The organism is Psychrobacter proteolyticus (assembly GCF_038155145.1).
Classification (GTDB): Bacteria; Pseudomonadota; Gammaproteobacteria; order Pseudomonadales; family Moraxellaceae; genus Psychrobacter; species Psychrobacter proteolyticus_B.
In genome coordinates, this window is record NZ_JBAKAY010000003.1 from 288,357 (window position 1) to 378,122 (window position 89,766).

The 89,766-nt window shown below is 42.8% G+C and carries 76 protein-coding genes, 1 tRNA gene and 1 pseudogene; 44 read left to right on the plus strand and 34 right to left on the minus strand.

Translation table 11 applies throughout. The features are described 5' to 3' along the window. Positions 1-211: 211 nt before the first annotated feature. On the plus strand, positions 212-727 hold the full coding sequence (locus V6252_RS05575) for a peptidylprolyl isomerase (RefSeq protein WP_057760980.1): 516 nt from the start codon (positions 212-214) through the stop codon (positions 725-727). A gap of 123 nt (positions 728-850) precedes the next feature. Further along, positions 851-1,720: a UDP-2,3-diacylglucosamine diphosphatase gene (locus V6252_RS05580; protein ID WP_341609681.1), complete on the plus strand. Its 870-nt coding sequence runs from the start codon at positions 851-853 to the stop codon at positions 1,718-1,720. A gap of 104 nt (positions 1,721-1,824) precedes the next feature. Here the strand turns inward: V6252_RS05580 and orn are convergent, their stop codons facing one another. Beyond that, positions 1,825-2,412 carry an oligoribonuclease gene (gene orn / locus V6252_RS05585; RefSeq protein ID WP_057760984.1) on the minus strand — a complete coding sequence of 196 codons (588 nt, stop codon included), beginning with the start codon at positions 2,410-2,412 and terminating at the stop codon, positions 1,825-1,827. 230 nt (positions 2,413-2,642) lie between these two features. On the opposite strand from orn, the gene rsgA reads away from it, so the two are divergent. The 4 genes from rsgA to secB all read left to right on the plus strand — a co-directional run bounded on the left by rsgA (position 2,643) and on the right by secB (position 5,675). After that, a complete protein-coding gene (gene rsgA, locus V6252_RS05590) occupies positions 2,643-3,746 on the plus strand; it encodes a ribosome small subunit-dependent GTPase A (RefSeq protein ID WP_341609682.1) in 1,104 nt (367 codons plus the stop codon). A gap of 221 nt (positions 3,747-3,967) precedes the next feature. Next, the gene (locus tag V6252_RS05595; protein ID WP_057760987.1) at positions 3,968-4,423 is read left to right on the plus strand and encodes a rhodanese-like domain-containing protein; all 456 of its coding nucleotides are present in this window, start codon (positions 3,968-3,970) and stop codon (positions 4,421-4,423) included. A gap of 343 nt (positions 4,424-4,766) precedes the next feature. Next, a complete protein-coding gene (grxC, locus tag V6252_RS05600; RefSeq protein WP_021813631.1) occupies positions 4,767-5,030 on the plus strand; it encodes a glutaredoxin 3 in 264 nt (87 codons plus the stop codon). Between the two features lie 192 nt (positions 5,031-5,222). After that, positions 5,223-5,675, plus strand: a complete 453-nt coding sequence (secB, locus tag V6252_RS05605) for a protein-export chaperone SecB (protein WP_057760989.1) — start codon at positions 5,223-5,225, stop codon at positions 5,673-5,675. Between the two features lie 192 nt (positions 5,676-5,867). Here secB and adk read toward each other — a convergent pair whose 3' ends face one another. From adk to V6252_RS05635, 6 genes are all read right to left on the minus strand, one after another. Next, the gene (adk, locus tag V6252_RS05610) at positions 5,868-6,521 is read right to left on the minus strand and encodes an adenylate kinase (protein ID WP_180952604.1); all 654 of its coding nucleotides are present in this window, start codon (positions 6,519-6,521) and stop codon (positions 5,868-5,870) included. A gap of 340 nt (positions 6,522-6,861) precedes the next feature. Next, positions 6,862-8,142: a c-type cytochrome biogenesis protein CcmI gene (gene ccmI / locus V6252_RS05615; protein ID WP_341609683.1), complete on the minus strand. Its 1,281-nt coding sequence runs from the start codon at positions 8,140-8,142 to the stop codon at positions 6,862-6,864. After that, complete coding sequence (locus V6252_RS05620) at positions 8,139-8,696, minus strand: cytochrome c-type biogenesis protein (protein WP_298807163.1); 558 nt, start codon at positions 8,694-8,696, stop codon at positions 8,139-8,141. The genes ccmI and V6252_RS05620 overlap by 4 nt, the downstream gene beginning before the upstream one ends. Further along, positions 8,693-9,370: a DsbE family thiol:disulfide interchange protein gene (locus tag V6252_RS05625; RefSeq protein WP_298807161.1), complete on the minus strand. Its 678-nt coding sequence runs from the start codon at positions 9,368-9,370 to the stop codon at positions 8,693-8,695. The genes V6252_RS05620 and V6252_RS05625 overlap by 4 nt, the downstream gene beginning before the upstream one ends. A gap of 1 nt (position 9,371) precedes the next feature. Continuing rightward, the gene (locus V6252_RS05630; RefSeq protein WP_341609684.1) at positions 9,372-11,402 is read right to left on the minus strand and encodes a heme lyase CcmF/NrfE family subunit; all 2,031 of its coding nucleotides are present in this window, start codon (positions 11,400-11,402) and stop codon (positions 9,372-9,374) included. A 280-nt stretch (positions 11,403-11,682) separates the two neighbouring features. Next, positions 11,683-13,017: a hypothetical protein gene (locus V6252_RS05635; RefSeq protein WP_341609685.1), complete on the minus strand. Its 1,335-nt coding sequence runs from the start codon at positions 13,015-13,017 to the stop codon at positions 11,683-11,685. A 493-nt stretch (positions 13,018-13,510) separates the two neighbouring features. Between V6252_RS05635 and mrdA the strand changes: the two genes are divergently transcribed. The 8 genes from mrdA (at position 13,511) to scpB (ending at position 21,617) form a co-directional block, all read left to right on the plus strand. Beyond that, on the plus strand, positions 13,511-15,496 hold the full coding sequence (gene mrdA, locus V6252_RS05640; RefSeq protein WP_165597007.1) for a penicillin-binding protein 2: 1,986 nt from the start codon (positions 13,511-13,513) through the stop codon (positions 15,494-15,496). A 99-nt stretch (positions 15,497-15,595) separates the two neighbouring features. Next, positions 15,596-16,282 (plus strand): 16S rRNA (guanine(966)-N(2))-methyltransferase RsmD, encoded by a 687-nt coding sequence (gene rsmD, locus V6252_RS05645; protein WP_341609686.1) that lies wholly within the window; start codon positions 15,596-15,598, stop codon positions 16,280-16,282. Between the two features lie 210 nt (positions 16,283-16,492). Further along, positions 16,493-16,921, plus strand: a complete 429-nt coding sequence (gene rplM / locus V6252_RS05650) for a 50S ribosomal protein L13 (protein ID WP_057761004.1) — start codon at positions 16,493-16,495, stop codon at positions 16,919-16,921. Between the two features lie 10 nt (positions 16,922-16,931). Continuing rightward, positions 16,932-17,318, plus strand: coding sequence for a 30S ribosomal protein S9 (gene rpsI / locus V6252_RS05655; RefSeq protein WP_021813618.1), 387 nt, complete (start codon positions 16,932-16,934; stop codon positions 17,316-17,318). Positions 17,319-17,650: 332 nt separating this feature from the next. Next, on the plus strand, positions 17,651-18,739 hold the full coding sequence (locus tag V6252_RS05660) for a lipid A biosynthesis acyltransferase (RefSeq protein ID WP_341609687.1): 1,089 nt from the start codon (positions 17,651-17,653) through the stop codon (positions 18,737-18,739). Between the two features lie 108 nt (positions 18,740-18,847). Then, the gene (locus tag V6252_RS05665; protein ID WP_341609688.1) at positions 18,848-19,933 is read left to right on the plus strand and encodes a tryptophan--tRNA ligase; all 1,086 of its coding nucleotides are present in this window, start codon (positions 18,848-18,850) and stop codon (positions 19,931-19,933) included. A 180-nt stretch (positions 19,934-20,113) separates the two neighbouring features. Next, the gene (locus V6252_RS05670; RefSeq protein WP_341609735.1) at positions 20,114-20,932 is read left to right on the plus strand and encodes a segregation and condensation protein A; all 819 of its coding nucleotides are present in this window, start codon (positions 20,114-20,116) and stop codon (positions 20,930-20,932) included. 124 nt (positions 20,933-21,056) lie between these two features. Further along, positions 21,057-21,617: an SMC-Scp complex subunit ScpB gene (gene scpB, locus V6252_RS05675; protein WP_341609689.1), complete on the plus strand. Its 561-nt coding sequence runs from the start codon at positions 21,057-21,059 to the stop codon at positions 21,615-21,617. 120 nt (positions 21,618-21,737) lie between these two features. Here the strand turns inward: scpB and lolA are convergent, their stop codons facing one another. From lolA to rplU, 4 genes are all read right to left on the minus strand, one after another. After that, positions 21,738-22,424, minus strand: a complete 687-nt coding sequence (lolA, locus tag V6252_RS05680; RefSeq protein ID WP_057761010.1) for an outer membrane lipoprotein chaperone LolA — start codon at positions 22,422-22,424, stop codon at positions 21,738-21,740. A gap of 375 nt (positions 22,425-22,799) precedes the next feature. Next, positions 22,800-23,444, minus strand: a complete 645-nt coding sequence (locus tag V6252_RS05685; RefSeq protein ID WP_341609690.1) for a hypothetical protein — start codon at positions 23,442-23,444, stop codon at positions 22,800-22,802. A 220-nt stretch (positions 23,445-23,664) separates the two neighbouring features. Then, the gene (gene rpmA, locus V6252_RS05690) at positions 23,665-23,922 is read right to left on the minus strand and encodes a 50S ribosomal protein L27 (protein WP_021813611.1); all 258 of its coding nucleotides are present in this window, start codon (positions 23,920-23,922) and stop codon (positions 23,665-23,667) included. A 91-nt stretch (positions 23,923-24,013) separates the two neighbouring features. Then, complete coding sequence (gene rplU / locus V6252_RS05695) at positions 24,014-24,325, minus strand: 50S ribosomal protein L21 (protein ID WP_057761012.1); 312 nt, start codon at positions 24,323-24,325, stop codon at positions 24,014-24,016. Between the two features lie 569 nt (positions 24,326-24,894). Here rplU and V6252_RS05700 point away from each other — a divergent pair. The 5 genes from V6252_RS05700 to hemB all read left to right on the plus strand — a co-directional run bounded on the left by V6252_RS05700 (position 24,895) and on the right by hemB (position 34,474). Next, entirely contained in the window at positions 24,895-25,920 is a 1,026-nt protein-coding gene (locus V6252_RS05700; RefSeq protein WP_341609691.1) for a polyprenyl synthetase family protein, read from the plus strand. A gap of 801 nt (positions 25,921-26,721) precedes the next feature. Further along, complete coding sequence (locus V6252_RS05705; protein ID WP_179798404.1) at positions 26,722-28,122, plus strand: efflux RND transporter periplasmic adaptor subunit; 1,401 nt, start codon at positions 26,722-26,724, stop codon at positions 28,120-28,122. 34 nt (positions 28,123-28,156) lie between these two features. After that, a complete protein-coding gene (locus V6252_RS05710; protein WP_341609692.1) occupies positions 28,157-31,387 on the plus strand; it encodes an efflux RND transporter permease subunit in 3,231 nt (1,076 codons plus the stop codon). Beyond that, on the plus strand, positions 31,384-33,198 hold the full coding sequence (locus V6252_RS05715; RefSeq protein WP_341609693.1) for an efflux transporter outer membrane subunit: 1,815 nt from the start codon (positions 31,384-31,386) through the stop codon (positions 33,196-33,198). The genes V6252_RS05710 and V6252_RS05715 overlap by 4 nt, the downstream gene beginning before the upstream one ends. 268 nt (positions 33,199-33,466) lie before the next feature. Further along, positions 33,467-34,474 (plus strand): porphobilinogen synthase, encoded by a 1,008-nt coding sequence (gene hemB / locus V6252_RS05720; protein WP_341609694.1) that lies wholly within the window; start codon positions 33,467-33,469, stop codon positions 34,472-34,474. 88 nt (positions 34,475-34,562) lie between these two features. Here hemB and V6252_RS05725 read toward each other — a convergent pair whose 3' ends face one another. Next, entirely contained in the window at positions 34,563-35,540 is a 978-nt protein-coding gene (locus tag V6252_RS05725; RefSeq protein ID WP_341609695.1) for a glutathione S-transferase family protein, read from the minus strand. Between the two features lie 311 nt (positions 35,541-35,851). On the opposite strand from V6252_RS05725, the gene V6252_RS05730 reads away from it, so the two are divergent. Continuing rightward, positions 35,852-35,928: transfer RNA gene (locus V6252_RS05730), tRNA-Val, on the plus strand. A 240-nt stretch (positions 35,929-36,168) separates the two neighbouring features. On the opposite strand, the gene V6252_RS05735 is transcribed toward V6252_RS05730, so the two are convergent. Continuing rightward, positions 36,169-36,255 (minus strand): helix-turn-helix domain-containing protein, encoded by an 87-nt coding sequence (locus tag V6252_RS05735; RefSeq protein WP_341609736.1) that lies wholly within the window; start codon positions 36,253-36,255, stop codon positions 36,169-36,171. A 100-nt stretch (positions 36,256-36,355) separates the two neighbouring features. Between V6252_RS05735 and V6252_RS05740 the strand changes: the two genes are divergently transcribed. Further along, the gene (locus V6252_RS05740) at positions 36,356-36,784 is read left to right on the plus strand and encodes an MgtC/SapB family protein (RefSeq protein ID WP_341609696.1); all 429 of its coding nucleotides are present in this window, start codon (positions 36,356-36,358) and stop codon (positions 36,782-36,784) included. Between the two features lie 62 nt (positions 36,785-36,846). Here V6252_RS05740 and V6252_RS05745 read toward each other — a convergent pair whose 3' ends face one another. Beyond that, entirely contained in the window at positions 36,847-39,039 is a 2,193-nt protein-coding gene (locus V6252_RS05745; protein WP_341609697.1) for a heavy metal translocating P-type ATPase, read from the minus strand. A gap of 80 nt (positions 39,040-39,119) precedes the next feature. Between V6252_RS05745 and cadR the strand changes: the two genes are divergently transcribed. Further along, entirely contained in the window at positions 39,120-39,626 is a 507-nt protein-coding gene (gene cadR, locus V6252_RS05750; RefSeq protein WP_425355855.1) for a Cd(II)/Pb(II)-responsive transcriptional regulator, read from the plus strand. A 124-nt stretch (positions 39,627-39,750) separates the two neighbouring features. On the opposite strand, the gene V6252_RS05755 is transcribed toward cadR, so the two are convergent. Next, positions 39,751-40,554 (minus strand): PaaX family transcriptional regulator, encoded by an 804-nt coding sequence (locus V6252_RS05755; RefSeq protein ID WP_341609698.1) that lies wholly within the window; start codon positions 40,552-40,554, stop codon positions 39,751-39,753. Between the two features lie 107 nt (positions 40,555-40,661). Between V6252_RS05755 and V6252_RS05760 the strand changes: the two genes are divergently transcribed. Then, on the plus strand, positions 40,662-42,320 hold the full coding sequence (locus V6252_RS05760) for an isovaleryl-CoA dehydrogenase (RefSeq protein WP_341609699.1): 1,659 nt from the start codon (positions 40,662-40,664) through the stop codon (positions 42,318-42,320). A 187-nt stretch (positions 42,321-42,507) separates the two neighbouring features. On the opposite strand, the gene map is transcribed toward V6252_RS05760, so the two are convergent. From map to V6252_RS05785, 5 genes are all read right to left on the minus strand, one after another. Then, positions 42,508-43,281, minus strand: coding sequence for a type I methionyl aminopeptidase (map, locus tag V6252_RS05765; protein WP_341609700.1), 774 nt, complete (start codon positions 43,279-43,281; stop codon positions 42,508-42,510). Further along, complete coding sequence (locus V6252_RS05770; RefSeq protein WP_057761037.1) at positions 43,274-43,480, minus strand: ParD-like family protein; 207 nt, start codon at positions 43,478-43,480, stop codon at positions 43,274-43,276. Before V6252_RS05770 ends, map begins: the two co-directional genes overlap by 8 nt. Before the next feature lie 216 nt (positions 43,481-43,696). Further along, on the minus strand, positions 43,697-45,100 hold the full coding sequence (locus V6252_RS05775) for a YjiH family protein (RefSeq protein ID WP_341609701.1): 1,404 nt from the start codon (positions 45,098-45,100) through the stop codon (positions 43,697-43,699). Positions 45,101-45,196: 96 nt separating this feature from the next. After that, entirely contained in the window at positions 45,197-46,213 is a 1,017-nt protein-coding gene (locus V6252_RS05780) for an arginase (RefSeq protein WP_341609702.1), read from the minus strand. Between the two features lie 30 nt (positions 46,214-46,243). Further along, positions 46,244-47,338: an ornithine cyclodeaminase gene (locus tag V6252_RS05785; RefSeq protein ID WP_341609703.1), complete on the minus strand. Its 1,095-nt coding sequence runs from the start codon at positions 47,336-47,338 to the stop codon at positions 46,244-46,246. Positions 47,339-47,506: 168 nt separating this feature from the next. Between V6252_RS05785 and V6252_RS05790 the strand changes: the two genes are divergently transcribed. Further along, positions 47,507-47,938, plus strand: a complete 432-nt coding sequence (locus V6252_RS05790) for an Lrp/AsnC family transcriptional regulator (protein WP_057761040.1) — start codon at positions 47,507-47,509, stop codon at positions 47,936-47,938. Between the two features lie 271 nt (positions 47,939-48,209). On the opposite strand, the gene V6252_RS05795 is transcribed toward V6252_RS05790, so the two are convergent. Next, entirely contained in the window at positions 48,210-48,935 is a 726-nt protein-coding gene (locus tag V6252_RS05795; RefSeq protein WP_191113992.1) for a GntR family transcriptional regulator, read from the minus strand. Between the two features lie 316 nt (positions 48,936-49,251). On the opposite strand from V6252_RS05795, the gene V6252_RS05800 reads away from it, so the two are divergent. From V6252_RS05800 to V6252_RS05820, 5 genes are all read left to right on the plus strand, one after another. Continuing rightward, positions 49,252-50,541, plus strand: coding sequence for an SLC13 family permease (locus V6252_RS05800; protein WP_057761043.1), 1,290 nt, complete (start codon positions 49,252-49,254; stop codon positions 50,539-50,541). A 577-nt stretch (positions 50,542-51,118) separates the two neighbouring features. Beyond that, the gene (locus V6252_RS05805; protein ID WP_341609704.1) at positions 51,119-52,132 is read left to right on the plus strand and encodes a tripartite tricarboxylate transporter substrate binding protein; all 1,014 of its coding nucleotides are present in this window, start codon (positions 51,119-51,121) and stop codon (positions 52,130-52,132) included. 116 nt (positions 52,133-52,248) lie between these two features. Beyond that, positions 52,249-52,704: a tripartite tricarboxylate transporter TctB family protein gene (locus tag V6252_RS05810; protein ID WP_341609705.1), complete on the plus strand. Its 456-nt coding sequence runs from the start codon at positions 52,249-52,251 to the stop codon at positions 52,702-52,704. Between the two features lie 5 nt (positions 52,705-52,709). Beyond that, positions 52,710-54,215, plus strand: a complete 1,506-nt coding sequence (locus V6252_RS05815) for a tripartite tricarboxylate transporter permease (protein ID WP_341609706.1) — start codon at positions 52,710-52,712, stop codon at positions 54,213-54,215. 186 nt (positions 54,216-54,401) lie between these two features. Beyond that, positions 54,402-55,175 (plus strand): sulfite exporter TauE/SafE family protein, encoded by a 774-nt coding sequence (locus V6252_RS05820; RefSeq protein ID WP_341609707.1) that lies wholly within the window; start codon positions 54,402-54,404, stop codon positions 55,173-55,175. 440 nt (positions 55,176-55,615) lie between these two features. Here the strand turns inward: V6252_RS05820 and V6252_RS05825 are convergent, their stop codons facing one another. The 9 genes and pseudogenes from V6252_RS05825 to rutA all read right to left on the minus strand — a co-directional run bounded on the left by V6252_RS05825 (position 55,616) and on the right by rutA (position 63,849). Beyond that, complete coding sequence (locus tag V6252_RS05825; RefSeq protein WP_341609708.1) at positions 55,616-56,212, minus strand: malonic semialdehyde reductase; 597 nt, start codon at positions 56,210-56,212, stop codon at positions 55,616-55,618. Between the two features lie 18 nt (positions 56,213-56,230). After that, positions 56,231-57,007: a pyrimidine utilization protein D gene (rutD, locus tag V6252_RS05830; RefSeq protein WP_341609709.1), complete on the minus strand. Its 777-nt coding sequence runs from the start codon at positions 57,005-57,007 to the stop codon at positions 56,231-56,233. Positions 57,008-57,154: 147 nt separating this feature from the next. Beyond that, positions 57,155-57,796: pseudogene (ribB, locus tag V6252_RS05835) on the minus strand (3,4-dihydroxy-2-butanone-4-phosphate synthase); the annotation flags it as partial. Positions 57,797-57,904: 108 nt separating this feature from the next. Further along, entirely contained in the window at positions 57,905-59,404 is a 1,500-nt protein-coding gene (locus V6252_RS05840) for a CoA-acylating methylmalonate-semialdehyde dehydrogenase (RefSeq protein ID WP_341609710.1), read from the minus strand. 40 nt (positions 59,405-59,444) lie between these two features. Further along, on the minus strand, positions 59,445-60,803 hold the full coding sequence (locus V6252_RS05845) for a solute carrier family 23 protein (protein ID WP_425355856.1): 1,359 nt from the start codon (positions 60,801-60,803) through the stop codon (positions 59,445-59,447). 35 nt (positions 60,804-60,838) lie between these two features. Next, entirely contained in the window at positions 60,839-61,420 is a 582-nt protein-coding gene (gene rutF, locus V6252_RS05850; RefSeq protein WP_191114002.1) for an NADH-dependent FMN reductase RutF, read from the minus strand. Between the two features lie 132 nt (positions 61,421-61,552). Beyond that, positions 61,553-61,936: a pyrimidine utilization protein C gene (gene rutC, locus V6252_RS05855; RefSeq protein ID WP_057761062.1), complete on the minus strand. Its 384-nt coding sequence runs from the start codon at positions 61,934-61,936 to the stop codon at positions 61,553-61,555. Between the two features lie 75 nt (positions 61,937-62,011). Then, entirely contained in the window at positions 62,012-62,731 is a 720-nt protein-coding gene (rutB, locus tag V6252_RS05860; protein WP_341609711.1) for a pyrimidine utilization protein B, read from the minus strand. Between the two features lie 14 nt (positions 62,732-62,745). Next, complete coding sequence (rutA, locus tag V6252_RS05865) at positions 62,746-63,849, minus strand: pyrimidine utilization protein A (protein WP_341609712.1); 1,104 nt, start codon at positions 63,847-63,849, stop codon at positions 62,746-62,748. Positions 63,850-64,336: 487 nt separating this feature from the next. On the opposite strand from rutA, the gene V6252_RS05870 reads away from it, so the two are divergent. Then, positions 64,337-64,972: a TetR family transcriptional regulator C-terminal domain-containing protein gene (locus tag V6252_RS05870; protein ID WP_341609713.1), complete on the plus strand. Its 636-nt coding sequence runs from the start codon at positions 64,337-64,339 to the stop codon at positions 64,970-64,972. A 272-nt stretch (positions 64,973-65,244) separates the two neighbouring features. Beyond that, a complete protein-coding gene (locus tag V6252_RS05875) occupies positions 65,245-65,523 on the plus strand; it encodes a peptidylprolyl isomerase (RefSeq protein ID WP_102078430.1) in 279 nt (92 codons plus the stop codon). Between the two features lie 228 nt (positions 65,524-65,751). On the opposite strand, the gene V6252_RS05880 is transcribed toward V6252_RS05875, so the two are convergent. Next, positions 65,752-66,261, minus strand: a complete 510-nt coding sequence (locus V6252_RS05880) for a pirin-like C-terminal cupin domain-containing protein (RefSeq protein ID WP_341609714.1) — start codon at positions 66,259-66,261, stop codon at positions 65,752-65,754. On the opposite strand from V6252_RS05880, the gene truC reads away from it, so the two are divergent. From truC to V6252_RS05895, 3 genes are all read left to right on the plus strand, one after another. Continuing rightward, complete coding sequence (gene truC, locus V6252_RS05885) at positions 66,151-66,924, plus strand: tRNA pseudouridine(65) synthase TruC (RefSeq protein ID WP_341609715.1); 774 nt, start codon at positions 66,151-66,153, stop codon at positions 66,922-66,924. The two genes, V6252_RS05880 and truC, sit on opposite strands and share 111 nt — an antisense overlap. A gap of 231 nt (positions 66,925-67,155) precedes the next feature. Further along, complete coding sequence (locus V6252_RS05890) at positions 67,156-67,539, plus strand: hypothetical protein (RefSeq protein WP_341609716.1); 384 nt, start codon at positions 67,156-67,158, stop codon at positions 67,537-67,539. A 127-nt stretch (positions 67,540-67,666) separates the two neighbouring features. Beyond that, positions 67,667-68,110 carry a hypothetical protein gene (locus V6252_RS05895; protein ID WP_341609717.1) on the plus strand — a complete coding sequence of 148 codons (444 nt, stop codon included), beginning with the start codon at positions 67,667-67,669 and terminating at the stop codon, positions 68,108-68,110. Positions 68,111-68,549: 439 nt separating this feature from the next. Here V6252_RS05895 and V6252_RS05900 read toward each other — a convergent pair whose 3' ends face one another. Both V6252_RS05900 and V6252_RS05905 read right to left on the minus strand, forming a co-directional pair. Further along, positions 68,550-69,422 (minus strand): alpha/beta hydrolase, encoded by an 873-nt coding sequence (locus V6252_RS05900; RefSeq protein ID WP_341609718.1) that lies wholly within the window; start codon positions 69,420-69,422, stop codon positions 68,550-68,552. Positions 69,423-69,429: 7 nt separating this feature from the next. After that, on the minus strand, positions 69,430-70,221 hold the full coding sequence (locus V6252_RS05905; protein WP_227673240.1) for a class II aldolase/adducin family protein: 792 nt from the start codon (positions 70,219-70,221) through the stop codon (positions 69,430-69,432). 85 nt (positions 70,222-70,306) lie between these two features. Here V6252_RS05905 and V6252_RS05910 point away from each other — a divergent pair, with 85 nt between their 5' ends. The 10 genes from V6252_RS05910 (at position 70,307) to V6252_RS05955 (ending at position 81,547) form a co-directional block, all read left to right on the plus strand. Beyond that, a complete protein-coding gene (locus tag V6252_RS05910) occupies positions 70,307-70,996 on the plus strand; it encodes a Crp/Fnr family transcriptional regulator (protein WP_341609719.1) in 690 nt (229 codons plus the stop codon). A gap of 141 nt (positions 70,997-71,137) precedes the next feature. Then, a complete protein-coding gene (locus V6252_RS05915) occupies positions 71,138-72,856 on the plus strand; it encodes a phosphoethanolamine--lipid A transferase (protein WP_341609720.1) in 1,719 nt (572 codons plus the stop codon). 106 nt (positions 72,857-72,962) lie between these two features. Next, positions 72,963-73,658, plus strand: coding sequence for a response regulator transcription factor (locus V6252_RS05920; protein WP_341609721.1), 696 nt, complete (start codon positions 72,963-72,965; stop codon positions 73,656-73,658). A gap of 127 nt (positions 73,659-73,785) precedes the next feature. Further along, the gene (locus V6252_RS05925) at positions 73,786-75,126 is read left to right on the plus strand and encodes a HAMP domain-containing sensor histidine kinase (protein WP_341609722.1); all 1,341 of its coding nucleotides are present in this window, start codon (positions 73,786-73,788) and stop codon (positions 75,124-75,126) included. 177 nt (positions 75,127-75,303) lie between these two features. Continuing rightward, on the plus strand, positions 75,304-75,777 hold the full coding sequence (locus V6252_RS05930) for a diacylglycerol kinase (protein ID WP_341609723.1): 474 nt from the start codon (positions 75,304-75,306) through the stop codon (positions 75,775-75,777). Positions 75,778-75,895: 118 nt separating this feature from the next. Next, positions 75,896-76,705, plus strand: a complete 810-nt coding sequence (locus V6252_RS05935) for a PAP2 family lipid A phosphatase (protein ID WP_341609724.1) — start codon at positions 75,896-75,898, stop codon at positions 76,703-76,705. Positions 76,706-76,949: 244 nt separating this feature from the next. Next, entirely contained in the window at positions 76,950-77,564 is a 615-nt protein-coding gene (locus V6252_RS05940) for a YceI family protein (RefSeq protein WP_341609725.1), read from the plus strand. A 121-nt stretch (positions 77,565-77,685) separates the two neighbouring features. Further along, positions 77,686-79,074 (plus strand): c-type cytochrome, encoded by a 1,389-nt coding sequence (locus tag V6252_RS05945; RefSeq protein WP_425355857.1) that lies wholly within the window; start codon positions 77,686-77,688, stop codon positions 79,072-79,074. 94 nt (positions 79,075-79,168) lie between these two features. After that, positions 79,169-80,770 (plus strand): flavin monoamine oxidase family protein, encoded by a 1,602-nt coding sequence (locus V6252_RS05950; protein WP_341609727.1) that lies wholly within the window; start codon positions 79,169-79,171, stop codon positions 80,768-80,770. A 150-nt stretch (positions 80,771-80,920) separates the two neighbouring features. Then, complete coding sequence (locus V6252_RS05955; protein WP_425355858.1) at positions 80,921-81,547, plus strand: c-type cytochrome; 627 nt, start codon at positions 80,921-80,923, stop codon at positions 81,545-81,547. A gap of 147 nt (positions 81,548-81,694) precedes the next feature. Here V6252_RS05955 and V6252_RS05960 read toward each other — a convergent pair whose 3' ends face one another. Then, entirely contained in the window at positions 81,695-89,695 is an 8,001-nt protein-coding gene (locus V6252_RS05960; protein ID WP_341609729.1) for a VCBS domain-containing protein, read from the minus strand. Positions 89,696-89,766: the final 71 nt, after the last annotated feature.

The window sequence follows — 89,766 nt, forward strand, 5'->3', positions numbered from 1 at the left end:
TAAAACGAGAATATTAAAACTTAGATAGTGCGACCGCATTATCAAAATTTGTCAAAAATGGGTAAAGTTGCGTTATTCTATCAGGTTTCGCAAACGCATTAACAGCCTGATACATGACACGGGATAAAAAAGCCGTTAGACTACCCGTAACTTTTTAACCACCACTCACAATAGTGCTATTTAGGGCGCTGCAATCAAAAAGGAATATCCCATGGTAGACATGCCACCAGTAGTAGAACTTGAAACTAATATGGGTGCGATCGTTATCGAACTCAACGAAGAAAAAGCACCAAAAACCGTAGAAAACTTTTTAAACTACGTAAAATCTGGTCAGTATGACGGTACAATTTTCCATCGCATCATTGATGGTTTCATGATTCAAGGCGGCGGAATGGACGCTGAGATGAATGAAAAACCAACCAACGCGCCTATCGAAAACGAAGCGGACAACGGTCTAAAAAATGATAAAGGTACTATCGCGATGGCGCGTACCCAAGATCCGCATTCAGCGACTAGCCAGTTCTTCATCAACGTAAAAGACAACGACTTCCTAAACCACTCTGGCAAAAACATGCAAGGTTGGGGTTACACCGTATTTGGTAAAGTAACAAGTGGTATGGACGTTATCGAAAAAATGCGCAGCGTACCAACTGGTCGTTTCGGCATGCATGCTGATGTGCCAAAAGAGCCAGTTGTTATCAACTCAGCAACCATCATTACTCAGTAATAGTCATTCAATAGCAGCTAGTCAGTAATAGTTACTTAGCGATAGCTGTGAATGAGCGAGCATTTTTTAATATAGTTTATTAAATCATGCTCGCTATACGATAAGTCACGAGGACCAAGATAAATGCAAAGTTTTAATCACTTAATCACGACCCGCCCTCATCAAGTGCGGCAAGTATTGATTAGCGATTTGCATTTATCGCCTCAGGAGCCTGCCTTAGTGCAGGCTTTTTTGGCGCTATTAGATGACTGTCTCGCCCTGCCAGCGCTAAAACGCCTCTTTATATTGGGTGATTGGTTTGAGGTGTGGCTAGGTGATGATACGTATTTATCGTTGTCAGAAGACGAGAAGATAGCGCACTGGTTGACTCCACTTATCACCAAACTCAAGCAGCTACGTATTAATGGCTGTGAAATATTGGTCATGCACGGTAACCGTGACTTTCTGTTAGGTCAGCCGTTTTGTAATCTGTTCGGTGGTGAGCTTATCAACGAACCGTATACTTTGCCTGTTGGTCAGCAGCATTACCGCTTAGAGCACGGTGATGCGTTATGTACTGATGATAAAAAATATCAGTTCTTTCGCAAAATTATGCGCAACCGTTTAACTCAGTGGTATTTGCTTAATAAGTCATTAGAAAAACGCTTAGCCATCGCAGATAATATGCGTCGACGAAGTCAGCAGAATAATGCGAACAAAGCTGCTCATATCATGGATGTGAATGATAAAGCCGTACGTCAAGCTATTGCTACTAGTGATGCATTGTTACACGGACATACCCATCGTCCAGACATTCATCAGGCGACTGATGATAAAAAGCGCTACGTGCTTGGCGACTGGCGCTTGTTAGATAAAGACACCCGCCAGCCGAAAGTTAGCGCCGTGATTGGTGTAGTGACAGATGACGCGCATTCAAGTGACAGTTTGAATAGTAATGATTTAAGCAATAATACTGCTGAGTTTGGATTGTTTGAGTTTACAATGCTTGTTTGACTTGATCGTTGAACCTAACTAAAAAACAAAAGGGTCTGTTGATAGTTCAACAGACCCTTTTGTTTTTTACTACACTTTTAAATAGCTAGCAAGCGATAAGCTATTTAAGGTATTAGCTTAAAGAAATGCTGACGGTAATGCTTTAGCTCACGGATAGAGTCACGAATATCATCTAAGGCTAAATGACTGCCACCTTTTTCGAAATTCTTTAAGATATCAGGACGCCAGCGGAAACAAAGCTCTTTAATTGATGACACGTCAAGATTGCGATAATGGAAGAATCGCTCAAGCTCTGGCATTTGGCGCGCCATAAATCGACGATCTTGGCAAATAGAGTTACCACACATTGGCGACTTACCACTATCAACCCATTTGTTTAGGAACTTGATGGTCTCCGCTTCGGCTTCTGCCAATGTCACCGTACTACGGCGCACACGATCGACCAATCCTGATTGACCATGCTGCTTGGTATTCCAGTCATCCATCTTATTTAAGACTTGATCTGATACCTTGATCGCAAACACAGGTCCTTCAGCAAGTACATTCAAATCTTCGTCAGTAACGACAGTAGCAATCTCGATAATCTCATCGTTTAAGGTATCAAGTCCGGTCATTTCTAAATCAATCCATACCAGCCCTTTTTTGCCTTGATTTTTGATTTTAATCTTATTGGGATGGTCACCGGTAGTCATACAATATCCTATGGTCATTAAATTTTGGGACAGTTTTAAACATAATTTAAAAAACGTATTGCGGTTGAATACTCATATTCAGGCAGCATTGCAATGCACTGATTGATTCAAAAAATTTAACAATCAGCCAAAATATTACAAAACCACTGTCTGCCGCAGACGCTTTAGGCTGTATGTTAGCAAATTTTCACGCTACACTTAGCAATATTTTTATAATAGGTCAAAAACCCATGGCATTAATCCGGCAACGCAAACTGACTAAACAACAGATTCGTCGCATCGACAAGCAGCAACTGTCCAATCAAGATAGTATTGATGACAGTTTGATGGATGGCGTGGTCATGGCGCATTACGGTAAGCAACTAGAAGTACAAGTCACTAGCCTGCCAGCTGTCATACCTGAGCAGCCAGAGATTGCGCCTGATGATCCTGAGCCGTTTTGGCAAACGCTTGAATTGAATGATATCTGGCGCTGTCATGTGCGTACCAATCTACCGATGCTAGCTGCTGGCGATCAAGTACGCTGGAATGCCGATTCTAATACTGGCTTTGGACGTATCGAAGCGGTCAAACCGCGTACATCGCTGGTTTCTCGTCCTGACCGCTATCATAAGCTCAAACCTGTTGCCGCCAATGTCGATATTTTGGCGATTGTTTTTGCGCCATTGCCTGCCGCCGCGCCAACGCTGATCGATCGCTATCTCGTGGTATGCCATCATGCAGGTGTCAAACCATTATTAGTACTCAACAAAGCCGATTTATTGGCAGAAGAGAACGGCGTGGACACCAATGAATTATTGGCACAGTATGCCGCGCTTGGTTATGAAAGCGTTCTGACTTCAGTCGATTGCCCTGAAAATATCGCTGAGAGCGATGAGCAAGAAGGCCTTGATGAACTAAAACGCTATATAGATAAAAAGCTGGTCATCTTCGCGGGTCAATCTGGCGTCGGCAAAAGCAGTCTAATCAATGCCCTTCTGCCTGACTCTGGACAGAGCGTCAATATCATCTCACAAAACTCTAAGCTCGGTCAGCACACCACGACGACCAGTCGACTGCTGCCATTTAACCCAAAAGACCTCACCCAAGGCGGTATCGTCGATACACCAGGGATTCGTGAATATGGTATTTGGCACCTTACTCCTGATGATATTATTTCAGGCTTCGTTGAGCTAGCACCATTAGCCGGTGACTGCCAATTCCGTGACTGTCGCCATACTCACAACAGCAAAGGCTGTGCACTATGGCAAGCCGTAGCTGATGGTGAAGTATTGCAGCGCCGCGTTGAAAATCTCGTCACGCTACGAGAAGAGGCAGATACTAAGCCTTATTAGTATTTGGCTTGTTACTGTTCGCTTTAATTAAACACGGTCTTGTGAGTAGATATTTTTATTAGGCTGAGAAGATCCATAGATAGGTGCAATAACCGCTCAATTACTGCCCGTGTCATCGCCCGTTTACTATAGATGGCCTTATCGGTATAATAGCGCCTTGTTCATTATCATTGGGCTGTCTTCTCAGCTTAATAGAACACTTATTTTTTTGGAGGTATGGTTTGGATCGTGCGCTGGAATTTGTGGGCAACCACCCGTTTTTATTTGGTATATTAGCCGTACTTGCTATACTGTTTTTTACGATTGAAAACAAACGTAGCGGTAGAAAAATATCGCCTAACACGCTTGGCATGATGGTCAATTCTCAAAACGCGCAACTTATCGATATTCGCGCTAAGAAGAAGTTTGAATCAGGCTATATTCAGGGCAGCCGCAACATACCGTTCACTGACCTCAAAGACCGCTTAGAAGAGATTCGCGCGATTGAGCAGCCAGTGATTATCATCTGTGACATGGGCGTCCAAGCAGGCGCTGCGATTCAGATGATTGGTAAAGATAGTGTCTATCGCTTAGAAGGCGGTATTGGCGGCTGGCAAGGCGCTGGCATGCCGTTGGTTGGTGTAAAAGACGCCAAAGCAAAGGCTAAAGGTAAAACAAAACCAAGTCTAAGCAAGTAACAGACCTGTATAGGCGCTTAAGTGAAGCGTTTGTACAAATCGCTTAGCTGATGTCTATGTGACCTGACTGACGCTATATAAAAAAGACACCTCTTTATTGGGTGTCTTTTTTTGTGGTTTATTTTTTATATTCTATTTATCATGTTTTATAGCACTAAAATACGTTTTGAGCCAAAACGGCTTGAATTTGTTGTGCCCATCCCCACTTTAGTAATGAGCATCACCGAGTGCATTTTTACTTTACTCATTGATAACAGACTATACCAACGCTTAGACTATGATAATTTATTATGCTCTCCATAATACGTTTGTTATCCCATAAATTTATAAATAAGGATTTACCATGACTGTATCTGTAAAAGTTTACACTACCCCTATCTGCCCATACTGCTCAAACGCCAAACAACTACTAAAAACCAAAGGTGTTGATTATGAAGAAATCGGCATGCACGATATGAGCAGCGAAGAGCGTCAAGCGTTAATGAAAAAAACCAATAATTACCGCACTGTGCCGCAAATCTTCGTTGGTGAAACCTTTGTCGGTGGTTTTGATGAACTTAACCAAATGAACCAGCAAGGCAAACTTGACGAGCTATTGGCAGGTTAATCTGCTACCTTTCTTTACTGTCTGTCTTTATTTATGTAAAGATAGACAGTGGCACGTTTTAATAGAGTAGTAAGAAGTAATGATAAAAAATATCGAGACAATACCAAAAAATAGTCTCGATTTATATTACAATGAACGTTTATTAAAATGACGATTTGCCCAATCATTTGATTTAATTTTAGAGGATTTACCATGGCTGAAGAACAAGCACAACCACAATTGGCACTAGAACGCATCTATGTAAAAGACATGTCACTTGAAGTCCCAGGCGCTAGCGTATTCACCAAAGAGTGGAACCCAGAGCTTGATATCAATTTGTCTAGTAACGCTGAAAAACTAGATGACGATCATTATCAAATCATCCTAACTGTGAGCGTTACTGCCAAAAATGCGGAAGAAGCAGCATTTATCGCTGAAGTGCATCAAGCAGGTATCTTCTTACTAAAAGATATTCCAGAAGATCAAATCGGTCAAATCCTAGGCGCATACTGCCCTAATGTGTTGTTCCCATATGCTCGTGAAGTCATCAGCGACATCGTGACACGCGGTAGCTTCCCACAATTGCTACTAGCACCTGTGAACTTTGATCAAGCGTATGCACAGAGCCAACAGCAAGCACAAGTTGATGCTCAAGGTAACGCATAAGCATTAATTAAAATATATGGGCTTTATCAGTCGTATATTTGACAAAAGACCGTTTACTTATAATGAGTAAGCGGTTTTTTTGTGGGTGTTTTTTATAAGGCATAAAATAATCAGCCATAAAAAAACCCTGCTATTAAACAGGGTCTTCAACGACTACATCGACTGGCTAAATCAATTAGCTAACCTCGATAATTAGCCTTTTAGTGCAGACAAGATTTGCTGCTTAACGTCATCGATACCTTGCGTACCATCAAACTTATCATAGTTAGGTGCATCATCGCCTTCTTTAGCTTTGTCTTGGTAAAAACCAACCAATGCTGACGTTTGCTCATGATAAGTAGATAGACGGTCACGGATAGTCGCTTCTTGGTCATCTTCACGCTGGATAAGCGCTTCACCAGTGACGTCATCGATACCTTCAACCTTTGGTGGATTGTGATCGACATGATAAACACGACCTGAACCTGGATGCTGACGACGGCCAGACAAACGGCTCACGATTTCGTCATCAGGTACACTGATTTCGATAACGTGGTCGATAGCAACATCAGCGTCTGCAAGTGCTTGCGCTTGAGGAATAGTGCGCGGGAAACCATCTAGGATACAACCATTCACACAATCAGGCTTAGCGATACGCTCTTTCACTAGGTTGATAATGAGGTCATCAGAAACCAAACCACCAGCATTCATGATATCTTTGGCTTTTTTGCCAAGCTCGCTACCTTCTTTAATTGCTGCACGTAGCATGTCGCCAGTTGAGATCTGTGGAATATCATATTCTTTAGAAATAAACTGGGCTTGGGTACCTTTACCGGCGCCTGGTGGTCCTAGTAAAATAATACGCATCATTACACGACTCTCCTTAATAGATAGGATTTTGGGATTAATAAAACTCTGGGATTAGTTGTTTGCAAAGCTACCTTACCTTGTGGCCCTGCAAAGCTCAAGTATTTTCATTATTGATGTGACAAGTTGGCATGACTTATCTGTTCATACATGGTCAATTCAAGATAAAAAGCAGCAGCATTGACTGCGTTTAAAATGCCCATTTATATATCTTGGTCATCTTCACTTCACATCTTTATAAAATTAGAACAATCATAGCACTGCTGCTCGCGTCCGTACTGAGCAACAGCGTCTGTATAATAAATACCATTAGCGTCCAGTACTTATATGACTACTATGACTATGGCACTTGTTGATTAATCTCCACGTTGACCTGATTTTGTTCTGCACTGATTACCACTGGATTGCCTGAGAGGTCGCCTGACTCTGCGGTAGCATTGCCACTATGGCTGATACGAGCGATGACCGCTAGCTGTACTTTATCAGAACGAGCCGATCCTAGGGTACGCTCTGGCATCATAGCATCAAGATCACTTAGACTAATAACCGCTTCACCTTGTTTGATATTGCTAATTGGTAGACGCTTCGCGGCAAATGGTGGACCACCTTTCACATCACGTATCGCCACAAACAGTGTATCGTCAGCTTTTACCAATGGTAACAGACTAGCATTTATTTTGACTGTTACTTCGACGCCTTCAGAGGCTTGCTGCTGCTGCATCACCACATTAGCGCTAAGCTCATCTAGACTTGATAGCGCTTGCGTATGATCGCCTGGTTTGGCCGCGATACTGTCACGCAGACGTTTAATCCAGCCTTGCGCTTGATCGAAGTTACTAGCACGAGCCTCACCCATCGCCATAAGCATCTGTGCGCCTTCATGCTCTGGATTTGTGGCCAGTATGTTTTCTAACACTCGGCGGCTATTGGCATCTAACTGACCCTTATTAGCAAAGAAACTGATCTGCGCATAAGTGGTCGCAATCTCTTCGTTATCAGGTGATAGACGATAAGCGCGCGACAACGCTTCTAGTGCCGAATCAGTCGCCTCTAATGACAAGAACAGCTCTGATAGGCGCATCCAGCGATTGTAGTCACTGGCATGACGATAGACGTTAGTCTGCATAGCACTGATCAGCTGATTACCATCTTCAATTGCCCAAGCAGGTGGCTGATCGATTCTACCTGTCAGTAAGTCATCTGCCACTTGACCGACTTTGTCCTCGGCAGCCCACAGCTCAAATACAGGTGTGCGATCACCAACCATGAGATATGCCATGGCCGTTAATACAGGTACCCAAACCATAATAATTAATCGGCTTTTGATACCAGGCGTGACCATCGGTGACACTTCACGTTGAGCATCCAAAAGCTGACGCTCAAGCTCAAGCTTCTGGTTTTGATAGTGATGGTCATCAATGATACCACTGTCTTTGTCTGTTTTCAGCTCTGCTAGTCGCTCACGAAACACAGCAACGTTGATATCCAGCAATTGATTGTCCATAGGCTTACTATGCGAACGCGGTGCTCTTAACCACGGCTTAATGGTGATAATGCCCAATAGTAGAGCGACAAGTAAACTTAGCGCAATAAATAAGCCAACAGTAGAAAATATGGTCATTTTTTGCCCCCAAGGCTTGTAGTGTCGTCTTTGTCATCGTTATTGACTCGTGACAATAAGCGATCAAGTTCTGCTTTTTCAGCGGCAGACAACGCTTTGACATGGTTGTCTACTGCTAAACCACTCTCGCCGCTGGCGACAAGCTGACGGCGTTTACTTTGCCAAAACCAACCGACCAATAAAACGATCAATAATAATGGTGGGAAAAACCATAAAATCCATGTTGAAGGGCGTACTGGCGGCTTATAACTGATAAAGTCGCCATAACGCTCTTGCATATAGGCTCGAATCTCGCCATCACTACGACCATCTTTTATCAAATCATAGGTTTTTTGCTTTAAGTCTTGCGCAATTGGTGCATCAGACCCTGCCAAATTTTGGTTTTGACATTTCGGGCAGCGCAGCTCTTCAATGAGACCACGGTACTGAGCTTCTTGTTGCACAGAATCAAAATCATAGACATCAATGGCAGCAAAACTGGCCATACTGAATAGACAAGCAATTAACAAGCTTGCTAGCTTTATGGTTGCATTTCTTATTTGGTAGGCTATCATTTGCACGCCTCCGCAACTTGGCTCGGATCTGGACTGACCCCATTATTACTAGCGTCGTTGAGTACCATCAAGCAAGGCGTGATACGACTTTGCCAATTGCTCTCATTGATCTCACCGATGATATGCTGACGAATAATCCCATCACCATCGACGATGAAAGTCTCAGGCGCACCAGTCAGACCTAAGTCAAGAGCGAACTGCCCTGACAAGTCTTGAATAGACATAGAGAACGGGTCGCCACCGCGATTAAGATACCCTAATGCATCTCCAATATCATCTTTGTAGTTTACGCCCACCAAGTTAACACCGCGCTCTTCTAACTTCATCAAAAAAGGATGCTCAATGATACAAGTTGGACACCAAGAGCCCCAAATATTCATGAGGAATGGCTTATCTGGCAAGTTGTCATTGGTCATGATACGACTGGTATCTGATAACAATGGCAACTCAAAGGCAGGTACTGGACGCTCAAGCGCTGTATTGGTCACGATATCCGTCGGTTTACCCAAACGCATATAGAGCATAGCAACCAAACCAATAAAGATAACCAGCGGAATCAAAAACCCAATTTTTAGTTTTTTCTTAGTTTTTACTTTATTGCTGCCCGCAACTTTAGGGTCGTTGACAACCTCTTGCTGAGCTTTTTTATCAGGTTCATTGTTTGAGGTAGTCATATTAACGCTCCCCTATCTTTGTAGCTGACGTATCCAAATCCGCAACCGTCGCAAAGCCTGATTTTTTGGCCGCGATTTGCGCAGGTGTTTTGGTTTTTTTGATACGGTAACGATTGTCTAGCATGCTGAGCAATGCACCGAAAGCCATGATAAGTGCACCCAACCATATCCAGCGGATCAGCGGTTTGACATAGATACGGAAAGCCCATTCATTGCTATCTTCAGCAATTGGCTCACCAAGTGCTACGTACACATCGCGCATCAGATTGGCATCAATCGCAGCCTCCGTCATCGGCATCATACTGATAATATAGTTACGTTTTTCAGGATATAACGTGGTCACTTCTTGACCGTCTTTACTGACTGTTACTTCTGCTTGCGTAGCGTCAAAGTTACTGCCTTTTACTTCACTAAAGCCTTTTACCGTAAAGTCATAGCCTTGCACGTTGACACTGTCATTAGGCCCTAATGCCACATCGCGCTCAATGCTCAACGTAGTGGTAAATGCCACGCCGATGACCGCAATGATGACGCCAATATGAGCGGTTTGCTGACCCCAATAACTCAGACGTAACTGACGTAAGCCATTTAAACGACTTGGTGCATTTTTGGTCTTGTCTTTGAAATCGACAACCATCCATAACAACACCCAAAAGCTCACGGCCAATGTGACACCGATATTTAGCATCGCTGATGGACTGGCAAAATAGGTGATAATGGCAGCCAATACCAAACTGCTCACCGCAATGACCATGCCAGCACCCAATAACGGGCGGCTGTCTTGTTTCCAGCGAATATTAGAGCCCATACCCATCGCCACCAGTAGTAGCCATGTCAACGGCACAAATAGAGCGTTGAAATACGGAGGGCCAACAGATACCTGACCTAAGTTAAAGGCATCAGCAATAATAGGGTATAGCGTACCAAGTAGTACCACTAAGGTTGAAATGAGAATAATAACGTTATTAATTACCAAAAATGATTCACGTGAGATAAGTCGATACTGACTCTCGACCGTCAAACGCCAACCACGTACAGCAAACATCAACAGACCACCGCCGACGATGATACCTAGGATAACTAGAATCACTAGGCCACGCGTTGGATCAGCGGCAAATGAATGCACTGAGGTGATGACACCTGAACGTACTAAGAACGTACCAAGCAGACTAAGCGCAAAAGCAAAGATTGCGAGCATAATCGTCCATGCTTTAAATACACCGCGTTTTTCGGTGACAGCAAGTGAATGCAAGAGCGCCGTCCCAGCTAACCACGGCATCAATGAGGCGTTCTCTACTGGATCCCAGAACCACCAACCGCCCCAGCCAAGCTCATAATAAGCCCACCACGAGCCAAGCGCGATACCGACTGTTAAGAAACCCCAAGCAGCCAATGCCCATGGACGCGACCAACGTGTCCATACCGCATCCAAACGCCCTTCCCACAGTGCTGCCATACAAAACGCAAATGGCACAACCATGCCCACGTAGCCCATATAAAGCATCGGTGGGTGAATAATCAGACCAAAATCTTGTAATACAGGGTTTAGATCCGCGCCATCAACAGGTAGATTGGGTAATGTGCGATCAAATGGCGATGAGGTAAAGATTAGCATCGCCAGCATCATCATCTGCACGCCTGCCAGTATCACCAGCACTCGCGCACGCATCGATAAAGGCAATCCACGACTGAAGTAAGAGACCAGCGCGCACCAAGTGGCCATGATGGTCATCCAAAGCAGCAGCGAGCCTTCATGACCGCCCCACGTCGCCGACAGCTTGTAGTACCAAGGCAGCAATGTATTGGAATGCTGAGTGACATAGACGAGACTAAAATCGTTGTAATAAAAGCCTGCCATCAGTGCAGCAAATGAGGTAATCATTGCCGCAAATTGTGCCCATGCCAGACTTGGCGCCAAACGCTGCCAAGCGACGTGGTCACGCATGACGCCAATGGTTGGTAGTACCACCTGCAAAATCGCCAATATAAAAGCGGCCAGCAAGGCAAAATAACCCAATTCTGTGATTAACATACGGTCTAACCTTGTTTACCTTGGATACAATTAAGGGTTCACCGATGGCATTGCTAGCCACTGGCAAACGCTAATAGTCCTTTATGCGGTCATAGTTTACGGTTAAAAACTGAGGTTTCAATTGCTGTAAAAGCACATAAAACCCGCTACTATCATTGTGACGTATCAATATGAATGATTGATACAAAATGCTTATCTGTTGCTAATTTTACATTTTTTAGTTATTCAAAGCTTATTCAATACAGCCGTTCATGACTAATTAAAAATACTTATTAATGCATTATTGCATCGAGGGGAAAAATACTAACACTAAATGCAACCAACCTGCTAGAAAACCAGTCAAACCGCCCAAAACAATCAACGTCATCTCATCCTCTCGGAAAGCGGGACGCAACAGGTTCTGAAACTCATTTGGCGTGAGCGCACGTATTCTATCGCGAAACAGACCAAATATCTTACTGGCTCGACTTTCATTTAGCTCAGGATCTCGCAGTGGCACCATCGTTGCGACAATAGATTTGTCAATAATGGTATTTTTAAGTTGCCCATAATCGCGGCGTCCCAACCCCACACGTAATGTCGTGCTAATCACTGGTGACTCTAGCACCGTATATAGATGCGATTTCATCAAATCACGGGTTTGTGCTGAGCGATCACCATACATCATCTCATTCATGATGTTTTCTAGAGTGACCAAATCCTTTACCACAATCTCAGCAAAAACCTCAGAAACTTCCTCTTGGCGCTTCATAAAGCCGCCTTGTAAACGATACTTTGCGATATGCGGTACGACGGGTTTGATAAATGGAAAGCGACTCTGCACCGAAAACAGCTTCAAATAAGGTATAAAGTGCGGCTCTACTGGATTAAACACCATCCAAATGGCAATCCAATTGGTGAGAAAACCCCAAATCGCGGCAAAGAACGGTACGGTCCAATGCTGCGGCACCACCAAAAATATAAACATCTGGATAATACCAAATACCAGACCAATCAAAGCACTGATGTGCCAGATAAAATCGATCTCTTTTTGCCCGACCTTTAGAAACATATTGACCATCAGGCGACGATCGTTTTCCATGGTGTTGACAATCATTTTGCGCATATCGACCAAGTCTTCGACATGATAAGTCAAATCTGTCACCAGCGACTGCATAATACTAGGTAGCTCTTTATGGGCTTGCGCATAAACACGGCGCTTTAGGGCGTAAGGTAGATTGCCCCATAATGCTGGCGAGTGATCCAGCATAATCTCATCAATCAATGGCTCAAGGTTTTTGTCCACCGTATCAGTGACAAATATCGCCATTTGCTCAGGTTCCATCGCCTTAAAAAACTCATCAAGTGAACCGAGTTTTGAGAGCGTCTGGTCAACGATAACTCCTGATATCTTGCCCGCTTTGCGCGGCACGATACCTTGCCAACCGATACCGGGCAGCCCAAAAAATGGGAAGTTAGGAATACGAATACCCCAGAACTTGACCGGATAGAACAGCATCTTGAGCGCCATCCACACATGTACCCAAGTGACGAATGCCGTCACTGGTGGGATGGTCAGCATGGCAAAAAACTCTGGGTGTTCAGCTATCGTCTGCCATAATGAATTTACGTCCATGACTTATCTAGTCCCTGACAGATTGATTGTCGTTGCTAATATTATCGCTACTGATAACGAAACTCTAGCAAAATGAGAACGTTTCAAAAGACGCTCCGCCCATAATAACTACTATAAAATAAATCGCCTGATTTTAGCATACTTGCCATTTATTAGCACATATAGACCAGCGGCAAGTTGTGACTAAAGATGACATGGTCCATATCGTCTGTTAACCGATAAAAACCTAAATATAAGCCAGTTCTTGGTCAGTAGATAAACAAGACAAAATATATGACTGAGTACTGCGCCTGCTCATTTGTTCTGTTATAATTTGTAGTGCAATAACAAGGACTACCTGCGTATAAATGACTGCATGACGATTTCACACCATACCCTTCTATGTGATTGAAACCATTTGCATTATCTTTTAGACTCACCGCACTTTGGTTAACCAACCTGCCCTCTTATTTTTCTTTTATTGACTCACTGACCGTTTGGGCTCTGATCTTCTATGAATAAACCGATAACTCCCAATACCGAACAGGTCAACAGTACCTTTACCAATCGTATTATCATCTTTGGGATTATAATATTGATTGGTTTGGGCGGTTTGATAACACGTTATGGGTATTTGCAAGTCTACGCTCATGATCAGTACACCACGCAAGCCGATAACAACCGTATCAAACTGATATCTGCGCCGCCTAGTCGTGGGTATATCTATGATCGTAACGGGGTAATACTGGCAGACAATCAGCCAGTCTTTACAGCGATGCTCAGCCCTGATGAAGTCGAAAATCCTGAGCGCACGTTGCATCTGCTTGCGCCGATTTTTGATTTAACCGATACAGATATCACTGATATCTTGGCGCGTCTAAGTAAAAATAAAAATGACCCGGTAACGATTAAGATTGACTTAACAGAAGCACAGTTGGCTCAGTTTAGTGAACGCAAGCCATTCTTCCGCGGGGTCTCTATCCAAAGCAAACTTACACGCTCTTATCCTTATGATGAGCTGTTTGCCCATGTCATCGGCTATGTCGGACGTATCAATGACAAAGAGTCAAAGCGTATTGATAAAGACCGTTACGCTGGTACTGACTTGATTGGTAAAATCGGTATTGAAGACTACTATGAAGATATTTTGCTTGGGCAACCGGGTTATCAATCGGTAGAAACAGACGCACATGGTAATATCTTACGTCAACTGGATACCAAGCCGCCGATAGCGGGTAACGATATTACGTTGAGCTTGGATTATGGTCTGCAAACCATCGCCCAGCAGCAGCTCGATGGACGCCGCGGTGCAATCGTTGCGATAGATCCCAAAAACGGTGACGTCTTGGCATTTGTTAGTAATCCAAGCTACGACCCTAACCCTTTTATATCGGGTATCTCTTTTAAAGATTACGACGATCTGCGTGAAGATTTGGATCAGCCACTTTATAACCGTGCACTACAAGGTACCTACCCACCTGGCTCTACTATCAAGCCATTTGAGGGTTTGGGCGGTATTCATTATGGTCTACGTGATTGGAACAGCACTATCTATGACCCTGGCTACTTTAGTTTACCAGGTGACAGCCATCGATTCCGCGATTGGAAACGTGGCGGTCATGGCACGGTAGATCTGAAAAAATCCATCGCGATGTCGGTCGATACTTATTATTATAAGTTGGCTTATGAAATGGGTATTCAGCGTCTGCACGATTGGATGGTACGCTTTGGTTTTGGTGAGGATACTGGTATTGATTTACCTAATGAAAAATCAGGCATCATGCCATCGCCAAAATGGAAAAAAGACACTTACGATAAAGATTGGCTACCGGGCGAAACCATCTCGGTCAGTATTGGACAAGGGTATTTCTTGGCAACACCATTACAGATTGCCAATGCTACGGCCATGACTGCCAGTAAAGGTCAGCACATTACTCCGCATTTATTAAAGAGCAGTGACGGCGCTGCGGACGTCAAAATCATTACTAAGCCAGATGGCAAAATCGACTATAACGGTAAACCGTCTGACTGGTTGCGCATGCATGATGCGATGGAAAGCGTGGTAGAAAACGGTACAGGACGCGGCATCTATACCCCGCGCTATCGTATCGCTGGTAAAACAGGTACTGCACAGGTGAAATCTATCGCGCAGGGCAAACGCTATGACAAGTCGGCAATCGATAAGCGCCACTGGGATCATGCTTGGTTTAATGGTTTTGCCCCAGTAGAAGACCCGCAGATTGCCCTCGCAGTATTGGTCGAAAATGGCGGCGGTGGTAGTGCTGTTGCAGCACCTATTGGCCGTGCTCTATTTGATTACTGGGTATTACAACGTAAAACAGATCCTGTGCTGCCACCTTCTGCTGATGAGCTAAAAGTTATTAAACGCCAAAAGGCTTTTGAAAAAGCGATGCGTGATGCCATTCGCGATAAAGAAGCAAAAGCGTTAGAAGAAAAAGAAGCCGCGGAAGCCGAAGCGGCAGCAGCGACGTCTGAGTAACTAGACGTTTAAGTAGTTAATAGTATAAAAAGCAAAACCTAGTGAAATAAGACTTAGTAAAGTAAAACCTAGCACAGAATTGGTAAGCGAGACACGATAATGAAAAAAGCCTCAAATGGACGCGCACCAAAGAATAACCGTAAAACGAAAAGTGCGGCAGCGGGTGATGTGCGCATTATCGGTGGTCAGTTTAAGCGCCGTATTGTAAGTTTTATCGATGCAGATGGCCTGCGCCCGACCCCAGATCGCTTGCGGGAGACTTTATTTAACTGGCTACTCGCTGAAATTCATGATGCCCATGTGCTCGATAGCTGTGCTGGCAGTGGCGTACTAGGGTTTGAAGCGCTATCTCGCGGCGCTGCCCACACAACATTTATCGAAATCAATCCAGCACAAAGTAACATGCTACGTCAGAGTGCTGAGCAATTACGCCTTGAGACTACTGCTTATCAAATCATCACTGGCACTGCTGAGCAAGTATTGCGTCAAGAGCAGCTGACTGCGCGCCCCTTTGACATTGTATTTATCGACCCACCTTATGCTCAGGATTTATGGCAGCCTATTTTGACTACGCTTATTACCAATGCCTTAATAAATACTGAAACACTGATTTATTTAGAAGCTGATAAAGATTTGTCAGTACAGCTTAAGCAATTGGAAGCGTCGCTAAATGAGAATTTAGACCCTCAATCAAGCGTTACTCAGCAACCAATCGCTTTTGAATGTTTGAAACAAACCAAAGTCGGACAAGTTGTTGCTGGACTTTATCGTCTATCATCGTCATAATTGTCGGGTTAATGAAAGCCGTTAACGTATTTTACAAATGTTTAGAACCGCTAAAAACTGGCCGACGCTGCAGTTTAATGTATATAAGGCGAAAATAAACCCCAATGCAGCTTGCAAGCGTAGGCGCTACTGCTTATAATGTGCAGTCTGTTTTTTGAGAGCCCCGTTCCCAGCTAAACTCTCAACGAATTCTAATTTTAAGGTTTTATCATGAAAACACTTAGTGCAAAACCAGCTGAAGTGACCCATGACTGGTATGTCGTAGATGCTGACGGCAAAACCCTTGGTCGCTTAGCCACTCAAATCGCAACTCGCTTACGTGGCAAGCACAAGCCTTCTTTTACTCCGCACGTTGATACTGGTGACTTTATTGTTGTCATCAATGCTGACAAAATCACGGTAACGGGTAAAAAAGCACAAGACAAAAAGTACTATCGTCACAGTGGCTACCCAGGTGGTATTAAAGAAACCAACTTCAATAAGTTGCTTGCACATAAGCCTGAAGATGTTCTACACAAAGCAGTTAAGGGTATGCTTCCAAAGGGCCCTCTTGGCTATGCGATGATCAAGAAGCTGAAACTTTATGCGGGTACTGATCATCCACATACTGCACAGCAACCTAAAGAACTAGACATCTAAGGATATACTTATGGAACGCAATTACGGAACTGGTCGCCGCAAGACGTCTACTGCTCGTGTATTTTTATCAAAAGGTACTGGTAGTATCGTTGTTAACGGTAAGCCACTTGACGAATACTTCAGCCGTGAAACTTCACGCATGGTTGTACGTCAGCCATTAGAACTACTAGACTCTGCTAACGCATATGACTTATATGTAACTGTTGCAGGCGGTGGTATTAGTGGTCAAGCTGGCGCAATCCGCCACGGCATCACACGCGCATTAATCGAAGCTGACGAAACTTTGAAGCCTGCCCTAAAAGCAGCTGGTTTTGTTACTCGTGATTCACGTCAAGTTGAACGTAAGAAACTGGGTCTACGTAAAGCACGTAAACGTCCACAGTTCTCAAAACGTTAATCAAAACTCTCTCTTATATTTTTGCTGCTGTTGTCTTTTTCTCAGAGCTTCAGTAGCAAAGTTAAATAAGAGTCTGGTTTTGCAAAACCTTATAAGCTGGTCACAGCTTATAAGGTTTTTTTATGTCTACTGATAGCGCGTTAACTATCTGATTGTCTTCATTAAGCTAGCTTTGTTTTACGGTGATAATCAAAATGAGCACCTTGTTTCGACACTACAAAGTAGAGCGTCTGTAGAAATTCTAACTTGCAAAGCATTAAACGCTACCCCATCATATCAGTAACTTTTTATTATTAGCCATGATGCCTCAAACCGTGCCGCAGAAGGATATTATGAAAGCGCCAGAACAATTCGACCCTAGCAAGCCATCTGCCAATAGCAGCGTGCCGCCTAGCATGAAACAGTCGGCTAAGTCGCCTGCGATACCGGCTGGCACACCGACAATTACCCAAAATCATAAGCGTACAGCGCAAGCAGATAACAAGCCATTTCAGTGGCAGTTTTTATCACCTAAGAATTGGGGCATTTGGTTATTATTCTTAATAATGCTACCGATGATATATCTGCCGTTACGTTGGCAGTTTTGGCTAGGTCGTAAGCTTGGTATGTTGATTTATAAAGCTGCTGGTTCACGTAGACGCGATACGTTAATTAACCTGAAGTTGGCATTTCCAGAAAAGCCCGAAGCTGAACGTGAATTAATGGCCAAGCAAGTATTTGTTAATCAAGGCATTGGTGTGTTTGAAACGTTATGCGCTTGGTTCAGGCCAAATATATTTACTAGAACTGTATCCATTTCTGGTTTACAGCATATTGTTAATGCGCAAAATGAGCAGCGGCCAGTTATCCTGCTCGGTGCACATTATACGATGCTAGATTTGGGTGGCCTATTATGTGCGCAGTTTTTCCCTGTAGACTGTATGTATCGTACGCAAAACAATCCTTTATTAGACTGGTTTATTTATAATGGTCGTACCAATATATTTGGTAAGCAAATCTCTAGTCGTGATATGCGAAGCTTAGTTACCTCTATCAAAGCAGGACACGTCATTTGGTATTCTCCTGACCAAGACTATGGTCTCAAGCAAGGTGTCATGGCGCCATTCTTCGGTGTACCTGCTGCGACGATTACTGCATCGCGTCGTATGGCAAAACTGGGTAGCAAAGAAAAGCCACCAGCTGTTATGGCACTGCATACTTATCGGCAGACACCTGACAACTTGCCGCGTGGTAAACGTCCCCATTATCATTTAACAATTACGCCAGAATTAGACAATTACCCAAGTAAAGATGAAGTCGCTGATGCTACTCGGGTCAATGAAGTTTTAGAAGGACTCATTCGTATTGATCCCACTCAGTGGATGTGGTTCCACCGTCGTTTTAAACATGGGCCAAACGGTCGTACCGATATCTATAAGTAAGCCTTTATTCCCAAAAATACTGGTGAAGTTTGCTATACTTTGCGGCTAATATTTTGCATTTTAGCTATGCACTGATAATAATTTGATAAACAAAATAACGGATTTTCCATGAGCAATAACAGTACTCCTGACAATCAAACTTCTGATACTTCAACCGAAGCCAAGCGCATCTTGACGGGTATCAAGCCGACTGGCATTCCACACTTAGGTAACTATGTTGGCGCGATTCGTCCAGCGATTGAGTCTATTCAAAATAGTGATCACGAAGCGTTTTTCTTTTTGGCAGACTACCATGGTATCATCGGCTGCTATGACCCTGCTATTATTCATGAATCGACGAGAGCCATTGCCGCTACGTGGATTGCTTGTGGTCTAGACCCTGAGCGTGTTACGTTCTACCGTCAGTCAGACGTGCCTGAAATTCCAGAACTTGCTTGGATTTTGAACTGCTCATGTGCCAAAGGTTTGATGAACCGCGCCCATGCCTATAAAGCAGCCGTTGATATCAACACAGAAAAAGCCGATGTCGATCCTGATCAAGGTGTCACCATGGGTCTGTTTGGTTATCCCGTGCTAATGGCGGCTGATATCTTGATGTTTAATGCGACCCACGTGCCTGTTGGTCGTGACCAAGTGCAGCATATCGAGATGGCGCGTGATATCGCGGGTACTTTTAATCATCGTTATAAGTCGCTTTTCACGCTACCGTCAGCAGTCGTTGATAACGATATACCGCTGCTTACTGGGCTTGATGGCCGCAAGATGAGTAAGAGCTATAGCAATACGATTCCCCTATTCGGTGAGCCAAACCCGCAAGTCAGTCCTGAAAAACAGATGCATAAAGCTATTATGAAAATTGTGACTAACTCACAGCTACCTGATGAGCCAAAAGATCCTGATGATTCAGCTATCTTTGAGATTTATAAAGCATTTGCCACCGCTGAAGAGATTGCTGATATGCGTGCGCGTTATGCCGCTGGTATTGGCTGGGGTGACGCTAAGCAAGCCTTATTTGACAAGATTAATGATGAAGTCGCGCCATTCCGTGCACGTTACGAAGAGCTAATGGCCAATCCAAAAGAGCTAGAAGAAATATTGCAGATGGGTGCGAATAAAGCCCGTCGTCATAGTCGCAAGCAATTAGATAAGGCTCGCCGTGCTATCGGTATCCGCCCGCTTGCTAAGCTTAAATAATCGTTGCTGGAATAGTCGTTTCACTGGCGCAATTTATTATCAAAGCGGGTGCTAAACGTGCAAACTGAACCGAACACCAAACAGGCGGCTTTGTCTAAAGCCGCCTTATCTGCTATGGCTGATTCAACCTCCGAACTTACAGACAATCAGAGCGAGCATGATGAATCAGTCAACCATGATATGTCGTTACGTATCTATCAGACGCCTGTGCAGCATTTGCCAGAAGACCTGTATGTACCACCACAAGCCTTTGCTATTTGGTTAGAGCAGTTTGCTGGTCCATTGGATTTCCTTTTGTATTTGGTCAAAAAGAACAACGTCGATTTGACCCAAATGCCCATTTTGCCTATCACTGAGCAGTACTTAGCTTATATCGGTGAACTGGATACCGAGCACTTTGAATTAGCGGGTGATTATCTGCTTATGGCATCAACGCTCATCGCTATCAAAACCGAACTGCTATTGCCTGCCCCTGATACCCCAACCGACGAGCGTGACCCAAAAGCAGAACTGATCGAACGCCTCGAAGAATACGCGCAAATCAAAGTAGTCAGTCAGCGCCTAGACAATCTAGTGCGCTTAGAGCGTGATGTGTTTTTGGCAATGGTTAGTATGCCTGGTCAAGACGTTATGAATGCGGAACTGCCAAGCTACTCACCTAACTTGCTGATTGATAGTTTATTTAAAATGCAACTACAGCCCGACTATCAAATGCATACGATCAAAGTTGATGCAGTACCACTTGCCGATCGTATTGCCAGTATTAGCAGGCAATTAAGTACGGATGGCGCGCGCTCTTTTTATGAGCTACTGGATAAAGCACAAGGTAAAATAGGCGTGGTCGTGAGTTTCGTCGCCGTACTTGAGCTCATAAAGCGGCAGTTGGTTGGTGTAGTTAACATTGAGACAGATAGCGATATCGTCAATTCCGTTCCCAATGACGAACCGTCTGATGTGGATAGTGAGCCTACCGCACTTACGTTACAATGGTTAGCCTAGTAGGCTCTAAGACTGTCTCCTAGCCCATTCTCTATCAAAATCACAATATTGAAATAAGAGCATACTTTAGATGGTAGATATTGAAGATCCAAAGCAAGATAACGAGACCCAAGAATCAATAACTATGACTACATCTCCATCAGCTGAGGCACAACATGATTCTCTTGAAGAGTTGAGTAAACGTATCGAGGTGCTGTTGCATGCATCAGAGGCACCGCTGACCGCTCACGCGTTAAAAAAACATTTGTCATTATCTACTAAAGAATTAAAGCAGACTTTGGAAGTGCTGCAACAACGCTTAGATACAGGTGTGCTTAGGCTACATGAGACCGCCAGCGGTTATCGTTTACAGATATCTGATGACTACAGCAGTCTAATCCAGCGTACTTTTCCGCAGCGTCAGGAACGCCTGAGCCAAGCTTTACTTGAAACCCTAAGTGTCATTGCTTATAAACAACCTGTGACACGCAGTGATATCGAGCATGTGCGCGGAGTGACATTATCGAGCAATATACTGCGCCAGTTGTTTGATAATGGATGGATTGTGGAGAAAGGCTTTAAAGATACTGTAGGCCGTCCTGCGTTGCTGCATACTACTGCGCAGTTTTTAGATGCGTTTGGACTAAGCCATCTGGATGAGCTACCACCTATGCCAGATATGGAAGCCATACGAGCCATGTCCTAAATTTTCTGCTGAACAAAATATAGTTACTCACATAAAAAAGGACAGACCGCATAGGATCTGTCCTTTTTATTACGTTGCTAATTTTGAACTGATATCAAAACCTAACAATATATCTGCTAATTACTGATTAATAACGTCAACACCCTTTGGTGGTGTAAATTTAAACTGACTGCTACCAATACTTGGGTTCATCTTAATACCGCTAAACTTGATAGAAGTTGTTTGTCCCAAAGTATCATTCAATACCATCATGACAGGTTTGCCACCACTAAAGCTTATTGAAAGACTTTTGAAACTTGCGCTGTCTGACTTAGGATAGAGCACATAGTAGTTTTTGTTGTCATATGGCTGAGTAATTTTAAAGTTTTGATCAATCTTGCTTGGATCACCTGACAGTAGCAACGCTGGTGTATTACCTACTTGACTGTCAACATTCTGCTTAGTCGCTTGCTCTAAATCCTTATCATAAACCCACATAGAGTTACCATTAGCAACGATCAGCTGCTCTGATGGTGACTTGGTTTCCCAGCGGAAATTATTTGGACGTTGGACACTCATAGAGCCTTTAAACGTACCACTGCTCGCACCTTTAGTCGTTTGACTGAAATTGGCTGTCATACTCTTGGTATTGGTCAGCAATTTATTCAAACGTTTAGCAGCTGTTAGGTTATCAGCAGGAGCTGCGGTAGCTGTTTGAGTCAATGCCATCATTGGCGCTGCGATACCTAGCGATGTCATTAATACACCTGCTAAAGCGCCACTCATCATCTTTTGTTTGGTTGATTTTTTCGTAGATAAGTTCATCATAAATCCTCTCTAAAAAAGCATAATCGCTTTAAAGTTGTCGCTAAAAATAAAATATTCTATTGAAATTTTTGTTTTCTATAAATACTGATTTTACCAAGCTAAAACCGGTAACCATCAGCAATGGCAACAGTGTGCCAGTTTTTTTATTACGCGCCTAGTCATGATTTGCAATCTTTACTACGGCTGCCATACACGCTTGTAACCAATACAGTTACACGGTAAAAGTTTGCATTTAGCATCGTTAGTTGGCAAAACCGAGGTAATGAATACAGCTAAACCTTTAAGTAGGTAAGTTAACAGTATAAAAGAGCAAGAAATATGTCTGCTATAACCGAATGCTCATCTCAATTTTGGTAAGCAATTTCATTATTATGACTAATGGTTTCCTTGAAAGATGACGTGCTTTCTGCCTTCCATCATTAATAATGCATAAATTAATAGATAAAAGTTTGCTAGAAATCCTACAAAAATAGCTATGATGATGAAAGTTTCAGTTCCCTCTAAATAACTTCTCATTACTTTAGAGTTACCCGCTGAAGTAAAACCAAAAAACCAAACCCAGCCTAAGTTGATAGCGATAAGTAGCGATGCAGTTATAAAGATAGATCTTTTGGGATTTTCTCCCACTTCATGATTCAACTTATCTGAATTTCTTGCAGCTAATTTGAATTCTCTGACAACCTCGAATGACAATCCTTTAAAAAAATAAGCAGCTGTTATAGCAATAAAAATCATTATGAAGTACAAGACTGTAAGGTCATTCAAAAGTCTTATTCTACCCGAGGCTAGTTCCATGGATTGAGTGAAGGGTGTTATTCCCGTAAAATCCGAGAAATAATTTTCAAACATTAACGGCGTAAAAAACATGAGCACGAATCCATAAAGATAGATGTATTTAAAAGGTGATAAGTCATTAAGTATATTTAGCATGGTCTTATGAGAAATATAGTGCTGTTTTTTCATTTTTCCTTCAAACCTATCCACGATTTCATTTATTATCTGATCAAATCTTTTATTCAAACTATCCGTCTTTCATAAAAAGATATTAGTTAAGATTGTTGAAATAGTATATTTTAAGAGCTAGCGTTGAGTGATATTGTTCAAAATACCATTCCTTAATTCTTATCATTAACTTACGGTACCCTACAAACGTAAAAAGCCCCTACTACCATAAGGCAGTAAGGGCTTTTTTAATTATCTGATCATTTTATTCAAAGAATAAAGCGACCTAAATAGATAATTATGCGTTTTCAACCGTAACATAGCGACGGTTAAATTTACCTTTGGTCGCAAACTTTACAACACCGTCATTCAGTGCAAATAAAGTATGGTCACGACCCATGCCAACGCCTTCGCCTGCGTGGAATTCTGTACCACGTTGACGAACGATGATGTTACCAGCTGTGATAGCTTGGCCACCAAAGATTTTTACGCCTAGCATTTTTGGGTTTGAATCACGACCGTTACGGCTCGAACCGGCAGCTTTTTTATGTGCCATGAGAAAATCTCCTTGTTAATTTGACTTATCGCTGATGCGATAACTCTTAAGCATTTAGTGCGCTATTTAGCAATAATTGCTAAATGGATAATTAGGCATTAATCGCTTTGATTTTTAACAAGGTGTACCATTGGCGGTGACCTTGTTCTTTGTGATAATGCTTACGACGGTTGTGCTTGATGATACGGATTTTTTCGCCGCGACCATGCTCAACAACTTCAACTTCTACGCTAGCGCCGTCAACAACAGGCTGACCGATTTTGACGTTATCGCCGTCAACAACCATCAACACGTCTTCAAATTTGATTGTTTCGCCTTTTTCTGCTTTTAGTAGTTCAACTTTAAGCAATTCATCGACGACTACACGGTGCTGTTTACCACCAGTTTTGATTACTGCGTACATTGTATGACTCCGTTTAACCCGTGTGCCGTGGCTGATGTTATACCAACGCTTTTACGACGAACACGACAGGGAAAAATTAAAGGCAAGATTTTACGGCTTTTTGCTCATAAAAGCAAGCCGCGCCTCTTGTTTTTGCAAGGTGGTTACACTAATGACCATCTCTCATTTTGCTATAACGGCTGCTCATCAAAGAAAGTCAATAAATGACAATACGAATATAAACATGAGGAATAGTAATGATAAGTGATAGATTAAGCCCAACAGCGGCCATTATAACTTATGCAATCAGTTACTTACAGCCTTTTATGAATCATTTATGTGACCAATAAGCTTAAAATGCGCTAGAGGATACATCCTTAAAGCATAAGACATTTCTCATCGTTTTTATTCTATTCAGTAGGCATAGTAAGCCCTGTATATCATACGCTTGACCTACTTGTGCTATATACTTTAACCAACAATTTAAGCAGATAGCTATGCTATCATAAGCGAAATAATACCTTACCTATAGATAGATAAAGTCAAGGTTATACCAACTCTCTTTACTCTTATTAATATGACTATTTATTATGACTAGTACCTCTTTAAATAATACCGTGCCTGCCTCTCAATCGATGCCTAGCTATGCTGATATTCAAAGTATTGTAGCCAATGACTTTGATGTAATGGACAAGCAAGTGTTTGGCAGTTTGAACTCAAAAGTACAACTCGTCATGAGCGTCTCGCAACACGTGATCAATGCTGGCGGCAAACGTATGCGTCCGCTGATTACGTTGCTCTGCGCACGTATGTTTGATGACAACCCATCAGAAAAGGCCATGCATCTAGCTGCTATCACGGAAATGCTACATACCGCTACCCTAGTCCATGACGATGTCATCGATGAGTCAGGGCAACGCCGTGGAAAGCCGACGGCAAATGCGACGTGGGACAATGCTACTGCCGTATTGGTCGGTGACTATTTGATTGCTCGTGCGTTCAACCTATTGGTTGGCTTTCAGAGCCTGCCACTGTTGCAAGTATTCTCAGATGGGACTTGTGACATTGCCGAAGGCGAAGTGTTACAGCTACAGCATCAGCATAACCCTGCTGCGACAGAGGAAGATTACTTACGCATTATCGATGGCAAAACTTCACGCCTGTTCATGATGGCGACCCAAGGTGCTGCTATCTTGCAAGATAAGACAGAATATATGACGGCATTAGGTGATTTCGGACAGCATTTTGGTAATGCGTTCCAGATTATCGATGATGTGCTCGACTATAGTGGCGATAGTGAAGTGATGGGCAAAAACCTAGGCGACGACCTTGCTGAAGGCAAGCCTACCCTACCGACTATCAAAGCACTCGAGCTACTCAAAGACAGCGACACTGAAGGCTATGAGCAGTTACGGATCGCCGTTCAGACAGGTAAGACACCAAACGCTGAGCAGCTTATTGAGTTGGTACGTAGTTCTGGCTCATTGGCTTATTGTAAGCAGCGCGCGCTGGAGGAAACCAAACTGGCACAAGATGCACTGAGTACGCTACCAGACAACCGTTATCGTACAGGCTTATATCAATTGACTGAACTCGCTAGCGCCCGACTAGTATAATTAACGCTGAGTCGTCTATGTTATTAACTGCTTAAGACGACTCTTTTTTTGACAGAATTTTTTAGCATTGTTTTTTAGCAAATTTCTTTAACAATTGATAAATAAAAAGCCCATAAATTAAAAACTACCTTCTCAGAATCTAGCATGTCAGCCAAATCGTTACCTTTCTTTAAGTTTCATACATCCTTGCAGTACTATAATCGTATAAGGCTTTTTGACAGTCGGTTAAAGTTTGCTAACGCGGATAGCGATAGTTATTTTTTATGACTGTAATTAGGGGTTGCTAAAATTGTCATTTTGTTGACAAAGTTGATTTTCTATCGTTTAAAAACCTTAATTACTATAGGGTTTTAGATTTATAACAAAAGTTTACAATATATTTTGATACTAGGTTGTGCATGGTTCTATTAGCTGTTAATAGAGACGACGCTTACTATGACGGTAATCTATTAATTCGTAAACTGTAATATTGCTGCTTTTCGGTCCAGCTCATATCGCAAACTACTTGACTGTGGGGTTACCCCAATAGTTTATAATGACTCATTAAATTTATTAATCCATTCTGTGGTTTGCTTAAACAATTAATGCTAAATAATCCTTTCGATACTTAATCCATATCGATGTCAGATTTTCTATTAGTCGTATTTCACTGACGGAATAATCTGAAACTGGAATAAATAATGCTAGCTTAGGCTATTTATTCTTTTCATTTAGCATTAGCAAGACCCTTATATTCAGTACGCCAAACTTATTGATCGATTTTTATACTGTCACTATTTATATATATTGCCGAGGACATTGATGAAGCACTCTTATCTTGCGCTTGTAATAGCATCTGTACTATCTGGAGCTGTACTGGTTGGCTGTGACAAAAACGAGGACGCCGCTGGTGAGCAAGCCGCACAGCAGCAAATGCCGCCCGCGGTTGTCAACGTTCAGACAGTCACTCTCGATACCGTCCCTCAAGTACAAACTTTTTCTGGTCGTACTGCAGCTTATCAAACTGCTGACGTCCGCCCACAGGTCAATGGTGTGATTGACGAAGTACTATTCCGTGAAGGAAGCAACGTCAAAAAAGGTCAGCCACTGTATCGCATCAACACCGATAACTATGCCTCATCTGTAACGAGTGGCCAAGCTGCCGTACAGCAATCACAGGCTAACTATCAAACTGCTGTGGCAAACAATGCCAATGCAAAAGCTGAATTGGTCAGTCGTCAAGCGTCATTAGCACAAGCGCAAAATGACTTACAACGTCTGCAAGGTCTGGTCAGTATTGATGCCATCTCAAAGCAGCAGTACGATCAAGCACAAACAGCCGTACGTACGGCACAAGCAGCTGTACAAAGTGCCGCCGCCGCTGTCGGTCAAACTCAAGCAGGTATTGAGAGTGCAAAAGCAGGCATTCAGACCGCAAAAGCAGGTTTGGAAGCCAGTACCTTAGATCTAAACCGTACAATCGTACGCGCACCGCTTACCGGTCGTACTGATCGCTCTAGCGTCACTGCTGGTACTCTGGTCAGTGCTGGTCAAGCAGATCCATTGGTGACTATTTCACGCTTAGACCCTATCTACGTTGATATCAGCCAGTCTTCTTCTGAATTGCTAAAGCTTCGTCAGCAGATCGCAGATGGTACTGCTCAGCCGGGTATGAACTCAGTTGAATTGGTGCTAGAAGATGGTTCTGTTTACCCAGTACGCGGTAAGCTTGCACTGTCTGAAGCCAAAGTTGATGAGTCAACAGGCGCTGTCACTTTGCGTGCTATTTTCCCAAACAGCAATAACATTCTACTACCAGGTATGTATGTCACGGCACGTTTGACGCAGAGCGTTATTACCAACGCAGCCCTTGTCCCGCAAAGTGCGGTCACTCGTACGCCTAAGAGTGAGACACAAGTCTATATCGTTGACGAAAATAATAAAATCCAAGTACGTCCGGTCACCATTAATGGTACTTACGATGGACAATGGGTCGTCACTGAAGGCTTGAAAGCAGGTGACAAAGTGGTTGTGATTGGCGGTGCTAAGGTCAAGCCTGACCAAGAGGTGGTCGCTAAACCATTAGAAAGTGCAAATCCAGCACCAGCTGCACAAAGTGCGCCTAATACCAAAACGCCGCAGCAAGCCGCAAAAACGATGGATAAAAAGCCAGCTGGCGATGAGACTTCTACCAAAAAACCAACAGAAGCCGCTGCCAACTAATTCCATTCAAGACAGGAAGACTTAGGGATATACTATGTCACGTTTTTTTATTAATCGCCCTATTTTTGCATGGGTGCTGGCTGTTTTGGTCATGCTCATCGGGGTGATATCCGTTCTTAATCTACCGATTGAACAATATCCACGTATCGCACCACCAACGATTTCAGTCAGTGCAAGCTACCCAGGTGCCAATGCGCAAACCGTAGAAAACTCAGTAGTACAGATCATTGAGCAGCGTATGAAAGGCCTAGATGGCCTGATGTATATGTCATCGTCGAGCTCGTCAAATGGTAGTGCGTCTGTGACGCTAACCTTTGAAAACGGTACCGACTCTGATACTGCGCAAGTGCAGGTACAGAATAAACTACAGGCCGCGATGAGCTCGCTACCTGAATCAGTGCAGCGTCAAGGTGTCAACGTCAACAAATCATCTAGCAGTTTTATGATGGTACAGGCATTTATCTCTGAAGACGGCAATATGGATCGGTCGGATATTGCCGATTATATTAACTCTAACGTCCTCGATTCGATCAGTCGTGTCGAAGGTGTGGGTGACGTTCAGGTCTTTGGTTCTACTTATGCGATGCGTGTTTGGTTAGACCCATCACGCCTACGTAGCTACAACATGATACCTTCAGATGTCGTTAATGCGATACGAGCACAGAACGCTCAGGTATCTGCGGGTCAATTGGGTCAAGCACCTGCCGACACAGACAAACAAGTTATCAATGCCACTGTTACTGTTCAAAGCTACCTACAAACGCCTGAAGAATTTAAAAACATTCTGCTAAAAACGGACACTTCGGGTGCGCAAGTACGCTTGGGTGATGTAGCAGATGTTGAAATCGGTAGTGAAAACTATAGTATTTTGTCTTTATATAATGGACAAGAAGCCGCCGGTCTAGGTATTTCGCTTGCAGGCGGTGCTAACGCGCTTGAAACTCGCGAAGCGGTTGCCACGCGTATGGCAGAGCTGGAGCAAAACTTCCCAACAGGCCTAGCATCAGTTGTTCCTTATGACACAACGCCATTCGTGAAGCTTTCTATCGAGCAAGTTGTACATACGCTTATCGAAGCCATTGTCTTAGTATTTATCGTCATGTTCATTTTCTTACAGAACTGGCGCGCAACCATTATTCCAACGCTTGCAGTACCTGTTGTTCTATTAGGTACCTTTGCAGTGCTATACGTTGCTGGCTTCAGTATCAACGTGTTGACCATGTTTGCCATGGTATTGTCTATCGGTCTACTGGTCGATGATGCGATCGTCGTCGTAGAGAACGTCGAGCGAATACTAGAAGAAGATCCTCACATCTCTATCAAAGATGCAACTATCCAGTCAATGGGCGAAATCAGTAAAATCGTTATTGGTATTGCGCTTATCTTGTCTGCAGTATTCGTACCGATGGCCTTCTTTGGTGGTTCAACAGGTGTGATTTATCGTCAGTTCTCTATCACGCTGATTACCAGCATGGTGCTCTCTGCCATGGTCGCGCTTGTATTTACCCCTGCCCTATGTGTGACCTTGCTAAAACGTGGCAAAAGTCATGAAAAAGGCAGTACCGAAAAGCAAAAAGGCTTTTTTGGTTGGTTCAACCGTGGCTTCTTTAAACTTAGCCGTTCTTACGAGAACTTTGTCGGCAAAAGCATTCGTTTTAAATGGTTATATATGATTGGCTATGCAGCCATCATCGGTATCATGGCGGTCGTGTTCTTACGTATTCCAGGCTCATTTTTACCAGAAGAAGATCAAGGTATTATGTTTACTTTGGTTCAGCTCCCGGCTGGCTCTACGTTAGATGAGACACAAGATGTATTGGATAAAGTTAGAAACTATTACGATACCCAAGAAACCGATAATATCGCTTCGGTCTTTACCATTGCAGGCTTTAGTTTTGCAGGTCAAGGTCAGAATATGGGTCTGGCGTTTGTGCGCTTATCAGACTGGGAGGAACGCTCGGGCGATGAAAACACCGCTCAAGCTGTCGCTGGTCGAGCGATGGGATACTTCTTTACTCAGCTAAACGAAGCACAAGTATTTGCCATCGTCCCACCAGCGATTACCGAGCTTGGTAACGCCAGTGGTTTTGACTTAATGATTCAGGACAGTGGTAACCTTGGACACGATGGGCTACTTGAAGCCCGAAACATGCTCTTAGGTATGGCCGCGCAGAACGATCAAGTAGCTGGCGTACGTCCTAACGGGCAAGAAGACTCGCCACAACTTAAAATAAATATCAATCAAGAACAAGCGGCGGCTTATGGCCTGTCACTAAGCAATATCAATAGCGTCATTTCAACAGCGTGGGGCTCAAGCTACGTTAATGACTTTATCGATCGTGGCCGTATCAAACGCGTCTATGTACAAGGTGAAGCCAGCAGCCGTACCAACCCTGATGATATTGGCAAATGGTATGTACGAAATGACATGAACGATATGATTTCATTCGATGCATTCTCTAGTAGTGAGTGGCAGTCAGGCTCACCGCGTCTTACTCGTTACAACAGCCTACCGTCAATGAACATCCAAGGTAGCGCCGCACCAGGACTAAGTACTGGTGAAGCAATGAGCTCGATGGAAGCGATGATAGACAAGCTACCTGAAGGTATCAGTTATGAGTGGACAGGCATGTCATTGGAAGAGCAAAAATCAGGTGCCCAAGCGCCGATGCTTTATGCGCTTTCAATCCTAGTTGTCTTCTTATGTTTGGCAGCCTTGTACGAAAGCTGGTCTATTCCCTTCTCTGTGCTACTAGTGATTCCACTTGGGGTATTGGGTGCAGTGATATTTACCTGGCTACGTGGTTTTGCCAATGATATCTACTTGCAAGTTGGTCTTCTGACTGTCGTTGGTCTATCCGCCAAAAACGCTATTTTGATTATTGAATTTGCAAAAGAACACCAAGAGGAAGGTTACAGTCTCAGAGAGGCCGTCATGACCGCAGCACGCCAACGTTTGCGTCCGATTATCATGACCTCACTTGCCTTTGGACTGGGTGTTGTGCCATTATTCTTGGCGAATGGGCCAGGTTCAGGCAGTCAAAATGCTATTGGTACTAGTGTTGTTGGTGGGGTAATCACAGCAACCCTCTTAGGTATCTTCTTTATCCCAATGTTCTATATCTGGGTGCGTAGTGCGTTCCCGCATAAATATGAGAACAACACACCCAATGATAAAGATGGTGGCAATGGTACGCCTAACTCGCATAACCCAACACCTTCTGAGAGTTATCAGCCTGCAAGTCTTGGAGACAATACACAATGAGTGCTCAAAAAACATCTATCACTAACTCGTCATCGGTAGCTATTACAGCTATCGATGCGCAGCCAGCACTATCTCGTTTGCGCAAAAACAGTGGCCGCCTGTTAGGGCTGACTGCGCTAGCAATCAGCATGGCCGCTTGTAACACCATTCCAAAAGCGGATATGCGCCCTGTGCTAGCAGAGCCGAATATACCTATGCAGCAATCTTATGGTGCATTTGATAAAGAGACTGTCAGTAGCGCTAATCAAGCAAGCATCGCCAGTCAGCGTTGGCAGAATTTTTATAGCGACGAGCGCCTAAAAGGTCTGATTGCTCTCGGTCTTGAAAACAACAAAGACTTTGAGAGTGCGCGCCTAGCGATTGAAAAAGCACGTGCACAGTATCAGATTACTGATATTAACGACTTGCCAGCTATTAACGGCAGTGCTGGTTATACTCGCTCAGCACAGAATCGTACTGATCGAAATGCGAGTAGTAGCTACAGTGTCAACTTGGGTCTTGCCAATTATGAGCTCGACTTTTGGGGTAAAATCTCAAGCTTAAAAGATCAAGCATTGCAGAATTTCTTGGCGACCACAGCAGCCAAAGATGCGACCCAAATCAGCTTAATTAGTAATATTGCGCAAAGCTACGCCAATCTAAGCTACAGCTTAGCGCAATTAAAACTGGCTGAGGCTACGGTTGAAAGCCGTGAACGCTCGCTCTTTATCGCGGATAAACGTTTTGAAGCAGGTATCGATCCTAAGCTACCTTCACTACAGTCTTCTGCCTCATTAGAGAATGCCAAGCTTGCGGTATTACGTGCCCAGACCAGCGTTCTTCAATCACGCAATGCATTGCAGTACTTAGTTGGTGGCGCTATTCCAAACGAGCTTATCCCAACACCTGCTGTCAGTAATATCACTAGCCAGCAGATATTTAATGCTGGTCTACCAAGTGAATTACTACGTTATCGTCCTGACGTGCTACAAGCAGAATACAACCTGAAAGCTGCTGGTGCGAATATCGAAGTGGCGCGTGCCTCTTACTTCCCATCTATTAGCTTGACCAGTAGTGTGGGCGTCAGTAGCGGCAGCTTAAATGACTTGTTTAAAAATGGTGCCGTTGGCTGGTCATTTGGACCTAGCATTAGCGTCCCTATCTTTGATGCAGGCCGTCTAGATGCCAACTATGATGTGGCTCAAATCGAACGTGAGCAAACGCTTGCTAGCTATGAGAGCTCTATTCAAACGGCATTCCGCGAAGTGTCAGATGTACTTGCCACGCGTGCAACACTTGGTGAGCAGTTAGAGGCGCAGTATCGTCTGCAAGATAATTTTGAGCAGACCTATCAGATAGCAGATGCACGCTTTAAAGCAGGTCTGGACAATTACTTAGACGTACTTGACGCGCAGCGTTCACTGTTCTCTACTCAGCAAGGTATCCTAGATTTAGAGCTACAGAAAATCGTTAGCCAGATTGAGCTGTACCAAGCGCTTGGTGGCGGTGCGAACCTTGATGTACCGTCTGTCATCCCTGTACCGCAGCACACCAACTTGGCGCAGATTGTCACTGGAACTGCTACTAGTGCAAAAACCAAAGCGACAAATGCCATCAAAGCAGCTGGTTCAGCGCGTGTGACTACGCCGCAAGAAGCTGTCGCCATTAAGCAGTCGCAAGCGGTAGAAACGACTACTTTCAAACCGACTGCTATCGTCGATGTCAATGACGATGGTAAGAAGGATGCCGCTGTCGGCGTGGTCACTGAAGAGACTCGCTTCAATAGCAATAGTGTTGAGCAAGTTCCTGTGACCCAGATTGTTGAGCCTTAAATGACCCAACCTTAATCTGATGACGCAGCTCTATCATCACATTGACAGTCGATACGTACTATCAGCCCTACCGACTTAACGTGGTGGGGCTTTTTGCTTTTATTAACGTCTTTTGGTTATAGTAGGCTCACTTTATACAAGCTCTCCTTAGATACAACCACTTATAAAGCACAGATTTTGATAAGCTAATTCTATAAAATACCGCTTATAGCGATATTATTTTAACCATGTAACATGATAACTATTAAAACAATCATAAGGAATTATTATGAGCTATACCTTTAACCGTCAATACCCTGCCACTCGCTTACGTCGTCTGCGCTACAACGACAATGTACGTTCAATGATTCGTGAAGTAGAGCTGCACCCTAAACACTTTATTGCCCCTGTCTTTGTATTAGAAGGCGAAAACCAGCGCGAAACCATCGCTAGTATGCCGGGCGTTGAACGCTTATCGATTGATTTGCTAATCAACTATGCCAAAGAGTTATTAGCAGAGGGTGTCACGACCATCGACCTTTTCCCTGTAATCGATAACGTTTTGAAAACACCGGACGGTAGCGCCGCTTATGACGAAAACGCCTTGACTGCACGTACGATAAAAGCGGTCAAAGATGCTGTGCCAGAAATGGTCGTTATGACTGATGTAGCATTAGACCCTTATACCTCACATGGTCAAGATGGTCTACTTGATGACAGCGGTTACGTCATCAATGATGCAACTATCGAAGTACTGGTCAAGCAAGCGCTGGTACATGCGCGTGCCGGTGCAGATATCATCTCTCCTAGTGACATGATGGACGGCCGTATCAAGGCCATGCGTGACGCGTTTGAAGCAGAAGGTTTTGTGAATACGGCTATTATGGCTTACTCAGCCAAATATGCGTCTGCCTACTACGGTCCATTCCGTGATGCCGTTGGCAGTGCTGGCAACCTAAAAGGTGGCCATAAGAAGCAGTATCAGATGGACTTTGGCAATCGTGCTGAGGCGCTACATGAAGTGGCTATGGATATCAACGAAGGCGCAGATATGGTCATGATCAAACCAGGTCAGCCTTATCTTGATTTGATTCGTGAAGTCAAAGATACCTTTGGCGTACCCACCTTTGCGTATCAAGTATCTGGCGAATACGCCATGCATATGGCAGCCATTCAAAACGGCTGGTTAAGTGATGCAGTGATTTTAGAATCTCTGATTGGCTTCCGCCGTGCTGGCGCTGATGGTATCTTGACCTACTTTGCTCTAGAAGCGGCTCGTCAGCTAAACAATGCCTAATAGTAATTACACTAACTTTTATAATGTAAAAGCCCCAGCTACCTATTAGTCGCTGGGGCTTTTTTTTAATATTTTTTGATAAATAAAACTATAGACGTGCACGGTCATGTGGCTCAGTAAAATCAATCACTGGGCCAGCAGGGACAATACGCGTGGGATTGATATTGGCATGACTGGTGTAATAATGCTGCTTGATATGATTCATATTTACTGTCTCTGCGATACCAGGTACCTGATATAAATCACGCAGATAGCCCCAAAGATTTGGATAGTCAACGATACGACGCAGATTACATTTAAAATGCCCAACATAGACAGCATCGAAACGAACCAACGTCGTAAACAGTCGCCAATCGGCCTCAGTTATGGTGCTACCTGTCAGATAACGCTGATGTGCTAAGCGCGTCTCAAGTGTATCTAATGCCGCAAATAGCTCAATCAAAGCCTCTTCGTAAGCCTCTTGTGTGGTAGAGAATCCTGTTTTGTACACGCCATTGTTGATAGTTGAATAGACAAAGGTATTGATATCATCAATTTCTCGTAATAACTCTGAAGGCACAAAATCACCTGCTAGCGCCCCAACCTCATCAAAGGCAGAGTTAAACATGCGAATGATTTCAGATGACTCATTACTCACGATTGTGTTTGTTTTTTTATCCCACAAGATAGGTACGGTGACACGGCCTGTATAGTCTGGCTTGGCCTTGGTATACAGCTCATAGGCATAGTCTGCATTGATAACTGGGTCAGCAACGACGCCTGCACCCTCTGCAAACGTCCAACCATACTCACCCATATACGGATGTACTACAGATAGCGGAATGATGTCTTCTAAGCCTTTAAGCTTGCGATAGATAAGGGTGCGGTGTGCCCAAGGACAGGCTAGCGACACGTATAAATGATAGCGGTCAGGTTCGGCTTTAAAGCCCTTAATACCTGTTGGCCCTGCGCTACCATCTACCGTTACCCAGTTTCTAAAACCAGCATCTTCACGCTGAAAGCGGCCACCACTCTCTTTTGTCTCATACCACTTATCTTGCCACTGCCCGTCTACCAAGAGACCCATGTTATTCTCCAACTGTTTTTAATATTCGTTTAACGTTTACTAAGCATGACTGACTTGAAGCCATTATCATCATGATGATCGCATTATTTAGAGAGATATCATACCAGTTATAAGGGTTTAATCATTAGCGCTACCCTGTTTATTAACAATAAAAACTAAATCATTTAAATTTAATGTTTAGTAAATATACACAAAAGTATATCTAAATAACTAATATAAGCCTGAATAGCAGATATTATGATAATAAAAGAGGTTTATGCTAAAAAAGACTTGCAAAGTCTGGGAAACTTGCTAAAATGCTCAACCTAAATAGGCGTATAGCTCAGTTGGTTAGAGCGCTACCTTGACATGGTAGAGGTCGTTGGTTCGAATCCGATTACGCCTACCAGATTCGAAAAGCCCCAATCTTAAGATTGGGGCTTTTTTTGTCCGTGAAATATGGACTGTATCAGAAAAGGAAATTATACGTCGATTCAAATTACCTATTTTCTCACTTTCAGCAAACATCATTAAAAAACGTGTGTGCCCAAATTGTGCCTAAGTTGCGCCTGCTACCTATTTCGCCTTTCTTTCAGAGTAGCACTTTTGACCTCTACCCTAAATCATCTAAAGCACTCTCAAGATTAATTTACTTCTCTTTATCTAGCGACTCGTTAGGTACATAAGTAAATAAATCACCTACTTCAATCTCTAGTGCCTCACAAATTTTATCAATTAGATCTTAGATACTGCGACTCGCTAATTTCTGTTATTCTTTATTTATACTCATATTTTTTAAAGTAAACCATGCCATAAATATATTCTGAGTTATTACTATGTTTAACTTCGATATTAGTCTAAATGTTCTGGTGTATCATGCCTTTCAATTAGGTATTGCTTTCATATTGTCACTACCAATCGCGCTGAACCGTGAACTTGAAGATAATGGTGCAGGTTTGAGGACTTTTCCTTTAGTAACAATTGCTTCGTGTGCTTTTATGCTAGTGGGCATGGACATTTATCAAGACGCCGATGCTGAGGCTAGAATTATGTATGGCATAATCACTGGAATGGGTTTTATTGGCGGTGGTGCTATCTTTAAAAATGAAAGTGGCGCAAAGGGCACTGCTACTGCGGCTGGATTGTGGAATACAGCCGCCCTTGGGATATCAGTGGCTTATGGTCGCTATGAGATTGCCATTATATTATCAATAGTTGGTTTTTTAATTCTACAATTCTCAAAACCTTTTAAACCAAAATCTTAACGATGCCATTCTTAGTCATTAGAATAGAGAATCAAACCGCCATTTTAACAAGAACTTCATACTTACTTTGCTTTGGACAAAATTGTTAGTGGTTGAGCTCCTTTGAACCTTAGCAAGCGTAAAGCATTGAGAGTCACTAGTACCGTTGCACCAGTGTCCGCTATCACAGCAATCCATAGTCCGGTAATACCTAGTAAAGTAGTGATTAGAAACACGGCCTTTAGTCCTAGAGCAAAAATTACATTTTGATGTATGTTGGCCATGGTTGCACGCGATAAGGCAATGAGATGAGCAACATCTGTAACACGACTTTTTAATAATGCTATATCGGCTGTTTCAATAGCAACATCCGTACCGCCACCCATAGCAATACCTACGTCTGCTGTTGCTAATGCTGGCGCATCGTTAATACCATCACCAATCATCGCTATCTTGCTCTTATCCTTCATCTCATTGAGCAAACGTAGTTTGTCTTCAGGTAAGAGTTCAGCTTCCCATTCCATCTCTAAATGACTAGCAAGCGCCTGAGCGGTCAGACGGTTGTCACCTGTAAGCATCACCGAACGCACACCCATAACTTTGAGCTGAGCCACTCCTGCCTGAGCATCCTCTCGCAATTCATCTCGTAGAGCAACCAACCCAAGCACTTCACGGCTCTGCTCATCGAACAGAACGGAGACGGTCTTACCCTCGTTTTGTAGTGCTTCAATTTGTGCATTTTGTTCGGATGATATTGATGTTTCAGTGGCAGCATAAACCGGTGATCCGATGGCTAGAGTACGATCAACTACCGTTGCATGTACCGCTTTGCCCGCAGTAGCATAGGCATTTGAAGCTATCGGTATAGAGATATTAGCGGCTCTGGCATGATCAATGATCGCTTTTGCGAGTGGATGGCTAGAGGCGGACTCGACACTGGCAAACAGCGCCAGTATCTCATTCGGACCTTCAGACCCTATACTTTGTTGTATTATGCGCTTCTGTGTAAAGGCAATAACGTCGGTAACGCGAGGCTTGCCTTCGGTTAACGTACCCGTCTTATCAAAAGCCACGACATTTACGCGACCCATGGTTTCTAAAGCGCTGCCCCCTTTGATAAGTAAGCCGCGGCGTGTACCGACAGCCAATCCTGATGCAATGGCAGCCGGAGTAGATAGTACAAGCGCGCAAGGACAGGCGATTAGCAATAGTGCAAAACCACGATATAACCAAGTCGCCCATTCTCCTCCCATCGCTAGCGGCGGCACGATAATAACCAGTGCAGCAATAGCCATCACCGCTGGGGTGTAGTAACGACTGAATTTTTCAATGAAACGAGCCGTAGGGGCTTTAGAGGCTTGCGCCTGCTCTACCAGATTGATAACGCGTGCAATGGTGTTGTCGGCCGCGGTCTTTTCTACGCAGACTTGCAGCGCTCCTTCCATGTTGATGGAACCTGCAAATACTGCATCGCCCATGGCTTTAGCAACGGGAATTGATTCGCCAGTAACAGGTGAGTCATCAAGACTAGAGCTACCTTGAACAATGACACCATCAGCGGATACTTTATCGCCAGGACGTACCAATACCAGATCATCGATCTGCAACGAAGCTGCAGGAACGTCACGCTGTCTGCCTTGTGCATCAAGTAAAATCGCAGTCTTTGGCACCAATGATGCCAATGCTCTGATACCAGCACGGGCACGATCAGCCGCCACGCTCTCTAGTAACTCGCCAACTGAAAACAAGAAGACAACAGCCGCAGCCTCTTCAGCTTCACCAATGATAAGCGCACCAATTGCTGCGATAGACATCAGCATTTCAATTGAAAATGGGGTGCCTGTCATCGCCAAGGTCATAGATTTTCGGGCAAAGGGGAAAGCGCCCACAATGACGGCAATAGCGAATGCCCACATTCCATAATCAGGAAAAATTAGTGCTAACGCGTAGGCGACGCTCATCAGGATACCGAGACCAACCACTTGCTTGCCTTTTCGGGTTTGCCACCAATGCTGTTGCTGTGTATCTAACGGATTGTCACCAATGCCGTCTGCTGCGATTGCTTGATCATTAGTGGCAGATATACCAAACCCAAGGCGCTTGATGGTCTTTTCAATATCGCTGTACTGAGTATCTGAATCAGGGGCAAGCGATAGCTCTAACTTTTCAGTCGCAAAATTAAGCTGTATGTCAGAGACACCATGCATACGTTCTAATGCAGTTTCAATTTTTCTGACGCAACTGGCACAGTCCATACCTTCAATACGATATTGCATAATAAACTGCCTCATTATAAGAATTCATTTGATAACGCTATTGTGAACCCTCTAGTGGCTTCAGAGTCAAGGCTGTTTATATGCAATTGTATAAACTTGATTTCCTTATGGCTAAACCTTATAGTTACTTTAATGTTTTCAATTTTGAGATAACGATGCTAATAAAAATCGGAGAGCTTGCTAAGCGTACAGGCGCTACAGTAGAGACCATTCGCTATTATGAAAAAGAAAAGTTATTACCAGAGCCTGCGCGTAGTGAAGGGAATTATCGCTTATATCGCGAAAGTCATATCGAGCGTCTACAGTTCGTTCTGCACTGTCGTACACTCGATATGACGTTGGATGAAGTACGGACTTTACTTAAGTACTGGGAAGAGCCTAGCAGAGACTGCGCTGATGTCGATACCTTGTTGGATGAACATATTCACGCTGTGGAAACACGTATAGAAGAGCTAAAGCAGTTAAAAAAACACCTAAGTGTTTTGCGGCAGAAATGCGTCAGTAGCGCACCAGCAAAGTCATGTGGCATATTGAATGCACTTGCTGATCATTCTTGTCATAAAAATTCGCCATATGGCTCACATTAAATACTATCCGAATAGATGCAAATAATTAATACTTATTCATCGCTATAGATAGCACCTCTGCTATCTGATAATTCCTGTACCGCAATTTCACTTTATTCTGTTTAAGCGCATTCTAATGACTTGATTAACTAGACTCTGATGATTTGGCCTCTTCGAAAAAGGCAAACCATAAACGCCTACCCTCCTCATTAATACGTCGCACCGTCTCAAAATACTTTTGCCTTGCTTCCTCATCTACTAAGGGAGTAGGAAGTAGAGGGTCGAAAACAACACTGCGGATACCTGCATCTCCAAACATGAATATTTCTCGCAGCGCCACATGGGACGGCAAGTCAGCCAAACCACTTAACCAGTCAGTGAGCTGCTGCGACTTCTCCTTATAATGCTTTTCAAGATGCATGTCTGACCAAAGCGCTCGTGCTTTTTTCTGCCTGACCTCATCGAAATCATTGGCTTTAAAAACCGCAGCTTCCTCTTCTAACCCCAAGTCCAATAAACGCTGACGGACGACATCGATACCGCCTAATAAATTATTGGGGCGCAAATAAAGCCCTTTATCAAGTTCACGAAACCCCAATAATGATAAAGCACGAGCACGGGCACGCAGCACTTTACGATCACTGCGAGGTAATCCACCGGTCGCTACCGCTATCCATGAACCATCGGATTTTATCGTTCTTTTATCTGCTGTTTGCCATAAGGCCACATCGGCGCCCAATTTTTGAGCTTTCGGTCCGAGTTTGTAGGTGGCTGGACCAATCAATTCAGCAAGATCCGCTTGGATCAGACGGGCCAACGTCACACGTATACTATTTTCTGTCATACCAAAGATAGAGCCTGCCAGCACCGCTTCGGAGGCACTAAGTGTGTTTGCTTCTGCCACCATAAGTAAGCGTAAAAGCAATAAACGAGGCGTTGGTTTGTTCATATTACACCTATTGACGGAATTATTTTTTATATGTAATACTGATCGTGGAAATTACTGAACTACTGTAACTTAGGGAATGACATTCAAAATCAGGGAAGACAATCATCATGTCAATTGTAAATCAATTTAAGACCCATGAGGTACAGAATCAACCTTTTGCCTTAGCTAATTATAATGCATGGGAAACAGATACAGCGCTCAAAGAAGCTGTCGCAAGAGAAGGTGCTGCTTGGGCAGAAAATCACTTGAAAGAGTTTGGCGCACTGACTGGTGGAGATCTGATCACTAGCGGATTCTTAGCCAATGAAAACAAGCCTAAATTGCGCAACTTTGATAGCTATGGGCGGCGTATAGATGAAGTAGAATTTCATCCGGCTTACCATGACCTGATGCGAGCAGGAATGAAGTACGGCATGAGCAACTTTGCTTGGCGCAATGAAGAGCGTGATAGTACTCATGTGGCTCGAGCGGCAGTCATGTATCTGGGCTCACAGCCTGAGGCTGGCTTTGGTTGTCCCATGTCTATGAGCTATGCTGCTATCCCTGCCCTGCGTCATTCGCCAGCGCTGGCCAAAAAATGGCTGCCCAAGCTATTATCCGAACACTATGATCCGCGCAGCTTGCCCATGGAAGAAAAACTAGGCTGTACGATGGGCATGGGCATGACAGAAAAACAAGGTGGATCAGACTTACGTCGCAATACGACTCGAGCCACACGACAAGAAGATGGCTCGTATGACATCGTTGGGCATAAATGGTTTTTCTCAGCGCCAATGTGTGATGCTCATCTCGTCTTGGCCCAATCTGACAGTGGACCTAGTTGCTTTTTAGTACCACGTTTTCGGCCTGATGGGACACGCAATGCAGTGCAAGTGCAACGCTTAAAAGACAAATTAGGAGATTGGGCAAACGCCTCCTCAGAGGTGGAGTTTCAAGGCGCATTCGGTGATCTAGTAGGCACTGAAGGTCGCGGTATTCCTACCATTATTGAGATGGTCGCCCTAACCCGACTTGATTGTATGATTGGCTCCTCAGCTCAAATGCGTCAAGCGATCGTTCAAGCGATTCATCACACCAGTCAACGCGAAGCCTTTGGTAAATTATTAGTCAACCAACCTATTATGCGTAATGTGCTGGCAGACTTAGCCTTAGAGTCAGAAGCGGCTTTGGCCCTAACAATGCGTATTGCACGCGCTGTTGATAGGATAAAAACAGACCCTCATGAAGCGGCTCTCGCTCGTATCGCGACAGCAATTGGGAAATACTGGATATGCAAACGCGCTCCCGTTCTTATCAATGAGGCACAAGAGTGTTTGGGCGGTAATGGCTATGTCGAAGAGACTATTATGCCGCGTCTGTACAGGCAAGCGCCGCTAAACTCAATCTGGGAAGGCAGTGGCAACGTGCAGTGTCTAGATGTGCTGCGTGCCTTAAAAAAAGAACCAGAAACTCAGCGAGCTTTATTTAAGGAACTGCAGCAGGCAGCAGGAAAAAATGCTGATTATGATGCAGAATTACACCTGCTGATAGAGCGATTTGAGGATACGCAAACCTTAGAGTTCCGTAGTCGCTATGTGATTGAGCGCCTAGCACTGATGCTACAGGCTTCGATACTACTACAGACTGAACATACGGAGATCGCTCAGGCGTTCTGTCGTTCTAGGATTGGGAGCGAGCATGGACTGGCCTTTGGTACATTAAGTCCTGATGCTCCCGTAGATTTATTAATTGAACGGGCGGCTGGCGCGACCAAAGCAGCTCTATAAGTATCTTTATATGTGTTAAATAGTCGCCTGCTACTGATTGGTGTCGTAGCAGAGGCTTTTGCATTTGATATCAGTCACTTTCTTCTCAGACATAACTGGCTAAATAACGGTCACATAAAATCCTAAAAAAAGGCGCTTCTGAATTATAGAAACGCCTTACCGAATAGTCGTTCGAATATTAAATCGCTTAAAATATTTCATCGTTTCGCAGAGTAAGAACTTCATAGCCGTCAGAAGTAACCGCTATTGTATGCTCCCACTGAGCAGATAGCTTTTTATCATTGGTGATTACGGTCCAACCATCTTTTTTGACTTTAACTTTGGCTTTACCTTGATTGACCATTGGTTCAATGGTAAATGTCATACCTTCTTGTAGGACTAGACCTTTTCCTTGATGTCCGTAATGTAGAACTTGCGGTCCCTCATGCATTTCGCGTCCAATACCGTGACCGCAATACTCTCGCACTACTGAATAGCCGTGCTGCTCAGCGTAACTTTGGATGGCATGGCCAACATCACCCAGCGTTGCTCCAGGTTTCACCACTCGTATTCCTTCCCACATGGCTTCATAGGTCTGATCAACCAAGCGTTTTGCAAGGGGCAACACCTCACCTATCAAATACATTTTGCTAGAATCAGCGATAAAACCCCCTTGTTCTAGGGTAATATCCACATTCACAATATCACCCGATTTGAGTATTTGATGATCTGAAGGAATACCATGACAGACCACGTTATTCACCGAGGTATTTAATGCATACTGATAACCATACTGACCTTTACTGGCTGGACGTGCACCTAACTGATTGACAATATAGTGCTCAGCAAGGTTATTGATGTCCATCGTAGAAGTACCGACTGTAATTTGCTCATCGAGATAATCAAAGACAGAGGTTAGAAGTCGCCCAGACTCGCGCATAATTTCCAATTCCGCTGCGCTTTTAAGTATGACCTTATCCATCTATAAGGTTCCTTACATTAACATCAGCTTGTCTCATTTGCTCATTGATAATTTGGTTATAAGACATATTTGGGTTGGCTTCAGCGAGCATACCTATCTTCATCCAATATTCAGCTTGTGCGTTGATGGAGCGCACCATGACGGCACTTGCTTTACGAATATCTTCATGCAGCTCATCATCAATTTTAACAATACCCATAAAAACACCTTAATATACGAAACGTATATGAATCGTATATCTATTTTTGTATGGTTGCAAGAAATAATATATAGCTTGAACTCGATTGCCTTATATCGAAATTATGTGAATTCAACTATGGCTTGAGACTGATAGCAAAAAACCACCTATTAAGGTGGTTTTTTACTGCTGATTCTCTACTCAAACGTGTTGTAGCTAGCTTTTAGAAAGTTCTATTTAAAAAATCATATGAGCACATACCGCAATGATTGGTAATGAGATGATTGTTCTTAGTAAAAAGATTATCAATAATTGAAAAAAGCTTACTGGGATTTTTGTCCCTAAAATTAACCCGCCGACTTCTGACATATAGATCAATTGAGACACTGACAAGCAAGCGATGACAAATCGCGTTAACTCTGACTCTATTGAAGAACCGATAATAGCTGGCAAGAACATATCGGCAAAACCTACCATGATCGTTTTTGACATTTCTGCAGCAAAAGGTATGTTCAATAACTCTAAGAATGGAATAAACGGCATACCTAAATAATCAAATACAGGTGTTTCTTCTGCAACGATTAAACCCATAGTGCCGATTGCCATAACGACAGGCAATATCCCAATCCACATATCCAAAATGTTTTTTAGCCCATCTCTTAAGAAAGTAAGAAAACTTGGACTCTTATCTGCTTTTTGAACGGCTTTATGTAAACTGTGGGTAAATAGTGTTTTTCCTTCGGGAATGGTTTCATGATCTCTATCACTGTTTTCGATAGTATAAGTATCTTCAATTCTAGATAAAGGTAATAACCTTGGGACTATTAGCGCACAAACAATGCCGCATAAAGCAACGACCCCAATCATATTGATGAAGTAGCTTTCGAGCTTAACCTGAGAGATGACAACCAAACAGAATGTAATCGACACTGCTGAAAAACTTGTAGCAATAATTGCCGCTTCTTTTTTGGTATAGAACCCACCTTCCAATTGTTTATCGGTTAATAACACACCGATAGTGCCATCGCCCAACCATGACGTTAAACAATCTACAGATGACCTACCTGGTAAACCAAATAAAGGTCTCATTACTTTACTTAGTAGAACCCCGAAGAATTCTAATAAGCCAAAATCAAGCAATAACGGTAGCAGCAATCCAGCCAAGAAAAATACAATAAAAAGTATTGGCATTAATTCATATAATATTAAGCCGCCAATATTGTCTGAATATATTGACTCAAACCCAAATTTAAAATAGGTCACGACAACAAAGAACGCACCAAGCATCCTAATAATAAGCCAAGGCGTTGTAACGTTTAATAAATTATTTAGAAACGCATTATTCAGAATAAATGCAGGTTTCATGATTTTAGTATATAAGGTGCAACACAAGGTAATCATGATTGAGGTGACAACCAATAACGGCAAAAGATCACCGATATAACCCTGTATATAATCCTTCAATACAGATATAGGAATGGTAAATCCTTCTGCATAGGTGACAAACTTACCGTCAACATAAGGAATTGGAAATACGAAAAGCATCAAACCTATGATAGATGGGATAAAGAACTTCAAAAACTGTTTGATATTGATACCGCTAACATCTCGACTTGCAGCGCTGGCTTTAATAATGTCCATATTATTTTTACTCGCAGTCCCTTTTTAACCAACCTAAAGAAGGTTTTAACAAACCCCTTTAGGCTAGATTCTTTTACTCATTTTAAATATTCAGTACTAGTAATTGCTCAAAAGTGTGTGGGTCACTTTTTCTAAAATTTTAAATATTCTGGTCGAGTCATCTTTTGAGTTGTTATACAAAGGATTTATCTCTGCCATTTCCCAGCAGCATACTTTCTTGTTCTTAATTAACTCTATATTAAGTTGCATCGCTTGCTCGTATGACAGGCCATTCATTGCAGGTGTACCGGTTCCTGGCACATATAAAGGGTCGACACTATCAACATCGAACGAAACATAGATATGATCGCAATATTCTAGTTTTTTAAAGATTTCCTCTACGGTAGAACTGATGCCTTTTTGGGTTATCTCAGCAACGCTATATAAAGGGATTTTATGTCTTCTGATTAAATCCATCTCTTCTTCTTGATAGTCTCTAACCGCACAAAACACCACATTTTCTGGCTTAATTGATGGCTCGCTTGATGCCATAAATTTCAACTTTTCCCAATACTCTTTTTCTTTTTCAGAAAGCTCGTTACGCTGACATTCCAAATTATCAATGGCACAAGCCATCGCCAAAGGCATGCCATGCATATTTCCTGATCCACTGGTATATGGTGAATGAAAATCAGCGTGAGCATCTATATAAACCACTCCGATTTCAGCATCGGGGTGCGCCATTTTTAGACCATGCATCGTGCCTGCGCAGCTAGAATGATCGCCTGCAATAACAATCGGAAATTGATTCTCATCTCTTATATCTTTGATTTTATGCGCCAATTTAGAAATAACAGGTTCAATTACATCGGCGTATTTTGCATGCTTAAATGGCGACTCTTCTTCATGTATATATTCATTTTTTATACTATCAAGTTGCAATTTTTCATAGTAGTCTGCATTCATCTCTTTTGATGATGCGCGCAATGCATCGATTCCTAATGACGCGCCTTTTTTATGCCCTGCGACATCTGAATAAACTTCTACTATTCGCACGTTTTTCATTAAATCATTCATTATTTTGTCTCTATTAAATAAAACAATTTTTTCATCACTTGAGTCCACATCTGGCATTGAACTCCTATTTCTCTATATTCAAATGACTTATGATGCAGCCATCGCTTCATCCGTCTCTATGCTACGATCTTTGCTATGAGCTTTTACGACCGAATAGAGGTTTTTAGGGTCTTGTTGCTGAGGAATCAAGTCAAGCAGCTCATATGCATCCTGTTTTTTAATCAAATCACGCAAAAATACCAAAGCCGTAAAGTCTTCTGAGGCAAAACCAACACCATCAAATACAACCAAGTTATTTTCGTTGGTGCGTACTTCTTTTTCACCATTTACGATGCGGTGAAACTCTGTCACAGGGAAATCTTGAGAGAGCTGTTGAATGTCGCCTTCAATACGGGTTTGCGGTTCAAATTCCACAATCACATGATCGGCTCTTAACAAGATGTTGGCATCCAGCTCCGTTTTTCCAGGACAGTCACCACCGATGGCATTGATGTAGACACCTTTTTTGACCATATCATCACGAAGAATCGTGGCATTTTTCTTATCTGCGGTACAGGTAGTGATGATATCTGCGCCTTCAACCGCTTCTTCTACCGTTTTGCAAATAGTAATCTCTAGACCTGAATCGGCAAGGTTACGCGCTACTTTTTCAGATGCGGCTGGGTCGACATCATATAAACGCACTTTTGAGATACCCACGACTGCTTTCATACCCATTGCTTGGAACTCACCCTGAGCACCATTACCGATAAGCGCTAAAGTCTGGGCGTTTTTGGGCGCACAATGTTTGGCGACCAATGCAGAAGTCGCCGCAGTGCGTAGGGCGGTTAAGATACACATTTCTGTCAGCAGAATGGGATAGCCGGTATCGACATCAGACAATAAGCCAAAAGCGGCTACCGTCTGCAAATCGCGCTTGGTGTTGATCGGATGACCATTGACATATTTACACGCAAACATTTCACCATCGCTGACAGGCATTAACTCTATGACACCGTCTTTGGAATGAGAAGCAAAACGACTGGATTTTTCAAAACTATCCCAACGAGAAAAATCTTGTTCTAAAACATCTACCAATTCTTTTATCGTCTGCTCTATACCATAATTACTAATGATTTCAGCCATCGCCTGTACGCTAACAAATGGCACACCCTGCTTCTGTGATACGATAAATTTAGACATTAATTTTGCTCCATTCCATGAATATTATTTATTTAACCGACAATTAATATGCTACCAATTATAATTGTCAGTTAAAATGTCAATAATTTACCAAATATGGACATTTTTTTGACACATTGTTAGGTGCTACTTAGCATAATGTCAAAATCCAATGAAGGAAGCATTTTTATGGCGTATTACACTTATGACTCTCTAGATAGCGAATTGATATCTGAACTTCGACAAGATGGTCGAGCAACCATCTCAAATCTGGCTAAAAAACTCAAAGTCTCTCGTGCCACTGTCCAAAACAGATTGGATAGACTGATTCACAACGGTGCTATTTTAGGATTTACGATTCGAGTGCATGAGGCACTAGATAAAGAAACAGTCAAAGCGATGATGATGATTGAAGTAACAGGAAAGTCTACTTCACAAGTAATTAGGAAACTGCGAGGTATCCCGCAATTGATTAAGTTACATACAACCAACGGGGCGTGGGACTTGGTAGGAGAGATACACACGACAAGCTTGAGGGAATTTGATGAAGTGCTGCGCCAAGTCAGAGAGATTGATGGCATTTTGAATAGTGAAACAAGTGTTCTGCTTTCGAGTTTGTAGTGTCATTAAACTCACAATCACATGAGATATGCTGTTTATCTGATAGATATTGACTTAGGATGTTGTGACTAGGCCGCCTGAAGGTAAACGTAAAAAGAATATATTGGCGCTTTATAAGCTAGATTTTTTAATTTTTATTTGACTGGTACAATAAAACTAAAGAACGTATCTTTTACTACGTTCTTTAGTATGAGAACACGATGGTATCTTTAACTCAGACGATAGCTTATCTTATCTTAAGACAAAAAACCTACTAATGGCTTACTATTTATTAAATAATATTAACTTCATAGCTGAACTTCTCCGCCATTCCATATGACTCTCTATATTCGATAGGATCACCTTCTAGACTCTTAGCAATACGGCATACCTTCACTAGGTTTTCTTGCTCATTATTATCTAAATAAGGGTCTACGTGATTGGCTACAAAAAATAGTGTCTCTACGGCAGATGAGACAAACTGGCCACACTTTGTATAATAAAACGGATATAGCAAATTCTCAAAATCTTCAGGCTCTAGATTTACAAAGGCTTGATAACGACTCTTAGGTAACCAAATTTTTTCACTCAGCGAAACTTTTCCTTCAATGATACGTACACGTTCTATATAAATAAGCGCTTTATTCTTACCAATATCTAGCTTTTCATTAATCTCTTCAATACCCTCTATTACCATGACCTTTTTGACCACGCCTGTCGGTGTCGCATAGCAGGCATCTTTATCACGAAATTTAAAAAATCGTAATAATGAGCTTTCAAAATCTGGACGCTTTAGAAAGGTACCTCTGCCTTGATATTTGGTTAATACGCCATCGTCGACCAGCTTTTCAACCGCTTTTCGAACGGTTCCGACTGATACTTGATACTTATCTGCAAACTCCTGCTCAGTCGGTAAAGGTGTGTTTTCATCCCATTTACTTTCTGTCAATAAAGTCAAAATGTGCCATCGCACTTGCTCATACCGTGGTATTTTAAATTTTTCTAAATTTTTTAGCATTATTTCACCACAATTTAAGGGGTTTATGAATTGTTATCATTTTAGAGATTGGAATATAACGGAGTACTCTATCTTAAGCGCTAAGAAAACCTTATATATCATTGCAATACTAACGACTGTCTAGCACTTTGTGGGCAATCTTATCTAATTCATATTACTTTTTTTGCTATTATTCCACTTATTTATACGTGCATTTCAGGCTTATACGATTCTGTAATCTAGAAAGTTGTTTGTCAATATTCTCGTAATGCTCTTTACCTATAGAAGTCAATACAGTTCTCTATAGAATTCATGTAGTTAAGTTCAAGGGACAGTAATGACTCTTTATATTCTAGCCGCAATAGTCATATGTATTATTTTGGGCTATACCACCAAGATCAATATTGGTCTATTTGCTATTGCATTTTCATACCTCATCGGCTGTTTCGGTATGGGAATGAGCGCTTATGAAATTGTTGAGCTATGGCCTCTCAAAATTTTCTTTGTTATTTTTGCCGTTACTCTCTTCTACAATTTTCCTTTAGCGAATGGCGCTTTAGAAAAACTTTCGAATCATTTGATCTATAGATGTCGTCATTTTCCCGAGTTTTTACCGTTGGTTATTTTCTTTGCCGCTACGGTCGTTGCTGGCTTAGGGGCTGGTTATTACACCGTCTTAGCCACGATGGCACCTATGATTCTGTTATTGTCTAAACGTACTAATTTGAATCTTGTCATTGCTACTTTATCTGTTAACTATGGTGCATTGGCTGGTGCTAATTTTATCACCTCACAAAGTGGGGTTATCTTTCGAGAGCTGATGCGCGGGGCTGGCGTCGCAAATGATAATACCTTTACTTACGTTTTAGGTGTCTTTGCGGTTACCTTTCTCATGCCAGTGATCGTCCTAGGTATCTATTGCTTTTTTAATGCCAAAAATAGCAAAATTGCGATTCAAACGATAGTACCAGAGCCTTTCGATAATAAGCAAAAACAATCTATTATGCTGATTTTTATCATGATGGCTATCGTGCTTATTGTACCCATCTTAAATCTCCTAATGCCTAACATAGAAGCAATTCAGTTTTTGAACGCTCGGATTGACATTGGTTTTATCGCAATTATTTTTGCCTTAATCAGTTTATTATTAAAATTAGGTGACGAAAAAACAGTAATTGCCTTAATCCCCTGGAATACACTTATTATGATTTGTGGGGTTGGTATGCTGATCGGCCTTGGCGTTGAGATCGGTGTTATTTATGAGCTAACAGAATGGCTAAGTACCAACGTCCCTATCTGGATGATACCAATTTTGGTCTTCGTTATTAGCGCAATCATGTCAATCTTTGCTAGTACACTTGGCGTGGTCGCTCCTACTCTATTTCCTATGGTGCTGCCTTTAGCCGTCGCCTCTGGACTTAACCCTCTATTGTTATTTACCTGTATTGTGGTGGGAGCACAAAGCTCATCACTCTCTCCTTTCTCATCAGGAGGCAGTCTAATGTTGGGCGCTTCTCAAGTAGTTATAGAAAAAAACAAGCTATTTAATGCGCTACTATTCAAAGCGGTACCCTTAGATATTGGTATTGGCATATTAGCAATTTTCATTATTCAGCTGCTGTTTTAACTAGCATGTGTTCTTATGTTGAGAATGGGAACACGCTCTACCCTTAAGCAAACCCCTCCCAAAAGACAGTTTTGAAGCAGCTGTCTTTTGACTGACATATACAATCAAACTTCTTAAATACCTAATGCATTGCCCGTTCTGGCGCTTAATCTCATCTCACTGACTTCATCTACCGAGACAGCTTTTTTCTTATCCGAAAAAACATACCCTAGCATGTTTTTAATATCTCTCTCATGGTTATAAATACCTATAAATCATTGTATTCATTAGTTTTTATCGACATCATCATCTTGTATTCTGAAGGTTCTGCTGTCTTATCTCTTCCTTGATATTGAGACAATAAGTAATTTGTTATCAGTCATTATGATAGTACCTTAAAATAAAATTCATGTATACATACATATGTTTCTTGTTATTTCTATAATATTCTGTTACTTTTGCAAAACGCTAAAAACTCTACTTTTATGAAGTTTAGTAGTTATTGTCAGGATGATCTGAACTTCATCTGTCATCACTTTATTATTTTGCTCAAAATTCTATTGAGCTATTCATTAAAAATACACACAAGGAGTGTCGTGTGAACAAACTATCCTATTTGGCTCTTGGCCTTTCTGTACTCACCCTTACCGCATGTAATAAATCTGATACGACAGCATCTGATGCCAGTTATGACGCCCCTTCACGTCCAGAATGTATCGCCCCAGCAAAACCAGGCGGTGGCTTTGACTTGACTTGTAAACTTGCTCAAGCTGGCTTAAGAGATACCAGCCTATTAGAAGATCCAATGCGAGTCACTTATATGCCAGGCGGCGTAGGTGCTGTTGCTTATAACAAAATCGTTGCCAACGATCGTGCTAATAACGATGCAATCATTGCTTTCTCTACTGGCTCTATCCTAAATCTATCGCAAGGTAAATTTGGTAAATTCACCGAAAAAGACGTGAAATGGCTAGCAGCCGTTGGTACTGATTATGGTGCTATCGCTGTCAATGCAGACTCACCTATCAAAGATTTGGCAGGATTGGTTGCTGAGCTTAAGTCAAATCCAAAAGCAATCAGTTTCGCCGCTGGTGGTAGTGTTGGTGGTCAGGACTGGATGCAAACAGCTATTTTAGCTAAAGCGGTTGGTGTTAATCCTAGCGATATGACTTATGTTGCGATGGAAGGTGGCGGCGAGGCTATTACAGCGGTCATGGGTAACCATGTGACTGTCGTAAGTGCTGGTATTGCTGAAATCATGCCACAAGCCACTGCTGGCAAACTACGTGTATTGGCCGTATTCGCAGATGAAAGATTGGGCGGCACTATGGCCGATATTCCTACTGCTGTAGAGCAAGGCTATGACGTCACTTGGCCTGTCATGCGTGGTTATTACATGGGTCCAGATGTCAGCCCTGCCGCTTATGACTGGTGGAAAGCAAGCTTTGATAACATGCTTGCGGATCCAAAATTCGCTGAATTACGCGAGCAACAAGAGCTACTACCATTCTCTATGACTGGTGATGAGCTAGAAGCATATGTTTATAAACGTACCGGTGAGCTACGTGAATTGTCTGCTGAGTACGGTCTTGTTGATGCTGCAGCTAAGTAGCATTACCCAGATCATATCCCCTTAATGATTGAATACTGATTTTTATAGTATTTATCGAAGGTTGACAGATGAGACATCTCTCAACCTTCTTATTTTGGAATTTAAGGAATACTTCTATGACAATGGAACGTGCGTTTTCTGGATTAATGGGGCTGTTTAGCTTATTTTTGGTCTATTTAGCTATTGGTTACGTTGCTCCTATTGCCTATGATCCTATCGGCCCTAGACCCTATCCTATTTTGATTTTCTCACTTACGGCGCTTTTGACCTTGGTTATTGCCTTTCGTCCAGCACGATTTACGAAAGTCATCGATTTAGGCTATAACAACGTAGTGCTTAGGAATCTTGTGCTGTGTGTCAGCGCATTATTGATTTATAGCTTAATTTTTGAGCCTTTAGGTTTTGTGATTGCTACCACACTGATGTGTTTTGCGGTTGGTTTACTATTTGCCGGAAATCCTATTAAAAGCCTTATTTTTTCAGTTGTGATCAGTGTCGCCCTGTATGTCTTATTTGACATGGCTTTGGATGTGATTCTGCCACTTGGAATATTATCAGGAATAATGGGATAGCTATTATGGAAACTTTTGACTTTTTAATGCAAGGTTTTGGCGTAGCGATGTTGCCCAAAAACTTACTGATTGCACTCATTGGCGCTTTTATTGGTACAGTTGTAGGCATGTTGCCTGGCCTTGGCCCTATTAATGGTGTGGCAATTCTATTGCCTTTTGCCTTTGCCCTTGGTCTACCACCCGAGAGTGCACTTATCTTACTAGCGGCTGTTTATCTTGGTTGTGAATATGGCGGTCGTATTTCTGCCATTCTACTTAACGTGCCGGGATCTGCCGCGGCGGTTATGACCTCATTGGATGGTAATCCGCTAGCGGTTCAAGGCAAGGCTGGCATCGCCTTGTCCATCTCTGCGGTTGCTTCATTTATCGGTTCTACGATTGCGACCATTGGTGTGGTCTTGTTCGCACCTCTATTGGCTAAATGGGCTGTGTCTTTTGGACCTGCTGAATATTTCGTATTAATGGTATTCGCGATTTGCTGTTTGAGTGGTTTGGTTGGTGATCAACCTATCAAGACAGCAGTGTCAGCGTTAATCGGCTTGGGTCTGGCTACTGTTGGTGTCGATGCGGTCACAGGTATCTATCGCTATACCTTTGATTCAGTCAACTTATCTGATGGTATTCAGTTCACAACGATCGTTATTGGCTTTTTCAGTGTTAGTGAAATCTTGATTTTGCTCGAAAGAACCAGTACTGGTGGGAAAATTATCGCGCAAGGTAAGCGTAGCTTATTCAACATAAAAGAATTTCTCTTCACCATTGGCGCCATGGTGCGTAGTGGCATAATGGGCTTTTTCGTTGGTATTTTGCCTGGTGCAGGTGCGACTATCGCGAGTGCGATGACCTATGCTAGTGAACGTAAAATTGCTGGAGACAGCGGCAAATTTGGTGAAGGCGATCTTCGTGGTTTAGCCTCTCCAGAGGCGGCTAATAACGCATCAGCATGTGGTTCATTTGTACCGATGTTGACCTTGGGTGTTCCTGGTTCTGGTACGACAGCGGTCATGATGGGTGCGTTGACTTTATATAATATCACGCCAGGTCCGCAGCTATTTACCGAACAGCCAGACATCGTTTGGGGTCTGATTGCCTCATTATTCATCTGTAACGTTATCTTGTTAGTAATGAATATTCCTTTGGTTGGTGTATTTTCTAAGCTACTTAATGTACCAAACTATATCTTGATACCATCTATTGCTGCTATTAGTTTCGTTGGTGTTTACTCTATCAACAGCACGACCTTTGATATGGTATTCATGGTAGGACTTGGGATATTTGGTTATTTCTTACGTAAGCTACATTTCCCTCTATCAGCCCTTATTCTAGGTTATGTACTAGGAGAGCTAATGGAGTCTAACCTCAGACGTGCCTTGTCTATTTCTCAAGGTGAAATGTCTATTCTATGGAGTAGCCCAATCACCGTATCACTATGGGGTCTGGTAGTTGTCATGATATTCATGCCAATCATTCGTAAAATGTATCGTAAGCGCTTTAAGAAGACTGCTGCATAAGTTCTTGCTAGTTCGTCTCTAAATGTCTCTCCGGCGGTGGTTATACTCTATGTATGGCCACCGTTTTTTTAGAGATCCTTTCACCCTACTTGCAACAGTTATTTAATACTCCCAGCTCTTTCTGTCAGCTGTCCAAAATTAGCAAAACATCACTACTTGATGTCACTTATGAAATAGGATTTTATAGTGCTCTTTGTTTTAGATTTATTGCAAACCATTCCAACTTGGCATTTAGTAGGTTTGTTTGTCGCTGGCATGGTCGCTTTTATTATCTCCACTATATCTGGTGGTGGCGGTGCTATGCTACTGATACCAGTTACCTCTTCGATGGTAGGGACAGCGATTGCACCACCTGTGATCAACGTGGCTACCTTTCTGAGTAATGCCTCGCGACTTTATCTATTTTGGCATGATATTGATTGGTCATTGACCAAGTATTATGTCCCAAGCGCTATCGTAGGTGCATGGCTAGCCGCATTGGTGTTTAGTCGTTTGGACGCAGGCTGGATTCAGTTATTGGTTGGTGCGTTTTTAGTCTCTACTATTTTCCAATACAAGTTTGGTAAGGTAAGTAGAACATTTGATATGCCAAAAGTAGGTTTTGTACCTGTGGGCTTTGTCATTGCCTTTATGAGCACCTTGGTGGGTGGCCTCGGCCCTATACTTAACCCTTTTTATATGAATGCTGGACTGGAAAAAGAAAGCCTTATTGCGACCAAAACAGCTAATTCTTTCTTTGTAGGTATTGTACAAATCGTCAGCTACACCTTTTTTGGGATACTCACCGTCAAGATATGGGCGTATGGTCTTGTATTAGGACTGGGCGCCGTGATTGGCAATATCATTGGCAAACGCTTTTTAGCAGGTATTAGTATTAGCCAGTTTAGAATTATGCTGCTGATACTAATGGTAATAAGTGGCCTAATAATGATAATAAGAAATATTGATGTGCTGTTCTAGAGACTCTTCTATGCCATAACTATTCATAGTACATTTGCATAAACAATGACAGTACTTTCACCGCATATATTTTTACTGATTGAATATCTGCGTACAGTATTTTTATTAATTGCATTACAACTTACATTGTTGTTGTTCAACCATATAATACCTATAATTCGATAGAATCAATACATGTAAGATATTGTCACTCCATAACATCCAGTTGACCTACTTTAAAATAGTAGAGATCGTTGGTTCGAATCATATTATGTTTGCCAAATGTAGAAAGCCCCAATCTCAAGGTTGGGGCTGTTTTTATGCCTGCAATAAAAGAGCTGTAGTGGAAGACCCTAAGTTTCAGAGCGCTGTAATCAAAAATAGTTATTAGGCATCATTATGGTTCACTTAATAACCCAGTCGAAAGCAGCTACCCTTTCACATGGATGAATCGCTTGTTTTTATAAAATCTGACAAGCCTCATCAAAATCTAATCTTGGCAGACGGCTGTACAATTGATCTTCTTGACCATAACCTATATTAATCAGTAGATTTGAAGTCCATTTGCTATCTTTAAGAAAGGTTTTATCTACCAGTTCATTATTGAATCCAGACATTGGGCCCGTGTCTAAACCCAAGGCTCTACAAGCCAAAATCAGATAAGCTGCTTGCATAGAACTGTTTCTAAACGCCGTTTCTGTTATGAGTTCAGGGCTAGAGTTAAACCATGATCGGGCATCCGTATGTGGGAATAATTTGGGAAGTTGCTCATAAAACTCTTCATCATAAGCAACAATCACTGTGACAGGTGCTGTCATTGTTTTTTCGATATTACCTGATGACAATGCTGGCTCTAATTCCGCTTTAGCGTCATCAGATTTGAGAAATACAAACCGCGCCGGTGAACAATTGGCCGAGGTAGGCGCCATTTTAACTAAGTGATAGATCTCTTCAAGTAGTGCATCTGGCACGTCTTTTTTTTGCCAAGCGTTAAAGGATCTGGCCTTGCCAAACAGCTGATCTAGACCTTCTGAGGATAACGATAGGGAATCAGTCATAGTACGTCCTAATTTATATTAATTTTTGGATAAGAATTGAAGGATTTTGCTATTGGTTGAGCAGGTCTCTGTGATTGTACTGCCATGTCCACCCGTCAGCATTAACTCAAATTGGGCATTTTGCATATTTTCAGCTAAAGCCAAACCGCGTTGCCATGGCACCAAAACATCATCAAGATTGCTTAAAACTAGCGTTTTGTTTTTGATATGCTTGGCATTTATCAGGGGTTGATAAGCCTGCAAGGCTTTTAGTCTCGTTAAGACGTTCTCGACTGGCGCAAAGTTAGCGATGGCCTTATTTTCTTTTTGCGTGAGTGCTTCTATATTGTCTGAGATCCAGATCGGTGGGTACAAAAATATCGCTTGGGCACGTACAAATGCCTCTACCCCTGTATCTTGTAGCAAACTGGTTCGCATGCTAAAACATTTAATAGTGTGAGGATCTAGGCTTTCCCAACCATTTAAGATAACCAGTTTATCTAACAACTCTGGCGCTTTATAAGCGACTTCCATACCAATAAACCCGCCAAGTGCATGACCGACGAAATGACAGTTAGACAGCCCTTCTTGTTTTAAAATTTCAATTAATTGTTCTGCTAAATCTTGCATAGAATAGTCATTGGGTAAGAGGTCACTATCAGGTGATACGCCCTCTTGTTCATAGCAAATCACATTGTAATGCTCGGTAAAACTCTCAATTTGAGGTAACCAAAAATCAGCATGCCCGCCTAAACCTGAACTAAATACGATCGTTTCTGACGTGTCGTTCTTACAAGGATATTTTTTAACTAACATAGGGTTTCATCCAATTTCAGCAAAATTCAAATTGCGGTAAAAGTATCTAATAGCTTATAAAATCAAGTTAAATTAAACTGACTAAATCAATTCAACGGTACGCTCATCGCTTTCATCATATCCGTACGCTACGGTTTCTTCGAAATTTTCGACTTCTCTTTCACCCTTACTTTCAACAGCCTCTTGAGACTTAATATATTTGATTAACGCGTCTATGGTGCCGACCTTTAGATTATGAGTATCGGCGAATTTCATCAGATCATTTCTACGAGCCATTTCACCATCTTGGTTGATAATCTCTACGATAACTGCAGCAGGTTCTAAGCCAGCCAGCTTCGTTAAATCGCAACCTGCTTCAGTATGCCCAGCCCGCTCTAAGACACCGCCTTCTTTAGCCACTAATGGAAAAATATGACCTGGGGTTACGACGTCATCAAAAGTAACGTCTTGAGATACTGCAGTTCTAATGGTCTGAGCTCTGTCTGCCGTTGATATTCCGGTACTTACGCCTTTTGCTGCATCAATGGAAACAGTGAAATTTGTACTATAAGGTGCTTGATTGTCTTTGCACATGAGAGGTAGTTTTAATTTTTTGCAGCGCTCGGAGGTCAAGGTCAAACAAACCAAACCTCTGGCATGGGTGATCATAAAATTGATATCATCAGGTTTGGCTAAAGTGGCTGCCATGATCAGGTCACCTTCATTTTCCCGATCCTCATCATCCATGATTATGACCATCTTGCCTGCTTTAATATCTTCAATGATTTCTGGTATTGTATTGATATTCATAAAATCCACCATTTGCATTTATATTTGCTTTTGTATGTTGTTATGTAGAGCCTGTGGTCAATTAATCACACGCTCTACATAACGTCCTACGTTTGCTAGGCCGTATAGCTACTTCATAGAGATAGTGGTATTTACGCCTTCACTAGCATCCTCATCAAACCAGCGTGATATCACGGTTTTAGTCTGTGTATAAAACTGCACCGCTTGCTTGCCATAAGGACCTAAGTCACCGAGCTTACTGGCTCTAGACCCTGTAAACGAAAACATCGGTAGCGGTACTGGAATTGGTAAATTGATACCAACTTGTCCGACATCGATATCTTGTTGGAACTTATGTGCATGGGCGCCAGACTGGGTGAAAATTGCGGTGCCATTACCATTTGGATTGGTATTGATAATCTTAATCGCTTCCTCAAGCGTGTCGGCATACATAATGCACAAGACAGGGCCAAAAATCTCTTCGGTATAGCAGCTCATATCCGTTGTTACATTGTCCAAAATAGTTGGGCCAACAAAGTTACCTTCTTCGTAACCTGCTACCTGACAACCACGGCCATCTAGTCTGAGAGTTGCCCCTTCGTCAACGCCTGCTTGAATTAAGCGCTCGACACGGGCTTTGGCTTGCTTGGATATTAGAGGTCCCAAATCCTTGTCATCCTTGCCAGCAGACACTACCAGCTGTGCTGATTTTTCTACAATTTCATCAACCCACTGTTTAGACTCTCCAACCAATACCACGACAGACAGTGCCATGCATCGCTGCCCTGCTGCACCAAATGCCGCTCCTGCTAGCTGATTCAGACTTTGTTCTTTATTAGCATCGGGCATGATAACGGCATGGTTTTTCGCACCCATCATACATTGCACACGTTTACCAGCCTGACCGGCTCGATCATAGACATGCTTGCCCACCGCTGTTGAACCAACAAAAGATATCGCTTTTATGTCAGGGTGATCGCACAGCGCATCCACCGTATTTTTACCACCATGAACGACACTTAACACCCCTTTTGGTATACCTGCTTCAAGGGCCAACTCGACCAATCTCATGGTAACGATTGGATTTTGTTCAGAGGGTTTTAAGATGAATGTGTTGCCTGTGGCGATGGCCATTGGAAACATCCATAGAGGAATCATGGCAGGAAAATTAAAGGGAGTAATACCTGCACAGACACCTATTGGCTGTTGAACGGTATACATATCAACACTACTGGCGACGTTTTCGATGTAGCCACCTTGTTGCAAGTTACCGATACCTGAGGCGTGCTCTACGACCTCAAGACCTCTAAATACATCACCTCTAGCATCTGCCAGTGTCTTACCTTGTTCTTCAGTCAGTAGCGCCGCCAACTCATCCATATTTTCACGTATCAGTTGTTGATACTTTAGAAACACACGCGCTCTTTTGCTGATTGGTGTGACACGCCAGCTCTGAAAGGCTTCAGATGCCGTTTTGATAGCTTGCTCGATTTCCTCAGGTGTTGATTGTGGTACCTTGGCGATAACTTCTTGCGTGGCTGGATTGGTGATATCAATCCATTCTGTGGTAGTCGATTCAGTAAATTCGCCATTGATCAATTGTTGTACGTTGCGTGGTTCTGTATTCATGACACGATTCCTTAAGGTAATATCAAATAGGGATTTAAATTTATGGATTGAGTTTTAAGAGCGGCTCTGATGTAGCGATTTCTCTCTCAGTGGTCACGCTCACCTCTTTTTGTTTGTTTTTAAAGTTGAAAACGAGATTCATAAGAATGGCTAAAAAAGTAGCGGTACCGATACCACCTAAATCAAAACCGGCAATGTTTAGTGAATAGTTGCCAGTACCTAGGATGACTGGAACGGCAGCGACCAACATATTGCCATTCTTACTAAAATCAATTTTTGCATTCATCCAGATACGCGCACCAGCGATCGTGATTAAACCAAAGACAACGATTGAAGCACCGGTCAAAATAGGCACAGGAATGGTGCTGACCAACGTTCCAAATTTAGGGGATAAACCCAATAAGATTGCGAAGACACCTGCTATGACAAAGACAACTGTAGAGTAAATTTTGGTCGCTGCCATGACGCCGATGTTTTCTGCATAGGTCGTCATACCAGTGCCGCCTACCGAAGCCGAAAGCGTGGTACAAAGGCCGTCAGCAAAGAACGCTCTACCCATATAAGGTGAGATACTTTTGCCAGTCATGGCTTCTACTGCTTTGAAATGCCCAAGGTTTTCAGCGATCAAGATGATAAAGACGGGTGCAATGACTAATATGGCACTGGTCTCAAAGACAGGAGAATAAAGAGTTGGAATACCGAACCAAGCAGCATTCGCAATTGGACTAAAATCAATAGGCGTGCCCATGCCCAATACGTTCGTTAATAGGAAATAAATAAAATATGCAGCGACTAGCCCGATTAACAGTAACAGGCGTCTGACCATACCTTTGGTAAATACGGCGACTGAACAAATACATAATACGGTGACCAACGCCATCCAAGAGTCAAAGCTACTTCCGATGACGCTTTGTATGGTGACCGGCGCTAAGTTCAACCCGATAATCATAACGATGGACCCAGTGACCACAGGTGGCATCAAGTTCTCAATCCACTCTGTCCCTGTTTTCATCACCAGCAGACCCATTAATGCGTATAAAATCCCGCAGACAACGGTACCTCCCAGGGCAATACCAATATTTGGATTGATACCAGTGCCGCTATACCCTGTTACTGCTGCGACCGCTCCGATAAATGCAAAACTAGAGCCCAAATAACTTGGTACGTGACCACCAGTAATAAGAAAGAAAAGTATAGTGCCTATACCAGTAATCAGCATGGTTAAGCTAGGATCAAAGCCCATCAGTAAGGGAGCTAAGATTGTCGCACCAAACATTGCGAATGAGTGCTGTGCGCCTAACACCACACTTTTACCCATTGGTAAGTATTCATTGATACCTACCGGTGTCGTTTCTAGGTTCCCGGTGTAGGGACGCCATTTCACAAACCATTTATCCATTTTGAATATCCTTAAAAAAAGTAGAGGTGTGATACTTAGTTCTTGCACTTACTTAATTGATGGTAGTCTCGATTGAAATAGATGAGACTTTCACAATCAGGCTTGTGTTTGATATCCAATACTTCACAAATAAGAATATCGTGGGTCCCCACCGAGCTGATGAGTTTGATTTTGCAATCAAAAGAGATGCTGGCGTCCTCTAATACAGGCGATCCGGTTGACAGCGTGGACCAGTTGCCTTGCTCAAATCTTTCTTCCAGTGCCTTTTTACCACCGAACACACCGCTTAAATCTTTATGTTCAAGACCAAGCGTGTTGACGCATAGCACCATATTTTCTTTAAAAAACTTGTACACAGAAGCGCTTCGGTTTAGACACACTAATAGGGTTGGCGGTTCGTCAGTGACACTGCACACCGCTGAGGCTGTAAACCCTGCTCGCCCTGCTGGACCCTCAGTGGTAATAATGTTCACGGCAGCAGCCAACTTGCTCATCGCATCTCTAAAAGACTGCTGCATGTCGGTTAAGTTTCCTGCCGTAGAGGTGAATGATTCTTTAGACTTATGTTTCATTAATGAGGATTGCGTTACTTGGCTTTCTTTAATTACTGTATTCATCTGTCATTTCCTTTTAAACAATATTCCGCCACATGTGTAGTCAACTAAAGCGCCCTACTACAGTCCAATGCTAGGGGGTTCGATGTCAGGTAACTTTAAATTCACTAACTGCAATTATTTTTAAACAGGTTTTTATCCAATGTGCGCTATGGACGCGATTTCGACCAAAGCATCTGGTTTTACCAATCCACATTGGATACAAAATCTTGCCGGCTTTTCATTGGGAAAAAATTCTGCATAGACTTGATTGACCGCGTCATAATCTGCCCAGTCTTTTACAAAGATTGAATTAAAGGTCACATCATCCATATCGCCGCCAGCGGTTTGAATAACGTTTTGAATCGTTGTTAACACATGGCGAGTTTGAGCAGCGGCATCACCCACATGTACGACATCGTTATTTTCATCGAAAGGCAAAGTGCCCGAGACATAAACGATGTTGTCGGCTTTAGTCGCTGGTACATAAGGGGCTAATGGTTTGCTGGTACCTTCAGGGATAATCACTTGTTTAGACATATCTACATTCCTATTGCGGTTGGATTAAGTATGAAACGCTTGGTTTAGGTTGTTAAAAACTGGCTAGGTAAAACACTAACTATCTGAAAAGCACTGCTGCATGCTGGCAACATCAGACACCCAACCAAAAAAGGTTTTTACGTTATAAAGTGTGGCGTCGTGAGCCTCTACTGGTCCTGCCTGATAACAAGCGTCATCTAACAACACCCCAAAATACTCAAGGAAAAACCCATCTCGAAGCGTAGATTCAACACAAACATTGGTCGCGATACCAGTGAGCAATAGATTACGTATGCCCCGTGACCGCAATACACTATCGAAATTGGTGTTCGCAAAGCCGCTATATCGAGGTTTGTCTATAACGATGTCTTGAGGCGCAGGGCTAAGCTCGTCGACCAACTCGTAATCCCAGCCTCCTTTTGCCAATAACGTTCCTTCAATTTCAGGATTCTTACGCATGGTTTTTAAGGCATTTGATTTGTGATAATTGGGCGACCCACTACCACCAGCCTCCACATATTTGTTGTCCCAGCCATTTCTAAAATAGATGACTTGTATGCCAGCTTGGTGCGCAATATCCACGGCTTGCTTGATTTTATCGATGACGGGTTTGGTCGCTGTGACATCAAACCCGGCCAAATCTAGATACCCGCCTTGGCTGGCATAAGCGTTTTGCATATCCACTACGATCAGCGCCGTCTGGGATGGATCTAACTTGATAGGTTCAGGCAACGACTCTAAAACAGGAGAAGATTCCTTGGTAAAGTCTGCACAAATTGTATTAACCGAATTCATATCCGCTCCTTTTATTAGGCTTCGCTGACAGCTTGGCTGGCAACTGGTGTATCAACATTGATGCGGCTCTGCATCAGCGGTTGAATTCTGCTACCAAAATCTTCCACGCCTTGCACGAAATCATCAAAGGTCAATAGAACGCCATCCGTACCTTGTACTTCAGCGACTTCGTCCAACATACTGGCGACATTTTCAAAAGAGCCGACCAGCGTACCCATGTTGATATTGACTGGTGAAACGCTTGATGCCATATGGCGAACGTTGGTATCTTTGCCTGAGGTTTTGTCCTTACCGCCTTGTGACTGCAGCCAATCAATGGCTTCAAAATCCGCGCCATCATTGTATGATTGCCACTTTGCTTGGGCTTTTTCATCGGTCTCATCTGCAATAACCATAAAGAGGACATAGGTTGGAACGTTACGACCCGTCTTGTCCGTGTGTACCTTTAATCGGTCATTGATACTGGCATAGGCAGTTGGCGTGTTTAGACCTTTACCGAAGACAAAGTTGTAATCAGCGTATTTTGCAGAGAACGCCAAGCCCGTATCTGATTGGCCCGCACAGATAATTTTCATATCTGCTTTTGGAATAGGCTTCACCTGACAGTCATTCATCTGAAAGAACTCACCCTTCAAATCAGATTGGCCTGTTGCCCAAAGATCTCTTAAAATTTGTACATATTCAGATAGGTAGTCATAGCGCTTACCAAAATAATCATCACCTGGCCACATTCCCATCTGTCCATATTCTGCTTCTTGCCAGCCAGTCACGACATTCAATCCAAACCGTCCGTTTGAGATGCTATCAAGCGTCGATGCCATTCTTGCTACGATTGCAGGTGGCATGACCAAAGTCGCCGATGTGGCATAGATTTTTATCTTGGATGTGACCGCAGCCAACCCTGCCATCAAAGTAAAGCTCTCGAGGTTGTAATCCCAAAACTCAGTTTCCCCGCCAAAACCGCGCAGCTTGATCATCGAAAGCGCAAAATCAAAACCATAGTGCTCAGCACGTTGCACAATTTGTTTATTTAGCTCAAATGTTGGCTTGTATTGCGGCGCGTTTTTCGAGATTAACCAACCGTTATTACCAATCGGACAAAAAATACCTATTTCCATGATTTCACCTATACGTTTGAGGAAAAAAAGAGCGATAAAAGAAATAAAGATTATTTCATTTTTTTTATGTAGCATAATTTATGCCAAATTAATTATTTTTTATTTATCAATAACTTATATTATTTTCATACAAAAATTATTAAACCATATGGTCTAAAAATATGCAGAAAAATAGTGCGGGCTGTTATAAATTGGTGCAAAGTGTTATAAAATAGTGCACAAATGTATAAATTGTTTATAAGTACATTTTGATGATGGTTTGAATGAAGATAAGGTGGAATAAGCAGCAGAAAATACTGGTCAACAGCAGGTTGGTATAGTTAGTGAACCTGCAAATCGATATGATATTGCTCGCTGTTGAAGTAGTTGGCATATCTATTTTGATCAACCAGTAGCATCTGCATTTAGTTACTTCGACCCTTTTTTAAATTGAATCAACTATCATTTAAAATTGGGTTCATATGGCTTTACGGTGAGGGAAAATATAGTGAAAGAATACGCACTAAAAGAAGAGACTGAGACGAGTGCAAAGATATTAAAAAAGAAAGAACATATCATTAATGCTGCATTGATCGTATTTTCCCAAGAGGGATTGAATGGCGCGCGCATGGAGCAAATTGCCGAAGAGGCTGATATATCTAAATCGAATATATTTTATTACTTCCAAAGTAAAGAAGTTCTGTATGTTGCTGTTTTAGAAAAGGTGCTGAGTAAGTGGCTATCGCCTTTGAGTGAGATTAACGCCAACCAAGATCCAAGGGTTGCACTTAAAACCTATATTGAAGAAAAATATAAAATCTCAAAAAAATCGCCTGCAGCATCGAGACTATATGCGTTAGAGATTATACAAGGGGCACCTCATTTGATGGCCGTATTAAAAGGCCCTTTGAGGTCTTTGGTTCGTGAAAAGGTGGCAGTGATTGATGGCTGGATTGCAGATAACAAGATTAAGTCCGTGTCTGCCATCCATTTAATTTTTCATATTTGGGCAGTGACTCAGCACTATTCTGACTTTTCTATTCAAACTGAAGCGGTGTGTAATCATAGCTTGAGAAATAAGAAGTTCGCTAATGAGGCATTAAACACTAGCATTCAACTTCTGGTAGATAGTTTGATTCCGTGATTTGATATTAGTAAAGTAAGTTCCCCAATTCGAAAAGCCCCAATCTAAAGATTGAGGCTTTTTTTATGTCCTTCATTTAAGGACTGTAGTTTAAATAAAGACTATAGTTTAAATAAAACACTACATGACTAAAACTTCTTTTCTCCAACCCCTATAGTCACGATTGTATGAGGATGACTTGGGAGAACTCAGCACCTACAAGTGAGGTTAGCAACCAAGGTAAGTAGTGATATAATGCCCCGATAATTGATATTTTATGAAAGGGTTACATTATGGCTCGTACCGCTAGCGCATTGCACATTTTAGTAAAACATAAAGAACAAGCTGAGGACATTATTGCCAAGCTTAAAAAAGGCGCTAAGTTTGATGTACTGGCCAAACGATACTCAACTTGCCCATCAGGTAAAAAAGGTGGCAGCTTAGGTGAGTTTGGCAAAGGTGATATGGTAGGGCCATTCGATAAGGTTTGCTTTACCGGCGAACTATTTACCCCGCATTTAGTAAAGACCAAATTTGGCTGGCATGTCGTAAAAGTCCTTTATAGAACTTAAGCATTGGCGCTTTGATTGTAAGCCGACTGGAGTATGCCTCAAATATTGTCCTGATTCATATATGATTTATCATCGTGGTAATTATGTGTGAATCAGGAATTGATGTTTGGTCGACCTACCCCTTCTAATCCTTACGTCAAACCACCCTTATTTTATTTAAGCAGTATTTTACTTAAGCAGTTTTCTACGAGTTAAGGTCAAATAGTGAGGTGGCGAGACAAATTGTAATTAACCTTTAAAACCTTTCGGTAGTTCCGGTGCAGGCAAGCGCTTCATATCAGAGTCAACATTACCGAAACGCTCATGGTCATTATTCCAATCAATAATAGATTGTTCAATCTCAGCTTTGTTATCAGCAACGAAGTGCCACCACATTAGCACTTGATTATTAAGCGGTTCGCCGCCGACAAACATGATACGTGTGCCCTTTTTAGCAGCCAACTTAATACTTTTATTATTGGCGACATTGCTATTATGAAAACGGAATAACTGGTCTTGCTGACAAACCTTGCCTTCGGACGCTACCTCTCCTTCTGAAACCAAGATACCGTACTCAAAGCCTGGCTCTAAATTTATTATGCCACTACAGGTACAATAAAAAGGATATATAATTGATGCATCTAAAATATGAGCACTGAAAACATGGATATCGAAGGCAATACTGCTGATCAAATAGAAATTATCTATGAAGATGAGTATATAGTAGCGATTAATAAAGAAGCTGGTCTGTTGGTGCATCGCAGTTGGCTGGACAAAGGTGAGACACGCTTTGCCATGCAGCTCACCCGTGATGCGGTAGGCTGCCATGTGTTTCCAGTACATAGGTTAGACAAACCCACATCAGGTGTATTGTTGTTTGCCAAGAGTTCAGCCGTGGCACGTAGCCTTACCGAAGCGTTTACTGAACGCAAAGTGACCAAGCAATATTTGGCTGTGGTGCGCGGATTTATGTATGAGCAAGGTACTGTTGACTATGCGTTGAGCTTTAAGCCTGACGCCATTGCCGATAAATTTGCCAACTTAGATAAACCTGCTCAAGAAGCGGTCACCCACTGGCAGAGTTTGGCACAAGTTGAACTGCCATTTGCAGTATCAAAAAAGCATGCCACTAGCCGCTATAGTCTGGTTCGCTTAACGCCTGAAACTGGGCGCAAACATCAACTACGTCGGCATATGAGACATGTATTTCATCACATCGTGGGTGATACCAGTCACGGCGATATACGTCATACACGATTTTTTCGTACTCACTATGATTGCACGCGTATGTTGCTGCATGCACAGACTTTGACACTCAGCCACCCCGTCACTGGTGAGCCACTAGTACTAACAGCTGGATTAGACGATCAATGGATGCGTATCTTAGAAGAGTTCTCTTGGACAGATAGTGCTAAAGCCTAAACTTATCTAAAATAGTCAGTGAAAAAAGCCAAAATACGGCTGCTAAAGGTTCGGTTCCCTAGTGAGGGCTTGAACACTAAGCTGTGGGCTAGTGGGATCAACGTTTTAACTGATTGAAATAGTCACAGTGTACTTCATAATGTACATGTAGTGAGCTTTTAGATCATTTTAGAGTATTATTTTTATTCAGTATAAGCGATATTGCTTGTAATGGAATTACTGGAAATTAAAATGGAAAAGTATAAATTATCACGTTTTCTACCACGAAACAAAATATTAGATTATATTTCGGTATTAGACAAAGATCATTTAACGAACTTCGTGATACACAATGCTGATGATTATGGTGTTTATTTGGTAACCCTTTTAGGTGAGGTTGCAAAGAAAAAAAACACTTCTCTTTGGTATAAACACTTAGGGATACTATGTTCATCTCATTTATTTTTTATAGAGGGCGCTCAATTATCTGCTTTATTTTATTTTATTAAAGCACATGAATTAGATTTGGAAGATATTTCTATATTAAATGCTATTTTAGATTTTGGTGAACCACCTGAAATTGTGCTGACTGAAGCTCAAAAGAAGTATTATGCTGCTAAGCTGCTAAGCTGCTAAGCTGCTAAGCTGCTAGCATTAGAACCTGAAAGTGAAAAAGCTTTAGCTATCATCAATTCGTGATCGGTACGCTATACAGGAGTCAAACTGCTGACCGTATAACCAAAAATGAATGGATAAAAAACTAATGCCTACTATAGAAAAAAAACTGACCCAAGCAGAAATCTTTTACCAAAACGATGAACCAGAGCTGGCTCTTGATATCTTAAATGAAGTAATTTCTGATAGTAATTCAACAGATAGTGACATAGCGGAGGCTTTAAACCTAAAAGGAATAACAATAGATCTTGCTCCATATCTTTCGGAAGATAAAGAAAACTACTCCGGACTAATTTATTTCCAAAAAGCTTTGGAGTACGCCCCTTATAATACTAGTATTCTATTCAACGTACTCAATTCATTTTCTTGTATAGACATGATGCAAGACTATACTCAAAGAAACAAAAGTGCTTTTATATGCGCTTATGATGTCTTGAATAATGACTTGTATGATTCTTTAAACGAAGAATCCAAAAGTAATTTGCATAAACTTTCTTCTAAATATCATGAATTTCAAGAGGAACGCTTTTAGAGTATACCCCAGCGGAACCAGCTATTTCACCCCAAAAACCTATTAACAGACTACTGAAAACAGACTGGTATAATGGAACCACTTATAACAGCTTTTAAGAATAGTTATATCTGTTAGGCTTTACTCGATTACTTTATATTCTCATAATAAACTGAAAAGATAGTCTCTTATAACACGCTCCCAAACCTCAAATTTTTTAAAACAACTTTTTTATCAAGTCATCAATATCTTGTAGCACTGCGCATATAGGCCACTTAATGATAACTCGCCGTTTTTTGGTGATCATTTTATCAAAAACCTTTTGCACAGTTTTATGACTACGCTCACGGATATTAGTCTCATTTAGAATGATGCATTTTCTTGAGAGTTAAAGGATGATAAGAGAATAACAAACGCAGAGCACCATTTGACGCCCTGCGTTTGTTAGATTGAACTGTATTTACAGAATACTGCGTCTAAATTGTAGATAAGCCATCGTAATCACCGCCGCATCTTCTATCTGCGGATAATGACCTAACATAGGCATATTGGTTATATCAGCATTGGGTATCAGTTGACGATAACGATCAATCATATGCTGACCTGAGATAGGATCTTTGGCACCTGCGATCAATTTCACCGGTACAGTACTGTCGATAATCGCACCTACCCATCGCTCGCGGTATTGCTGACGCTGTGGTATATAGTTAATCAGCTTATGCATCACACCCAATCCATCATTGTGATTTAACAGCTGCCATAGCGTATCTATCACCTCTGACGTAGGCTGCGTGTCGGGGCCAAATATCCGTTGTAGACTGCCCGCAAATTTCTGCTTATTAATCAGCTTCGATACCAGAGGACCCAATGGCGATAGCAGTAGCTTCTGTACCAAGATAGGTTTGTGCGTCTCAGGAAACAGACCACCGTTTAAGAAGCATACGCTAGCAATGCGTCGCTCAGCACTTCCTTCGATTTGTCTTGCCAGCAATTCCTGAGCCACCGTATCACCATAGTCATGCGCTAATATATGATAATCACTGACGCCCAGTTTTTGCAAAACAGCTTGATAAATATCGGCCTGCTCACTGATTAGATAGCGCGCGTTTTTGGGTTTATCTGATAATCCAAACCCCAGCATATCGAGGGTGATAACATAATAATGCTCGGTTAGGGCATCCCACATGCCCTCCCAGTCCCAGCTAGCACTAGGATAACCATGAATCAATAGCAATACAGGCGCACTTTTATCCCCTGCATACCGAGTAAAGATTTGATGCCCATGAATGGATTCATATTGCCCCTGCCGCTGCCACTCATCAAGAGTTATCATTAGCGACTTACTCCTCAAATGATGGGTCAGTACGGCGCAATTTTCTTAACAGTGCAGGCCATGCAATATCACCATTCGCACCTCTGGTCACTTGCTCTGATGCAGCTTGGATACCTGCCAATATTTGTGCTGGTATTGGCGTCAATGCACCGCCGCCACTCTGTGCTTTTATCTGAATTTCACAGGCTCTTTGCATGATATACATGTACAAGAACGCATTGGCAACCGTATCGGCACAGGTGAGCAGACCATGGTTACGCAAAATCATAAAGTGAGCATCGCCTAAATCAGCAACCAAGCGTACTTTTTCTTCAGGGTTTAATGCGACGCCTTCGTAGTCGTGGTATGCCAAGTTAGATAGTGGAAATAATGATTGTTGCGAGATAGGTAGCAGGCCTTTTTCTTGCGCTGAGACGGCCACGCCATCATTTGTGTGCAAATGAATGACGCAATGCGCATCATCACGAGCCTCGTGCACAGCACTATGAATGATAAATCCAGCTGGATTTACGTCAAACTCTGATGGTGCTACTTTCTCGCCTGCTTTATTAACCTTGACCAGACTAGATGCGGTAATCTCTTCAAATAACATCCCGTACGGATTGATTAAAAACTCATCTTCAGTACCTGGTACGCGCGCAGAGATATGAGTGAATACCAAATCATCCCAGCCATAAGAGGCAATCATTCGATAACAGGCGGCAAGATTTACGCGCATCTGCCACTCTTGTTCGCTCATATTATGGTGTACACTCGAGGTTGAATCGGTCGATGTCGCGGTTTGCATAGTCGTTTGCATGGTGTATTCCTTTACTGTGTTAGATATCCTGAATGATTACTTTACACCATTTCATAAAACCAAATCTGTCAAAAACATTACACTTATGAATATCAATCATTATTTAAATAACGACCTATGGTTTAGTCAATTGCCAGCCATTGTGCAGCCACTACTGGCAGGCGATGCGGTGCTAAAGGTATACCAAAAAGGCCAGATGATTCATGCCATCGGTGACAACGATGATGCAGCGCTACACTTTGTCGTGTCGGGTACGATTAGAGTGTGTAATGTGAGCGCTAGTGGCCATGCTATGACACTGGCGCATCTATCTAGTGGTGAGTGGTTTGGTGAAATATCTATCATAGATGATAATCCTCGCACCCATGATGCGTGGACGATTAACAAAGTGACGCTAATCTCAATCCCAAGAAATCTAGTCATTCAGACAGCGCAGTTGCATCCGATTTTATACAAGCACCTCGCGCTTATAACCTGCGAGCGAATCCGACGAGCATTTGATTGGATTGACAATGCTACCTCACTCAATACCTCAGCGCGATTGGCTAGCATGCTGATTGGACTGATCGACACTTATGGTAAGCAAATAGGAGACGATATCAAAATAGATCTGCGCTTATCGCAAGAAGAGCTTGGCTTTATGCTTGGTACTACCAGACAAACCATCAATAAAATTATTCAAGCGTGGCAAAAACAGCACATTATCGAGATGCATTATGGCTTTATCACTGTAAGGAATAAAACTCAGTTGATGGCAATGATGAATCCTGCCTGACTTAAATGTATAAAATCGTCTCAGAAAATACCTCATCATCTAACTTATGATAGTTAGCATCAATCGCCTTAACATCTTCTTAACAGACCACTTGCTATGGTAAGGAATGACGTTTCCTACCCTCTGTTGAGAAGTATCTGTATGTCCATACCTCAAGCCATCAAAACCAATGCGCTAAAAATCAACGCACCCAACGCCAACGCAAAAACCCGCTACCTTAGTAAACTCTATGATCGTGAGATAAATCTCAGTTATCTTATTCTCATCGTGGCTTTATATTTGGTAGCGACTGCAAATATTGGATTTTTTGAGCAGGTGCTAAATGTCTATCCATTTAGCACAAATATAGGGTTTATACTCTCTATTACAGGTTTATTATTTGGAGTGATGTGGCTGGTATTACAGCTACTGTGCTATCGCCCAATTGCCAAACCAGTGTTGATTGCGCTACTGATTATCGCTGCCATCTGTGGTTATTTTACCGATGCTTACGGGACGATATTTGACACCAATATGCTGATCAATAGTCTGGAGACCGATCAAGCAGAGGCGATGGGATTGTTTGCTCCTAGCATGGTCATTCGAGTGCTGATATTAGGCATGTTGCCGGCATTTATTATTAGCAAGATACGGTTGAAACGCTTTACTTGGCAACGCAGCATTCTGCAAAAAACGGCAACCTTGATACTGTCTGTTGCGCTAATCGCCGTTTGTATTTTGCCGTTTGGTGACCAGTACGCCAGTTTCTTTCGTCAACATAAACAAGTCCGTTCTTATGCCAATCCGATCACGCCTATTTATTCTACGATCAAACTTGGTGAAAACTATGTCGATGAGCTAAGCCGTCCTGATACTTTGACGCTGCATGCGATAGATGCGAAACGCGTGGCACCTGCTAATAGTGTGAATGGCAGTGCTAAACCTAAATTGATGGTGTTTGTGGTTGGGGAAACGGCTCGCGCAGATCACTTCGGTTTGAACGGCTATACACGCAATACCACACCCCTGCTCTCAAAGCAGTCAGATCTCTATAGTTTTCAGAATGCTGTCTCTTGTGGAACCTCTACGGCCTACTCCGTACCCTGCATGTTCAGCTATGCAAATCGAACAGACTACGATATCGATACCGCTAAGTATAATGAAAACGTATTAGATACACTAAACAAGCAAGGGGTCAATGTCATTTGGCGCGACAATAACTCTAGCTCAAAAGGCGTGGCCGATCGCGTTACTTTTGAAGACTACAAAACAGCTGACACAAACCCCAATTGTGATGTTGAATGCCGAGATATCGGTATGCTTGATGGGTTTGATGAACTTGTAAAGTCAGGCAGCTCACAGCAAGAGATGCCGAAAGACACGCTTATTTTGTTACACCAAATGGGCAATCATGGCCCCGCCTATTATCAGCGCTATCCTAAAACGTTTGAAACGTATAACCCTGTCTGCATGACCAATGAGCTATCTAAATGTGATGCTCAGTCTGTGATAAATGGCTACGATAATGCGATTCGTTATACCGATTATTTTTTGAACAATGTGATTGATACGTTAAAACCTTATGAGCAAGATTATGATGTGGTAATGGTATATATTAGTGATCATGGGGAGAGTTTGGGTGAAAATAATATCTACCTGCACGGCCTGCCCTATAAGTTTGCGCCAGACAGCCAAAAACATGTGCCTACGATAGTTTGGTCGCCCGATAGTAATAGTATCGATGCGGACAGTCTTTCTAGTATGGTCAGTCAGCCTGTGTCACACGATTTTATTACGCCGACATTGCTTAGCTTTTTTGGCATCACGACTGATGAAATCAAAGGTGCAGCAACCCTTTTCAAACTATCCCATTCTAATTGAGTGGTTAAAAGTGAGTTATTCCAAATAATTTATTAAAACAGCTCTCTACATTCGTTTTTATATTACTCGGTCCTTTTAGGTAACCACTATTTTTTAGGTCAGCATCATGTACAAGATACTCGTTATTGAAGACAACCCCGATATCGTGGCCAATATTTATGCTTTTTTTGAGCCAAAAGGCTTTGAGTTGGACAACGCACATAACGGCTATAGCGGGCTAACACTTGCCTCAAACAATCGTTATGACGTGATATTGCTAGATGTGATGCTGCCAGGTATGGATGGCACGCAGCTGTGCAAAAAACTCAGAGAAGAGCTGCATGACAAAACGCCTGTGCTAATGCTCACGGCTCGCGATACAATCTTGGATAAAGTCGCTGGGTTTGATAGCGGCGCTGATGATTATTTGGTTAAGCCGTTTTCGTTGGTTGAGTTGGAGTGCCGTATCAAAGCGCTCATACGTCGCCATGAAGACGATCATTTTGCCCACAGTATTGCTGTTGGAGCGTTGTCCTTAAACAATAGTGAGCATACTATTATACGCGACGGACAATCACTGAAGCTTACCCCAACTGGCTTTAAAATACTGCATATCCTAATGAGTGCAGCGCCTAAAGTCGTCAGTAAAACTGAGATTGAAGAAAAAGTGTGGGGGCTAGACATACCCAGTAGTGATGCACTGCGCACCCATATGCATAGCGTGCGGGCGCAGGTTGATAAGCCATTTGACACACCCATGATAGTCACAGTACCTGGCGTGGGCTACCAAATTGTTGACCCTAATAAATCAGCAAGCGCGTAGTCATCATTACAGTATGAATTGAATAAACCTTATCCAATTTACTAACTGACTGACCGTATTGTATTTATTGCTCTATTATATATAGCTCTGTTGTATATCACCTTCTTCTATTAAGTTGTCCCATACCATGCCCAATATAGACTCGATAGCCAATAAATTCAGACTGTCTTACTTCATATTTGCCTTATTACTGTGCGCAGCTTTTGTCAGTATTTTCTTGTACGCAGAGAGCCGAATAGAGCAAGATTTGGTCAAGGCTCGCCTATTGCAGCAGCTAGAGCTTAGCCAAGAAAAGCATGGTAATCAGCCTATCTATGTCGCTGACCCAGGTATCAAGATTTATCGCTATGACAAAGCACCTGCTAGCCTACAAGCGATAGCCAATGACACGGTGCAAGAGACTTCTGTCACTGTTAATAAAGCCTCTGGAGCAGGTCATGCCAATCTCCATCTTTTTGCCTATACCCAAGATGGTCAAGCCTATATTTTGACTTACCTAGAAAATACCGAAATGGTAATGGGGAATTATCCAGTCTTGGCGATATTTGAGCACCTAGAAGACATATTTGCAGATACGCTAAAAGTAGCCGTGATTCTAAGCTTACTTATCGCTGCTATCTTTTCCCAATTGTCCTCTAAACAGATCATCAAGCCTCTATTGGATTTGAAACGAGCCGTCGAGACTGACCATCATAACTTAAGCGACTTGACACACTTGCCATCTGAGGTTGGTGTCTTGGCACGGGCTATCGATGAGAAAAACCACAAGTTAGAGCAATACCTCAAGCGCGAGCAACTGTTTACTGGTGATGTCAGCCACGAGTTACGCACGCCACTGACTATTATCATGGGGGCTTCTGAAGTATTGGCCTCGCAACTAGACCCTGACAGCCACTTAAATGAGTTTACCAATCGCATTAGCACTACTGCCAAGGAAACTTCTGAGATTATCACTGCCCTGCTTCTACTATCGCGCGCGCCTGAAAAGTTAGACGCACCGCAAACCTCTATCAACAATATCGCTTTAGCAGAAATGCAGCGCCTAAAATACTTACTGCGGTATAAATCTGTTACTTGTCAGATAATTGCCGAGCAGGAATACAGCGCTTACGTACGCCCCGAACTCCTAAAAATGGCACTAGGCAATCTCATAAAAAATGCGTTTCAATATACCGATGATGGCGAAGTAGCCATTACTATCGATGACGAAAAAATTACGGTGACTGATACTGGCTTAGGTATTCCTGAGGCGATGATGCCTCTACTCTATGAACGGTTTGAGCGATTAGAGTCTCAGTATAAAGACGAGCAAACAATTCTGTTGTCAGAGCATGATACAAAACATAAGGTTGAAGGCTCAGGTCTAGGACTCAGTATCGTCCAGCGTATCATGTCGCATATGGGCTGGCAGCTCACTCATCAAGCCAATCGCTCAGGTGGTAGCACCTTTAGTATTTATTATAAATAACCTTGTGATAGCTCAAAGACATCTTCACCTCCCAATCATAATTGCTGATTGGGAAATAAAAATTTAAACACCCATTACGCTTTATTCTCAACCATCTATATCCTCTTAACGTTTTCTTAACCTCTCCCGTCTTATACTCAGGCTATCTTAATTTTAATAGACCATTAAGAGTGCCCTATGAAGCAAATCACTCATACCAACCTTGTAGCCCCATCAGCCGAGCATAGTTCTGTCAACAAAACAGCACATGATAATGCACTCGCGGCTGATAGCTTTGCAAGTCATGCTAAAGGTAAAACAGGAATTTACCGCATTATAAAAGCCACTGGTTACTCTATAGATGGCTTTAAGGCCGCATATAAATTTGAAGCGGCTTTTAGACAAGTGGTGGGGCTCAATCTTGTACTGCTAGCTGCTGTCATCGTTATGCCTTTTACGCTTGGTATAAAAATGATGCTAGTCGTCGCTTCTTTTTTATCTTTGATTGTTGAGCTAATCAACACAGGTATCGAAGCTTGCGTTGACCATACTTCAACCGCCAAACACCCGCTCGCAAAAATTGCAAAAGATGTCGGCTCTGCGGCACAGTTTTTGTCTTTATGTTTGTTAATGGCTTTATGGATCATGGCGTTGTCTGCTCTATTTTATTAAAGCATGGCGAGCACTCGCTTAACAGCGCAACACGCTGCTAGCACTATCTTAGAAAAATAACAAAACAAAGGTCGTATTAAGAACTATCAACATCGCATATACGTTATCAGGTGTAGTCATGACTTCAGAAAACAACGCAATGACTTGGGACTGGCTAAAACTACTGTGCGTGACCATCATGGCCACCTTAGTTTTTGAGCATAGCCAATTAGATGTACGCATCAGTGAGCTTTTTTATAACAATGGACACTGGCTACTCGAAAAAGGCGCGCAGCCTTATGCATTTATCTTTTATGATTTGCCCAAAGCATTATTGATTCTATTGGCTGTCTACCTCATAGCGGTTTTAATAATCAAGTATAGACAGTCAAGATTTAATGCTACTGCCCCAAATCGCAGTAAGCTCAGTTATAATAAGCTTGATAAATTTCTGCTTCCTTTACCTATGCGCGAGATTGGCTATCTACTGATTATATTGGTGATTGTACCTGCTACCATTGCTACGCTCAAAGGCGTCACCCATGTCAGCTGCCCAAATGACTTAGCTATTTTTAATGGGGATTTGCCCTACCTCAACCTTTGGCAAAACATCATAGCAGCAACGCCTGCCAGATGCTTCCCAGCAGCTCACGCCAGCGCAGGATTTTCTTTATATGGACTGGCTTTTTTACCGACATTAAGAAAATACTGCTACCAGATAGTCATATCAGTAACCGTTTTGGGCTGGACAATGGGACTGTATAAGATGCTGTTTGGCGATCATTTCTTTAGCCATACATTGGTCTCAATGCTACTGTCATTAACCATAGCCTGTGCGCTCGCTGCTCTATTTTTCAAACAATCAATTAAAAATAAAGCACACAGCACCAACGACGATAAAAGAAATACTGGTCTTAGCTTGTCTAGTATTGAGCACTCTAATACTTAAAGTTGGCACTTAGGTTCAGTACTTATGCATCAGTACTTAGCTTCAATAATTAGGTATCAGTACTTTGAATTGACGTTCGGGCATGACAGAGTTGTTCGTTAACTCTTTACTAAAATAGCACTACTAAGTATTTGAAAAACCCTGTATAAATAATAAACAATCACTGGCTTATTGTTAAGCAAACGCAAGGATAGCGCTTGTGAATAAGCTCCTTTATATCAATAGTCGGTAAAGGAATGTAGCTATGCGCTTGTTGTCTACTAGGCCAAAATCATCGCATATCTATTCTTTTCTGACCATTGCATTATTATTCGTAGGCGCTGCAAATAGCAGTCAAGCCGCCAGTTACGCTATTAATCCTGCCAGCACTCATATTCGATTTGCTATCGAACGCTTTAAAAGTTCATCCACGACTGGTGGTTTTTATAATATCGAAGGTCAATTGCAATACGATCCAAACTTAAGATCAGGCGAAATCTCATTGATCATACCGATAAACTCCTTAAATACGGGCAACCCTTCTTTTAATAATAGTCTAACGGGGCCTGAATTTTTTGATATGCAGAGGTTTCCTTCAGCGCATTTTGAATCGACAAAATGGCATTTTAATCAAGATAAAAAAAGCCCTCAGGTCACTCGGGTAGATGGACAACTGACCCTGCATGGCGAGACACACCCAATTAGCCTAACCGCGACTAAGTTTAATTGTTATCTAAATACGAGCATTAGAAAAGATGTTTGCGGTGGCGAGTTCACTGCTACGATTAATCGCACAAAATGGAATATCAATAAATTCGCTTGGTTCGGACTGACCAAAAACCTTGACTTAAGTATCAAGGTCGAAGCCGCCAGACAGTAGTATTTTTAATGTTTCGCCATTGTCTGAATGGATACTGGTAGTGATTTGCAGAAAGCTTAAAAAGGAATTAGACATGATTCATCAGTATTATAAGAGTATTGCGAAACCACTTTCTGCCGTCATGCCAGCATTGTCATTTTCTTCGATAATAACACTGACATTGGGATTCAGCTTAGTGTCTACCGTCGTGATGGCAGACACGGTCAGCCTGTCAATAGACACTTTGCCCAGTCGAATAACCCTACCAAATGTCAGCCCAGCCAATAGTGCGCTTGCCAATCGCGGGGCTTACATAGCACGCAGCGCCGACTGTATGGCTTGCCACCGTGATGACTATAATGGCGGCGTACCAATTGAGACACCCATTGGCAATATCTACTCAACCAATATTACACCGTCAACGCGCTATGGCATCGGCAACTATACCGAAGCCGATTTTAAAAAGGCTTTGCAAAAAGGTCGTGCACCCAATCATCAGCTTTATCCTGCGATGCCTTACCCGTCTTATCATGGCATGACAGATGAGGATATCAGCGCCTTGTTCGCGTACTTTCAGACCGTTCCTATCGTAGACAAACCACCTGAAAAAACCACTCATTTGCCTTTTCCATTAAATATCCGTAGCTTAATGCTGGCATGGAATGTCATCAATGTGCCCTCTACTGAAAATCGTTCAGGGCTAACTGAAACTCAGCAGCGCGGTGAATATTTGGTCAACAACTTAGAACACTGCGGTACCTGTCATACACCGCGCAACTTAACTCAAGGCCTCGATAAAGACCGCTATTTATCCGGCGCACCACTTGGTGAATGGTTTGCCCCAAATATCACGCCTGACAACGATACGGGTATCGGCCTTTGGAGCGAAATGGATATCGTGACTTACCTGCGTACAGGAACGCTTGATAAGCGCGCTTATGCGGGCGGCCCGATGGCAGAAGCCGTGGCGCACAGTACGCGTTATCTTACCGACGAAGATCTGATTGCTATGGCATCTTATCTAAAAGTCGTTCCAGCCATTAAGACTGATGACTATCTCATACCTGTCAATGTGTCTCGCCTACCTCCACCTGTTAGCGACTCCATTACTTATGACTTACTGGAGCAGAAAGACTATTTGGCGCAGGCAAAAGCCGAGACGGTTACTAGTGTAGATAGTATGGTCAGTTCTCACTATGTGAATAATGGCAATTCGCCAAAAGACTTATATCTCAGCCATTGCGCCAGTTGTCATGGGGTCGATGGTTACGCCCAGCCCGATGCACGCTATGCCTCCATCGTTAGTTTGAGTAGTATTCGCCGCGTAAAACCTGATGCACTCATTGGCGTGATTGCCTTCGGGGCAAAAGGGGCATTTAACACAGCACCAAAAATGCCAGGCTTTTCAGAAGATTTAAGCCCTGCACAGATTGCTAATATTACTAACTATGTACGAGTTAAATTTGGTGGTTTACCCAACAGCGATGTCAGTGCGGCGGATGTCACGCGTGTGATAAAAGAAAAAAGCTAACTCTAAAAATTGGCATTAAAACCAACTATAAGAAATGTGCCCTAATCTTCGCCTTTTATCATATGGCAAAGACCAGCACGATAAGGATAATCCTATGAATGACCTGCTCCAATCCCCTACGCGGCGACAACTGCTCTCAATGATAGGCAAGACGGCAGGCGCGACCGCAATGTATCAAGCGATGACCACGTTGGGGTTTGCATCCGAGTCGAGCTTTAAAGAAGAAATGAACCTCAAAGGCGCACCATCTGGTGCCAGTATCGTGATTTTGGGTGCAGGACTGGGCGGTCTTACTGCGGCCTATGAGCTATGCAAAGCAGGCTACAAAGTGACCGTGCTTGAGTACCAAAACCGTGGCGGTGGCCGCAGCTGGACACTGAACAATGGTGACAAATATACTGAGCTTGGCAGTGCTGAGGTCACTTGCGACTTCGAAAAAGGCAACTACTTTAACGGTGGTCCATGGCGACTGCCCATCCATCATTATGCGGTCTTTCATTACTGCAAAAAGTTCGGTGTGGCACTACAGCCATTTATCCAAACCAACGACCGAGCTTATCTACATCGTACCAATCACTTCAATGGTGCGCCGCAGCGCTTGGGCGAAGTACAGAGCGATATTCGCGGTTATGTATCAGAGTTATTGTCCAAAGCCGTCAATAAAGGCAGCCTCGATAGTACGGTCAATAAAGAGGATAAAGAAAAACTCCTCGAAGGTCTCAAGGGCTGGGGCGTCCTTGATAAAAACTATCGCTATGTCAAAAGCTATGAAACTGGCAAGCATCGTGGCTATAGTGTATATCCCGGTGGTGGTCTTATGCCAGATGCCAAGCCATCAGCGCCTATACCGATGGATAAGCTACTAGACTCAGGCATGTGGTCGGACATTTATACCAACTATACCGTCCATGTGCATCAACCAACGATGTTTCAGCCCGTCGGCGGCATGGGAAAAATCGGTGATGCTTTCACACGAGAATGTCGCGAGATGATTACCTTCAATGCCAAAGTCACCAAGATCAATCAAGACGAAACTGGGGTCAACGTTGACTATGTCGATAGCAACAGCCCTAACGGTGCAGCCAAAACAGTGCGCGCAGATTGGTGCATTTGTACTATTCCTTTGTCGATATTGACTCAGATGGATATCAACGTCTCCGCGCCAATGAAACAAGCGATGGCAGCCGTTCCTTATGACAGCTCTTACAAAGTAGGTTTGGAGTTTAAACGACGGTTTTGGGAAGAGGATGAATGGATCTATGGCGGCATCACTTATACCGATATGCCTATCTCGCAAATCTCCTACCCGTCACAAGATATGTTTACCACAGGCTCGGGCGTGCTACTTGGCGCGTATGGATTTGGGGAAGCCTCATACAAATTTAACTCATTAACACCCAAAGAGCGTATCAACGCAGCGCTCGCCTATGGCAAACAGATTCATCCGCAATATACCAAAGAGTTCCGTTCGGGCACGTCTGTCGCATGGCACCGTATCCCTTGGTCGCTTGGCTGCTACGGTATTTGGAGCGAGTCAAGTCGTGAGCAGTACTATGAGACATTATGCGAGATAGATCATCGTATTGTGTTAGCAGGAGAGCATTGCTCACATATTCCTGCATGGCAAGAGGGCGCGATATTATCCGGTATGGATGCTGCCAAACGCTTACATCAAAAGGCCAAGAAACTTGGGTAGCAGTGTCTTTTTAATAAGCTTTTGGACAACCAGTTTGGCGTTGAAGCAAGGATGACAATAATGAGAATAGGTACATTAGGAATAATTATGAACGTAGTGACAGCAAACTCAATCAAATTATCTAGCTCGCTCAGCTCGAGCAAGGCAATAATGATGCTCATTGTTAGAGGATCGATAGTGTTAACAACGTTGTCAGGCTGTAGTCAGTATAAATCAGAAAACGTAGCCACTATCGCCAAACCGCAGACAGCGCCCATGGTATTTAAAAACAATTTTGACAATCAAGCCAGACGCAATCAGGGCGCATGGGGCGGCGTATATATGACCAAAAAAGAATTGGCTGAACCCGCTAGCAATATTGTCGATGTAGGCTCAATACCAAAAATGAGCGAAGATGGCAGCATGCAGAAATGGCTCGCAAAGTTTGAAGGCAGCACACAAGGCAAAACGGGGTTTTTTACTATCAACGGTAAAAAGCTCTACGATGACTCCTGTGCTGGTTGTCATATGCAAAAAGGTGAAGGCGCGCAAGGCGCTGGGTACTATCCACCGCTAGCCAATAACAGCAAGATGCAATCGAAGTACTATATTATTAGTGTGTTAATTAATGGCCTACGCGGCATGCCATCATTTCACCGTATGATGAGTGATGAACAAATAGCAGCTGTCACACAATACGTGCATAGCGATCTAAATAGCTTCACTGATACAGTGACGACTGCTAATGTCGCACAGCTACGCCATGATTTTCCACCAGGATCAGATCCAAGTGAGTAAGTAATTGAATAAGCAACTGAGTAAGGAGAGCCAGCCAGTTATTAAAGTATGCTATTTCGTAGAGAACACTCGAAAAAACGCCACTGGATTTGATCCAATGGCGTTTTGTAGAAGATAAAAGTCACATCCTGTACTAGCTAAATGGACCTATATAATAATATTGGTCGTAATATCAGTCTGAATCAACAGATCATGGTTACCATTGGTATCAGAGAAGCTATACACATTATAGTTGATACCGTCTTGAGTGGTAGTACCGCTATCTGTCCAACCTGTCGCAGTAAGACTCACGCTATCATCACTGTCACCATTGATAATTAGGTCCTTATCGGTCATGACCGTATCATTGATGATATCAAGCACATCACTGGTCGACAGATTGGTAAGTGACTGAGCACCATTACCCGTCATATCGATAACCTCAATACTTTCAAACTTAGATGAATCGAAAGTGTCAAAGTTAATTGTGGTATTTTTTTCATTAATGAGTAACGTATCAATACCGTCACCACCATTGATAACTAAGTCAGCAGCATCAAATATTAACGTGTCATTACCCGTTCCACCATTTAACGTATCGGCACCGACACCACCATCTATCGTGTCGTCATCGGCACCACCATTAATCGTGTCGTTACCGGCATTGCCAGTTAAAACATCATCTCCCGCATCGCCATTGAGGGTATCTTTGCCGCTGCCACCGATAAAGGTATCATTCCCATCACCACCAGAGTATTTAACAGCGGCTGTTTGATTGACTGAAATCAAGACATCATCTTCAGTCGTGCCGTTGAAAATCAACGTTGGGGCAATATTAACAGGAAGGTCTTTTGCAGCTATGGTCAGATTATTACCGTTTGCCGATTCGACCGTTTGCAAGCTAATCTGTAACGTACCCGTATACGGTGCGGCTGATTTGACAAGCAAATCGTTCAGTTGCGATGGTGTGACGCCTATAATGGTATAAGTGCCAGTAGCCGCATCAAACGTAACATTGTTTATAGCAGTGCCACTTTTAGTTTTTACATCGAGCACATCACCATATAGGTTGGTGCCCGTCAGTATCACATTGACCGTTTCACTACCATCAATATCGACCATAGCCGCGTTTAAGTTAAGTGATGTCCACTTGCCTTGAGAGCCAATCACAGAGCTAGGACTGAACTCGATGGCATCAGCAACTGGCGTCACATCAAGCGTAACGCTAAGCGGAGTACTCACTAGGCCACTATCACTAATCACACTCATTTCAATACCCGTAACGACACCACTTTCATTTTCTGGCGCCGAAATAAAGATATTATCCGTGCCAGCTTGCAGTTTACTCGCATCGATTGACCATGAATTATTATCAGCGTTAGTTGGTGACACACCATTATTACTGGCTAAAACTAGATCTCCTGACGCATTGGCATAATACACCAAGTAACCATTAGGTACGTTATCTAGGCTGATAGCAGCGGCGCTATCCTCCACAACGCCTCCACTGCCATCGCTGTCACCTTGAATATCACTTAAACTAATCTCATAAGGTATGGCTATTAGGGTATCTTCATTACCTGTAGCAGTCACTGTTAATGGGTCACTATCTCCATCATTATTACCGACCCCAGCGATACTAAGCGCATCTGGCTGCGCAGCAACGCTAACATCATAGCTGTGCTGATACGTGATGATATTACCATCGTCCGTTCCAGAAACATTGGTCACTTCTTTGTGATCAGCATTTACAGTAATGGTGGCACTACCATCAGCATTCGCAGCAGGGGTATATTGAACGATAACGCTATCAGGAGGATTAACTAAGTCTCCTGCACCATTGTTTAGATCAACTATATAATCACCGTTAATATCTGGTGTCACCGTTATACCGTTGTATGTTAATACGCCAGCAGTGCCTAATCCTGTCGTTAATCCTGTTTCATCGATCTTAATATACAACTTACCATCAACTAGCGACACATAATCGCCATCCGCAGTATTGGTTAAATTGATATTAATCGCGATCGACGCATCTTCATCGGTTGACACGATTGAAGTCTGACCATCGTTATCAAAAGCATCGGTGACAGGTTTGATTTCAACTTTAACATCATCAATTTTGAGATTATCGTCTAAGCCTTCATCATTCAAGGCTGTAAACTCAACATCGAAGACAAGCTCTTGACCGACTTCATTGGTGCTAAAATCAGTAGGCGGCGTCAGTGTTATTGCTGCTAGTGCTTTATTAGGCGTTAAGTTAGCGCTCGCCTCTACACTGATAATCCATTGGCCTGCAATCTTCTGCACCTGCACGTCTGGATTGCTACTGGTCAATACCGTGTCGTCTGGTAAGTCGGTCAATGTGAAACTATAAGCACTCACTGTACTTTCAGCTTCAGAGTTTAGCGTCGCATTGATTAAAGTAGACAATACAATAGCGGCATCTTCTGGCTGAGGTACCGAGGTGACTGTCAGCGTATTGATCAAGTCTGGATCTACAGGGTCTATACCACCAGTACCGTTTCTTGCTAGCGTAAGTTTAAAGATTTGGCTATCACGTGCTTCATTACCATCAATACCCTGCCCGTTAATATCTTGGTTAAAACCAACCACCGTAATGTCATAGATATCTGGACGTATGTTGACTATGTTGGTATCTCTAATGAATACCAACTCATACTCTGGTGCTGGTGCTGCACCTGTTATTGCCGTATCTGGTACATCGACATACCAAATATTACCAGCCAATATACCGCCTTCTACTCGAATACCGGCCGGCACGTTGCTAATTTCTAGACGGGTAAAGCTTTCTGAGCCATCTTGATCAGGTGAGGTTAATGAAACTGTGACCGAGGCTGTATCATTTGAGCCACTATTGTCGATAGTGTTATTAGGAGCCGTGTCCCCTGGCAATGTTATAGCCGTCAATGTTAGAGTCGGTTGGTCAGTGACAGCTTGGAAAGTAACATCTACTGATTTGCCAGTAATGACTGGTGATGTTGTGGTGATGGTTGAACCATCTGTTAATATAGCCGTGTCGGTATACGTGTAATCAAAAGGTATGCTGACATCATCATCACTATGACGCTTGTCATCATCGTACATAATCTCAATGCGCTGATCTGGTGTATAGATATATGTCTCACCTGCCACTAGCGTAACTTCAATATTATCAACACGCAATGCGACTTCCCTGCTGATTAAGTCATCAGCTTTTAGAATTATGGTTTCTAATGCCTCATAACCAGTCGCAATATTTACCAGTGCTGTCGTGTCTGTACTAGTGTAAACAGAAAGGAAATTGACAGTCGTCCAAACATCCTCTGTCGCTAGCACTTGTGGGTTAGCCACTACACTGTCAGTCGCATCTGGTGTTATTAGCACCGACACATTTTGATTATTATGCGTGGCACTATTACCAGAGACGGTTTCAGTGGTTGTACCAGTGATAGTAAAATCGACTGCACCAGCGAAGTTGCTAGGCGTTACCAGTTCCGCTGTACCATTTTTTAGTGCATCTAAAGATACAGACCAACTGCGTGTGAGGCCGCTACCACCTAAAAATACGGCACCTGTAATATCAAACCCTGTTGGCAAACCGGTCACTTTATAAGTGACTTGTTCGGCAGTGGGTACATTGCTGTCGTAAGCAGCAATATTGGCCGAATCAGAGAAGAACTCTGATAACGCAATATTACCAGCATCTTCAGCACCTACGTAGGTGTAATCCTTAGTGGTTTCTTGACCATCAGTAGCTGTTACTGTAGCGGTTTCAGTGGCTAGCGTATCATTCAATATAAGATCTGCCTTGCCAATAACGGCAACAGGTAAATTGAGTATAGCGCTAGATGCACTGATATCACCATCACTTTCTTCACTCACTGCAGACACTTTCAGATTGACTGTACCACTGTAGTTTTCAGCAGGAACAAAATAAAGGCTAGTCACGTCATTGGTATAGTTATTAATAATGGCTGTCTCGGTGACTTTACCAGTAGCGGTGTCAGTAACTGTGTTAGTAGGTACCAACGTTGAAACACCTGATGCATTAACAACATATAGCTGCGCGCCTACTGGAATATCTGTGATGGTTACGTTATAAATCTCAGAGCCATCATCATCACGCGAGCTTGGGCGAATTTGCAGCGCAATACCATTCGTCGGATTAACTACAGCAGTCGATGACCCGTCACGCATATTGCCACCCGCGAGTGCTTGATCTTCATTACCGTAAGCTGGGTCAACGCCTAGTGAGACACTATCAGCCACACCTGCTACTTTAAATGTCAAATAGCTTTCACCACTGATGGCCTCGACATCCATGCCTGTATCTTCATCATAATCTATAGTTTTGGCTTCTACTTTGACCGCGGTCTCGGTACCACTAGCAAGGTTGAAGTCACTATAATCTTCTGGCGAGATAACAGTCACACTATTAAGATAGGCAGCTGGAATATCAACACCAGTACCACTATCAGTTAAAGTAATAGTGCTAGTACCGTCACTATAAGTGAAGACCGCGCCTTCAACTGCCTCAAAGCCGCTAGCATTTTTATAACCAAACGTTAGGTGAGCATAAGTCTGCTCAGAATCCTGAGGATTATTCGTATGGCTTTCTTGTCCAAAGTCGACCATATCATCTTGGTTGGCCCAACCAGTGACTAATTTAAATGCACCATCAACACCAAGACTAAAGGCAATTTCTTCTTGTGCAACATTTGTGTATGCATGGTCTGGATTGATGGTTAGATCGGCTGTGCCATCACCATCAGTATCTGAAATAACACCGTCACCAACCTTTTCAGCGACTGGTGTAATCGTGACCGTCTGGGTCAATTCTGTTGTTGTACTAATCGAAACAGCACCTAAACCTCCGTCATCATCCAAATCTACACTAGTTACTTCAAAAACAATGTCAGTATCTGTTGAAGATTGCGCAAGTGGCGTGAGCGATAAACCACTTAAGTTGGAAGTGTCTGTAATAGTAATAATAGACGTAGGAGTGCCATCACCTACTTTCGTAGTGGTACCGTCGCTATAAGTCCAACCTACTGGCAAGGTAAACCGAATCGCAGTGATGACTTCTTGAGTAAGGCTACCACTCGACTGATTATCCAGCACTTGGAAGTTGAATTCATCTAGCGTGATAGCCGTGTCTTCAATAGTTGCAACATCGTTCGCAGTCACTTGTCCCGCGACAGGCGTCACAGTCATATCTACTGTCACCGTACTGATCAGTTCAACCGTTTTGTTTCTTGGGGTCGAGTCAGTATCATGGTCTTGGGTATATAGAGATACCTCGATATTCTTCATATCGAGTGAATTATAGATGGCTGATTTAATACTAATCTTAGGTTCTGAGCCGCTACTCACAGCCAGTGTAGTCGATGTAGGTGAAGTGGCATTTACACCGATCAATACTTCACCGCTACTGTTAGCAGTGTACTCAGTGACGGTGTTACTGCCCGCAGGAGTAAACGATATGACCGCATCTGGCTGTAAGCCACTAATAACAAACCCGTAAGTCTCACGATTATTGCCACTACCTACCAAATCACCAAATGCAGTGGTAATTGGCAAGACAATAGAGTCGCCTTCTTGGGCACTCACGGTATAAGTACTACCAGACACAACTCCTGTATCACCTACCACTGTAGTATAGCCAAAGGTACTAACATCATCGCTAGCAGCATTATTGCTACTGCTGTCGGTCACTGCTTGGACGTCAACCTTTATCGTTGTGCTAGACGCAGCGCCTGCCACCCCTGAAACGATAGCACCTGTGCTATCGACCTCATACTCTGTCACTGCCATGCCAATAGTGATATTGGCGGCACTATCTTCAGGTGGTGTTAGTTCGATCGCTTCAAATTCAGCCCTTGTCATGGTGATAGTCGACGCATCTTGTCCTAGTGGATTAACAACAGTGGGGCCATCACTCAATAAAATCGTAATCGTTTGATTGGCAGTGGTTGTCATAATACTGCTACTACCATAATCTAAGGTCACACCTCTAGGTATGCCAGTTAGGGTGATCAAGCCGATACGTTCAGGGCTGTCATCTGTATTTGCCGTGAGATCATTGGCATCGTTAATGATAGGTGCTTTTAGCCCTAGTAACACAGCGGTATCTTCGTTCGTTGTCACTGATACAGCTGATAAAGTAGGCGCATCTGAGACTGGCGTCACAGTAATATCAAGCGTCTCAGAACCCGATGATCGGTTAGGATTACCGACTGGCAAGCCGTTTGACACATTAGCCGTAATGGTAGGGATAGTGCCACTATAATTGGCAGTTGGGGTCAAGATGTAGCTGCCGTCACTATTCATAGTGATTTGCCCCACTATATTTCCATCTATAGTCACAGGCATTGCGGTATTTGTACCTGCCGTTACAGGTACTACCGTGCCATTAACCTCATAACTCTCTATCGTCAGCATCTCTCCAATATCAGGATCATCATTATCATTGGTAAAGATATTGCCAGTTAAGGTGCCGTCTTCGAGCATTGTCTCACTATCATTAACTAGAGCAATGCCGTCGTTTGTACCTGTAATCGTGACTTGGATATAGCGAATATCACTGGCACTGAGTTGATTGCCATTAGCGGCAGTCGTGATCCCTTCATTATCATTGACTTGTACAGCATAGCGAATCGTTACCGTCTCACCAGGCGGAATAAAGTCAAGCGCAGTAGAAGAAGCATTAATATTCCAACTCGCCTCATTGTTAGACGTTGATGGTTGATTCACGCTAAATATATTTTCTAGTGCCGCTTGTTGGTCTGCTGTTAATGACGTCAATGCGGTATTAGAACCAAAGGTAAAGATGTTTTGATTTGTTAGATAAATGAGTGTTAACTCATTGCTCGTATCAACGTCAGTAAAGTTGATGATACCTGTTTGCGTAATAACAGAGGCATCTGTCTGCTCTGTGATTTGTCTGCTGTCTATGACGCCATTTAGACTGGCACCATTGGTGATTTTTGGTCGGTCATTGGTACCGGTAATAGTGATAGTCAGCGTTGAGTTTGCCAACTCACCATCTTGGTCTCTAAAGCTATAGGTAAACGTCTCGGTCAACGTCTCACCTATTGCCAGTGCTTGTACTTCAGAATTGCCGTTGCTGAGCGCGTAGTTGTAAGTACCATCTGGGTTTTTAGTGATACTACCGTAGTTTGCAAACTCTGTACCCCAAGTAAAGCTTTGAGTCGGTGTGTTGCCCAAGTTATCATTGGTTAACACGTTACCAGAATTTGAACCAACGCTCACATTTTCGGTTAGCGTGAGGGTGTCTGCTACTGCTACTGGCACGATATTATCATTCACACCGCCTGGAGTCATGCCATCAGTCGTACCATCATCATAGATCGTAGTGTTCACTGTATTGTTCACAGGATCGATAGTCACATTACCTGTCGATACTGGTGCAATACTCGAAATGCTAACAGTAAAGTTCTCAGGGCCTTCAAAATTTGTGTCATCAATCAATGGAACAGTAATATCAACTGATGTTTGGCCAGCTGGAATAGTGACCACCTGAGTAACAGGAGCAGTGTAATCTGTACCATTACCAGTTGCAGAGCCTGCAACAATACTGACGACCACACTCGTATCAAGGGCGCTTGGATTACTTAAACTGACCGTATAAATAGCCGTATTTGCCGACCCATTGACGGCTGTTTCACTTAGGTTTTCTGTACCTGTGATGCTGACCACTGGTTTATCACCATCGGTGGTGCTGCCATCATTAGGGTTACCGTTATCTTCATCAAGCACGGTTCCTGTAGCACTGGCATTACTGCCAACAGTGGCATTGGACGCATTACTGATCGTAAGTACGATATTTTCTGATTGCTCATAAATATTATCATCAATCACAGTGACTGTAATAACAGGGGCACTCGTGCTACCTGCTGGTATTTTGACGCTATCGCCATTCGTGAGAAAGTTTTGAATATCGGCAGTATTGTTCAGCGTGATCACTGCACCAGTGGCATCGGTATAGCTAATGTTGGCAATGTCAGCCGCGACTAGTGTACTGCTGCCTAAACTGACCTTGACGGTGGTATCAAAATTACTGAGGTTATTTTGAGCCACAGTAAATACTAAGGTGTTGTCTACCCCTTCAATTGCTTGACCATCAGTGGCAGTAATACCAACCACGGGTTTATCGCCATCTACTTCATCAGTAACATCATCTGGGTTGTTCGGGTTATTGGTGTTGACGCGTTGGT

Bases quoted from the DNA above. Each gene is read 5' to 3' on its own strand.
- truC (WP_341609715.1), top strand. From the start codon at position 66,151: ATGAGCACTGAAAACATGGATATCGAAGGCAATACTGCTGATCAAATA.
- V6252_RS05790 (WP_057761040.1), top strand. From the start codon at position 47,507: ATGGCGTATTACACTTATGACTCTCTAGATAGCGAATTGATATCTGAA.
- V6252_RS05625 (WP_298807161.1), bottom strand. From the start codon at position 9,370: ATGACTACCTCAAACAATGAACCTGATAAAAAAGCTCAGCAAGAGGTT.
- V6252_RS05920 (WP_341609721.1), top strand. From the start codon at position 72,963: ATGTACAAGATACTCGTTATTGAAGACAACCCCGATATCGTGGCCAAT.
- V6252_RS05755 (WP_341609698.1), bottom strand. From the start codon at position 40,554: ATGAACAAACCAACGCCTCGTTTATTGCTTTTACGCTTACTTATGGTG.
- mrdA (WP_165597007.1), top strand. From the start codon at position 13,511: ATGAATAAACCGATAACTCCCAATACCGAACAGGTCAACAGTACCTTT.
- V6252_RS05780 (WP_341609702.1), bottom strand. From the start codon at position 46,213: ATGCCAGATGTGGACTCAAGTGATGAAAAAATTGTTTTATTTAATAGA.
- V6252_RS05705 (WP_179798404.1), top strand. From the start codon at position 26,722: ATGAAGCACTCTTATCTTGCGCTTGTAATAGCATCTGTACTATCTGGA.
- secB (WP_057760989.1), top strand. From the start codon at position 5,223: ATGGCTGAAGAACAAGCACAACCACAATTGGCACTAGAACGCATCTAT.
- V6252_RS05845 (WP_425355856.1), bottom strand. From the start codon at position 60,803: ATGGATAAATGGTTTGTGAAATGGCGTCCCTACACCGGGAACCTAGAA.
- V6252_RS05770 (WP_057761037.1), bottom strand. From the start codon at position 43,480: ATGGGTATTGTTAAAATTGATGATGAGCTGCATGAAGATATTCGTAAA.
- V6252_RS05715 (WP_341609693.1), top strand. From the start codon at position 31,384: ATGAGTGCTCAAAAAACATCTATCACTAACTCGTCATCGGTAGCTATT.
- V6252_RS05795 (WP_191113992.1), bottom strand. From the start codon at position 48,935: ATGCTAAAAAATTTAGAAAAATTTAAAATACCACGGTATGAGCAAGTG.
- V6252_RS05945 (WP_425355857.1), top strand. From the start codon at position 77,686: ATGCCAGCATTGTCATTTTCTTCGATAATAACACTGACATTGGGATTC.
- rplM (WP_057761004.1), top strand. From the start codon at position 16,493: ATGAAAACACTTAGTGCAAAACCAGCTGAAGTGACCCATGACTGGTAT.
- V6252_RS05785 (WP_341609703.1), bottom strand. From the start codon at position 47,338: ATGTCTAAATTTATCGTATCACAGAAGCAGGGTGTGCCATTTGTTAGC.
- V6252_RS05930 (WP_341609723.1), top strand. From the start codon at position 75,304: ATGAAGCAAATCACTCATACCAACCTTGTAGCCCCATCAGCCGAGCAT.
- V6252_RS05745 (WP_341609697.1), bottom strand. From the start codon at position 39,039: ATGCAATATCGTATTGAAGGTATGGACTGTGCCAGTTGCGTCAGAAAA.
- hemB (WP_341609694.1), top strand. From the start codon at position 33,467: ATGAGCTATACCTTTAACCGTCAATACCCTGCCACTCGCTTACGTCGT.
- V6252_RS05950 (WP_341609727.1), top strand. From the start codon at position 79,169: ATGAATGACCTGCTCCAATCCCCTACGCGGCGACAACTGCTCTCAATG.
- V6252_RS05660 (WP_341609687.1), top strand. From the start codon at position 17,651: ATGAAAGCGCCAGAACAATTCGACCCTAGCAAGCCATCTGCCAATAGC.
- V6252_RS05900 (WP_341609718.1), bottom strand. From the start codon at position 69,422: ATGATAACTCTTGATGAGTGGCAGCGGCAGGGGCAATATGAATCCATT.
- scpB (WP_341609689.1), top strand. From the start codon at position 21,057: ATGACTACATCTCCATCAGCTGAGGCACAACATGATTCTCTTGAAGAG.
- V6252_RS05890 (WP_341609716.1), top strand. From the start codon at position 67,156: ATGGAAAAGTATAAATTATCACGTTTTCTACCACGAAACAAAATATTA.
- V6252_RS05575 (WP_057760980.1), top strand. From the start codon at position 212: ATGGTAGACATGCCACCAGTAGTAGAACTTGAAACTAATATGGGTGCG.
- V6252_RS05800 (WP_057761043.1), top strand. From the start codon at position 49,252: ATGACTCTTTATATTCTAGCCGCAATAGTCATATGTATTATTTTGGGC.
- orn (WP_057760984.1), bottom strand. From the start codon at position 2,412: ATGACTACCGGTGACCATCCCAATAAGATTAAAATCAAAAATCAAGGC.
- V6252_RS05910 (WP_341609719.1), top strand. From the start codon at position 70,307: ATGAATATCAATCATTATTTAAATAACGACCTATGGTTTAGTCAATTG.
- rplU (WP_057761012.1), bottom strand. From the start codon at position 24,325: ATGTACGCAGTAATCAAAACTGGTGGTAAACAGCACCGTGTAGTCGTC.
- V6252_RS05915 (WP_341609720.1), top strand. From the start codon at position 71,138: ATGTCCATACCTCAAGCCATCAAAACCAATGCGCTAAAAATCAACGCA.
- V6252_RS05875 (WP_102078430.1), top strand. From the start codon at position 65,245: ATGGCTCGTACCGCTAGCGCATTGCACATTTTAGTAAAACATAAAGAA.
- rpmA (WP_021813611.1), bottom strand. From the start codon at position 23,922: ATGGCACATAAAAAAGCTGCCGGTTCGAGCCGTAACGGTCGTGATTCA.
- rutD (WP_341609709.1), bottom strand. From the start codon at position 57,007: ATGTTAGTTAAAAAATATCCTTGTAAGAACGACACGTCAGAAACGATC.
- V6252_RS05810 (WP_341609705.1), top strand. From the start codon at position 52,249: ATGACAATGGAACGTGCGTTTTCTGGATTAATGGGGCTGTTTAGCTTA.
- ccmI (WP_341609683.1), bottom strand. From the start codon at position 8,142: ATGACCATATTTTCTACTGTTGGCTTATTTATTGCGCTAAGTTTACTT.
- V6252_RS05940 (WP_341609725.1), top strand. From the start codon at position 76,950: ATGCGCTTGTTGTCTACTAGGCCAAAATCATCGCATATCTATTCTTTT.
- rsmD (WP_341609686.1), top strand. From the start codon at position 15,596: ATGAAAAAAGCCTCAAATGGACGCGCACCAAAGAATAACCGTAAAACG.
- V6252_RS05725 (WP_341609695.1), bottom strand. From the start codon at position 35,540: ATGGGTCTCTTGGTAGACGGGCAGTGGCAAGATAAGTGGTATGAGACA.
- V6252_RS05815 (WP_341609706.1), top strand. From the start codon at position 52,710: ATGGAAACTTTTGACTTTTTAATGCAAGGTTTTGGCGTAGCGATGTTG.
- map (WP_341609700.1), bottom strand. From the start codon at position 43,281: ATGGATAAGGTCATACTTAAAAGCGCAGCGGAATTGGAAATTATGCGC.
- V6252_RS05710 (WP_341609692.1), top strand. From the start codon at position 28,157: ATGTCACGTTTTTTTATTAATCGCCCTATTTTTGCATGGGTGCTGGCT.
- V6252_RS05905 (WP_227673240.1), bottom strand. From the start codon at position 70,221: ATGCAAACGACTATGCAAACCGCGACATCGACCGATTCAACCTCGAGT.
- rutB (WP_341609711.1), bottom strand. From the start codon at position 62,731: ATGAATTCGGTTAATACAATTTGTGCAGACTTTACCAAGGAATCTTCT.
- V6252_RS05840 (WP_341609710.1), bottom strand. From the start codon at position 59,404: ATGAATACAGAACCACGCAACGTACAACAATTGATCAATGGCGAATTT.
- V6252_RS05925 (WP_341609722.1), top strand. From the start codon at position 73,786: ATGCCCAATATAGACTCGATAGCCAATAAATTCAGACTGTCTTACTTC.
- V6252_RS05700 (WP_341609691.1), top strand. From the start codon at position 24,895: ATGACTAGTACCTCTTTAAATAATACCGTGCCTGCCTCTCAATCGATG.
- rsgA (WP_341609682.1), top strand. From the start codon at position 2,643: ATGGCATTAATCCGGCAACGCAAACTGACTAAACAACAGATTCGTCGC.
- adk (WP_180952604.1), bottom strand. From the start codon at position 6,521: ATGCGTATTATTTTACTAGGACCACCAGGCGCCGGTAAAGGTACCCAA.
- V6252_RS05620 (WP_298807163.1), bottom strand. From the start codon at position 8,696: ATGATAGCCTACCAAATAAGAAATGCAACCATAAAGCTAGCAAGCTTG.
- lolA (WP_057761010.1), bottom strand. From the start codon at position 22,424: ATGATGAACTTATCTACGAAAAAATCAACCAAACAAAAGATGATGAGT.
- V6252_RS05665 (WP_341609688.1), top strand. From the start codon at position 18,848: ATGAGCAATAACAGTACTCCTGACAATCAAACTTCTGATACTTCAACC.
- grxC (WP_021813631.1), top strand. From the start codon at position 4,767: ATGACTGTATCTGTAAAAGTTTACACTACCCCTATCTGCCCATACTGC.
- V6252_RS05635 (WP_341609685.1), bottom strand. From the start codon at position 13,017: ATGGACGTAAATTCATTATGGCAGACGATAGCTGAACACCCAGAGTTT.
- V6252_RS05740 (WP_341609696.1), top strand. From the start codon at position 36,356: ATGTTTAACTTCGATATTAGTCTAAATGTTCTGGTGTATCATGCCTTT.
- V6252_RS05580 (WP_341609681.1), top strand. From the start codon at position 851: ATGCAAAGTTTTAATCACTTAATCACGACCCGCCCTCATCAAGTGCGG.
- V6252_RS05880 (WP_341609714.1), bottom strand. From the start codon at position 66,261: ATGCACCAACAGACCAGCTTCTTTATTAATCGCTACTATATACTCATC.
- V6252_RS05630 (WP_341609684.1), bottom strand. From the start codon at position 11,402: ATGTTAATCACAGAATTGGGTTATTTTGCCTTGCTGGCCGCTTTTATA.
- V6252_RS05935 (WP_341609724.1), top strand. From the start codon at position 75,896: ATGACTTCAGAAAACAACGCAATGACTTGGGACTGGCTAAAACTACTG.
- V6252_RS05775 (WP_341609701.1), bottom strand. From the start codon at position 45,100: ATGGACATTATTAAAGCCAGCGCTGCAAGTCGAGATGTTAGCGGTATC.
- V6252_RS05895 (WP_341609717.1), top strand. From the start codon at position 67,667: ATGCCTACTATAGAAAAAAAACTGACCCAAGCAGAAATCTTTTACCAA.
- rpsI (WP_021813618.1), top strand. From the start codon at position 16,932: ATGGAACGCAATTACGGAACTGGTCGCCGCAAGACGTCTACTGCTCGT.
- V6252_RS05955 (WP_425355858.1), top strand. From the start codon at position 80,921: ATGATGCTCATTGTTAGAGGATCGATAGTGTTAACAACGTTGTCAGGC.
- rutA (WP_341609712.1), bottom strand. From the start codon at position 63,849: ATGGAAATAGGTATTTTTTGTCCGATTGGTAATAACGGTTGGTTAATC.
- rutF (WP_191114002.1), bottom strand. From the start codon at position 61,420: ATGAATACAGTAATTAAAGAAAGCCAAGTAACGCAATCCTCATTAATG.
- cadR (WP_425355855.1), top strand. From the start codon at position 39,120: ATGCAATTGTATAAACTTGATTTCCTTATGGCTAAACCTTATAGTTAC.
- V6252_RS05825 (WP_341609708.1), bottom strand. From the start codon at position 56,212: ATGACTGATTCCCTATCGTTATCCTCAGAAGGTCTAGATCAGCTGTTT.
- V6252_RS05670 (WP_341609735.1), top strand. From the start codon at position 20,114: ATGTCGTTACGTATCTATCAGACGCCTGTGCAGCATTTGCCAGAAGAC.
- rutC (WP_057761062.1), bottom strand. From the start codon at position 61,936: ATGTCTAAACAAGTGATTATCCCTGAAGGTACCAGCAAACCATTAGCC.
- V6252_RS05760 (WP_341609699.1), top strand. From the start codon at position 40,662: ATGTCAATTGTAAATCAATTTAAGACCCATGAGGTACAGAATCAACCT.